Here is a 111,007-nt window from a genome sequence, read left to right as displayed (position 1 = left end):
GCCGCGCCCGCCCGCAGAGATTCCCGGTGGTCAGGGCGTGGATGTGTGGGAAGGACGTGCGCAGGTGCTGACGGCCGAGGGTGAAGATTTCAGCGAAGCCTTCCTCGACGGTGCTCGCCAGGCGTTGGCGTTGGTGCAGCGGCATGGCATTCGTATCGCCGTGCTCAAGGCCAATAGCCCGTCTTGTGGGAATTTGCTGACGTATGACGGTACGTTTAGTGGCGTGAAAGTCAGCGGAGAAGGCGTGACGACAGCGCTGCTCAGACAGCATGGGGTGCAGGTATTCAGTGAGCTGGAGCTGCCCGAGGCGGCGGTGGCCTTGGCCCATCTCTCAGAAAATGTGTAGTTCAATGTGGGAGCAGGCAAGCCAGCTCCCACATTTAAAAATCACTCGGCTTTGGGGGCGGGCTCGGTCTCAAGCCACTTCTGCGCCAACGCTTTCAACCGCCCATCCGCCTTCACCCGCTGCAACGCGCCATCCAAACTTGCCTTGAACGCCGGGTTGCCCTTCTGGAACGGGATCGCCAGCTCAGGCTTCTCGCGATACGCCTCACTGAAATCGAACCGATCCTGCAAGGCGGCAGTCATAGCGATATGGTTGATGGCCACGTCGTACTTGCCGGTTTCCACGCCTGGCAGTAAATCGGCGTCGTCGGTGGTGATAAACGAAGGGCGCACGTCCATCTCCTTGGCCAGTTGTTCGCCGAGTTCCACTTCAAAACCGGTGAGTTTGTCGCCTTCCTTGAAGTTGAACGGCGGGGTGTTGGCTTCAAGGGCGATGCGCAGTTCGCCACGGTCAAACACATCATCGACCAGTTCGGCGTGAGCCAAGGGGCTCATGAGGGGCAGCAAAAGTAACAGGCCAGGCGAAAAGCGCATGGTCACTCCTAGAGAATTTTTTATGTGCGAGGCGCCGTTCAGCATCGCTTTGCTATGGTGTTGAGTGCCTTGGACAGCAATTTGTCGCGAAGTTGTCATAACCCTACAGATTTCCTGGAAAAACTGGAGAAGCGAATGAAAGCCCTTTTGTCCCGTGCAACGATTGCCAGCCTGTTGCTGGGTGCCTCGATGTTGGCCAATGCCGCCGATGTGCCTCGTACCCCTGCACCGAAGGGTGCCGAGGTGTTTATCGTCTCGCCCAAAGACGGCGCGACGGTCGACAAGACCTTCACCGTCAAATTCGGCGTCAAGGGCCTGGACCTGGAGCCGATCGACAAGCAAGTGCAAGGCGCCGGCCACCATCACCTGTTGGTCGACCGGGACGTGCAGTCGCTCAAAGCCGACGAAGCCATTCCAGCCGATGCCACCTCGATCCACTTCGGCAAGGCACAAACCGAAACCGAACTGACCCTGACCCCGGGCAAACACACGCTGCAACTGGTGGCCGGCGACAACGTACACCGCCAGTTCGAGCCCACTGTAGCCTCGAAAGTGATCACGGTTAATGTGAAATAAAAAAACGGGAGCCCCTGGCGGGGTTCCCGTTTTTTTATTGCTGCAAGCTTCAAGCTATAAGCTGCAAGGAACAGCTTTTAGCTTGCCGCTTAAAACTTGTAGCTTGTAGCCGACCACGACCACCGCTTTAGAAAAGCACTCGGCTTCGGATGGTCCCATTAATGTGCTGCAGTTTCTCTTGCGCCAGGTCCGAGTACTCGGCGTCGACGTCGATCACCACGTAGCCAACCTTTTCGTTGGTCTGCAGGAACTGACCGGAGATGTTGATGCCGTTTTCCGCGAAGACCTTGTTGATCTCCATCATCACGCCAGGGATGTTCTGGTGGATGTGCAGCAGACGGTGCTTGCCAGGGTGAGCCGGCAGGGCCACTTCCGGGAAGTTCACCGAGGATACCGACGTACCGTTGTCGCTGTACTTGACCAGCTTCTCCGACACTTCCAGGCCGATGTTGGCTTGGGCTTCGGCAGTGGAACCGCCGATGTGCGGGGTCAGGATCACGTTGTCCAGGCCGCGCAGCGGGCTTTCGAAGATGTCGTCGTTGGAGCGTGGCTCCACCGGGAACACGTCGATGGCGGCGCCGATCAGGTGCTTGTCCTTGATCGCGTCGGCCAGGGCGTCCAGCTCGACCACGGTGCCGCGTGCAGCGTTGATCAGGATGCCGCCTTTCTTGATGGCGCGGATTTCCTTCTCGCCGATCATCCACTGGGTCTCAGCGGTTTCCGGAACGTGCAGGGTCACGATGTCGGACATGCCCAGCAGTTCGGTCAGGCTGGCCACTTGGGTGGCGTTGCCCAATGGCAGCTTGGTCAGGGTGTCGTAGAAGAACACCTGCATGCCCAGGCCTTCGGCCAGGACCGACAGTTGAGTACCGATCGAGCCGTAACCGATGATGCCCAGCTTCTTGCCGCGGATTTCGAAGGAGTTGGCTGCGCTTTTGATCCAGCCGCCACGGTGGCAGGAAGCGTTCTTCTCAGGAATGCCGCGCAACAGCAGGATCGCCTCGGCCAGCACCAGCTCCGCCACGGAACGGGTGTTGGAGTACGGTGCGTTGAACACTGCGATGCCGCGCTCGCGCGCTGCGTTGAGGTCGACCTGGTTGGTGCCGATGCAGAAACAGCCGACCGCCACGAGTTTCTTGGCGTGATCGAAGATTTCTTCGGTCAGCTGAGTGCGGGAGCGAATGCCGATGAAGTGCGCGTCGGCGATCTTTTCCTTGAGCTGGGCTTCCGGCAGAGAACTGGTGATGTACTCAATGCTGGTGTACCCGGCGGCTTTCAGAACGTCGACAGCCGATGGGTGGACGCCTTCCAGAAGAAGGAACTTGATCTTGCTCTTATCGAGAGAAGTCTTGCTCATCTGCGTAAACCTGTATCCCGGAGAAAAATGGCAGGGAATCGGATCGCTTAAGCTGACCCGGACGGCAGGAAAGCCGTCACCGCAGAAACGCCCTTGGGCTCTGTCCTGCGGGGGCGGTATGCTAGCATACGCGCCCCGCAAACACTCATTCCTGCGACGTGAAGCGTTCTCAGGATGACCATGAATTGTTCGAGAGTTCTGTCGATGACCCATCCTGCCCTGATTGATGAGCTAAAGACCCTGGTTGAGCCTGGCAAAGTGCTGACCGATGCAGACTCCCTGGAGGCTTACGGCAAGGATTGGACCAAGCACTTCGCACCCGCGCCGACCGCCATCGTCTTCCCCAAGACCATCGAGCAGGTCCAGGCCATCGTGCGTTGGGCCAATAACCATAAGGTCGCGCTGGTGCCATCCGGTGGTCGTACCGGCCTGTCGGCCGCTGCCGTGGCGGCGAATGGTGAAGTGGTCGTGTCCTTCGACTATATGAACCAGATCCTCGACGTGAACCTCACCGACCGCACCGCCGTGTGCCAGCCGGGCGTGGTCACCAAACAACTGCAGAACGTTGCCGAAGAAAACGGCCTGTACTACCCGGTGGACTTCGCATCCTCCGGTTCCAGCCAGATTGGCGGCAATATCGGCACCAATGCCGGCGGGATCAAGGTGATTCGCTACGGCATGACCCGCAACTGGGTGGCCGGCATGAAGGTCGTCACCGGCAAGGGCGACGTACTGGAGCTGAACCGCGACCTGATCAAGAACGCCACCGGCTACGACATGCGCCAGCTGTTCATCGGCGCCGAAGGTACGTTGGGCTTTGTGGTCGAAGCCACCATGCGCCTGGACCGTGCGCCGAAAAACCTCACCGCCATGGTGTTGGGCACGACTGATTTCGACTCGATCATGCCGGTGCTGCACGCGTTCCAAAGCAAGCTCGACCTGACAGCCTTTGAGTTCTTCTCCGACAAAGCCTTGGCCAAAGTCCTCGGCCGTGGCGACGTGCCGGCACCGTTCGAAACCGAGTGCCCGTTCTACGCGCTGCTGGAATTCGAAGCGACCACCGAAGAAGTTGCCAACCACGCGCTGGAAACCTTCGAACACTGTGTGGAGCAGGGCTGGGTGCTGGACGGCGTGATGAGCCAGAGCGAAACCCAACTGCACAACCTGTGGAAACTGCGCGAGTACATCTCCGAGACCATTTCCCACTGGACTCCGTACAAGAACGACATCTCGGTAACCGTGTCGAAAGTGCCGGCGTTCTTGAAGGAAATCGACGCGATCGTCGGCGAACACTACCCGGACTTCGAAATCGTCTGGTTCGGCCACATCGGCGACGGCAACCTGCACCTGAACATCCTCAAGCCGGAAAACCTGAGCAAGGATGAGTTCTTCGCCAAGTGCGCCACTGTTAACAAGTGGGTGTTCGAAACCGTCGAGAAGTACAACGGTTCGATCTCCGCCGAACACGGTGTGGGCATGACCAAGCGCGATTACCTGACCTACAGCCGTTCGCCAGTCGAGATCGAATACATGAAAGCCGTCAAAGCGGTGTTCGACCCGAACGGGATCATGAACCCTGGCAAGATCTTCGCTGTTTAATCGGCCCTGAAGGAGTCGTTCCATGAGCTACCAGCACAAGTATGTCGACGGCACCAACATCCACTTTCCGGTAGGGAAAGTGGTGTGCATTGGGCGTAACTACGCCGAACATGCCAAGGAACTGGATAATCCGGTGCCAACCGAGCCGTTGCTGTTCATCAAGCCAGGCAGCTGCGTGGTCGCGTTGGAAGGGGGTTTTGCCATCCCTACCGAGCGCGGTTCGGTGCACTACGAAGCGGAAATCGCAGTGTTGATCGGCAAACCACTGTCGACCAAGCCCAGCCGCGAAGAAGTACTGGACGCGATCTCTGGTTTCGCCCCGGCGCTGGACCTGACCCTGCGCGACAAGCAGGCCGAGCTGAAAGCCAAGGGCCTGCCGTGGGAAATCGCCAAGTCCTTCGACGGCGCGGCAGTGATCGCGCCGTTCGTGGTGAGCAGCACCTTCCCTGACCTGGCCGACATCGGCATCCGCCTGACCATCAATGGCGAAGTGCGCCAGGACGGCAACAGCGCGATCATGCTCAACCCGATCGTGCCGATGATCCAGTACATGGCGGGCTGCTTCTCGCTGCAGGCTGGCGACGTGATCCTCACCGGCACCCCGGCCGGCGTGGGCCCGCTGAATGTGGGCGATGAGCTGGTGCTGGAGTTGTCGGGTGTGAATCGCTTCGAAAGCGTGGTTCGCTAGGTACTGGCGAAACGCGATTAAACATGGGGGAGCGGGCTTGTGTGGGAGCGGGCTTGCTCGCGAATACGGTGGTTCAGTTGGAACATCTTTGACTGACACACCGCTTTCGCGAGCAAGCCCGCTCCCACATTGGTTTTGTGTGTGCCCGCAAAATCCAGCTCTTTGCATTTTTTTCACACGCCATCCGGATAATCCTCAGCGTCTTGCGCGCGGGCTTCTAGATCCTGTGCTATCACCTAACGCTGACTTTCCGGAAAAAGCGCCCCCATGGCCGTTACCCTGCCCAGCAGTACCTCCAAGCCGCGTTCGCGTTTTGCCCTGCGCTGGTATTCCTGGCTGCTATTGGTCGGCGTGATTACCTATGGCCTCGCCTGGGCGATGCACTGGGATGATCGCGGCATGCTGTGGGTCAAGGAACGCTTCGAAAACCCTGCCGAACGCCAGCAGAGCGTGTGGCTGCCGGATTATCAGGTGGTGATCGATGGCAAAGTTTTGCCAGGCATGGAGAAGGATGAGGCTTCGGACGTCTCCTACAACCCCCGCACCAAAACCCTGTTTTCCGTCATGGGCAAAAACCCGTTCCTGGTTGAGCTGACCCTGCAAGGCGATGTGCTGCGCAAGATGCCACTCAACGGCTGGAGCAACCCGGAAGGCGTGACGGTGCTGGAAAACGACCTGTTGGCCGTGGTCGACGAGCGTGACCACACCTTGACCATCGTCAAGGTCGACGCCGGCACGACCCAACTGAACAAGGCCGACTTCCACAGCTACGACCTGGGCCCGTCGAAGAACCAGAACAAAGCCTTTGAGGGCGTCACCTGGGACAAGCGCAACCAGCAGCTCATCCTTGGCGAAGAACGCCCGCCTGCGCTGTTCACCTGGAAAAGCGACGGCAGCCAGACCTTGGCTGGCGACAAGCAAAAACTGAGCAGCACCGAATTGGACATGCGCAACCTCTCGGCCCTGGCCGTGGACCCACGCACCGGTCACTGGCTGGTGCTTTCGGCCGATTCCCACCTGCTGCTGGAGCTGGATGAAAAGGGCGAGCAAGTCAGCTTCATGACCCTGCTCGGCGGTTTCAATGGGCTCAAGGACACCATTCCACGTGCGGAAGGGGTGACCATGGACGAGGACGGCAACCTGTACATGGTCAGCGAGCCGAACCTGTTCTATCGCTTCGAAAAGCACAAATAACACCTCGGTTACGTCGGATAGTTCTCTAAGAACGGCATCCGCCAGACACCAGGGCGCGTTTAAGTTTAAATTCAGACGGGCGTGATATTCATGCGCCACCTTTGACTTTGAGCCCGCCCGATGCGCCGACTTGTCCGCCCCACACCCATCCTCCTGCTACTTGCGCTGATCGCCCTGATCAGCGCTGCAGTGGTTGCGCAAGAATTTCGCCTGTTCGAGCGTGGCTGGTTCAACTTCCTGGCGTGGCGCCAGCCGGCCAATGAGCATTCCATCGGCCTGGCCGATTACCGTGTGACCCTTGAGGCCCAGGTCATCGAAGGCCTGGACAGTGATGTGTCGGCCCTGACTTACGACCCGGTGCGCAAGAGCCTGTTTACCGTCACCAATAGAAACCCCGAGCTGATCGAACTGTCGCTGGAAGGCAAGATCCTGCGGCGCATCCCCCTGGTGGGGTTTGGGGATGCCGAGGCGGTGGAATTCATCAGCGAGAGCATCTACGTCATCAGCGACGAGCGCCAGCAGCGGCTGATCAAGGTGCATGTGGATGACGACACGCAGTTTCTCGATGCCGCCGACGCCGAGCAAATGGTCCTGGGCCTGCACATGGGTGGCAACAAGGGCTTTGAAGGGCTGGCCTATGACTCGCTGGGCAAGCGTCTGTTCGTGGCCAAGGAGCGCGACCCGATGCTGATCTACGAGATTCACGGCTTTCCCCATTTCAAGCCGGAAAAAACCTACTCGGTGCATGTGATCAACAACCCCAAGCGCGATGCCGGGCTGTTTGTGCGTGACCTGTCGAGCCTGCAATACGATGAGCGCAGCGGCCATTTGCTGGCGCTGTCGGATGAGTCGTTTCTGGTGTTGGAGCTGGATGTCGACGGTCGCCCGTTGAGCAGTTTGTCGCTGCTCAACGGGCGCCATGGCCTGAAAAAACGCGTGCCTCAGGCCGAAGGGATCGCCATGGACGATGACGGTACGTTGTACCTGACCAGTGAGCCCAACCTGTTCTACGTGTTCAAGAAGCCCTGATCAGAACATCCATTGCACCCCCAGCGAGTAGCCGGTCTGGCTGCCTTCGCTGTGGCCCAGGCGGCCGTTGACCTCGGCAAATACTCCCAACTGCGGGGTGATCGCCAATTGGCTGCCGACTTGCGCGCGACCAAAGCTCTTGTCCGCTGAGCCCAGCTTGGCGGTGCGCGCCTGGCCGTCGGCGCGGGCGGTCAGTTGCAGGTCGTCCAGGCGGCCGTCAGCCATCTCCTTGACCCAAGCGATGTCGCCGTAAGGCAGCAGGTTGAGGCCGTAGGGCAGGGCGACAGCGCCTCGCACGCGCCAGCCGAGGCTGGCTTCCAGGGAGTCGAAAGACTGTTCCTCGTAGGTCAGGGCCGTGCGTAGGTCCTGCTTTTCGCGGAATTTATCGATACGCGAGTGGCTGTAGTCCAGGCCTGCAAAAGGCCCGCTCTTGATGGCGCCGAAGTCAAAGTCATAGCCACCCAGCACGCGCGCGCCCAGGGTCAGGGCGTCGGTGTTGCCGGTCAATTGCTGGTTGAGCAGGATCGGCCCGCCATTCGCCTGGATCAGCAGGTTGCGCTTGGACTCGAAGCGGCTGTGGCCGATGCTCAGGTCGCCGGCCAGCCAGCTCGGCCCGCCATCGTTGAGCAGCGCATAGGCCGCGGCTTGCCAAGTGTCGCTGTCGAGTTTGCCACGGTGCTCAAGCGTGTCACGGCCGTTGAGGTAGCTTAGGCTGGCGCCGATGTTCAGGCTCGGGGTCAGTTGATAGTCGCCCAGCGCATGCAGGCCCACGCGTCGCGCTTCGGGGTTGGGGGCAGTATCGAAGCCGCTGTCCGGGTTGTATTCGCCGTCCACGCCGATCTCGCCATCAAAGCTGCCAACCTCGCGGCTGGCCGACTGCAAGGTCAGCCAGCGCCGGTCATGCAGGCGCACCATGGCCTGGTGCTGGCGTTGCAGGTTGTCTTGCATATTGCGTGCAACGGCGCCGCCCGAGGCGGTGGAGGCCATCAGGTCGGCGTTGGTCAACTCCAGCACGAGGCGGCTGAGCAGGCGCGAATAGTCGCGCAGGCGTTGATCGATGCGCGCCTGGCCGAAGGCGTCAGTGAGCACGGCCTTGTTGTCTTCGGCGGGGTCGTGCCAGGTCGAGCCACCGGGGATCTTCGGGTTGTCGGTCTGGGTGTAACCGTCGAGGTCGCCCAGTTCCCAGTTGGTGGCTTCTATATACAGAATCGGGATGTTCAGCGGCTCGAAGGGCTCGCCATCGCTGCAGCAGCCGGTGCCTTTGGGGTATTGCGGGTCCAGGCCGGGGTTGGTGAACAGCGGGATGTTCAATTCCTTGGCGATCTCAAAGGTGTGCTCGCGCAACGACGCCAAGGCCGGGTTGGCGGTGCTGTTCTGGCCGGCGTGGGCGTACATCATGTCGCCGGTGATCAGGCTGTCGAGGTTGATCATCGCCAGCATGTTCGCGCGCTGGCTGGCGCTCAGCGACGCGACAAACGCCCGCGAACCGCGCAGGCCTTCCTCTTCGGCGCCAAAGCCGACGATCTGCAAGCCGTTTTCCAGTTGCAGGCCGCCAAGGTTCTTCGCCACTTCCGTCAGCACGCTGGCGCCGGAGCCATTGTCGTCCAGGCCTTGCAGGGTCGGGCGGCCGAAGAAGGTGTCGAAGTGTGCGCCAATCACCACGTACTGCGGTTTGGTGCCGGCGGCGTAGGCCACCACGTTTTGCGACGCGCGACTGCCGCTGTTCCAGGTGAAGTCCTGGCGACTGATGCTGTAGGCCGTGCCCATCTGGCTCTGCATCCAATCGGCGGCCCCGGCGAAGTTGGCCGTGCCGCGATAACGGCCGGGGTAGTCGTTGATCAGTTTTTCCAGGGTGGTGTTGGCGTGCTCGCCGTAGTCGTAGGCCAGGAGGTGGGTCGGCAGCAGGGCGCAGGCCGCGCTGATAGCAAGGGCTAGGGGCTTTATCACAAGGTCTTCCTTGAGGTGATGGGGATGTTCAAGCCGAGACCCTTTGCACAATGTGCGCCTCATTCCCTGGGCGATTGTGATTTGGCGCATTGTTAAACGGGCGAGTCGCCTGGCTGTAATTTGTAACGGATTTGATACCAGTGGCGGTGTTGAGTGTCGTGACGTGGCGCACGATTTTGGCGAGGGGGGCGGCGAAAAGTAGCGTTTTTGTTACATGGGTGCTTTGAGCGAGGGGATCAAATGTGGGAGCTGGCTCCCACATAAAGCGAGGCAGTAAGCCTTAGGCCTTGAGGGTTTTCACACCTTCAGCGGTGCCCAGCAGCAGTACATCAGCCGGGCGCGCAGCGAACAAACCATTGGTGACCACGCCGACGATGGCATTGATCTGGGTTTCCAGCTCCACCGGGTTGGTGATCTGCATATTGAACACATCCAGGATGATGTTGCCGTTATCGGTCAACACGCCCTCACGGTAAACCGGGTCGCCGCCCAGTTTTACCAGCTCGCGGGCCACGTGGCTGCGGGCCATCGGGATCACTTCCACCGGCAGCGGGAACGCGCCGAGCACCGGTACCAGCTTGCTGGCGTCGGCGATGCAGATGAAGGTCTTGGCCACGGCCGCGACGATCTTCTCGCGGGTCAGGGCTGCGCCGCCGCCTTTGATCAGGTTCAGGTGCGCGTCGCTTTCATCGGCGCCGTCGACGTAGAACTCCAGGTCGCTCACGGTGTTGAGCTCGTACACCGGAATGCCATGGCCCTTGAGGCGTGCAGCGGTGGCTTCGGAGCTGGCCACGGCGCCGTCGAATGCGCCCTTGTGCTGGGCCAGCGCATCGATAAAGCAGTTGGCGGTGGAGCCGGTGCCGACACCGACGATGCTCTTGTCGTCGAGTTTGGGAAGGATTAAATCGACAGCGGCCTGGGCCACTGCCTGTTTGAGTTGATCCTGGGTCATGCGGGCTCCGGAACGGGCGGGGGAGTTATCGAGGGGCGCGAGTATAACCCAACAAAACCTCTGGATTCGTGTGGTCGCCCGGCCAAAAGCCGGGTTAGACTCCTTGGCCCTGCCAAACCGTGAAAGTAGATGCCCGCCGATGCTTGAACAGTACGTCAAAAAGATCCTCACCTCGCGCGTCTACGACGTTGCCGTAGAAACCCCGCTGCAGACCGCCCGCCAGCTCTCCGAGCGGCTGGGCAACAAGGTCTGGCTCAAGCGTGAAGACTTGCAGCCGGTGTTCTCGTTCAAGATTCGCGGCGCCTACAACAAGCTGACCCAATTGAGCGGCGAAGAGCGTGCCCGCGGTGTGGTCACGGCCTCGGCGGGCAACCATGCCCAGGGCCTTGCCCTGGCCGCCAAGGTGCTGGGGGTCAAGGCCACCATCGTGATGCCCAAGACCACCCCCGAGATCAAGGTTGAAGGTGTGCGCTCCCGTGGTGGCAAGGTGGTGTTGCACGGTGATTCCTTCCCGGAAGCCCTGGCCTACTCGCTGAAACTGGTCGACGAAAAGGGCTACGTCTACATTCACCCCTACGATGATCCGCACACCATTGCCGGGCAGGGCACCGTGGCGATGGAAATCCTGCGCCAGCACCCGGGGCCGTTGGACGCGATCTTCGTACCCGTGGGCGGCGGCGGGCTGATCGCCGGTATCGCGGCGTACGTGAAATACCTGCGGCCGGACATCAAGGTCATCGGCGTTGAGCCGGACGACTCCAACTGCCTGCAAGCCGCGCTGGCCGCAGGTGAGCGCGTGGTACTGCCGACCGTCGGGCTATTTGCCGATGGCGTGGCGGTGGCGCAGATCGGCCAGCACACCTTCGACATCTGCAAGGACTATGTGGATGAAGTGATCACCGTGAGCACCGATGAAATCTGTGCGGCGATCAAGGATATCTACGACGACACCCGTTCCATCACCGAGCCGGCAGGCGCGCTGGGTGTGGCGGGCATCAAGAAGTACGTCGAGACCCGTGGCGTCACCGGGCAAACCCTGGTGGCCATCGACTCCGGTGCCAACGTCAACTTCGACCGCCTGCGCCACGTAGCCGAGCGCGCCGAGCTGGGCGAAGGCCGCGAAGCGATTATCGCCGTGACCATCCCCGAGAAGCCGGGCAGCTTCAAGGCGTTCTGCGAGGCCGTGGGCAAGCGCCAGATCACTGAATTCAACTACCGCTTCCACTCTGGCAGCGAGGCGCACATCTTTGTCGGTGTGCAGACCCACCCGGAAAACGACCCGCGCAGTGCCTTGATCGCCAGCCTTACCGGCCAGGGTTTCCCGGTGCTGGACCTGACCGAGAACGAACTGGCCAAGTTGCACATCCGCCATATGGTCGGCGGGCATGCGGCGCACGTCAGCAATGAAGTGGTGTTTCGCTTCGAATTCCCGGAGCGCCCGGGAGCCTTGTTCAACTTTCTTAACAAATTAGGCGGGCGCTGGAACATCTCGATGTTCCACTATCGCAACCACGGCGCAGCTGACGGCCGTGTGGTCGCAGGCCTGCAAGTGCCGGCGAACGAGCGTCACCTGGTACCGGCAGCCCTGGAAGCCATCGGCTACCCGTACTGGGATGAAAGCGATAACCCGGCCTACAAACTGTTCCTCGGTTGAGCGACTACGCTGATTGGGGCGGCCTTTGAGAGATTCGAGATATGCAAACCCTGATCACCCTGAAAGTTATCCACATCGCGGCCACCGTGTTGCTGCTGCTCAGCGGCCTCGGCCTGGCGCTGTTGGCCTGGCGCAAACGCAGTGCCGGCCCGGCGGTTACCGTGCAGCGGCCGTGGGCCTTCGTCTGGTTGCTGATGGGGATCTGCGTGGTCAGCATGCCGTTCACCGGCTGGTGGCTGGTGCATTTGGTCGGCTGGCCGCTGGGGCAGACCTGGATCCTGGGCTCCAGCATCCTCTATACCGTAGCGGCGCTGGCCTGGTTCTGGCTGGTGGCGCGGCTTAATCGCCTGCGTAAAGGCGAGGGCGGCAGCCTGAATTTCACCCTGGTGCTGGCGGTGGTCAGCCTGGTGGGGTTCGTGGCGATTGCGGGGCTCATGGGCGCTAAGCCGGTTTAAGGCGCAAGATCGAGTCGCCTGCATTCGCGAGCAAGCCCGCTCCCACACTCGACCGAGTTCCAACATGAGAATACGGTCAAAATGTGGGAGCGGGCTTGCTCGCGAAGAGGCCATCAGCTGCGCAATGTAATCACCGGCCAGCCACGCTTTTCGGCCTCAGCCCGCAAATTTGGGTCCGGATCCACCGCCACCGCGTGCGTCACTTGCTCCAGCAACGGCAGGTCATTCATCGAATCGCTATAGAAATAGCTGCCTTCCAGGCTGAATCCGGTTTCTTCCAGCCACCGATTCAAGCGCGTCACCTTGCCTTCCCGGAAGCACGGCACGTCAGTGCTGCGCCCGGTGTAGCGGCCATCTTCCATCTCGCATTCGGTGGCAATCAGGGTTTCCACGCCCAGGCGTGCGGCAATCGGCGCGGTGACGAAACGGTTGGTGGCGGTGATGATCACCAGTGTGTCGCCGGCGGCGCGGTGCTTGGCCAGCAGTTCCACGGCGCTGGGCAGCATCAGTGGCTCGACGCAGTCGCGCATGAAATCGCGGTGCCACTCGTCGAGTTGGGCCATCTCGGTACGGCCGAGGATTTCCAGGCTGAAGTTCAGGTAGGCGGCGTTGTCCAGCTTGCCGGCCAGGTAATCCTGGTAGAACTCGTCGTTGCGGGCCTTGTAGGCGATCGGGTCGAGAATCCCGCGTTCACAGAGGTAATCGCCCCAGGCGTGATCGCTGTCGCCGCCGAGAAGGGTGTTGTCCAAGTCGAATAAAGCCAGGCGCATTGCAGTTACTCGCTGAAATGTCTGTAAAAAGGCGTCCAGAATACGGTCTTTTCACAAGAGTGCACATAAGCTAAGAAGCCTCGTTGCCGCTGCAACAACCTTTGTGGAACAATGCGGCGACATGCGTTTGCGAGGTTGTTGCCGTGATCGACCCCGATGGTTTCCGTCCTAATGTCGGGATTATTCTTACGAATGATGCCGGACAGGTGCTATGGGCTCGCCGAATCAACCAAGATGCCTGGCAGTTTCCTCAAGGTGGAATCAACCCCGACGAAACCCCTGAAGACGCCTTGTACCGTGAGTTGAACGAAGAAGTCGGCCTTGAGCGCGAAGATGTGCAGATTCTGGCCTGTACCCGTGGCTGGTTGCGTTATCGTTTGCCGCAACGCCTGGTGCGTACCCACAGCCAACCGCTGTGTATCGGCCAGAAGCAGAAATGGTTTCTCCTGCGCCTGATCTCCAACGAGCAGCGGGTGCGGATGGATTTGACCGGTAAACCGGAGTTCGATGGCTGGCGTTGGGTCAGCTATTGGTATCCGTTGGGCCAGGTGGTGACATTCAAGCGCGAGGTTTATCGTCGCGCTCTCAAAGAGCTTGCCCCGCGCCTTTTAGCGCGCGACTGACGACGGAGTTCGACCCCGAGCCATGCTCAATACGCTGCGCAAGATCGTCCAGGAAGTTAACTCCGCCAAGGATCTCAAGGCGGCGTTGGGGATTATTGTGTTGCGCGTCAAGGAAGCCATGGGCAGCCAGGTCTGCTCGGTTTACCTGCTGGACCCCGAGACCAACCGTTTTGTGCTGATGGCCACCGAGGGCTTGAACAAGCGCTCCATCGGTAAGGTCAGCATGGCGCCCAATGAAGGTCTGGTGGGCCTGGTGGGGACGCGTGAAGAACCCCTGAACCTCGAAAACGCGGCTGATCACCCGCGTTACCGCTACTTTGCCGAAACCGGCGAGGAGCGCTACGCCTCGTTCCTCGGCGCGCCGATCATTCACCACCGCCGCGTCGTCGGCGTGTTGGTCATCCAGCAAAAAGAACGCCGCCAGTTCGACGAAGGTGAAGAAGCCTTCCTCGTGACCATGAGCGCGCAGCTCGCCGGGGTTATCGCCCACGCCGAGGCCACTGGCTCGATTCGCGGCCTGGGCCGTGAGGGCAAGGGCATCCAGGAAGCCAAGTTCGTCGGCGTGCCGGGTTCGCCGGGCGCGGCGGTCGGTACGGCGGTGGTCATGCTGCCGCCGGCGGACCTGGATGTAGTGCCGGACAAGACCGTCAACGACATTGACGCTGAAATCAAACTGTTCAAGACCGCCCTCGAAGGCGTGCGCGCCGACATGCGCAACCTGTCGAACAAGCTGGCCACCCAGCTGCGCCCCGAAGAGCGTGCGCTGTTCGACGTGTACCAGATGATGCTCGACGACGCGTCCCTGGGTAACGAAGTCAAGACCGTGATCAAGACCGGCCAGTGGGCCCAGGGCGCGCTGCGCCAGGTGGTCACCGATCACGTCAACCGTTTCGAAATGATGGACGACGACTACCTGCGCGAGCGCGCCTCGGATGTACGCGACCTCGGTCGTCGTTTGCTGGCGTACCTGCAGGAAGATCGCACCACTAATATGGTCTTCCCCGACAAGACCATCCTGGTCAGTGAAGAACTGACCGCGACCCAACTGGGCGAAGTGCCGGAAGGCAAGCTGGTGGGCCTGGTCTCGGTACTCGGTTCGGGCAACTCCCACGTCGCGATCCTGGCCCGGGCCATGGGCATCCCGACGGTGATGGGCCTGGTGGACCTGCCGTATTCCAAGGTCGACGGCATCGACATGATTGTCGATGGCCATCGCGGCGAGGTGTTCACCAACCCCGGCGAAGTGCTGCGCAAGCAATACGCCGAGGTGGTTGAAGAAGAGAAACAACTGGCGCTGGGCCTCGATTCCTTGCGCGAACTGCCGTGCGTGACCACCGACGGCCATCGCGTGCCGCTGCTGGTCAACACTGGCCTGCTGGCCGATGTGGCTCGTGCGCAACAGCGTGGCGCCGAAGGGGTGGGGCTGTACCGCACCGAAGTGCCGTTCATGATCAACCAGCGTTTCCCGAGCGAGAAGGAGCAGCTGGCGATCTATCGCGAGCAATTGCAGGCCTTCCACCCGTTGCCGGTGACCATGCGCAGCCTGGACATTGGCGGCGACAAGTCACTGTCGTATTTCCCGATCAAGGAAGACAACCCCTTCCTCGGCTGGCGCGGGATTCGTGTCACGCTCGACCATCCTGAAATTTTCCTCGTCCAGACCCGCGCCATGCTCAAGGCCAGCGAAGGCCTGAACAACCTGCGCATCCTGTTGCCGATGATCTCCGGCACCCATGAGCTGGAAGAGGCGCTGCACCTGATCCACCGTGCCTGGGGCGAAGTGCGCGACGAAGGCGCCGACGTACCGATGCCGCCGATTGGCGTGATGATCGAAATCCCGGCGGCGGTGTACCAGGCCAAGGAACTGGCGCGGCAGGTGGACTTCCTGTCGGTGGGTTCCAACGACCTGACCCAATACCTGCTGGCCGTGGACCGTAACAACCCACGGGTGGCCGACCTCTACGACTACCTGCACCCGGCGGTGCTGCAAGCCCTGCAACATGTGGTGCGCGACGCCCATGCCGAAGGCAAGCCGGTGAGTATCTGCGGCGAAATGGCCGGTGACCCGGCGGCGGCAGTGCTGTTGATGGCGATGGGCTTTGACAGCCTGTCGATGAACGCCACCAACCTGCCAAAGGTGAAGTGGATGCTGCGCCAGGTGGACCTGGGCATGGCCAAGGAGCTGCTGGCGGAATTGATGACCATCGACAACCCGCAAGTTATCCACAGTTCGCTGCAGTTGGCGCTGAAGAATCTGGGGCTGACGCGGATGATCAATCCGGCTTCGGCCAAGACTCTCTAGACCGCGTCGGCGTCATCGCCGGCAAGCCAGCTCCCACATTTGGAATGCATTCCCCTGTGGGAGCCGGGCTTGCCCGCGATAGCGGTCGCTCAGGCACCGCTAAATCAGCAGTTCTACCTCACCCAGCCGCCCACCATGGGGCCCAAAACTACGCTCCACCATCCGCCGAGTCCCGTCGGCATTCACAATCAACGCCGTACTCGCCCGCGTCCCATAACTGGGGCTGGCAATAAACACGCTGGATAACAGACTCTCCGTCGCCAACCCCACGCCGGTATCGGGCAAGTCTGCAAACGGCGCTGTCTGTGGATCACTCAAAAGCCCCAGCAACGCCTCGGGTTGCGGGTCATCCAGCACCGCACTCAGCGCCGCCTTGGCCTTGAGCAACTTGGGCCACGGCGTATCCAGCCCAGCGTTGGATAACCCATACACCCCGGCCTGCAACCGCGTCGGCTGGGTGTGATTGGCGTTGTAGTGCCACAACTCCTCCCGTGTGCCCAGCAGCAGGTTAAACCCGGCATATTCGATCGAACGACCGTTAACGTCGGCCAAGTAGTCGTCAATCGGCAGGTTTCCATTGAGAAAGCGCGCCACCAGTTCCCCGCGGGACTTGCGCGCCGGTGGCTGGTGCGGATCGCGGATATTGGTCAGGGCGGCAAACCGCCCGTCGGCATTCACGCCCAGCCAGGTGCCGCCGGCTTCTTGATCGCGGCCGGCGTAGACCTCGGGTGCATCCGGCCACTGGGCCAGCGGCAGGCTGGGGCGGGCATAGAACTCATCACGGTTGGCCGCGACGATCAGTGGCTGGGCATGGCCCGGCCGCCAGGCGAAGACAATCAGGCACATCAGGCGATCCCTTTTGTGTTTTTTGCCACTCTACGCACTCAAGCGCGGGCGTTCCATCGTCTCCAGTTGGGTCGCATGCCTTCCATCCGTTAACATGCCGGACTTGATTTGGGGGCTCCCATGGAATTTTTGCTGTATTTGACGCTGGGCGCCTGTGCGGGTGTGCTGGCCGGGCTGTTCGGGGTGGGCGGCGGGATCATCATCGTGCCGGTGCTGGTGTTCAGCTTCACCTTGCAGGGCTTCGACCCCCAGGTGCTGACCCACCTGGCCGTGGGCACCTCCCTGGCGACCATCATTTTTACCTCGATCAACGCCGTGCGTGAGCACCACCGGCGTGGCGCGGTGCGTTGGCCGATCTTTGTGTGGATGACCGTGGGCATCCTGATCGGCGCCGGTTTTGGCGCACTGACCGCCGAAGCCATCTCCGGCCCGCACTTGCAGAAGGTCATCGGTGTGTTCGCCTTGGTGATCGCGCTGCAACTGGCCCTGGAGGTCAAGCCCAAGGCCAGTCGCACGGTGCCGGGCAAACTCGGCCTGACCCTGGCCGGCACGGTGATCGGCTGGGCGTCGGCGATTTTCGGCATCGGCGGCGGCTCGTTGACCGTACCGTTCTTGACCTGGCGCAGCGTGCCGATGCAGCAGGCGGTGGCCACCTCATCGGCGTGCGGCCTGCCGATTGCCCTGGCCAGTGCATTAAGTTTCATGATTCTGGGCTGGCATGACCCGCTGCTGCCCGCTCATAGTCTAGGGTTCGTGTATTTGCCGGCGCTGTTGGGCATTGCCCTGACCAGCATGGTGTTTGCCCGTTTCGGCGCGCGCCTGGCGCACAAACTGTCGCCGCGCTTGCTCAAGCGCCTGTTTGCCGGGTTGCTGTTTTGCGTCGGTTTGAATTTCTTGCTGTAACGCAGCCTTAATCGCGCCCCGGCATGGTCCGGGCGCTATAACGAATGATTTAACGAGGAGTCGCAATGCTGCCTTACCCGCAGATCGACCCGGTGGCCCTGGCCATCGGTCCGCTGAAAATCCACTGGTACGGGTTGATGTACCTGATCGGTATCGGCGGCGCCTGGCTGCTGGCTTCCCGGCGCCTGAACCGTTTCGACCCGACCTGGACCAAGGAGAAGCTCTCCGACATGGTCTTCTGGCTGTCGATGGGGGTGATCGTCGGCGGGCGCCTGGGCTACGTGTTGTTCTACGATCTGTCGGCGTACATCGCCAATCCGACGCTGATCTTCGAAGTGTGGAAGGGTGGCATGGCGTTCCACGGTGGGTTTGTCGGCGTGATGATCGCTGCCTGGTGGTTCGGCCGTCGCAACGGCAAGTCGTTCTTCGAACTGATGGACTTCGTCGCGCCGCTGGTACCGATTGGCCTGGGGGCCGGGCGCATCGGCAACTTCATCAACGCCGAGCTCTGGGGCAAGCCGACCGACGTGCCGTGGGCGATGGTGTTCCCGCCCTTCAGCGACCCGGCGCAACTGCCGCGCCATCCGTCGCAGCTCTACCAGTTCGCGCTGGAAGGCGTGGCACTGTTCCTGATTCTCTACCTGTTCTCGCGCAAGCCGCGCCCAACCATGGCTGTGTCGGGCATGTTCGCGTTGTTCTACGGGATCTTCCGGTTCATCGTCGAATTCGTGCGCGTGCCGGATGCACAGTTGGGCTACCTGGCGTGGGGCTGGGTGACCATGGGTCAGATCCTCAGCCTGCCGATGATCCTCGCTGGCCTGGGCCTGCTGTGGTGGGCGTACAATCGCCCGCAGCCGCTGAAGAACACTGCGCTTTAAATTCGAATGCCGAGGCGGTTGCCCTGCCTCGGCTTCAACGATACGGGTAAAAAGATGAAGCAATATCTCGAACTACTGAACGACGTCGTGACCAATGGATTGACCAAGGGCGATCGCACCGGCACCGGCACCAAGGCCGTGTTTGCCCGTCAGTATCGGCATAACTTGGCCGACGGCTTTCCGCTGCTGACCACCAAGAAGCTTCACTTCAAAAGCATCGCCAACGAACTGATCTGGATGTTGAGCGGCAACACCAACATCAAGTGGCTGAATGAAAACGGCGTGAAGATCTGGGACGAATGGGCCACCGAAGACGGTGACCTGGGCCCGGTTTACGGCGAGCAGTGGACCGCCTGGCCGACCAAGGACGGTGGCACGATCAACCAGATCGACTACATGGTGCATACGCTCAAGACCAACCCCAACAGCCGCCGCATCCTGTTCCACGGTTGGAACGTCGAGTACCTGCCCGACGAGACCCTGAGCCCCCAGGAAAACGCGCGCAACGGCAAGCAAGCCCTGCCACCGTGCCACCTGCTGTACCAGGCCTTCGTGCATGACGGTCACCTGTCGATGCAGTTGTATATCCGCAGCTCCGACGTGTTCCTCGGCCTGCCGTACAACACCGCGGCGCTGGCGCTGCTCACCCATATGCTGGCGCAGCAGTGCGACCTGATCCCCCACGAGATCATCGTCACCACTGGCGACACCCATGCGTACAGTAACCATATGGAACAGATCCAGACCCAGCTGGCGCGTACGCCGAAGAAGCTGCCGGAGTTGGTGATCAAGCGTAAGCCTGAGTCGATCTATGACTACAAGTTCGAAGATTTCGAGATTGTGGGTTACGACGCCGATCCGAGCATCAAGGCTGATGTCGCCATCTGATCAATGTGGGATCTAGCTTGTGTGGGAGCGGGCTTGCTCGCGAAAGCGGTGGATCAGCTTGCAGATGTGTTAGCTGACACACCGCATTCGCGAGCAAGCCCGCTCCCACATTTAGTCCGTATTCACTTGAGTTAGTGGCCGTGGCTTCTGCCCACATGGGAAGGCTCAGCCTCACTGGCCGCCACGCTTCCGCTGACTTCAAGCCGCTGCAAAATCCCGCACTGCTCCCCACCGCCACAACGCTGGCGCAGGTCCAGCAACTGTTCCTGCAACGCCAACAGCCCGTCGATCCGCGCTTTCACATGGTGGATATGCTCGTCGATCAACGCATTCACGCTTTCGCACTGGTCCTGCGGACTGTCGCGCAAGCCCAGCAGGCTGCGGATCTCCTCCAGGGTCATGTCCAGGCTGCGGCAATTGCGGATAAAGATCAGCCGCTCGGTGTGCGCCTGGGTGTACACGCGGTAATTGGCCTCGGTGCGCGCCGGCGGCGGCAGCAGGCCTTCCTTCTCGTAATAGCGGATGGTTTCCACGGGGCAGTCGGTCAGTTTCGCCAGTTCGCCGATCTTCATCGCCGCAATCTCCAAATGGGTGCTTGACCCTATAGTGGCTACAGGGTCTTTACTTGGCAACAGGCACCTTACGGACGCGACCTGATGAGCGATTCCATCCACACCCCGCATAAACACAAGCACGACCATGATCATGGCGAGCATAAACTCACGCCTGTGCATAAAAACGGCCACGGCGATTCCTGCTGTTCCGCCAGCCCGGCTGCGGCAAAGGTGACGCTGAACGAGGCGCCCACCGCCGGCTCGCGCTTGAGCACGTTCCGCATCGAAGCCATGGACTGCCCCACCGAGCAGACGCTGATCCAGAACAAACTGGGTAAGCTCGCCGGCATCCAGCAGTTGGAATTCAACCTGATCAACCGCATCCTCGGCGTCACCCACGACCTGCCGAGCACCGCGCCGATCATCGCCGCGATCAAATCCATCGGCATGCAGGCCGACCCCATCGAGGAAGGCACCCCGGCTGCCGCACCACCGGCCAAGAAACACTGGTGGCCGCTGGCATTGTCCGGCGTCGGTGCATTGGGCGCCGAAGTGCTGCACTTCACTAACGCCGCGCCGACCTGGGTGATTGCCCTAGTGGCGCTGGTGTCGATCCTCAGCGGCGGCCTTACCACCTACAAAAAGGGCTGGATCGCCCTGAAAAACCTCAACCTGAACATCAACGCGCTGATGAGCATCGCGGTGACCGGCGCAATCCTGATCGGCCAGTGGCCGGAAGCGGCCATGGTGATGTTCCTGTTTACCGTCGCCGAACTGATCGAAGCCAAATCCCTGGACCGTGCGCGCAACGCTATCAGCGGCCTGATGCAGATGACCCCCGAACAGGCCACGGTGCGGCAGGCCGACGGTTCGTGGGCTGAACAAGAGGTCAAAAGCATCGATCTTGGGGCTATCGTGCGGGTCAAGCCTGGCGAGCGCATCGGCCTGGACGGTGAAGTCACTGCGGGCCAATCGACCATTGACCAAGCGCCGATCACCGGCGAAAGCCTGCCCATTGAAAAGACCGTGGGCGACAAGGTCTTCGCCGGCACCATCAACCAGGCCGGCGCTCTGGAATACAAAGTCACCGCAGCGGCCAACAACTCCACCTTGGCGCGGATCATTCACGCCGTGGAACAGGCCCAAGGCGCCCGCGCGCCGACCCAGCGCTTTGTCGACAGTTTCTCCAGGGTCTACACCCCGGCGGTATTCCTGTTTGCCCTCGGCGTAGCCCTGATCCCGCCGCTGTTCATGGCCGGCGTGTGGTTCGACTGGATCTACCGCGCCCTCGTGCTGCTGGTGGTGGCGTGCCCGTGTGCGCTGGTGATCTCCACGCCCGTGACCATCGTCAGCGGCCTCGCGGCGGCGGCGCGCAAAGGCATCCTGATCAAGGGCGGCGTCTACCTGGAGGGCGGCTACAAACTCGACTACCTGGCCCTCGACAAGACCGGCACCATCACCCACGGCAAGCCGGTGCAAACCGATTACCTGGCGCTGTTCCCCAACGTCGAAGCCAGCGCACCGGCGTTAGCCGCGAGTTTGGCCGGACGTTCCGACCACCCGGTGTCCCTCGCCATCGCCAATGCGGCTGTGGATAAAAACCTGGCGCTGCACGCTGTGGATAACTTCGCGGCGCTGGCGGGCCGTGGTGTGCGTGGCGACATCAACGGCGAAACCTATCACCTGGGCAACCACCGCCTGGTGGAGGACCTCGGCCTGTGCTCGCCGGAGCTGGAAGAAAAACTCTTCGCCCTGGAAAAACAAGGCAAGTCCGTGGTGCTGTTGCTCGACAAGTCCGGCCCGCTGGCGCTGTTTGCCGTGGCCGACACGGTCAAGGACAGCAGCCGCGAAGCCATCCAGCAACTGCACGCGCTGGGCATCAAGACCCTGATGCTCACCGGCGACAACACCCACACCGCCCAGGCGATTGGCGCCCAGGTCGGCATCGATCAGGCCCGTGGCGACCTGTTGCCCACCGATAAACTGCAAGCCATCGAAACCCTCTATGGCCAAGGCCATCGCGTCGGCATGGTCGGCGACGGTATCAACGATGCCCCGGCCCTGGCCCGTGCCGAGATCGGTTTCGCCATGGCCGCCGCCGGCACCGACACCGCCATCGAGACGGCCGATGTGGCCCTGATGGACGATGATCTGCGCAAGATTCCCGCATTCATTCGGTTGTCGCGGCAAACCTCGAGTATCCTGCGGCAGAACATCGCCCTGGCGCTGGTGATCAAGGCGATCTTCCTCGCAGTCACGTTCCTGGGCATGGCCACCATGTGGATGGCGGTGTTTGCCGACATGGGCGTCAGCCTGCTGGTGGTGTTCAATGGCCTGCGCCTGTTGCGCAAATAATGGATGTGAGGGTGGCGTGCTGAGTGCCGAGTTGAAGGCTTTTTACATGGTCGCGCGCCTGGGCAGCATTACCCAGGCGGCGAAAAAACTCGGCCTGAGCCAGCCCACGGTGACCACCCAGATTCGCAACCTCGAAAGCCAATACGGTGTTGAGCTGTTCTACCGTGGTGGCCGGCGTCTGACCGTCAGCGATGAAGGCGCGCGGCTGCTGCCGATGGTCAAGGCGCTGTTGCAGCAGGAAGCGGACATCGAGTTTTTCCTGCGCAACAACGGCCAGGTCCAGGGCGCATTGCGGATTGCCGCGACGGCGCCGTATTACATCCTCGACCTGGTCAAAGCCTTCCGCGAACGCCTGCCGCAGGTGGACGTGTCGGTGGAAATCGGCAACTCCCAACAGGTGCTCGAAGCGCTGGACGATTACCGCGTCGATGTCGCCGCGTCCTCGCAGTTGGTGGAAGACCCACGCCTGATCCGCCGGGTATTGGGCACCGACCCGCTGGTGCTGGCGGTGCATCGCGACCATCCCCTGGCCAAGCTCGACCATGTGCCCCTCAGTGCCCTGGCCGGGCATACCTTGTTGATGCGTGAAGCGGGCTCGACCACACGGCGGCTGACGGAAGAGATGTTGCAGGGCGCTAGCGTGAGCTACGGGCCGCTGCTGGAAATCGGCAGTCGCGAGTCGATCCGCGAGGCGGTGTTGCGCAATATCGGCATCAGCATCATTGCGCGCCAGGAAGTGCCCCATGACCCGCAATTGCGGGTGCTGACCATCGAGCATGCGCCGCAGATTCCGGAGTATTTGTACTGCCTCAAGGAAAGAAAAAACGCACGGCTGCCAGCGGCGTTTCTGGGGTTGGCGCAGGAAATGTCGCCCCTCTGAGTTCTATGGTGGTCTTGAGGGCCTCTTCGCGGGCAAGCCCGCATTTTGACCGTGTGAACCCGATCAAGTGTGGGAGCGGGCTTGCCCGCGAAAGTGGCAGTGCAGGCACCACACCCCTTTGACCCCTACCCAAATCCACCAATACCACTATCACCACCTTTTGCCTTCCTGCCACACGCGCGACGCATTGCCTACCTAGCATGACCCTCATCCGTTTGATGAGGTGCCACGCATGAACACTGCCCTGAGCCAACCCGGCGCGCCGATGAAGGTGCGCAATATCCAGAAACGCTTCGGCGCCTTCACTGCGCTCGATAACGTATCCCTGGACGTCGCCGCCGGTGAGTTGGTGTGCCTGTTGGGCCCGTCCGGCTGTGGCAAGACCACCTTGCTGCGCTGCATCGCCGGGCTCGAGCGCCAGGACAGCGGCGAACTTTACCTGGGCAACCGCGACGTTTCCCTGCTGCCACCCCAGGCGCGGGACTACGGCATTCTGTTCCAGTCCTACGCCCTGTTTCCCAACCTGACCGTCGAAGCGAACATCGGCTACGGCCTCACCGGCAGCGGCCGCGATGAAGTGCGCAAGCGTGTCGCTCAGATGTTGGAACTGGTCGGCCTGGTCGGCAGTGAAAAGAAATACCCCGGCCAACTCTCCGGCGGCCAGCAACAACGCGTGGCTCTAGCCCGGGCGCTGGCGCCTGCGCCGTCGTTATTGCTGCTGGATGAACCGATGTCCGCCCTCGACGCCCGTGTGCGCGAGCATCTGTGCACCGAACTGCGCCAACTGCAACGGCGCCTGGGCATCACCACGCTGATGGTCACCCACAACCAGGACGAGGCCATGCTGATGGCCGACCGCATCGCCGTGATGAACAACGGCAAGGTCGAGCAGTATGCCACGCCCCAGGAAATCTACGACCGCCCGGCCACGTCGTTCGTGGCGGAATTTGTCGGCCAGGGCAATTGGTTGCCATTCAGCCGCAACAGCGCCAGCCACGCCCAGGTCGGCGGGATGAACATGCGCTTGGCCGATGATGCCGGCGTGGCCAAGTCCGGCCGCCTGTTCTGCCGCCCGGAAGCCATCAGCGTCAACCCGCCGGTGCATGAAGAAAACCTGTTCCCGGCCAAGGTCCGCGAGGTCACGTTCCTCGGCAACCGCTGCCGCATGAGCTTTGAGCTTGAGCAGTTACCCGGCCATGCGCTGCTCGCCGAACTGGCCCCGGAAGCCATGCCGCGCCTGGGCGCCCAGGACATCTGGGTGGCCTTGCCGCCGCGCAGCCTGCAGGTGTTTGCCTGAGATGGCCGTTGTCATGACCTTGCCCGCCGTGCGCCAGGCTTCCCGTGCGGAACTGGGCGACCGCCTGTTTGTGGTCGGCGGCAAACTGCTCTGGCTGTGCTTGCTGGGCGTCGCCGTGTTGCTGCCGTTGCTGGCGATCTTCTGGCGTGGTTTCAGCAGCGAAGCGGGGCAGGGCGGCGGTCTGGTCGCGGCTAAAGCACTGATCAGCAGCGCCAACTTCCACTGGTTGCTCGGCAACAGTCTGAAAGTTTCCCTCAGCGTCGCGGCCATCGTCGTACCGCTGGCCTACCTGTTTGCCTACGCCCTGCAACGCACGCTGATTCCCGCCAAGGCGATCTGGCGCGGCCTGTCCCTGCTGCCGTTGATGGCACCGTCGATGCTGCCGGGGATTGCGCTGGTTTATCTATTCGGCAACCAGGGTATGTTGCGCGGCTTGCTCTCGGAGAATATCTACGGCTTCTGGGGCATCGTTCTGGGTGAAGTGATCTACACCTTCCCACACGCCTTGATGATCCTGCTGTCGGCGCTGTCCCTGGCGGATGCGCGCCTGTTCGACGCGGCCTCCAGCATGGGGGCGAGCCCGGCCCGGGCGTTTCGCAGCATCACCTGGCCGGCCACGCGCCAGGCGGTATTCGCGGCATTCTGTCTGGTGTTTACCTTGACCATCACCGACTTCGGCGTGCCCGTGGTGGTCGGCGGCGATTATCAGGTGCTGGCGCTGGAGGCGTACAAGGCGGTGGTCGGCCAGCAACAGTTCGGTCGCGGCGCGTTGATCGGCATGGTGTTGCTGTTGCCGGCGCTGTTCAGCTTCGGCGTGGATGCGTGGTTGCGCCGCCGTCATGGCGACTCCATGAGCGGCCGCGCCCAAGTGTTCCAACCGCTGCCATCGCGTTCAAGGGACGGCTGCTACCTGGCCATCGTCCTACTGATCTGCGCCGTTTTGCTGCTGGTGTTCGGCATGGCGGTGTACTCCTCGCTGGTGAAATTCTGGCCGTACAACCTGTCGCTGTCGCTGAACCACTACCAGTTCGAAGACACTGCCGGCGGCGGCTGGCTGGCCTATCGCAACAGCCTGACCCTGGCCTTGTGCACCGCGTTGATCGGCAGCGTGCTGATCTTCACCGGCGCCTACCTGATGGAAAAGACCAAGGGCCAGAAGGGCCTCAACCTCGCGCTGCGCCTGCTCAGCTTTGTGCCGATGGCCGTGCCGGGGTTGGTGCTGGGTCTGGGCTACGTGTTCTTTTTCAACCTCAACAGCAACCCGCTGCATGTGTTCTACGGAACCATGACCCTGCTGGTGGTGTGCACCATTGCGCATTATTTGACCACCGCGCAGATGACCGCCACCACGGCGTTGCGCCAGCTGGACGCCGAGTTCGAAGCCGCCGCGCTGTCCCTCAAGGCGCCGCTGTATCGCCATTACCTGAAAGTCACCGTGCCGATCTGCCTGCCGGCGCTGCTGGACATCGTGCGCTACCTGTTTGTATCGGCGATGACCACCGTATCCGCCGCGATTTTCCTCTACAGCCCCGACACCATCCTCGCCGCCGTCGCCGTGTTGAACATGGACGATGCCGGCAACGTGGGCGGCGCGGCGGCCATGTCGACCTTGATCCTGTTCACCTCGGCCGGCGTCTCGCTGTTGCTGGCGTGGGCCTCACGCGGCGCGTTGCGTCGCTCCCAAGCCTGGCGCCAGAGCGCGCCGGGCCAATAATCCCGATAGGAGGTGTTCCATGTTCAAACCCCTGGCGCTGGTCGCTGCCGTACTGTCTGCATTCAGCCTGAATGCCTTCGCCAAGACCGACCTTACGGTGTACACGGCCCTCGAAGCCGAGCAGTTGAAGACCTATAAGCAAGCCTTCGAAAAGGCCAACCCGGACATCGAAATCAAGTGGGTGCGCGACTCCACCGGCATCATCACCGCCAAGCTGCTGGCCGAGAAAGACCGCCCGCAAGCCGACGCGGTCTGGGGCCTGGCCGCGTCGAGCCTGGCGATCCTCGATCAGCAAGGCATGCTGGATAACTACGCCCCCAAGGACCTGGACAAAATCGGCAAAAACTACCGTGACCCTGCCAACCCCCCGGCCTGGGTCGGCATGGACGTGTGGGCCGCGACCATCTGCTTCAATACCGTTGAAGCCGAAAAGCAGGGCCTAAGCAAGCCGGTGAGCTGGCAAGACCTGACCAAGCCTGAGTACAAGGGCAAGATCGTGATGCCCAACCCGGCCTCGTCCGGCACCGGTTTCCTGGATGTGAGCGCGTGGTTGCAGACCTATGGCGAGAAGCAGGGCTGGCAGTACATGGACGACCTGCACCAGAACATCGGCCAGTACGTTCACTCGGGCTCCAAGCCGTGCAAGCTGGCGGCGTCTGGTGAATTCCCGATCGGGATTTCCTTTGAATACCCGGCCGTGCAGTTGAAGCGCCAGGGCGCGCCGCTGGACATCATCCTGCCGAAAGAAGGCCTGGGTTGGGACATTGAAGCGACGGCCGTGATGAAGGGCACGGCCCACGCCGACGCGGCGAAAAAACTCGCCGACTTTTCCGCCAGCCCGGCGGCGATGGCGCTGTACAAGGACAACTTCGCCGTGCTCGCCCAGCCGGGGATTGCCAAGCCGCAGACCGAATTGCCGGCCGATTATGAGCAGCGGCTGATCAAGAACGACTTTGCCTGGGCGTCGAAGAACCGCGACAGCATCCTCACCGAATGGCGCAAGCGCTATGACGGGAAGTCGGAGAAGGTCGCCGGTCAGTAATTTTTTCGTTAGGGCTGCTGGCCTCTTCGCGAGCAAGCCCGCTCCCACATTTTGATTTGTGAACACATTCAAATGTGGGAGCGGGCTTGCTCGCGAAGGCGGTCTTGAATTCAGGACATCATTCCATGACACACCCCACCGACCTTTTAATTGTCGGCGCCGGCATCCTCGGCCTGTCCCACGCCTATGCCGCCGCCAAACGCGGCCTCAAGGTCAAGGTCTTCGAACGCAGCGCCACGCCCCTGGGCGCCTCGGTACGCAACTTCGGCCAGGCCCTGGTCACCGGCCAGCCGCCAGGCACGATGCTCGACCTGGCGCGGCAAAGCCGTGACATCTGGGGCCACTGGGCCCAGGCCGCCGGCCTGCAGCTCAAGCGCAACGGCGCCTACCTGTTCGCCCGCAACGAAGCCGAAGAGCATCTGCTCGAAGCCTTCTGCGCCGGCCGCGCCAAGGAACACGGCTACCACGTCGAATTGCTGCAAGGCGCAGCGATGAAGGATTTGTATGGCGGCCAGTTCCGCCATCACCGTGCCGCGTTGCACGGCAAGGACGACCAGCAACTGTATTCGCGCGAAGCGCTCCCGGCGTTGATCAACTACCTTCGCGACGAATTGAACGTGGAGTTTCATTTCTCCACCCTGGTACGCGATGTGGAACCAGGCCTGCTGCACAGTACGGCGGGCAGTTTTCGCGGCGAGCAGATCATCGTCTGCTCCGGTCACGATTACCAAACCCTGCTGGCCGACGCGATGGCCGAACTCAACCCAAGTATCTGTCGCCTGCAAATGCTGCGCGCACGGCCAGCGGTCAATCTCAACCTGCAACACGCCTTGCTCACCGGCCTCAGTTGCGTGCACTACGGCGCCTTCGCTGACCTGCCCGAGGCGGCGACGGTGCGGGCGCAGATCCTGCGCGATGTGCCGCACCTGCACGAGCACGGCATCCACCTGCTGATCAGCCCGACACCCTATGGCGAGCTGATCATCGGCGACTCCCATGCCTACGGCAGCGATGCCTCGCCGTTCAACGCCGAGCAGGTCGACGACTGGATGATCGAACTGGCCGAGCAGACCCTGGGTTGTAGGCTCCAGGTGCTGGAGCGCTGGCAGGGCGTATACGGGGCACGGGGGCCGGGGCCGTTCTCGTTCCTGCGGGCGGCACCGGGGGTGAGTGCAGCGTTGATGCACACCGGCGTGGGCATGAGCGTCGGGCCGGCGCTGGCCGAGCGCAATATCAGCGCGTTGTGGGGGAGTGTGTGATGAGCCCGGAACAGGCGATTGCCGAGGTCTTTGGCCTGTACGAGCGACACGGCGCGGCGGATTACATCGGCGAGCCGGTGTCGCAGATCGAGCACATGTCCCAGGCCGCGCAGCTTGCCATGTTGGAAGGGTTTGACGATGAAGTGGTGCTGGCGGCGTTTTTCCACGACATCGGGCATCTGTGCGGCCAAGGCGGCGCGGACATGGGCGGCTACGGCGTGGTCAGCCACGAACGGCTGGGCGCGGATTACCTGCGCCGCGCCGGGTTCAGCGAACGCTTGGCCAGGCTCGTGGAATATCACGTGCAAGCCAAGCGCTACCTGACGTTCAACCAACCGGGCTACTACGCCCGATTGAGCGCAGCCAGCCGTCGCACCCTGGGCTATCAGGGCGGGATGATGACCGCCGAAGAAGCCCAGGCCTTTGAGCAGGACCCGCTCTGCGCGGTCAGCCTGCGCATGCGTCATTGGGACGAGCAGGCCAAGCAGATGCATGTGCCGCTGCTCGACCTTGAGGTGCTCAAGGCCAAGGCGCGGCAGGTGTTGGCGGCTTAGGTTTCGTCGAGGCGCTGGGCGAGTGCTTCGACCTGCTCCTGGCGTTCGGCCTGGCTGAGTTTGGCGTGGGGGTTGAGCGACGACCATTGCGGATGGGCGCGAGCTTTGTGCAGCGCGTCCGGCAATTTGCCCTCGCGCCAGCTTTTGTCCTGGGGCGTATCGACCTTGATGCTGTGCATCGCCGCATGCCCACGCAGGTTCAGGGCCTTGAGCAACTGACGTTGGCGCAGCGCGAGCAGGCGCAGCACGCTGTCGTCCACGGTCAGTTCGCGTTGGCCTTTGATCTTGCCCAGCAGCCGGCTGCCGTAGCTGCGCGCGGTTTGCAGCGCACCACCGGCAATCGCCCCGGCCAGGGCGGCGGCGCCGAGGGTCAGGCCGCCGACCAGCAGATCCACACCCGCCCCGGCGGCGGCCCCGGCGGCGATCCCGCCACCGACGCGCACCCCGAGTTGCTTGAGGGTTTCCGGGTTGAACAGGTCATCGCCCCAGCGCCCGTCAAGCAGCGGCAAATCGCTGGCGGCGGCGTCTTGCGGGCGAAAGCCGAACAGTTTGAGCAGCGCTTCCACGCATTTCTGTTCGCGCTGGCGCACGGCCTTGCGCAGCTCGTTGATGGCGTGCGGCTCATCTTCGGTGACCACGCTGCGACGGCACGCGGCACAGTCGATCAGCAGCTCGGCGATCAACCGCGCCGCGCTTTGCTGACGGGCCTGGCGCTGGGCCTGCTGGTCAAGAATCAGGCGCTCCAACTGCGGCCGGGCGTTTTCCAGCAATAGGGCGAGGCTTTCGTACAGGCGGCGCTCGCCGTCTTCCGGTGGTGCGACGCTGTCGAACCGCACCAGTGCATGCAGGCCCAGGCGGGCCAGGGCTTCACGCCAGTCCGGTTCGCGGTGGTCGCTGCTGCTGACAAAGTTGAGCACCGGCAGTAACGGCTTGCCGCAACTGGCCAGCACTTGCAGCTCGTCGCGGTACTTGGCCAGCACCGGCTCGCGGGCGTCGATCACATACAGGCCGGCGTCCGAGGCCAGCAGTTGGCGCAGCACCTTGGCTTCCTGTTCGAAACGCTGGCGCGCTTCGCTGCCTTCGAGGAACCGCGCCAGCCGGGCCGGGCCGTCGAGGCGTTCACCCGGTCGGTCCAGGCGCTCCAGGTAGTCGAGCAGGGCGATGGCGTCTTCCAGGCCGGGGGTGTCGTACAACTCCAGCAGGGCTTCGCCGTCCACCGACAAGCGCGCACCTTCGACATGCCGTGTGGTGCTGGGGCGGTGGGAGACTTCGCCGAAGCCCACGTCGCGGGTCAGAGTGCGCAGCAGCGAGGTTTTGCCGACATTGGTGTGGCCGACCACGGCGAGTTTCAGCGGTTTAGTCATGACCGGTCTCCAGCCAGTTCAGCGGCGCGCAGTCGGCGAAGGGCAGCTCAAGCTGTTGCAGCGCGCTGTGCCAGTCGCCCAGGCGTTCGGCGTCCAGCGCCTGGCCGGGCGGTGCTTGCAGCAGCCACACACGGGTGGCGGCGGCGCTACGGGCGAGTTCGGCGATCAGCGCGAGGCTGCCGCGATCCGGCGAACGTCGTGGGTCGCAGGCGATGGCCAGGCGGGCGGGCGGGAAGCGCGTGAGTTGTTCCAGCAGTTTGTGGCGCGATTCGCGGCTGTCGAGGATGCCGGCATCGTTGACGTTGGCAGGCAGCTTGGGCGGCCATGGATGCTGGTCGTCCAGTTCGATGGCCACCAGCAGGGCGCCGTCGCTGTGCAGGTCGCTGACGCCGCCGCTGACAGGGGGCAGCTGCTCCGGTGCGGCGTCGTTGACGCCGAGGCGTTCGCTGCTTGGCATCAGGCGTTCACGCAGCTGGCTGTAGCCCGGCAGGTTGAGGTCCAGGCGCAGGGCGGCGCGCCCGCGTTGCCAGCGCCACAGGCAGAGCAGGGCGAGGAGCAGACGCGGCAGCAGGCCGTAGACCAGCAGCACGCCTACCAACCAAGCGGCCCAGGCCTGGCGGGCGCGTTCGATGTTCAGCGCGGAATCGCCGCTGGCGCGGATCATCTCGACGGTTGGTACGTTGAAGCCCAGCAGCGCGGGCAGGCTGCCCAACGTTTGGGTTGCGGCGACGAAGGTGTCGGCGCTGAGGATGGTGGTTTCCCACACGAAGCCGTAGCGGCGGGTGGCGAGCAGCGTCAGCAGGATCGCCAGGGCGCTGAGCATGGCCAGCAGCCACAGGCCATTGACCAGCACGCCGACGGCCCAGCGATTGAGTTTCTGGCGTTGCAGCAACAGCAACAACGCCGGTGCCAATTGTGCGGCCTTGGCGTCGCGAGCGAGTTTTTCGCTGAGCCACAACCATAGCCGCCCCAGGCTGGCGCCGTGTTCGCCGGCAAACAGCAGGCCCAAGGCCCAACTGATCAGCAGGATCAGATTCAAACCGAGCAGGCTGCCCAAGGCCCAGAACACATTCACCGGGGCCAGGCCGTTGCCCAGCGCGGCGAAGGCCAGGCCGGCGCCGCTGATCAGCGCGACGATGGCCAGCAGCACCAGCGCCAGGCGCGCACCTTGCAGCCAGCGGGTGAGGGCGGCGCTCAGGCCATCGCGCTCGGCCAGGTGCAGGGCGCGGCGCTGGATACGCATCGGCAAATCGCCACCGGCCGCGCGGGCCAGGCGGTTGGCTTCCTGGTCGTCCAGGGGCCCCGCGTGTTCTTCGCGCAGGCGCACGGTTTCTGTCAGCCAGAGTTTTTGCAGCGGGGTCAGTGCAGTCACGCGCCGTCCTGTTGTGTTTGTGAGCCTGGAGCATAACCCCTGACTCGGGGCTCTGGTATTCTCGTCGCCATGAAAAAAACTCTCCCTTTAAGCCTGATCGCAGCCCTCGGTGAAAACCGCGTGATCGGCGTCGACAACAGCATGCCCTGGCATTTGCCGGGGGATTTCAAATATTTCAAGGCCACCACGCTCGGCAAGCCGATCATCATGGGGCGCAAGACCTGGGATTCCCTGGGCCGACCGTTGCCGGGGCGCTTGAACCTTGTGGTCAGCCGTCAGACCGATCTGGTGCTGGAAGGTGCCGAGGTTTTTCCGTCGCTGGACGCTGCGGTTGAGCGCGCCGAAGCGTGGGCGCTGGAGCAGGGCGTGGATGAGCTGATGCTGATCGGCGGTGCGCAGTTGTATGCGCAGGGGCTGGAGCAGGCCGATCGCCTGTATTTGACGCGGGTGGCATTGAGCCCGCAGGGGGATGCGTGGTTTCCGGAGTTTGATTTGAACCAGTGGAAGCTGGTTTCCAACCAAGAAAATCCGGCTGAAGGCGACAAGCCTGCCTACAACTTCGAAGTCTGGAAAAAAGCCTGACAGCCCGTAGTGAGCGGGCTTGCCCGCGCTGGGCGGCGAAGCCGCCCCAACAGGTACGCCGCGGTGTTTCAGGAAAAACGCGGTGTCTGGTTTTGGGGCGGCTTCGCCGCCCAGCGCGGGTGCAAGCCCGCTCACTACAAGTTTAGGCTTGGGCTAGTTCGGCGTGCTCATCGGCATCCAATACGGCGTTATCCGTCTGCCCCATGATCTGGCTGGTAATCGCCCCGGCCGTCATCGAGCCGTTCACGTTCAACGCCGTGCGGCCCATGTCGATCAGCGGCTCCACGGAAATCAGCAACGCCACCAATGACACCGGCAAGCCCATCGCCGGCAGCACGATCAGCGCGGCAAACGTCGCGCCGCCGCCCACACCCGCCACACCGGCCGAACTCAGGGTCACAATCGCCACCAGCGTCGCGATCCACAGCGGGTCGAGCGGGTTGATGCCCACGGTCGGCGCCACCATCACCGCCAACATCGCCGGGTAAAGACCCGCGCAACCATTCTGGCCGATGGTCGCGCCAAACGAGGCGGCGAAACCGGCGATGGAGTGCGGGATGCCCAGGCGACGGGTCTGCGCCTCGATGCTCAGCGGGATCGCCGCCGCGCTGGAGCGGCTGGTGAAGGCAAACGTCAGCACCGGCCAGACCTTGCGGAAAAAGCGCAGCGGGTTGATCCCGGCCAGGGACAGCAGCAGGCCGTGCACCACGAACATCAGGCCCAGGGCCAGGTACGACACCACCACGAAACTGCCGAGCTTGATGATGTCTTGCAAGTTGGAACCGGCGACCACCTTGGTCATCAGCGCCAATACGCCGTACGGCGTCAATTTCATCACCAGGCGCACCAGGCGCATCACCCAGGCTTGCAGGGTGTCGATGGCGTTGAGCACTTTCTGGCCTTTTTCCACGTCATCCTTGAGCAGTTGCAGCGCGGCAACCCCCAGGAACGCGGCGAAAATCACCACGCTGATGATCGACGTCGGCTTGGCCCGCGCCAGGTCGGCGAACGGGTTCGACGGCACGAACGACAGCAGCAACTGCGGGATATTCAGGTCGGCGACCTTGCCCGCGTAATCACTCTGGATCACCTGCAGGCGCGCCATTTCCTGGGTACCGGCCACCAGGCCTTCGGCGGTGAGGCCGAACAGGTTGGTCAGGCCGATACCGATCAACGCCGCGATCGCGGTGGTGAACAACAGCGTGCCGATGGTCAGGAAGCTGATCTTGCCCAGGGACGCGGCGTTGTGTAAACGCGCCACGGCGCTGAGGATCGAAGCAAATACCAGCGGGATCACGATCATTTGCAGCAATTGCACATAACCGTTGCCGATCAGGTCGAACCAGCCGATAGAAGCCTTGAGCACCGGGTTGCCGGCGCCATAAATGCTATGCAGTGCCACACCGAACGCCACGCCCAGGGCCAGGGCGAACAACACCTTTTTGGCCAGGCTCCAGTTTGTGCGGCGGGTTTGTGCCAGGCCCAGTAACAGGACCACGAACACCAGTAAGTTGAGAATCAGAGGCAGATTCATTGAAGCTCCGTCAGAGGCTGCCAATCGCGTGAGCCTGCGATTGCGAACCGGAAATCCTAACAGCTTGAAATATATTGATTTAATACCGATATCGAATGGTGACTGTCGCTTTTGGAATAAGCCTTTGACGCTCAGGTATATGGCGTTGGCGGAATCAGGACGCAAGCGGTCGTGCTCGGGCGCTAACTGTCACAGGGATTTGTTAGCGTCGATGTCTTTCACTCAGGGAGAAAACGCATATGAAGCTCGCTTCGAGAATGTTTGCCGCCGCGCTGTGCCTGGGCCTTGCTGGCCACGCCATGGCCGCCACCGAGTTGAAACACTGGCCGGCCCCGGCCGCCGAGCAACTGAACAAAATGATCGCCGCCAACGCCAACAAGGGCAATTTCGCGGTGTTCGACATGGACAACACCAGCTACCGCTACGACCTCGAAGAGTCCCTGTTGCCCTACATGGAAAACAAGGGCCTGATCACCCGCGACAGCCTTGATCCGTCGCTCAAGCTTATGCCGTTCAAAGACACTGCCGACCATAAGGAAAGTCTGTTCAGTTACTACTATCGCCTCTGCGAAGTGGACGACATGGTCTGCTACCCGTGGGTCGCCCAGGTGTTTTCGGGGTTCACCCTCAAGGAGCTCAAGGTCCAGGTCGACGAACTGATGGCCTCCGGCAAGCCGGTGCCTGTCAGCTATTTCGAAGGCGACGTGGTGAAAAAATCCGAAGTGCAGCCGCCGAAAGTCTTCACCGGCCAGCAGGAGCTGTACAACAAGCTGATGGAAAACGGCATCGACGTGTATGTGATGACCGCTGCCTCGGAAGAACTGGTGCGCATGGTCGCCGCCGATCCGAAGTACGGCTACAACGTCAAACCCGAGAACGTCATCGGCGTGACCACCCTGCTCAAGGACCGCAAGACCGGCGAGTTGACCACCGCACGCAAACAGATCAGCGCCGGCAAATATGACGAGAAAGCCAACCTCGGCCTCGAACTCACCCCTTATCTGTGGACCCCGGCCACCTGGATGGCCGGTAAACACGCGGCGATCCTGACCTACATCGACGAGTGGAAAAAACCGGTGCTGGTGGGCGGCGACACGCCAACGAGCGATGGCTACATGCTGTTCCACGATGTGGACGTGGCCAAGGGCGGTGTGCATTTGTGGATCAACCGCAAGGACAAATACATGACCCAGCTCAACGGCATGATGGCCAAGCACGCGGCGGCGCAGGCCAAGGAAGGGCTGGCGGTGACGGCGGACAAGAATTGGGTGATTGTGAAGCCTGACGACATTCAGTGACACCGAGTCGCCCTTATCGCAGGCAAGCCAGCTGCCACATTTTGACCGTGTGAACCCGGTCAAGTGTGGGAGCTGGCTTGCCTGCGATGGCTCCCTGAAGAACGCCACAACACCCACAGTAAAAAATAGATTTCAATTGCGAACCAATCTCATCCTCTGCTAGCGTGCGCACCTCCTGAACCCCTCGTTCATCTCAAGGTAGTGCCGTGCTCTCCTGGAATTCGCAGATCGCGCGCCTGTTCGCGGAGCAGAAGAAAGCCCTCGAAGCCTTCGTCACCCGCCGCACCGGCAGCGCTCAGGTAGCCGCCGACCTGACCCAGGAATCGTTCCTGCGCCTGGCCCGGTTGGACTCCGGCGAGAAGATCGACAACCTCCCGGCCTTCCTCTTCACCATCGCCAGTAACCTGGTGCGCGATCACCAGCGCCAGGCTATTCGCCGTGAGCGCCTGGACGCCGGCGAGCCCAGCGAAGAACTGCCGTGCAGCAACCCCGGCGCCGATGAACAATTGGCCGCCTACCAGCAGGAGCAACTGATGCAGGACGCGATCCTGGCGTTGCCCGAGGCGACTCGGCAGATCTTCCTGCTCTATCATGTCGACGAACTTTCCTACCGCCAGATTGGCGAACGCCTGTCGATCACCCCGCGCAGCGTGGAATACCAATTGCGTCGCGCCTTGATTGAATGCCGCGCCTACATCAAGACGCGGCTTGCCTGCGATGCACAAGGACGTCGGACATGACTGCGTTACCCACTGCCGACGAGCTGTTTGAACAAGCGTCCGGCTGGTATTTCCGCCTACAGGCCGAGGACGTGACGCCGGCTGAAATGGACGCCTTCGCCGCCTGGCTCGGCCAGGGCAATGCCCAGGATGAAGCCTGGCAGGAAGTGCAGGCGATGCTCGGCGGTTTGCGTGAACCGGCACGGTTGATCCGCCGCGCCGAGCAGGCCGCGTGGCGCAAACCCGCGCGGCGCTGGGCTTATGCCGCTGCCGTGCTGCTGGCGGTTGGGCTGACCGTGCAGAACACGCCCTGGCTCGACCGCCTGCGCGCGGACTACGCCACCAGCACCGGCGAATCGCGCACCGTCGAATTGGCCGATGGCTCTCAGTTGCAACTCAACACCGACAGCGCGATTCAAGTGCGCATGAGCGGCGGCGAGCGTCAGATTCGTCTGCTGCGTGGCGAAGGTTTTTTCAGCGTGACCAAGGACCCGGCGCGGCCGTTCGTGGTGCAGTCCGGTGAGGGCTGGGTCAAGGTGGTCGGCACCCAGTTCAGCGTGGCGCGGCGCGATGCGCAGACGCGGGTGCAGGTGGCCCAGGGCAAGGTGCAGGTCAGTGCGGGCATGGGCGAGCCGGTCTACCTGGAGCCGGGACGGGCGGTGGAATATCAGGACCAGCGCCTCGCCGACGTGCACGCTTTCGATCCCGCCAGCGGTTTTGCCTGGCGCCAGCGCCAACTGGTGTTCCGCCAACAGCCGCTGTCGGAAGTGGTCAACGAGTTGAACCGTTACTGGCCCGGCAAGACCTTGGTGCTTGGTGACGCGTTGCGCAATCGCGTGGTCTCCGGCGTGTTTGAGATCGACAAACCCGATGCCGTAATCAAGGCGCTGGAATACACCCTCAACCTGCATGCCGAGCACTACACCCCGTATTTGCTGGTGTTGCGCGAAGGCAAAGCCTCTTAGCTGCAACTTTTGCAAAATATTTTCAGGGTTTCCCCGCAAGCCATCGTCCTTGATCACTGAGGCGTAAATAGTAAGCACTCTCAAGTAGTGCGGCGCCGATCACCGACTTTTTTGCACCGGGGAGCACCATCCATGGCACACCGATACGCCGCACGGCCCTTGCTGGCACTGGCTATTTCCTTGGCCAGCGGCACTGCGCCGCTGTATTTGCAGGCTGCTGAGACCACCCAGGCCCAGACCTACCGCTTCGATATTCCAGGGCGAAGCCTGGACGGTGCGTTGGCGGCGTTTTCGGCGGTGACGCGGGTGCAGGTGCTGGTGAATGGTGAGTTGACCCAGGGGGTGGTGTCGCCGGGGGTGAAGGGCAACCTGGGGCAGCGTGAAGCCTTGGGGCAACTGCTCGGCGGCACGGGCTTGAGCGCAGCGTTTATCAATGCCGATACCGTCACCCTGGAAAAGCGTGTGGACGCCGGTGGCGCCCTCGAAGTCGGCGCCACCACCATCAGTGCCGAGCGCCTGGGCGTCACCACCGAAGGTACCGGCTCCTACACCACGGGTGCCGTGACCATCGGCAAGGGCGAGCAGAAACTCAAGGACATCCCGCAGTCGGTCAGCGTCATGACCCGCAAGCAGATGGACGACCAGAACACCACCAAGCTGTCCGACGTGGTCAAGCGCACGCCCGGCCTGACGGCGACCAAATCTCCTGGCCCTGGCATGTTCATCTTCTCCCGTGGTTTCGAAGTGGGCACGCTGCAATACGACGGCGTGGGCATCCCGCGTAACACCTACACGCTGGGCAGCTACCTCACCGAAAACATGGCGATCTACGACCGCGTCGAAACCCTGCGTGGCCCGGCCGCCTTGCTGCAAGGCGCCAACAGCCCCGGCGGCACCATGAATCTGGTGCGCAAGCGTGGCCAGCAGGCGCCCACAGTGACCATCACCGCCAAGGCCGGCTCGTGGGACCACTACGGCACCCAAGTCGATGCCGGTGGCCCGCTCAACCCGGAAGGCACCTTGCGCGGCCGGTTTGTGGCGGATTACGACACCACCAACTCCTTCGTCGACTACGCGGGCGGCTGGAACCAGACCGTCTACGGCGCCGTCGACTACGACTTCACGCCAGACACTACCGTGGGCGTCGGCATCAGTAACCAGAAAGGCCATTCACGCCCCAATTTCATGTCGTTGCCCCGCTACGCCAATGGCAGTGATATCGGCCTGCCGCGTTCGACCTTTGTCGGCGCCAGCTGGAACCGTGCCGTCAACAACCAGACCCAGGTGTTCGCCGACCTGGAGCATCGTTTCAACGATGACTGGAAAGTGAAGGCTGCGCTGGTGGCAATGGACGAGCACAACGACGCGACTTACCAGGCAACGTGGGACACCGTCCCCAACCCCGGTGATACGGGCAATGTGCGCTACATCGACTGGGTGACCGACTTCAATACCAAAAGTCGTGGCGCGGATGTGTATGTCAACGGCAAGTTCGACGGCCTGGGTTTCCAACAGGAAATGGTCCTGGGCGCCAACTATTCCAAACTCACCACCGACGACCAGTGGGCGCGGGCGGCAACGAATGGCGCGGATATTTTCAACATCGACCACAACCGTGTGCAGCGCGACAAATACCAGTTGTTCCAGGCCGGGAACGCCTCGAAGAGCTGGTATGACATTCGCCAGAAAGGCATCTACGGCACCTGGCGCGTCAAGGTGCTGGACCCGCTCACGCTGATCCTCGGCGCGCGCACCAGTTGGTATGAGTACTCCTACATCGGCCAGAACGGTCGCCAGGGCGTGTACGACGCTGCCGAGGAAAGCACCACGCAAACCTCCGGCAAGGTCACCCCGTATGCAGGCCTGGTCTATGCCCTGAACGATCAATGGTCGGCCTACGCCAGCTACGCCGATGCGTTCGAGCCGCAAACCAACCTGACCACCTCCGGCTCGCTGCTCAAGCCTATCGAGGGCAAGAACTACGAGCTGGGCATCAAGGGTGAACTGGCCGATGGTCGCCTCAACACCTCGTTTGCGATCTTCCGCTACGACCAGGAAAACCGTGGCGTCCAGGACCTGCAAGGGCCGATGAACTGCAATGGCTGGTACTGCTCGGTGGCCTCGGGCAAGGTCCGCAGCCAGGGCTTTGAAGCCACATTGGGCGGTGAAGTGCTGCCGGGTCTGCAACTGGTCTCCAGCTATACCTACAACACCACCAAGTTCCTCAAGGACGACACGTACGAAGGCAAGGTCTTCAGCACCTGGACACCCAAGCACCTGCTCAAGGTATGGGGCGACTACCAATTGCCGGGGGACTGGCAGAAGTTCAGCGTCGGCGCTGGCGTGACGGCGCAAAGCAGCACTGTCGCCTACGATCGCACCTTCAGCGTGCCGGGCAATGCACTGTGGGATTCGCGGGTGGCTTACAAGATCAACCAGGAGTTCACCGTCGCGGCGAACCTGAACAATATGTTCGACAAGAAGTACTACATCCCGGCGTACAACGCGAACTGGGGCAGTAACTACTATGGCGACCCGCGCAATGTGATGTTCACCATGACCTACACCCCACAGTTCTGATGTCAGCCGGATAAAAAATGCCCGGCTCTTGGCGGGCACTTTTTATGCGCGGCGTTTCAGCCTGACGACTTATCCTGTATCGGCGCTCCAGTTGCCGGGACTGTATCGCAACTTTCTTCGCGCAAAGTGGCACGGTATAGAGGTGCTGCAGGATTAAGCAGGTTCGGGCGACAGAATGAAGCGTGAATCTCTTGATACTGCAGCCCCTTGTTATTCACCTCCGTCAGGGCATCCTGCAAAGTGATGGCTATGTTCCTCAAGGCGAGTGAAGGGTTTTTCCGGTTGCGCACAGTCAGCACGTCGTAGTCCGAGTTGTTCACGGTATACCGAATGTTGTTGTAAGAGTCTTCCGGGTATTTGCCGAGCAGATAATTTCGGACTTTTTCACCAGGGCGCGTTTTCTCGTAAATATTCACGGCTTCTCGGGCTACGCCACCCAGGGTGGGGTCTTGCAGCGAATGGCCATCCGGGCCATAAAAAACAAGAGACGTGTTCTCTGGCACTTTCAAGTTCATACCCGGAAGGTAGGCGCCATGGGCGCTGATGACCAGTTTTCTGGGAGACTGCTGTGTCGGGCCTTGGAATAGGTAGAAATGTTCACCAAGGGCCGTTGCCCCGTTTGGCGGCAGGTTTGCTTTGTGTTGTGGAGGATGCTGGAGGGGCGGGGCAACAGTGAAAGAAGGTGCAGGCGCGATTCTGGGCATGAGCGTTACCTGTTAGAAAACTGAAACCATGAACGGGCATTTGCAGTGCTGAGTTCGGTAGGGTCAGTTTGTTTATCGGTAGCTGATGACATTTGGTTCCAGCGAGGGGGCAAAAAAATGCCCCGAAGATCGGGGCATTTTTGAGGCGCTGAGGGGGGTTATAGCCCGTCAAGCATCGCCTTGTTACGCACGGCACCCTTGTCGGCACTGGTGGCCAGCAGGGCATAGGCTTTCAACGCGGTGGTGACTTTGCGCGGACGCTTCTCCACCGGCTTCCACCCCTTCTTGTCCTGCTCGACCCGGCGTGCCGCCAGTTCTTCATCGCTGATCAACAGGTTGATCGAACGGTTCGGAATGTCGATCAGCACCTTGTCGCCGTCCTGCACCAGGCCAATCGCGCCACCGGCTGCGGCTTCTGGCGAAGCGTGGCCGATGGACAGGCCCGAGGTGCCGCCGGAGAAACGGCCGTCGGTCAGCAAGGCGCAGGCTTTGCCCAGGCCCTTGGATTTCAGGTAGGAGGTCGGGTAGAGCATTTCCTGCATACCCGGGCCGCCTTTCGGGCCTTCGTAGCGGATGATCACGATGTCGCCTTCCTTCACTTCGTCGGCGAGGATGCCGCGAACCGAGCTGTCCTGGCTTTCGTAGATCTTGGCGCGGCCTTCGAAGACGTGGATGGATTCATCCACACCGGCGGTTTTCACCACGCAGCCATCCAGAGCGATGTTGCCGTACAGCACGGCCAGGCCGCCTTCTTTTGAGTAGGCGTGCTCGACGCTGCGGATGCAGCCGTTTTCACGGTCGTCATCCAGCGTGTCCCAACGGGTCGACTGGCTGAACGCGGTTTGCGTCGGGATGCCGGCCGGGCCAGCCTTGAAGAAGTGGTGCACCGCTTCGTCGTCTGTCTGGGTGATGTCCCACTTGGCGATGGCTTCTTCCATGCTGCGGCTGTGCACGGTCGGCAGGTCGGTGTGCAGCAGGCCGCCACGGGCCAGGGAGCCGAGGATCGAGAAGATCCCGCCGGCGCGGTGCACATCTTCCATGTGGTACTTCTGGATGTTCGGCGCGACTTTGCACAGCTGCGGCACGTGGCGGGACAGGCGGTCGATGTCGCGCAGGTCGAAATCGATCTCGGCTTCCTGGGCCGCGGCCAGCAAGTGCAGGATGGTGTTGGTGGAACCGCCCATGGCGATGTCCAGGGTCATGGCGTTTTCGAACGCCTTGAAGTTGGCAATGTTGCGCGGCAACACCGAGTCATCGTTCTCGCCGTAGTAACGCTTGCACAATTCGACGATGGTGCGGCCGGCCTGCAGGAACAGCTGCTCGCGGTCGCTGTGGGTGGCCAGTGTCGAACCGTTGCCCGGCAAGGCCAGGCCCAGGGCTTCCACCAGGCAGTTCATCGAGTTGGCGGTGAACATGCCGGAGCACGAGCCGCACGTTGGGCAAGCGCTGCGCTCGTATTCCGCGACCTTCTCGTCAGAAGCGCTGGAATCGGCGGCGATGACCATGGCGTCCACCAGGTCGAGGCCGTGGGAGGCGAGCTTGGTCTTGCCGGCTTCCATCGGGCCGCCGGAGACGAAGATCACCGGGATGTTCAGGCGCAGGGCAGCCATCAGCATGCCGGGGGTGATCTTGTCGCAGTTGGAGATGCACACGATGGCGTCGGCGCAGTGGGCGTTGACCATGTATTCCACGGAGTCGGCGATGATCTCGCGGCTCGGCAGGGAATACAGCATGCCGTCATGGCCCATGGCGATGCCGTCGTCGACGGCGATGGTGTTGAATTCTTTAGCCACACCGCCGGCGCGTTCGATCTCGCGGGCGACCAGTTGGCCCAGGTCCTTGAGGTGGACGTGGCCGGGTACGAACTGGGTGAACGAGTTGGCAATCGCGATGATCGGCTTTTTGAAGTCGTCATCTTTCATCCCCGTGGCACGCCACAGTGCGCGCGCGCCGGCCATGTTGCGGCCGTGGGTGGATGTTTTCGAGCGGTAATCAGGCATTGGAGCACTCCGGGCGGCTAATCAAGTACTAAAGGGGAGTGAGCTTCTATTTCACTACTGGAACACCCGAAAAATGGCCGTGTGTCCGGAAGTTGCCACTCGCGTCGCGGGATCGCCGCGTGCTTGGGCCTCGAGCTCATAAACCCGCCGGGGGATGACTGGCGATGAATAGGGCCGATTCTACACCGCTGGCGGCTGGAGGGAACGGGGCAATACAGGGCCTGCGGCTTTGTTTAGACTGGCGGCCTTTTTTGCCCCTCCCAACTCCAAAGGAACTGGAATGCCCGGTATCAATCGTTTTCTTGGCTTCTACCTGCTGATCGGCCTGGTCCAGGGAATCGCCTTCTATTACTCCGACCAGCTTTATCGCTTGAACGAAGCGCTGTTTTTTGTCACCTACACCCTGGTCCTGGTGGGCGGCACCACGTTGCAGTTGCTCGGGGAAAAAGTCCGGCACTGGCGTTCGCTGTTGCCGACGCTGCTGTTCACCCTGCTGATGGGCGGCATGACGCTGTGGGTGTGTTATGGCGTCGAGCATATCGGCGACGACCGTTGGGCGATCAACTCGTGGTTTATCAGTGTGGTAGTGCTGAGTTACGTCTGCGCCAGCTTCCTGTTCGCCTGGCCCTCGGCCAAAGGCCAGCGCTGGCGCTATGAAGACCTGTTCCAGCAAGCCTGGAACAGCGTGTTTATCGTGCTCTACGCGCTGATCCTGGTGGGGCTGTTCATGGCGTTGCTCAAGCTGTGGAGCCGTCTGTTCCTGATGCTGGGCATCGAGTTTTTCGAGCGGCACTTCTGGAGTGAGTTGTTCCTGTGTTTCGCCCTGCCGCTGGTGTTCGCGCTCGGTATGTACTTGGCGGCGCGCAGCGAGAAGGTCATCGGCCAGATGCGCAGCATGCTGCTCAGCGCCTGTGGTTTGCTGCTGCCGTTGATCGCGTTGATTAGCGTGCTGTTTACCCTGGCCCTGCCGTTTACCGGGCTCGGGCGGATCTGGGCCACGGGCTACTCCACGCCGATTTTGCTGGTGTTGGCCGGTGCGCAGTTGTTCCTGCTCAATGGGGTGTTCCAGGATGGCCGGCAGCCGCGGCCCTATCCCCAGTGGCTGACGCGGTTTATCGAGTTGAGCCTGTTGTGCCTGCCGGTCCTCGCGGCGCTGGCGTTTTATTCGAGCTGGCTGCGGGTCGAGCAATACGCGTTGTCGCCGCAACGTTTCATCGCGTTGGCGGCGGCGTTGCTGTGTGGTTTGTATGGCCTGGCGGCGGTGTGGGCGGTGGTGCTGCGTAAGCCTGTGTGGCTGGGCAACTTGCGCGTGACCAACCCGGCACTGGCGTTGCTGTTTTGTGCGCTGGTGGTGTTGATCAACACGCCACTGCTTAACCCGGTACAGATCAGTGTGAATGATCAGGTGCAACGCTTGCTCGACGGACGCACCAAGGCTGAGGCCTTTGATGCGCGCTACCTGCGTTTTGGCCTGGAGAAGGCCGGCGAGGAGGCTTACGCCCGGTTGCAGGAGGATCTGGATAAAGAGCGCATTCTCGACGCGGACTCCCGTCGCGTCTTGCGCGAACGGATGGACGACACGGCGCTGAGTTTCAGCGAGCAATATGCCAAGGAGCGCGCCCAGCGGCCCAAGGCCGAACTGGAATGGATCGGCCCCAAGCCCAAGGGCAACGAACAGTTTGCCGAACTGAGCCTGGAAACCGACTCACCGTGCGAGTCCAAGTGTGTGTTGTGGGCAGTGGATCTCGACCTGGATGGCCAGCCCGAAGTGCTGGCGATTCCGAACACCGGCTACCGCCAAGACTCCAAGCCACCGCGCATTTTTGTCCTGGATGAGAAGGGCCAATGGGACGATCGCGGCCCACTGGTCTGGACGCAACTGCCGGACGGCTATGTGGACACCGAAACGCTGATCCACGACATCCGCATCGGCAGGATCGAGCTGGTCAAACCGCGTTACCGGCAGTTGCAGACCAGTGACATGCTGCTCACGCCGGTAATGCGCGAGCCGTAGTCTGCCGGTTGGTCAGCAACCCCCATAGGCTGAGCACGATAAAACTGAGGGCGATGGTCAGCAGTAGACGATCGCCGGCCTGGGCCAGCGCCGCGCTGCTGACGGCGGCGGTGAGGAACATGATGCTGTTGCCCGCCGACGCGGCCGTGCCGGCGCTGCTGGAAAACAGCAGCATCGCTGCGGAAATCGCGGCGGGTCTTACCAGTGTCACGGCCAGGGCGCTGATCAGCATCGGGATCAGCAAGGTCACCGTGGTGATGGCGCGCATGCCGACAATCAATGTCAGCAGCCCCCCGGCGACACTCAGCAAGCCGAGGCCGATGTTGATCTGCCGGGACAGCGTGATGCGCTTCTGCAAATACGACGCCACGACGCCGCCGAGCAGGTAGGCCACGCCGTACACCATCAGCACCAGCGCGTATTGGTATTCGGAAAGCTGCAGCGTGTCCATGAAGATCAGCGGTGTCACGCTGATCAGCGCGAAGTAGCAGGCGAACACCAGCGCGGCGATCCACCAGTAGCGTAGGAAATCACGATTTTTGCCGACGGCTTTCAGCGTGCCGATGATGGAAACGGCGGCGCGGTGCGGGCTGGCGGCCTTCGACGGCAGGATGCAGGCCGCGTGGATCAACATGCCCAGGGCCATCAGGGCAAAGCCGTAGAAACTGCCTTGCCAGTCGAAGGTGGTTTGCAGCCAGGAGCCGATCAGCGGTGACAGCGCGACAAACGAGCCGCTCAAGGTCATGTAATACAGGCGTATGCGGGCGCGGTCTTGTTCGTCGAACAGGTCTTCCACCAGCGCGTGACCCAGCACGAAAAATCCACAGCCCATGGCCTGGACACTGCGAAACAGCAGGAAGCTCAGGTAATCCGGCGCCCATGCGCAACCGATGGCGCCGAGGATCGACAGGCTGATGCAGCCGATCAGCACTTCCTTGCGCCCCCATTTATCCGACAGCGGGCCAGCCACCAGTTGCGAGACCGCAAAGACCAGCGTGAACAGGCTGATGGACAGCGCGATGTCAGCGGTGGGCGTATCGAAGTGGGCGGACAGGGCGGGGAAGGAGGGCAGCAGGATATTGATCGGAAAGAAGCTGATCAGGGAAATGCAGGTGATCAGGATGAAGCGCGAGAGGGCGGGCCCAGACATTGTTTTTGTTTTCCCGGAGTAGAACCAGAAATCGATACTAGTCTGCGGAAAGTGGAATTCAATCGTCGTGGCACGAAAAAGGTCCTGACACGTCGCAAAAAAGTGTGGGAGCGGGCTTGCTCGCGAAAGCGGTGTGTCAGTCAGCCTATCTTTCACTGATCCACCGCATTCGCGAGCAAGCCCGCTCCCACATTTTGATCTGCGTTCTAGCTTTACTTAGCTATTAGGCAACAACCGGCACGTGATGCTCTTGATGTAGCGCGTCTCGACAATCGCCGGATGCACCGGGTGATCCGGGCCCTGGCCGCCGCGTTCGAGCATCTGGATATTGCGGTCCAGGTGGCGGGCGCTGGTCAGCAGGATGTTTTGCAGGTCGTCTTCCGGCAGGTGCATGGAGCACGAAGCGCTGACGAGGATGCCGTCTTTGCTGAGCAGGCGCATGGCTTGCTCGTTCAGGCGGCGGTAGGCGCCTTCGCCGTTCTTCATGTCTTTTTTGCGTTTGATGAAGGCCGGTGGGTCGGCGACGATCACGTCGAAGCGTTCTTCGCTGGCTTTCAGTTCTTTCAAGGCTTCAAACACGTCGCCTTCGATGCAGGTCATTTTCTCGGCGAAGCCGTTCAGCGCGGCGTTGCGTTCCACGCCGTCGAGGGCGAAGGCCGAGGCGTCGACGCAGAACACTTCACTGGCGCCAAAGGCCGCGGCTTGCACGCCCCAGCCGCCGATGTAGCTGTACAGGTCCAGTACGCGCTTGCCCTTGGCGTAAGGGGCCAGGCGCGCGCGGTTCATGCGGTGGTCGTAGAACCAGCCGGTTTTCTGGCCCTGGATCACCGGGGCTTCGAATTTCACGCCGTTTTCTTCCAGCGCCACCCACTCCGGCACCAGGCCGAACACGGTTTCGACGTAACGGTTGAGGCCTTCGGCGTCGCGCGCGGCGGAGTCGTTCTTGAACAGGATGCCGCTGGGTTTGAGCACTTGGGTCAGGGCGGCGATCACGTCTTCTTTATGGGCTTCCATGGTCGCCGAGGCGATCTGTACCACCAGGATGTCGCCGAAACGGTCGACCACCAGGCCTGGCAACAGGTCGGAATCGCCGTAGACCAGGCGGTAGAACGGCTTGTCGAACAGGCGGTCACGCAGGGACAGGGCGACGTTCAGGCGGTGCACCAGCAGCGACTTGTCCAGCGGCAACTTGATGTCGCGCGACAGCAGGCGGGCGCAGATCAGGTTGTTCGGGCTCATGGCCACGATGCCCAGGGTCTTGCCGCCGGCCGCTTCCAGGATAGCCTGGTCGCCTGCCTGGAAGCCGTGGAGTGGGGTGGCGGCCACGTCGATTTCGTTGCTGTAGACCCACAGGTGGCCGTTGCGCAAACGACGATCGGCGTTGGCTTTGAGACGCAGGCTTGGCAGGGACATGACGTCGCTCCGGAAAAAAGAGCGGGAGTATACCTGTTGCACGCCGTTTCATGTGGGAGCTGGCTTGCCTGCGATGCAGACGGCGCGGTGTATCTGACGTACGGCGGTGAGGCCATCGCAGGCAAGCCAGCTCCCACCTTGGATCGGGTTCCCGTTCGGGTTTTTGAGGTGTCGGTCAGGTTTGCTTAGGGGTTAGAATCCCCGCCTAGCCCAGAGTAAGTACTTATGTCCCAAGAGCTATCCGCCGAACAGATCCAGCAGGCCCTGCAAGGCATCAGTGTGCCGCCTCAACCGCAGATCATGGTGGATCTGCAGATGGAGCAGTACATGCCTGACCCGGACCTGGAAGTGATCGCCCGGCTGATCGCCCAGGACCCAGGCCTGTCCGGCGCGTTGCTGAAGATCGTCAACTCGTCGTATTACGGCTTGAGCAACAAGATCGCCTCGATCCAGCGCGCCGTGAACCTGCTGGGCAGCCGTTCGATCATCAACCTGATCAACGCCCTGTCGATCAAGGGCGAGATGAGCGACGACACCATCGTCACCCTCAACCGCTTCTGGGACACTGCCCAGGACGTGGCCATGACCTGCCTGACCCTGGCCAAGCGCATCGGCGCCCAGGCGGTGGACGAGGCTTACGCCCTCGGCCTGTTCCACGATTGCGGCGTGCCGCTGATGCTCAAGCGCTTCCCCAACTACATGACGGTGCTCGAAGAGGCCTATGCCAACGCCGGCCCCGACTGCCGCGTGGTCGACACCGAGAACAACGCGTTCAACACCAACCACGCGGTGGTCGGCTACTACACCGCCAAGTCCTGGCGCTTGCCGGAGCATGTGACCGACGCCATCGCCAACCACCACAACGCCCTGGCGATCTTCAGCGATGAATCGTCGCGCAATCCGCAGCTGAAAAACCTGCTGGCGATCCTCAAAATGGCCGAGCACATCGGCTCGTCGTACCGCGTGTTGGGCAACCAGACTGTCGATCATGAGTGGAATGCCATCGGCCATCTGGTGCTGGACTACGTGGGCCTGTCGGACTACGACTTCGAAAGCATGAAGTTGTCTATCCGCGAACTGGGCGCCCACTGACCCTTCTTTCACGAGGTACACATGCCCGAGTTACCTGAAGTCGAAACCACCCGGCGCGGAATTGCGCCGCACCTGGAAGGCCAGCGCGTCAGCCGTGTGGTGGTCCGTGAGCGGCGCCTGCGCTGGCCGATCCCGGAAGACCTGGATGTGCGCCTGTCCGGGCAGCGCATCGTGCTGGTGGAGCGGCGCGCCAAGTACCTGTTGATCAATGCCGAAGTGGGCACCTTGATCAGCCACCTGGGCATGTCGGGCAACCTGCGCCTGGTGGAGGTCGGCATGCCAGCGGCCAAGCATGAGCATGTGGACATCGAGCTGGAGTCTGGCCTGGCCCTGCGCTACACCGACCCGCGGCGCTTTGGCGCGATGCTCTGGAGCCAGGACCCGCACAACCACGAGCTGCTGCTGCGCCTGGGGCCGGAGCCGTTGACCGACCTGTTCGACGGTGAGCGTTTGTTTCAACTGTCTCGCGGCAAGTCGATGGCGGTGAAGCCGTTCATCATGGACAACGCGGTGGTGGTTGGCGTGGGCAACATCTATGCGACCGAGGCGTTGTTTGCGGCGGGGATTGATCCGCGTCGTGCGGCGGGCGGTATTTCCCGTGGGCGCTATTTAAAGCTGGCGATCGAGATCAAGCGCATCCTGGCCGCTGCGATCGAGCGGGGCGGTACGACATTGCGCGACTTTATCGGTGGGGACGGGCAGCCGGGGTACTTCCAGCAGGAGCTGTTTGTCTATGGCCGGGGGAACGAGGCGTGCAAGGTGTGCGGGACTGAGTTGCGCAATGTGGTGCTGGGGCAGCGGGCGAGTGTGTTTTGCCCAAGGTGTCAGAGCTGATTGCTCGGTGATGGCTGATGACGCCTTCGCGAGCAAGCCCGCTCCCACATTCGACCGCATTCTCATGTTGGAACTCGGTTAACTGTGGGAGCGGGCTTGCTCGCGAAGAGGCCCTTAAGCCTTGCCAGTAATCTTGCGGTACTTCTCCATCAACTGCTCTTGCGATTCCGGATGGGCTTCATCCAGCGGAATGCAATCCACCGGGCAGACCTGCTGGCACTGAGGTTCGTCATAGTGGCCGACGCACTGCGTGCACAGGTTCGGATCGATCACGTAGATCTCTTCACCTTGGGAAATGGCAGCGTTCGGGCACTCGGGTTCGCAGACGTCGCAGTTGATGCAATCGTCGGTGATGATCAGGGACATGGAAACTCCTGCCAGGGCTGTCAGCCAGGGCATCTGAAAACTAATGCGCGCAATTGTGCCGCATTGGCGGCCGCAGTGCGAGCAGCTCTGACCTATGGCTGTAGTGAGCGGGCTTGCCCCGCGCTGCGATCGACCAGGCGCCTCAAGCTAACCTGACACACCGCGGGCGCGGGCAAGCCCGCTCACTACGGGCCAAGTTACTTCTTGAAGCGCAGGGTCAGTGCATCGGCGACGGCCGGGTGGACGAACTTGGTGATATCTCCACCCAACGCGGCGATTTCACGAACCAACGTCGAGGAAATGAACGAATAACGTTCCGACGGCGTGAGAAACAGGCTCTCCACATCCGGCGCCAGTTGGCGGTTCATGTTGGCCAGCTGGAATTCGTATTCGAAGTCCGACACCGCGCGCAGGCCGCGCAGGAACACATTGGCATTCTGCTCTTTGGCGAAATGCGCCAGCAGCGTCGAGAAGCCCACCACTTCCACATTGGGCAGGTGCTTGGTGACTTCACGCGCCAGCTCCACGCGCTGTTCCAGGGGGAACAGCGGGTTTTTCTTGGGGCTGGCTGCGACCGCGATGATCACATGGTCGAACAAGCGTGAGGCGCGTTCGACCAGATCGCCATGGCCTTTGGTAATCGGGTCGAAAGTACCTGGGTACAACACTCGGTTCATCGCGTCGTCCTGGCGGAGTCCGTTGGGGAACCGGATGGTATCGCAGCCATCCCGGTCGGCCAAGTCGACTTATGTAGATAGAGGCCGCTTATCCGACGTTTTTTCACGCTGTTTTCAGACGTTCGGCCAAGGCCGTGGCCAATTGCGCGGTCAATCCATACACCGACAATTGCGGGTTTGCCCCAATGCTGGTGGGGAATAGCGAGCCATCGTGGATCGACAGGTTGCGTAATTGGTGATGGCGCCCGAGGCTGTCGGCCACCGCATTTTTCGGCTCTTCGCCCATGGCGCAACCGCCCATCACATGGGCGCTGCCCAGGCAGGTGCGGTGCAGTTCCAGCTTCAGGCCTTCGATCAGGGTACGGGCTTCGGCCAGGGTTTTGACGTAGCGCGCATCGTGATGCAGCGGCTTGACCGACTTGGCGCCCGCGGCGAACTGAATCTCGGCCATGCTGTGGAATGCCCGGCGCAGGCCGTCCCAGGCGTAGTCCGAGACCTGATAGTCGAGCACCGGCGTACCGTCGCCGCGCAACTCCACGTTGCCACCGGGGCTGTCGGGGTGAAAGCCGTCGCGCAGCAGGGCGAGCATCGCGTGGGTATTGGGCAGTTGGCTCATGTCCAGGGCGTTTTGCGTGCCGTAGCCACCGAGCAGGGTACTGGCCAGCGCCGGGTGCAGGGGCGGCGCCTCAAGCTTGTACGACATTTTGCCGGTGGTGCCGTCCTGCCATTGGAAATGGTCGGAGTAGATCGACTGCGGTGCGCCGTAGAACGGGTTGATCACCTCGTCGAACAGCCCGGCGGAAAAATTCACCAGGTGCAAAAAGGTCCGCTTGCCCAGGCGCGAGTGCGGGTCGGGCGCGTCCGAGCGCATCAGTAGGGCCGGGCTGTTGATGCCGCCGCCAGACAGCACGTAGTGCTTGGCCTTCACGCTGATCCTGCGCCCTGTGGGCGCCACGCACAGGGCGTCCATCGCCACGCATTCCAGGCTGCTGATGGTGTCGCCGGTGAATTTCAGGCGTTCGGCGCGGGCGAGGTAGAGCAGCTCACCGCCTTTTTCCAGGGTGGACGGGATCGTGGTCACCAGCATCGATTGCTTGGCGTTGACCGGGCACCCCATGCCGCAATACCCCAGGTTGAAGCAGCCACGCACGTTGCGCGGGATCACGTGCCAGCTGTAGCCGAGCTTCTCGCAGCCTTTGCGGATCACCTCGTTGTTGGCATTCGGCGGCATGGCCCAGGGGGCGATGCCCAGGCGCTGCTCCATTTTTTCAAACCACGGCGCCATCTCGGCGCTGCTGTGGCCCTTCACCGCGTATTCGCTGGCCCAGTGGGAAAGGGTGGCGTCTGGTGTGCGAAAGCTCGATGTCCAGTTGATCAGCGTGGTGCCGCCTACCGCCCGACCTTGCAGGATGGTGATCGCACCGTCCTTGCTCATGCGGCCGATGCCTTCCTGGTACAGGCTGGTGTAGGCCTCGTCTTCAAGCAGCTTGAAGTCGCTGCTGGTCTTGAGCGGGCCTTCCTCGATCAGCAACACTTTGTAGCCGGCGGCACTGAGGATTTCGGCGGTGGTACCGCCCCCGGCGCCGCTGCCGATAATGGCTACGTCGGCTTCCAGGGTCAGGTCGCTGTCGAGGGCAGCGCCATTGTGGGTTTTCCAGCCACGGGCCAGGCCATCACGGAACAGATCGGGTACGGGCATAGACATGCACTCTTATTTTTGTACGAAGTTGAGTTCAGGCATTCACTGCAAACCCCCTGTGGGAGCGGGCTTGCCCGCGAAGGCGGTGGGTCAGCCAATACCGCCTTCACTGATGCACCGCCATCGCAGGCAAGCCAGCTCCCACAGTTTTGATGGGGTTATCAACGCTAGATCTTCGGCGGCCCGGGATAGCCGCAGTGGGCCCACGACGCCGGCTGGAAGTACCACGCCATGATCAGCAGCTTGAGCAGCGAGCCCTGGCCCATGCGCAACAGGTTCAGGTAACTGTTCTCCCAGCGGTGCAGGAAATTGCGGATCTGCTCGCTGCTGGCGTTTTCCCAACTGCCCCAGATCCCGGTCAACGGTCCGCGGGTGATGCCCATGCCCAGCACGTCGAACAGTTGCTGGGTGAGCTTGAACATCTCCGGCGACAGGCGTTGCAGGCTGAAGTCGAGCTTTTTCAGCGTGTCTTCGATTGCGCTGGCGACTTCCTGGGCGCTGGCCACGCCTTCAAGCAGCACCGGGATGACGGCGCGCAGGAACGGCAAATCACTGCTGCGCAACATCACAAAACCGCTGGCCGGCGTGCTGCTGGAGCAGCCGCTGAGGCTGGCGCCAAGCCCGGCGGTGGCCAGGAAGGCGCTGGCGCACAGGCCGATTTTCAAGACGCCGCGCCGTGACAGCGCGGGTGTTTCAGTCAGGCTGGGGTTCATTGTTATTGTTATCCCGAGAGTGGCGTGATCAGCGGATAAACAGCTTCTGGATCAACTTCTGGATGGATTTTCCGTACGGCGGGTAGATCAATTTCGCGGCGTTCAGGCGCTGTTTCACCAGCACGCCCTTGGCCTTGCTGAAGGTGAGAAAGCCTTCGTGACCGTGGTAGTGGCCCATGCCCGAGGGGCCGATGCCGCCAAATGGCATGTCGTCCTGGGCCACGTGCAGCAGGGTGTCGTTCAGGCACACGCCGCCGGAATGGGTCTCGTGCAACACACGCTCCTGTTCGCGCTTGTTGTAGCCGAAGTAATACAGGGCCAGCGGGCGAGGGCGCTGGTTGATGTAGGCAAAGGCCTGGTCGAGGCCGCGATAGGGCACGATAGGCAGCAGCGGGCCGAAGATCTCGTCCTGCATCACCGTCATGTCGTCGCTGACATTCAGCAGCAGGCTGTGGGCCATGCGCCGTGCCTGGCCTTGCTCATACAGCGGGATCAGGGTGGCGCCTTTGTCGGTGGCGTCCTTGGTGTAGGCATTGAGCCGCGCCAATTGCCGTTCGTTGATGATGGCGGTGTAGTCCGGGTTGTCTGCCAGGGTCGGATAAAACCCGCGAATGGCTTGGGTGTAGGCCTCGACGAACCCTTCCACACGCTCTTCCGGGACCAGCACGTAGTCCGGCGCCACGCAGGTCTGCCCGGCGTTCAAGGCTTTGCCGAAGGCGATGCGTTCGGCGGCGTCCTTGAGCGGCACATCGGCGGACACGATGGCCGGCGACTTGCCGCCCAGCTCCAGGGTGACCGGCGTGAGGTGCTCGGCCGCCGCGCGCATCACGTGCTTGCCGATGCTGGTGGCGCCGGTGAACAGCAGGTGGTCGAAACGCAGCCTGGAAAACGCCATGCCCACTTCTGCTTCGCCCAGCACCACGCATACCAGGTCTTCGGGAAAGATCTTCGCCAGCAGCGTCTTGAGCAGTTCGCCGGTGGCCGGGGTGGATTCGCTGAGCTTGAGCATCACCCGGTTACCGGCGGCCAATGCACCGACCAGCGGGCCGATGGCCAGGTACAGCGGGTAATTCCAAGGCACGATCACCCCGACCACGCCCAGCGGTTGATAGATGACTTTGGCTGACGCGGGCTGGAAGGCCAGGCCTACCGCGCGGCGCGAAGGCTTCATCCAGCCCTTGAGGTGTTTGCTGGCGTAGTGAATGCCATGCAGGCTGGGCATCAGTTCGGCGAACAGGGTTTCGTCGGCGCTGCGGTGGCTGAAGTCCTGGCTGATCGCGTTGATCAACGCTTGGCGTTCGTCGCTGAGCACGTCGCGCAAGGCCTTGAGCCACTGCTGGCGTTGCGCCGCCGGCGGCATCGGGTTGGCGGCATAGGCGCGCTGTTGGGCGTCGAACAGGTCCTGGAGTTGATCCAGCGCCTGGGAATCTTGCAGGTAGGCAACGTTGGCAGACATGGCGCAGTTCCCGGTTGTTATAGGTCTGCCTGGATTTTTAGAGTCATTGCTCTAAATTGTCAAATAACATTGCAGCAACATGCAGATTTATCCTGGCCGGGATAGGCCGTAAGATGCCCCATCACGTGTATAGAAGCTGATTCCCCTATGGCACCACGAGTAAAGACCAGCGAGCGCATTGTGCAAACCAGCCTGGAGCTTTTTAACCAGCAGGGCGAGCGCAGTATCAGCACCAACCACATCGCCGCCCACATGGAGATTTCGCCGGGCAACCTGTACTACCACTTCCCCAACAAGCAGGCGATCATCGCCGTGCTGTTTCGTGAATACGAAGCCCTGGTAGACAGTTTTCTGCGCCCGCCCCAGGGGCGCGCCGCCACCGTTGAAGACAAGCGCTTCTACTTGCAGGCCCTGCTGGCCGGCATGTGGCGCTATCGTTTTCTGCATCGCGACCTTGAACACTTGCTGGAAAGCGACCCGGAACTGGCCACTGGCTATCGGCGGTTTTCCCAGCGCTGCCTGACCCAGGGCAACGCCATCTACCGGGGGTTTGTCGATGCCGGCATCCTCAATATGGACCCGATCCAAACCGAAGCCCTGACCCTCAATGCGTGGATCATCCTTACGTCGTGGGTGCGTTTCCTGTGCACCACCAATGAAAACTCCGCCCATTTGAGCGCCGAGGCGATCAAGCGCGGGGTGTATCAAGTGCTGGTGCTGGAGGCGGGGTTTGTCACACCCCAAGCCAAGGATGCGGTGGATGCGTTGTTCAAAGAGTTTTACGTGCCGTTGAATCAGGCACTGGAAGAAGTGAAGTAGGACCTTTCCCGAATCTGTTTACAGGAGTCCGTCATGCCGCTTGCCCAACTGATCAGCCCCACCCAATTGGCCGAGCGCCAGAAGTCGCCCGGGCTGGTGATCCTGGATTGCCGTTTTGCTCTCGAAGACCCGTATTACGGGCGTTGCAGCTACGCCGAGGGGCATATCGAGGGCGCGCAGTACGCTGACCTTGAGCGCCACCTCAGTGGCCCGGTGATTAAAGGCGTGACCGGCCGTCATCCACTGCCGGCGGCGGACGTTCTGCTTCAACAACTGCAGGCGTGGGGCATCAATGCCGACACCGACGTGGTGCTGTATGACGACGGCCCCGGCGCATACGCCGCCCGGGCGTGGTGGTTGCTGGCCTGGTTGGGCAAGCGCGATGGTGTGTTTATCCTCGATGGTGGCCTCAAGGCCTGGCATGCCGCCGGTTTCCCGTTGAGCCTGGATGCGCCGCTGGTTGCGTCTGGCACCTTTGTCGGCACGCCGGATAACGGTTTGCTACTGGATGCCGAGCACTTGCAAAAACGCTTGGGCCAGCCAGGTTTGACCCTGATCGATGCCCGCGCACAGGCGCGGTTTCGTGGTGAGGTTGAGCCGATCGACCCGGTTGCCGGGCATATTCCGGGGGCGCAGTGCGCGGCGTTCAGTGAAAACCTGGGCAGCGATGGGCGTTTCCTGCCGGTTGAGCAGCTCAAGCAACGGTTTGCTGATCAGTTGCAAGGCCGCTCACCGGACGAGTTGGTGGCCTATTGCGGTTCGGGGGTGACGGCGTGTCATAACCTGTTTGCCCTGAGCCTGGCGGGGTACCCATTGGGTAAGTTGTATGCGGGGTCTTGGAGTGAGTGGATTACTGATCCGGCGCGGGCTATTGCAACCGGCGATTGAGCTATTCGGGATGTAAGCCCCCCACATTTTTACCGATGTTGTGTCAGTAGCCATTGTGGGATGCGGCGTTCGAGGTAGTAGCTCGGGCGCTTGAGTGAGCCGTCGACAAATCCGACATGCCCACCTTTGGCGGTCAATTCGAACTCCGTGCAATCCGACAACTCAGCGGCCTCAGGCAAGCTGTGGGCAAACACGAACGGATCATCCGCCGCCTGGATAATCAGCGTCGGCGTGCGGATTTCCCCCAAGTAGTAGCGACTCGACGCCCGTCGGTAATAGTCCTCGGCACTGAGGAAGCCATGCAGTGGCGCAGTCACCCGCCCGTCGAAATCCCAGAATGTGCGCATCTTCTCCAGCGAGCCCAAGGCCTCCAGGGTCTTCAGCCCGTCCGCGCGGCCGTCCTGTAGGAAGCGGCTCTGCTTGACGCGGATATACGCGAGCATCTCGCGCATGAAGTGTTTCTGGTACACCCGCGAAAACCCCAGCCCGATGCGGTCGGCGCATTGATCCAGGCGAAAGGGCACCGACACCGCCGCCGCGCCTTGCAGCCCGCAGGCGCCGCCGGTTTCACCGAGGTGCTTGAGCAGCACGTTGCCACCCAGCGAATACCCCACGGCATACAGCGGCGCCAACGGTCGTTTGGCACGCAGGTGGGCAATTGCGGCGGCCAGGTCTTCGCTGGCGCCCGAGTGATAGCTGCGCGCCAGTAGATTGGGCTCTCCCGAACAACCACGCCAGTTCAGCGCTGCGCTGGCCCAGCCTTGGCTGGCGAGGGCTTTTTGCAGGCCGGCGACGTAGGGCGAGTTGGATGAACCGGTCAGCCCGTGCAGCACCAGCACCAGCGGCGCTTGGGCGTCGTGGGGGCCGTGCCAGTCGAGGTCGAGGAAGTCACCGTCGTCCAGCCACAGGCGTTCGCGTTGGCGTTCGAGATGGGTAGTGGGGCGCCACAGCGGCCCCCACAGCGTTTGCAGGTGGGGGTTGCCGAGGCCGAAGGCGGGTTTGAACCGGTCTGAAGAGGGAGTCATGAGAATCTCGGTAGCAGGCGAACTCGATGGTGGTGAGCGGGCTCGCCCCGCGCCGGCGGTGTGTCAGGTTAGCTTGAGGCGCCTGGTTGATCGCAGCGCGGGCAAGCCCGCTCACCACAGAGTCCTGCTAGGCGGCGCTTTCGACCAGGCGGTGCCACAACGCGTAATACACCCGACCGGACTTCTGCTCCCGGTGCAGGCGCCAGGCGCCCGGCAGACCCAGTGTGGAAGGTGCGGTCTCGCTTTCAGTGTAGATCCACGCATCGGGAGCCAGCCATTGGCGCTCTTCCAGCAGTGTGCACACGGTCGGCAGCAGGTTCTGGTTGAACGGCGGGTCGAGGAACACCACGTCGTACTCGCTGGCTGGTTGGGTTTCCAGGTAGCGCAGGGCATCGGCGGTCTGCACCTGGCCGTTGGTGCAGCGCAGGGTGCCCAGGTGTTCCTTGAGGCTGGAGACCGCCACGTTGCTCGCGTCCAGCGCCTGGGCCTGGGCGGCGCCACGGGACAGCGCCTCCAGGAACAGCGCCCCGCTGCCTGCGAACGGGTCCAGTACCTTGGCGCCGCCGATGTACGGCGCGAGCCAGTTGAACAGGGTTTCACGCACGCGATCCGGCGTTGGGCGCAGGCCCACGACATCGGGGAAGCTCAGCTTGCGGCTGCCCCATTCACCGCCAATGATGCGCAGTTGGCCCACACCGTTGTGGACGTTGTGGACAGGTTTTTTCGGGCGAGATGAACTGGCCATTAATGCTCCGGAACCCCGAGCGGCTGCTCGGCGGGTTTATCAGTGGGGGGCGGTAGTGGCTTTTGCGCAGTCGTCGGGCCGGCGGTCACGATGACCATCTTGTCGGCGCTCAAGTGTTTGTTCATTGCAGCCTTGACCTGCTCTACGGTCAGGGCCTGGGATTGTTTCATGAAATCTTCCAGATAGCTCAGCGGCAGGTTGTAGAAACCCATCGCACCCAGCTGCCCGACGATATCGGCGTTGCTCGCGGTAGACAGAGGGAAACTGCCGGCCAGTTCGCGCTTGGCGTCATCCAGTTCCTTTTGTGTCGGGCCGGTCTTGAGGTAGTCGGCGACAACATCCTCGACCAGGCGCAGGGTGCCGCCGCTCATTTCGGCTCGGGTCTGCAGGTTGATCATGAACGGGCCGCGCGCCTGCATCGGGGAAAAGCCGGAGTAGACGCCGTAGGTCAGGCCGCGTTTTTCGCGCACTTCGCTCATCAGGCGCGTGCCGAAACCGCCGCCGCCGAGGATCTGGTTGCCCAGGGACAAGGCTGCGTAGTCCGGGTCAGTGCGATCGATGCCGAGCTGGGCGAACAACAGGTGTGTCTGCTTGGACGGAAACTCGATATGGCTCAGGCCGGCTTTAGGCTCGCTCGGCTGGGCGATCTTCGCCAGTGCCGGGCCTTTGGGCAGCGATGCGGACACCTTGGCGGTCATGGCTTCGGCTTCGGCGCGGGTGAGGTCGCCTACGACCGCAATCACGGCGTTACCCGCTGCGTATGCCTTGGCGTGAAACGCCTGCAACTGCGCCAGGCTGATCTTCGGAACGCTCTCGGGAGTGCCTTCGCTCGGGTGCGCGTAAGGGTGGTCGCCATAAAGACGCTTGAACAGCTCAAGGCTGGCCAGCTTGGCCGGGTTTTGCTTCTGGTATTCGAAGCCCGCGAGGATCTGGTTCTTGATCCGGGCCAGGGAGTCGGCCGGGAACGTCGGCTTGCCGATCACCTCGTCAAACAGCGACAGCGCGGCGTCGCGCTTGTCGCTGGCGCTCAGGCTGCGCAGCGACACCAGCGCCATGTCGCGGAAGGCGCCATTGCCGAAGTCTGCGCCCAGGCCTTCAAAGTCGCGGGCGATCTGGCTGACATCCTTGCCCGGCACGCCTTCGTTGAGCATGGCGTTGGTCATCAACGCCAGGCCCGGTACGTTGCCGTCCTGGCTGCTGCCGGCGGCGAACAGGATGCGCATGTCGAACATCGGCAGTTCATGGGCTTCGACGAACAGTACTTTGGCGCCCTCGGCGGTGGTCCAGGTTTGTACGTCGAGCTTGCGGTTGGTCGGCGCCTTGCCGTCCAGCTCCGCAAGGGATTGCAGCTTGTTGGCCGATTGGGCTTTTTCCAGCGCCGGGCTGGCGATGGATTCGCTCGGGCGCAGGAAATACACGGCGCCGGCGGCGACCAGGGTGACGGCGATCAGGCCGGGCAGGATCAGGCGGCTGCTTTTGCGATCACTCATGAGCGGTCTCCTCAGGCAGTACGTGGGCGACGCTGAGACGTTCGCGGGTGAAGTAGGTGCGGGCGGCTTTCTGGATGTCTTGCGGGGTCACGCTTTGCAGTTCGGCAAGCTCGGTGTCCATCAGCTTCCAGGACAGGCCGACGGTTTCCAGCGAGCCGATGGCCGTGGCCTGGCTGGTGATGGAGTCACGCTGGTAGACCAGCCCGGCGATGACCTGGGCGCGGATGCGTTCCAGTTCTGCGGCGGTTGGCGGCTTGGCCTTGAGTTCATCCAGCAGGCGCCACAGGCCGGCTTCGGCTTGGGCAATGGTCTTTTTCTTCTGCTGGTTCGGCGTGGCCGAGAGGGTGAACAGGCTGTCGCCACGGGTGTAGGCGTCGTAGTTGGTGGAGGCGGCGGAGACCAGCTCTTCACCACGCTCCAGCTGTTCGGAGATGCGTGCGCTGTAGCCGCCGTCCAGCAGCGCCGAGATCAGGCGCAAGGCCTGGACCGAGCGTTTGTCTTCGGCGGTGGCCAGGCCCGGCACGTTGAAGCCGAGGATCACGCTGGGCAGTTGGGTCTGCACTTTCATGGTCAGCAGGCGCTCGCCGGGCTCGGCCAGTTCCATCGGCACCTTGGCCGGTGGCACGTCACGCTTGGGGATCGGGCCGAAGTAGCGCTGGGCAAGGGTCTTGACCTCGTCCAGGGTCACATCGCCGACCACCACCAGGGTGGCGTTGTTCGGCACGTACCAGGCCTGATACCAGTGGCGCAGTTCTTCGACCTTCATGCGGTCCAGGTCAGCCATCCAGCCGATGGTCGGCGTGTGATAGCCGCTGGCCGGGAAGGCCATGGCCTTGAAGCGTTCGTAGGCCTTGGACATCGGGTTGTCGTCGGTGCGCAGGCGGCGTTCTTCCTTGATGACCTCGATTTCGCGGCTGAACTCGTCGGCCGGCAGGCGCAGGCTGGCCATGCGGTCGGCTTCCAGTTCGAAGGCGACGCCCAGGCGGTCACGGGCCAGTACCTGGTAGTAGGCGGTGTAGTCGTCGCTGGTAAAAGCGTTCTCTTCGGCGCCCAGGTCACGCAGGATCAGCGAGGCTTCGCCGGGGCCGACCTTGGCGCTGCCCTTGAACATCATGTGTTCCAAGGCATGGGACAAACCGGTCTGGCCCGGGGTTTCGTAGCTCGAGCCCACCTTGTACCAGACCTGGGACACCACCACTGGCGCACGATGGTCTTCGCGCACGACGACTTTGAGGCCGTTATCCAGGGTGAATTCGTGGGTGGGTTGTGGGTCGGCAGCCAAGGCTGAAAGGGGCAGACAAACTGTGCTGAGCAGCAGGCCTGCGGCGCGGCGGGCTAGAGCATTCATTCGTTTTTAAACCTGTTGGGCTGCCCGCTTGGTCTTAGCGTCGGCGGGCGAGGAGGTGCTAGGATACTGATCCGATTTAGGGACGGCCACTGCGGCAGTCATCTTGTCCCGGATCAAGTCGTAGGAATGTTGGAATAGACCCTCGGTTTCCCCGACGATCTTCCACTTTTCGCCGATTTTATCGCTTCAGTCCTATATTGAATCGATTTGTAGAGGCCTTTATTTACGCCTTACAAAATGTTGCGCATGAACAAGCGAGCCTTAAAGCAGTCTGTTCTGCATCGAATTTATTTACCGAGGCGCCCTGGCGCATCGCTACCTTGAGATAGCCGTCCTCCATGTTTGGTTCCAACGACGACAAGAAGAGCCCAGCTGCGGCTGGCGAGAAAAAAGGCCTGTTCGGATGGCTGCGCAAAAAGCCGCAGGAAACCGTCGTCGAACAGCCACAGGTACAGCCTGAGCCGATTCCAGCGCCCATCGTGGACGCCGAACCGATGGTCGAAACCCCTGCGCCGGTGGTACTGCCACTGGTTGAGCCGGTGTTGCAGCCGGTCGTGGAGGCCGCGCCAGAACCCGAGCCAGAACCCGAGCATAAGCCTTGGCCGGAACTGCCAGTCGCCGAAGAGCCGGTGGCGTTGGTTGAAGACGTTCAGGCCGAACACGTAGCACCACCGATTCCTGCTGTGGTTGAACCTGTGGAAGACGTGGTGGTGCAGGCGCCGCCAGTTGTCGAAGTCGCAGCGCCTGTTGCTGTGGTCGAGGCCGCTGTGCCTGCGGTTGTCGAGCCAGAGCCGGTCGTCGCTGCCGTTGCCGTTGCCGAAACCAGCAAGACCGGCTTTTTCGCCCGCCTCAAGCAAGGCCTGAGCAAGACCAGCGCCAGCATCGGCGAAGGCATGGCCAGTCTGTTCCTCGGCAAGAAAGTCATCGACGACGAGTTGCTGGAAGACATCGAGACCCGTCTGCTCACCGCCGACGTGGGTGTCGAAGCCACCGCCGTGATCATCCAGAGCCTGACCCAGAAGGTCGCGCGCAAGCAACTGACCGACGCCGACGCCCTCTACAAATCGCTGCAAGCCGAGCTGGCCGCGATGCTCAAGCCGGTGGAAGCACCGTTGGTGATCACGCCGAACAAACCGTTCGTGATCCTGGTGGTTGGCGTCAATGGCGCCGGCAAGACCACCACCATCGGCAAGCTGGCCAAGAAGCTGCAGTCCGAAGGCAAGAAAGTCATGCTGGCGGCGGGCGACACCTTCCGTGCCGCGGCCGTGGAACAGCTGCAAGTGTGGGGCGAGCGCAACAAGATCCCGGTGATCGCCCAGCACACGGGTGCCGATTCCGCTTCGGTGATCTTCGATGCCGTGCAGGCCGCCAAGGCTCGCAACATCGATGTGCTGATCGCCGATACCGCCGGCCGCCTGCACACCAAAGACAATTTGATGGAAGAGCTGAAGAAGGTCCGCCGCGTGATCGGCAAGCTCGACGCAGACGCACCGCACGAAGTACTGCTGGTGCTGGATGCCGGCACCGGCCAGAACGCCATCAGCCAGGCCAAACAATTCAACCAGACGGTGCAACTGACCGGCCTGGCATTGACTAAGCTCGACGGCACGGCCAAGGGCGGTGTGATCTTTGCCCTGGCCAAACAGTTCGGGTTGCCGATTCGTTATATCGGTGTCGGTGAAGGCATCGACGACCTGCGCACCTTTGAAGCCGAACCCTTTGTACAGGCACTTTTCGCCGAGCGGGAGCGTTCATGATTCGATTCGAACAGGTCGGTAAACGCTATGCCAACGGGCATGTGGGCTTGCATGAGCTGAGCTTTCGAGTGCGTCGCGGCGAATTCTTGTTTGTCACCGGTCATTCCGGTGCCGGTAAAAGTACCTTGCTGCGCCTGTTGCTGGCCATGGAGCGTCCGACCACGGGCAAACTGCTGCTGGCCGGCCAGGACCTGGCCACCATCAGCAATGCACAGATCCCGTACCTGCGCCGTCAGATCGGCGTGGTGTTCCAGAACCACCAGTTGCTGTTCGATCGCACGGTGTTCAACAACGTTGCGCTGCCCTTGCAGATCCTCGGGCTGTCCAAGGCCGAGATCGTCAAGCGCGTGGACTCGGCCCTGGAGCGCGTGGCGCTGTCGGACAAGACCGACCTCTACCCCGGCGACCTGTCCACCGGCCAGCAACAGCGCGTCGGCATCGCCCGCGCCATCGTCCACCGCCCGGCCTTGCTGCTGGCGGACGAACCCACCGGTAACCTCGACCCGCGCCTGGCGGCCGAGATCATGGGCGTGTTCGAAGACATCAACCGCCTGGGCACCAGCGTGCTGATTGCCAGTCACGACCTGGCGCTGATCGCGCGCATGCGCCACCGCATGCTGACCCTGCAACGCGGTCGCCTGATCGGTGACGGGGAGGCTGGCGTATGAGTGCTACCCGCAGCCCCAAGGTTTCCGAACGCGTGGCGCCGAAAGCCGCCGACCCGCAACCGCAGAAAAAGAAAAAACACGACGATGACGACGGCCCGGACTTCGGCACGCTGCTGCGCGCCTGGATCGAAAGCCATCGCGCCAGCCTGCTCGACAGCCTGCGTCGCCTGGGCAAGCAGCCGATTGGCAGCTTTTTCACCTGCCTGGTGATGGCCGTGGCCTTGAGCCTGCCGATGGGCTTGTCGCTGCTGCTTAATAATGTGGAGCGCCTGGGCGGTTCCTGGCAGCGTGCGGCGCAGATTTCGCTGTACCTGAATATCGACGCCAGCAGTAAAGAGGGCGAAGCGCTGCGCGACCAGATCAAGAACATCCCGGGCGTGGCAGAGGCCGAGTACATCAGCCGCGATCAGGCGCTTGAGGAGTTCCAGCAGCAATCCGGCCTGGGCGAGGCGCTCAAGGAACTGCCGCAGAACCCGCTGCCGGGTGTGGTGCTGGTGACGCCAAACGAAGTCGACAAGCCAACCCTGGAGGCCCTGCGACAAAAACTCGCAGAGATGCCCAAGGTGCAACAGGCGCAACTTGATCTAGTCTGGGTGGAGCGCCTGGCGGCAATCCTCAAGCTGGGCGATCGTTTTGTGTTCGGTCTGACGGTGCTGTTGGTGTCTGCATTACTTTTGGTGATAGGTAATACCATTCGTCTTCATATTGAAAACCGTCGCACCGAGATAGAAGTGATTAAACTGGTCGGCGGCACGGACAGCTATGTGCGTCGTCCTTTTCTGTACATGGGCGCGCTTTATGGCTTCGGTGCCGGGATTTTCTCCTGGGGACTGTTGGCGTTTGGCCTGGACTGGCTGAACGACGCGGTTGTCGGGCTGGCCGGTTTGTACGGCAGCGATTTTGCCTTGGCCGGGGTGCCGGTAGCCGATGGTCTGAGCCTCTTGCTTGGCGCGGTATTGTTGGGGTATATCGGTGCGTGGATTGCGGTCGCTCGTCATTTACGTGAGCTGGCACCGAAGTAGTTAATGTCAGATTAATGTGGTTTCGTTTGTATTGACCGTATCAGTGGTTTAGGGAACTTGTCCTACGGTTCCCGGTCAATTTTCGCAGTGCTGAACTGCACGAGTTATGTAAGTCGGAGGTTTCGTATGACCACTTCTTTGCAACCTGCTTATGCTCTGGTCCCAGGTGCGAACCTGGAGGCGTATGTGCACACGGTCAACAGCATTCCATTGCTGACGCCCGAGCAGGAGCGTGAACTGGCCGAGAGTCTCTACTATGAGCAGGATTTGGGGGCGGCTCGGCAGATGGTGCTCGCCCACCTGCGTTTTGTTGTACATATCGCCCGTAGCTATAGCGGCTACGGCCTGGCGCAGGCCGACCTGATCCAGGAAGGCAACGTCGGCCTGATGAAGGCTGTAAAGCGCTTCAACCCGGAAATGGGCGTGCGCCTGGTGTCGTTTGCCGTGCACTGGATCAAGGCGGAAATCCACGAGTTCATCCTGCGCAACTGGCGCATCGTGAAAGTCGCGACCACCAAGGCCCAGCGCAAACTGTTCTTCAACCTGCGCAGCCAGAAAAAACGCCTGGCGTGGCTGAACAACGAGGAAGTCCACCGCGTGGCTGAAAGCCTCGGCGTGGAGCCTCGTGAAGTACGCGAGATGGAAAGCCGCCTGACCGGCCATGACATGGCCTTCGACCCGGCTGCCGAAGCAGACGACGACAGCGCCTTCCAATCGCCGGCCAACTACCTGGAAGACCACCGGTACGACCCGGCGCGTCAACTGGAGGATGCGGACTGGAGCGACAACTCCAACCACAACCTGCACGAAGCCCTGGAAGTGCTGGACGACCGCAGCCGTGACATTCTCTACCAGCGCTGGCTGGCAGAAGACAAAGCCACGCTGCACGACCTGGCGCAGAAGTACAACGTGTCGGCCGAGCGGATTCGTCAGCTTGAAAAAAGCGCGATGAACAAGCTGAAACTGTCCATCGCCGCCTGAAACGCGGGTTTCGAAACCAACACGATCGAATGTGGGAGCGGGCTTGCCCGCGAAAGCGGAGTGTCAGTCGCCAGAGATGCTGGCTGATACACCGCATTCGCGGGCAAGCCCGCTCCCACATTTTTTTGTGTAGGGTCAGTCAGGCCAGGGGGCTTTTCAGCTCAAGCAGGTAGCCATCACCGCCCATTCTCTACCCGCGCTGGCTGGCGGAAGACAAAGCCACGCTGCACGACCTGGCGCAGAAGTACAACGTGTCGGCCGAGCGGATTCGTCAGCTTGAACAAAGCGCGGGTTTCGAACCAACACGATCGAATGTGGGAGCGGGCTTGCCCGCGAAAGCGGAGTGTCAGTCGCCAGAGATGCTGGCTGATACACCGCATTCGCGGGCAAGCCCGCTCCCACATTTTTTTGTGTTGGGTCAGTCAGGCCGGGGGGCTTTTCAGCTCAAGCAGGTAGCGATCACCGCCCATTCTCTACCCGCGCTGGCTGGCGGAAGACAAAGCCACGCTGCACGACCTGGCGCAGAAGTACAACGTGTCGGCCGAGCGGATTCGTCAGCTTGAACAAAGCGCGGGTTTCGAAACCAACACGATCGAATGTGGGAGCGGGCTTGCCCGCGAAAGCGGAGTGTCAGTCGCCAGAGATGCTGGCCGATACACCGCACTCGCGGGCAAGCCCGCTCCCACATTTTTTGTGTTGGGTCAGTCGGACCAGGGGGCTTTTCAGCTCAAGCAGGTAGCCATCACCGCCCATTCTCTACCCGCGCTGGCTGGAGGAAGACAAAGCCACGCTGCACGACCTGGCGCAGAAGTACAACGTGTCGGCCGAGCGGATTCGTCAGCTTGAAAAAAGCGCGGGTTTCGAAACCAACACGATCGAATGTGGGAGCGGGCTTGCCCGCGAAAGCGGAGTGTCAGTCGCCAGAGATGCTGGCCGATACACTGCACTCGCGGGCAAGCCCGCTCCCACATTTTTTTGTGTTGGGTCAGTCGGACCAGGGGGCTTTTCAGCTCAAGCAGGTAGCCATCACCGCCCATTCTCTACCCGCGCTGGCTGGCGGAAGACAAAGCCACGCTGCACGACCTTGCGCAGAAGTACAACGTGTCGGCCGAGCGGACTCGTCAGCTTGAACAAAGCGCGGGTTTCGAAACCAACACGATCGAATGTGGGAGCGGGCTTGCCCGCGAAAGCGGAGTGTCAGTCGCCAGAGATGCTGGCTGATACACCGCATTCGCGGGCAAGCCCGCTCCCACATTTTTTTTGTGTTGGGTCAGTCAGACCAGGGGGCTTTTCAGCTCAAGCAGGTAGCCATCACCGCCCATTCTCTACCCGCGCTGGCTGGCGGAAGACAAAGCCACGCTGCACGACCTGGCGCAGAAGTACAACGTGTCGGCCGAGCGGACTCGTCAGCTTGAACAAAGCGCGGGTTTCGAAACCAACACGATCGAATGTGGGAGCGGGCTTGCCCGCGAAAGCGGAGTGTCAGTCGCCATAGATGCTGGCTGATACACCGCATTCGCGGGCAAGCCCGCTCCCACATTTTTTTGTGTTGGGTCAGTCGGACCAGGGGGCTTTTCGGGAGCTGTTCAGCTCGAGCAGGTAGCCATCACCGCCCAACTGGCCCATCTGCTGGCGAATCCACGCCGCGCGCCGCGCCACGTACGCCGTCGGATGGCTGGCACTCCACACCCGCGGGTTCGGCAACACCGCCGCCAGATAGCTGGCCTGCTGTCGCGACAGGGCCTTGGCACTCACCCCAAAGTGATGCCGCGCCGCCGCTTCTGCGCCAAATACACCCTCATCCCATTCCACGCTATTGAGGTACACCTCAAGAATCCGCTGCTTGGGCCACAACACCTCGATCAGCCCGGTAAACCAGGCCTCCAGGCCTTTGCGCAAATAACTGCGGCCGGCCCACAAGAACAGGTTTTTCGACACCTGCTGGCTCAAGGTACTGGCGCCGCGAATCGAGCCGCCGCGCTCGTTGTGCAGGAGCGCCGCCTGGATCGCGCCGAAATCGAAACCCCAGTGCTGCGGGAAACGCTGGTCTTCGCCGGCCATCACCGCCACTTTGAGTTCGTCGGAGATCTCCTCCCACGGCACCCAGCTGCGTTGCAGGTCAATAGGTTCGCCATCGATCCAGGATTCGATCTTGCGCTCGACCATCAACGCGGTGAACGGAGGCGGAACGATACGGAACAGCAGCACGAGCAATACGCTGCCGATCGCAAACCATTTCACGACTTTGAGAAAACGACTGAAGAGGACACGCAGCATAGAGATGGCTTGGCCGAACCCGTTGAGCGGGCCATTATACAGACCCTGCCCCTTGTGACTGGAGTTCCTCATGCTGCGTGGCTTTCTGATGCTGGCTGCCTTTTTTGGCTTTACGGGTGTCGCCCTTGGCGCGTTCGCCGCTCACGGCCTGAAAAACCGCCTGAGCGCCGAGTACCTGGCGATCTTCCACACCGGCGTGACCTACCAGTTGGTGCACACCCTGGCCCTGTTCGGCGTGGCACTGCTGGCGGCGCACCTGCCTGGTCGCCTGGTGACCTGGGCAGGCGTTTCGTTTGTGGTCGGTATCCTCTTGTTCTCCGGCAGTCTGTACGTGCTGACGATGACCGGCATCAGCAAGCTCGGCATCATCACCCCGTTTGGCGGCCTGGCATTCCTGCTTGGCTGGTTCCTGCTGGGGCTGGCTGCATGGCGCTTGCAGCTGTGACCGCTTGACGCTTGGTGCTGACCTTCCGGTCTCAATCACGCTAGAATGCGGGCCCCTAAAAACGATGGCGGCCCGTGGCATGCGCATTCAGTTGAACGGCGAATCCTTTGAACTGCCCGACGGTGAAACCGTTGCGGCCCTGCTGACCCGTCTGGACTTGACCGGACGTCGTGTCGCAGTGGAACTCAACCTGGATATTGTCCCGCGTAGCCTGCACGCCGAGACCGCGCTCACCGAAGGTGACCAGGTCGAAGTGGTCCACGCCATCGGTGGCGGCTAGTCGCCGGCCCGAATTCTGCAGAACCTCACCCCATTACGAGGATTTCCCATGAGCATCGTTCGTAGCGACAAGCCCTTCGTCCTGGCCGGTCGTACCTACCAGTCCCGTCTGCTGGTCGGCACCGGCAAGTACCGCGACATGGAAGAAACCCGCCTGGCCATCGAAGCCTCGGGTGCCGAGATCGTGACTTTCGCCGTACGCCGTACCAACCTCGGCCAGATCGAAGGCGAACCGAACCTGCTCGAAGTCCTGTCGCCGGATCGCTACACCTTCCTGCCCAACACCGCCGGTTGCTACGACGCCATCGAAGCCGTGCGCACCTGCCGCCTGGCGCGTGAGCTGCTCGACGGCCACAACCTGGTGAAGCTGGAAGTGCTGGCCGACCAGAAAACCCTGTTCCCCAACGTGATCGAAACCCTCAAGGCCGCCGAAACCCTGGTCAAGGAAGGTTTCGACGTGATGGTCTACACCAGCGATGACCCGATCATCGCGCGCCAACTGGCGGAAATCGGCTGCATCGCCGTGATGCCGCTGGCCGGTCTGATCGGTTCCGGCCTGGGTATCTGCAATCCGTACAACCTGCAGATCATCCTAGAAGAAGCCAAGATCCCGGTGCTGGTGGATGCGGGCGTGGGCACCGCCTCCGACGCAACCATCGCCATGGAACTGGGCTGCGACGCGGTGCTGATGAACTCGGCCATCGCCCATGCCCAGCAGCCGATCCTGATGGCCGAAGCCATGAACCACGCGATCGTCGCGGGCCGCCTGGCCTACCTCGCCGGCCGCATGCCGAAAAAACTCTACGCCAGCGCCTCTTCGCCGCTGGATGGTCTGATCAAGTAAGAGCCATTGATGACTGAATCAAACGAAACGCCGAACACCCTGGAAGAAGGCGACGAGTCCAAGCACCGCCGCATCAAGAGCTTTGTGATGCGCGCCGGTCGCATGACCGAAGGCCAGCAAAAGGGCCTGGAACAGGGGACGCCGCTGTTCGTGTTGCCCCTGGCCGACGCGCCGGTGGACTACGACCAGGTGTTCGGCCGTTCGGCCCCGCGCTCCCTGGAAATCGGCTTCGGCATGGGGCACTCCCTGCTGGAAATGGCGGCGGCCTCGCCGGAGCAGGATTTCATCGGCGTTGAAGTGCATCGTCCGGGTGTCGGCGCGCTGCTCAATGGCGTGCTGACCCAGGGCCTGACCAACCTGCGCGTGTACGACTGCGACGCGATCGAGGTGCTCAACCGTTGCATCGCCGATAACAGCCTCGACCGCCTGATGCTGTTCTTCCCGGACCCATGGCACAAAGCCCGTCACCACAAGCGTCGCATCGTGCAAGCGTCCTTCGCGGAACTGGTGCGTAGCAAGCTGAAAGTGGGTGGCATCCTGCATATGGCCACCGACTGGGAACCGTATGCGGAATACATGCTGGAAGTGATGGATGTCGCGCCTGGCTATCGCAACATCGCTGAAGACGGCAAATGCGTGCCACGCCCGGCCGAGCGGCCGATCACCAAGTTCGAGCGTCGCGGCGAGCGACTCGGGCATGGTGTGTGGGATCTGAAATTCGAGAAGGTCGACTGAGTCGCACACGCTCAAAAATGTGGGAGCTGGCTTGCCTGCGATAGCATCACCTGGGTATCACTGATACACCGAGGTGTCTGCATCGCAGGCAAGCCAGCTCCCACATGTGTTTACGGTGTACTTGAGGTTAGCGGCGGTCTGCTACTACGCCGATCAGTACCAGCACCACCACCAGCACCGGCGCCAGGCTGTAGTTATTGAACTGGCTCAACCCCCGCACAATCCAAGGCGTGGCGTAGATCAACGCCGCACCGCTGCCGATCATGCACAGCAACGCCATCAACGGTACGCGCAACGCACCGGCCACGCTGCCCAGGCGGGCTTCGACCCAGCCTTTGATGTCGGCGCCAAACAGCACCAGCAAACAACCGACGAGGGCCAGGGAGATTTCCGACAGGTTGCTACGGCTCCAGCGGGATACGGTGGCGAGCAGGTCGAGTACCAAATCCATTCGATTTCCTTAAGAGCTTCAGCTCAAAAACGTCTGCAACAGGTCATTGAGAAAGAGTTGCCCGCGGTCGGTCGCCGCCAGGCGTGACGGTTCGACCTGCATCAGGCCACTTTGTTCGGCCTCGCGGCGGCCTTCGTTGAGGCTGGCCAGGTCCAGCCCGGTACGCTCGGCGTAGAGCCTGGCCTCGACACCTTCGGTGAGGCGAAGGGCGTTCATCAGGAACTCGAACGGCAACTCTTCGTTGGTCAGCTCTTTCGCCCCGGCCTGGAAGTTTTTGGCCGGGTTGAGGTAGTCCTTCGGTGCACGGGTCTTCCAGGTGCGCACAATGCGCCCGTCCGGATGGCTGAGCTTGCCGTGGGCACCGGCACCGATGCCGATAAAGTCGCCAAAGCTCCAGTAGTTCAGGTTATGCCGCGCCGGGCGACCCGGTTGGGCATAGGCCGACACTTCATATTGCGCGTAGCCATGCTCGGCAAGCAGGGCCTGGCCGGCTTCCTGGATGTCCCATAGCGTGTCGTCTTCCGGCAACGCCGGCGGCTGGTTCCAGAACACCGTGTTGGGCTCCAGGGTCAGCTGATACCACGACAAATGCGTGGGCTTGAGCGCGATGGCCTGGCGCAGGTCGCTCAGAGCATCATCCAGGGACTGGTTGGGCAAACCGTGCATCAGGTCGAGGTTGAAGTTGTCGAACCCGGCCTGGCGCGCCATGCCAGCAGCCCGAACGGCTTCATCGCCATTGTGGATACGCCCCAGGGCCTCAAGCTTTTCCTGCTGGAAGCTCTGGATGCCGATCGACAGGCGATTGATCCCCAGCTTGCGGTACGCCACGAACTTCTCTTGCTCGAAGGTACCGGGGTTGGCTTCCAGGGTGATCTCGATGTCGCCGGCAAACGGGATGCGCGCTTCCACGCCCTTGAGCAGGCGGCCCAATGCCGCGGCGCTGAACAGGCTTGGCGTGCCGCCGCCGAAGAAGATCGAACTCAGCTCGCGCCCGTACATGGCATGCAGGTCCTGATCGAGGTCGGCGAGCAAGGCGTCCACATACTCTTCTTCCGGCAGCACTTTGCTGGCGGTGTGGGAGTTGAAGTCGCAATACGGGCATTTGCGCACACACCACGGGATGTGGATGTACAGCGCCAGGGGCGGCAGCAGGGGCAGGGCCGCCCGAGGGGTTTGCGCGCCGCCGTGGATCAGCGGCTGCGCAGAGGTGTTCTGGGTCATTTCAGGCTCAAGCGTTGGCGCAGCAAATCCATTGCGCGGGCGCGGTGGCTGATCTGGTTCTTGTCGGCCGGGCTCAGCTCGGCGCTGGAGACATTGCGCTCAGGCACCCAGAACAGTGGGTCATACCCAAAGCCATGTTCGCCGCTGGCCGCATGCAGGATGCGCCCGTGCCACAGGCCTTCGCAGAGGATCGGCAATGGATCGTCCGCATGGCGCACCAGGGCCAGCACGCAGACGAACTGTGCACCGCGCAGCGCGTCCGGTACGTCCTTGAGGGCGTCCAGCAGCTTGGCGTTGTTGGCCGCGTCGCCTTTGCCATCGGCGTACCGCGCCGAATAGATGCCGGGGGCGCCGCCGAGGAAGTCCACCGCCAGGCCCGAGTCGTCGGCCAGTGCCGGCAGGCCGGAGATGCGTGCGGCGTTGCGCGCCTTGAGGATGGCGTTCTCGACGAACGACAGGCCGGTTTCTTCCGGCTCTACCTGGCTGAACTCGCCAATCGAGCGCAATTGCACCGATTCGCCGAGCATGGCCTGCAGTTCCTTGAGTTTGCCGGCGTTATGGCTGGCCAGTACGAGTTGAGTCAGGTTCATTTGTCGGCCGGGTACAGTTCTTGGTTGAATTGGAAGCTATGGGCTTTGCCGCCGGTTTCAACGTTGATGGTAAACGTCTTGTATTCACGCTGCGTCACGGAGTAAGGCGCCAGGTAGTTGATCCCGCCTTTCTCGTTGATCTGCTTGAAGGTCAGGATCTCGCTCTTGCCGCCCAGGTCCTTGATGGTGCCGGTCACTTGCGCCGCCACTGGGGTCACGCCCTTGATCACGGTCACGTTGATCAAGCCTTTCTCCTTGCTGCGCACCACGCCGATGTTCTGGGCGGTTTCCGGTTGCAGGAAGCTGGAGGTGAAGGTGTTGTAGTGGACGGTGATGTCACCGAAGTCTTTCTTGCGGTTAGCGTCGATAGCGTCCGCTGCGATGGCGCTGGTGCCCAGGCATGCGGTCAGTAGAAAAATAGCCAAGCGACTCATGATCATCCCTCTTGAAAATGATTAGACGGCAATCTTGTGATCCGTCAGGCCAGGACTGCTGACCCGGTAAATGCCGATTTCACCCAACAGGTTGGGCCATAGCTTGCTTGCCCAGCCGTGGCGGTGCTGTTGATCGACCGCAAGGCGGTTGATCACCTTGGCTTCGCGCTCGCCGCACAAGGCTTCGAAGTCTTCGAAGGTGCAGAAGTGGATGTTTGGCGTGTTGTACCACGTGTATGGGAGGAAATCCGAGACCGGCATGCGGCCCTTGGTGGCCAGGTACCAACGGCAACGCCAATGCCCGAAATTCGGGAAGGTGATGATGCACTGGCGGCCCACGCGCAGCATTTCGTCGAGGATGCGGTCCGGGTAGTGCACCGCTTGCAGGGCTTGGGTCATCACCACGATGTCGAAGCTGTTGCTGGCAAAGTTGCCCAGGCCCTTGTCCAGGTCCTGCTCGATCACGTTGATGCCCTTGGCCACGCACTGGGCGATGTTGTCCGGGTCGTTTTCCAGGCCGTAGCCGGTGACTTGCTTGTTGTCCCGCAGCCAGCTCAGCAGTTCGCCATCACCGCAGCCCAGGTCGAGCACGCGGCTGCCGGCGGGGATCCATTCTTGGATGATGTCCAGGTCGGCTCTCATGGCTTTCTCACAATACGATTCGGTTCATGTAGTTGCTGAACGCTTGCAGGTAGCGCGGGATCGGGATCAGGAAGGCATCGTGGCCTTGCGGAGCGTCGATCTCCAGGTAGCACACGTCTTTGCGCGCGGCCATCAGCGCATCCACCAGTTCGCGCGAGCGCGCCGGCGAGAAGCGCCAGTCGGTGGTGAACGACATCACGCAGAACTTGGCCTTGGCGCCTTCGAAGGTTTTCGCCAGGTCGTCGTCAAAGTTGGCGGCCGGGTCGAAGTAGTCCAGGGCCTTGGTCATCAGCAGGTAGGTATTGGCGTCGAAACGCCCGGAGAACTCCTCGCCCTGATAACGCAGGTAGCTTTCCACCTGGAACTCGACACTGTGGAAGTCGTAGTTGAGCTTTTCGCTCTTGAGGCCACGGCCGAATTTCTCGCCCATGGAGTCATCGGACAGGTAGGTGATGTGCCCCACCATCCGCGCCAGCATCAGGCCGCGTTTGGGGATCACGCCCGCTTCCTGGAACGAACCACCGTGGAACTCGGGGTCGGTGAGGATGGCCTGGCGCGCCACTTCGTTGAAGGCAATGTTCTGCGCCGACAGCTTGGGGGCCGAGGCGATTGCCAGGCAATGGCGCACGCGATCCGGGTAGGTGATGGTCCATTGCAGCGCCTGCATGCCGCCGAGGCTGCCGCCGATCACCGCCGCCCACTGGTTGATGCCCAGCAGGTCGGCCAGGCGCGCCTGGCTGTGCACCCAGTCTTCCACGGTGAGCACCGGGAAGTCGGCGCCGAACGGCTTGCCGGTTTCCGGGTTGAGGCTGCTGGGGCCGGTGGAACCGTTGCAGCCGCCGAGGTTGTTCAGGCTGACCACAAAGAACTTGTTGGTGTCGATGGGTTTGCCGGGACCGATGCAACTGTCCCACCAGCCGGGCTTGCGCTCGTCGACCGAGTGGAAACCGGCCGCGTGATGATGCCCGGACAAGGCGTGGCAGATCAGCACGGCGTTGCTCGCCGTAGCGTTCAGTTGGCCGTAGGTTTCATAGATCAGGTCGTAGGCGGGCAGCGAACGGCCGCAGGCCAGGGCCAGCGGTTCGCTGAAGTGCGCCACTTGGGGCACGACCAGTCCAACAGAATCGGGGGGAAAGGCAGCTGGCATCGACCCTGCTCTCGTTTAAATGAGGCGTAAGTCTAAAGAGCGGGGGGGCTAGCGGCAAGCAAACCCCTGAACCCGTTCACAGAAACAAAATGTGGGAGCTGTTTGTGTGGGAGCGGGCTTGCTCGCGAAAGCGGTGGGTCAGCCACTCATCTGGTGACTGACACTCCGTATTCGCGAGCAAGCCCGCTCCCACACAAGCTCGCTCCCGCATTTAGGTGTTGCGTGTCAGATCAACCCGAACAGCATCTTGGGCATCGCGGCAAATTCAGCCAGGTACGGGATCACCCAACCCTGGATCAGCTGGATTGCGATAAACGCGAAGATCGGCGAGATGTCCAGGCCACCCAGGTTCGGGATCAACCGACGGAACGGTGCAAGCACCGGCTCGGTGATCTGGTACACCAGCTCGGCGCCAGGGCTGCGGCTGCCCGGTGCGACCCAGGACAGAATCACACTGATGATCATCGACCAGAACAGAATCTTCAAAAACAGCGAGAAGATGCCGATCAGTGCCCACGGCAACAGCAGCACGGTGTAGGGCAGGAAGCCCTTGAGCAGCAACACCACCGCAAACAGCAGGATCTGCAACAGCAGCGCCAGTACCAGCGACGACATGTCCAGCCCGAACATGCTCGGGACTACCCGACGCAGGGGCTTGAGCAGCGGCTGGGTCGCCTTGACCACGAATTGGCACAGCGGGTTGTAGAAGTTCGCCCGCACCAGTTGCAGGATAAAACGCATCAGCACGATCAGCAGGTACAGGCTGCCCAGCGTCTGGATGATGAAAATAAGCGCGTCATTGAGTCCGAGCATGTTTGATTCCTTGAAGGGGACGACTATTTGCCCAGCTGCTCGGCCATTTCTGCCGAACGATGTGCTGCGGCACCCAGTGCTGTTTCCACCAGGGCTTCAAAGCCCCCGGCCTGGAACGATTCGATGGCGGCTTGGGTCGTGCCGCCCGGCGAGGTCACGCGACGGCGCAGTTCGGCGGCGTCGACGTCGCTGGTTACGGCCATCCTGGCTGCGCCCAGTGCGGTCTGCTCGGCCAGTTGCTTGGACACTTCCTGTGGCAGGCCCAGTTTGACGCCGGCAGCGGTCATGGCTTCGATCAACAGGAAGAAGTACGCCGGGCCGCTGCCGGACACGGCGGTGACCGCATCCAGTTGCTGTTCTTGCTCCAGCCACAGGGCGATGCCCACGGCGGACAGTAGCTCCTGGGCCTGATCGCGCTGTACGGCGCTGACGGCGTCGGTGGCGTACAAACCGCTCACGCCCTGGCGCAGCAGCGAAGGGGTGTTGGGCATGCAGCGCACGATCGGCTGGGCACCGAGCCAGGCGGTCATGCTCGCGCAGGTAATCCCGGCGGCGATGGACACTACCAACTGCTGCGGTTGCAGGCTCGGGCGCAGGCTTTCGCACACGGCCTTCATGGCCTGTGGCTTGACCGCCAGCACGATCACATCGACGCCCTGGATGGCCTCGGCATTGTCGGCAAAGGTTTCGATACCGTGCTCGGTGCTGACGCGGGCACGGGTTTCGGCGCCGGGGTCACTGGCGCGGATCTGCGCGGCGTCCAGGCCCTTGGCCCGCAGGCCGCCGATCAGGCTGGCCGCCATGTTACCGGCGCCGATAAAGGCAATACGCGTGTCTCTCATGACAGGTCCTTATTCAGTGAAAAGTCAGCCGCTTCACGGCTGGCCGTAGTCGCGGGCGCCAAACAGTGCAGTACCGATCCGCACCCAAGTGGCGCCTTGGGCGATGGCCGACTCAAGGTCATGGCTCATCCCCATGGAAAGTGTGTCCAGCGGCAGATTCAAGCTGGCTTGCAGCTCGCGCACCGTGGCGAAGGCTGCATCTTGCGCGGCGCGATCTTCAGTCGGCTCGGGGATTGCCATCAACCCACGCAACTTCAAGCGCGGCAGAGCGCTGATCGCCTCGGCCAGGGCCGGCAGATCGGCGGGCGTACAGCCGGACTTGCTGGCTTCACCACTGACGTTGACCTGGATGCAGATGTTCAGCGGTGCCAGGTCGGCAGGGCGTTGTTCGGACAGGCGTTGTGCGATTTTCAGGCGTTCCACGGAATGCACCCAAGCGAAGTTCTCGGCGATAGCGCGCGTCTTGTTCGATTGAATGGGGCCGATGAAGTGCCAACTCAAGGGCAGGTCGGTTAATTCGGCCTGTTTGCCCAGGGCTTCTTGCAGGTAGTTTTCGCCAAAATCGCGCATGCCGGCGGCATAGGCTTCCCGCACGGCTTGGGCGGGTTTGGTCTTGCTCACGGCCAGCAGGTGGATGCTGCTGGCGTCACGTTGCACGGCGTCGGCTGCGGCGCGGATCCGCTGGCTAACCAGATCGATGTTGTCTGCTATCGTCGACATTCAAGATGCGCCCGTGGATATGGAGTCCGCGGCATTCTACTGGAAATGGAAAGCCCTATGGATATCACTGAACTGCTCACGGCCTGCGTGCGCCGTGGCGCCTCCGACCTGCATTTGTCGGCTGGCCTGGCGCCGATGTTGCGTGTGGACGGCGAGGTCTGGCCGCTGGATTGCCCGGCACTCTCACCGCCCCAGGTGGCGGATCTGCTCAGCCCTTTGCTCAATCAATACCAGCAAAAGGATTTCGAAACATCTCTTGATACAGATTTCGCTTTCGAACTGCCCGGCGTGGCGCGGTTCCGGGCGAACGTGTTCCGGCAGGACCGTGGCATGGGCGCGGTGTTTCGCAGCATTCCCAGTGAGGTCCAGAGCCTGCAGAGCCTTGGCCTGGGTGAGGTGTTCCAGCGCATAGCCCAACTGCCGCACGGGCTGGTGCTGGTCACCGGGCCGACCGGCTCGGGCAAGTCCACCACCCTGGCGGCGATGATCGACTACCTCAATCAGCATCGGCGCCAGCACATCCTCACCCTGGAAGACCCCATCGAATTTATCCACAGGCCGAAAACCGCGCTGATCAACCAGCGCCAGGTGCATCGCGATACCCTTAGTTTCTCTACGGCCTTGCGCTCGGCGCTACGCGAAGACCCGGATGTGATCCTGATCGGCGAGTTGCGCGACCTGGAAACCATCCGCCTGGCGCTGACCGCCGCCGAGACCGGGCATCTGGTGTTCGGCACCCTGCACACGGCATCGGCGCCCAAGACCGTGGACCGCCTGGTGGACGTGTTCCCGGCCGGCGAAAAAGCCATGGTCCGCGCGATGCTGTCGGAGTCGTTGCAGGCGGTGGTGTCGCAGGTGCTGGTGAAGAAGGTTGGCGGCGGGCGGGTGGCGGCGCACGAGATCATGCTGGGTACACCGGCGATCCGCAATTTGATCCGTGAGGACAAGGTGGCGCAGATCGTCTCGGCGATCCAGACCGGCGGGGCACTGGGAATGAAGACGCTCGATATGAGCTTGAAGGCGTTGGTGGGCGAGGGGGTGATCAGCCGGGAGGTGGCGCAGGAGAAGGCGAGGGTGCCTGGTGATATATAGCGCTTGAGAACAATGAAAACCAAATGTGGGAGCGGGCTTGCTCGCGAACGCGGAGTGTCAGTCAGCTCATCTGGTACTGATACACCGCATTCGCGGGCAAGCCCGCTCCCACATTTTGTACTGCATTGCAGCTTGAAATCAGCGTTGCACAACCCGCAGGTTGTTCTGCTCTTTGGGCAAAACCCGCTTGGCGATCACGTAGTTCTTGTCCCAGAACGGCTTCTTCAGCGTGTCGATGCTCACCGACTTGCCACGACGCGGCGCGTGGATGAAGCGGTCGTTGCCCAGGTAGATGGCAACGTGGTTGACCTGACGGCTCTTTAGCTTGAAGAACAACAGGTCGCCCGGCTTCAGGTCCTTGCGATCAACCTTTTGCCCGTGGCCGGCGGCCATGGCGTTGGACGTGCGCGGCAAATCCACTGCGGCAACGTCGTTGAACGCATATTTCACCAAACCGCTGCAATCGAAGCCTTTACTTGGGCTGCTGCCGCCCCAACGGTAGGGAGTACCGAGCACATTGACGGCGCGGCTGAGTACATTGCTGCTTTGCTTGGTGTTGTTCAGCGCCAGTGAGTTATGAAGGGCCTTGCCGTGAACCTTGCTCACTTGAGTAGGTCGGTTGACGGTCGGCTTTTCTCTTTTGGCGGTGGCTGGTGTGCTGTGAACTTTAGGGGTGAAACCGTTGACGTTCGGAAGTCGTTGCTCACGATTGGTGGCGTGGGCGGCCAGTGGCATTAATAGGCAAATGGTTAGCCATGTCTTGAAAAATGGTCGCATTAGGCGTGGCTCTTTTTGGTTTGCGCGCAACTTTATAACAGCTTTTTTTGCCGTTATCAGGCCGTTTGTCGACTGAACCTTGGGGTCAAAATCAGGAAAAACGCGACGAAACGCCGCAATTGTCCTACACAAGTCAGGTGGCATAAGGCTTTCAGGGGAGGGAAGATACCATTTGCCGTACGTCGGGCGCCTGTAAAAAAGTCACAAAGAAAGTGAAAAAATTTATCTATGGAGTGAAAAGAGGTACGCCATGAACACCTATCGACAGGCAATTTCGCAGCCCGACACCCATAGCAAGGTGATCGGCTACCTGCTCTGGATTTTCGGTTTCACCGGATCGCACCGCTTTTATTACGGCAAACCCGTGACAGGTACGATCTGGTTCTGCACCTTAGGTTTGCTGGGGATTGGCTGGCTGATCGACCTGTTCCTGATCCCGGCCATGGACCGTGAAGCCGACCTGCGTTTTACCGCCGGGCCCATCGAATACAACGTGGCCTGGGTGCTGTTGACGTTCCTGGGTGTGTTCGGCGTGCACCGCATGTACCAAGGCAAATGGATCAGCGGCTTGATCTACCTGCTGACCGGCGGCTTGTTCCTGGTGGGGGTGCTGTATGACTTCTGGACGTTGAATACGCAGATTTCAGTGCGTAATGCCGAGCGCAATGGCGGCCGCTGAGACTCTAGAGGCATATACAGAAGCAAATGTGGGAGCGGGCTTGCTCGCGAATGCGGTGGATCAGTCAGCACCTTCAGCGACTGACACTCCGCATTCGCGAGCAAGCCCGCTCCCATATTTTTTACCCTGCCCGCTTTAGGCCTGGTAGCTGATCCGACCATCGACCAGGGTGTAGCGCACCGTCGCCGGCAGGCTGTGGCCAATGAACGGGCAGTTTTCACCCTTCGACAGCCAATGCTCCCCGGCAACGGTGGAACTGGCCGGGTCAAACAGCACCAGATCCGCCGCCGAACCCACCGCCAGCTTACCCGCCGGCAAGCGCAGGGCGTCGGCAGGCCCCGCGCTCAAGCGTGCCAGCAGCGTCGGCAAATCGAGCAAGCCTTCCTCAACCAACGTCATCGCCAGGGGCAACAACAGCTCAACGCTGCTGATCCCCGGCTCAGTCGCGCCAAACGGTGCCAACTTGGCATCGCGTTCGTGGGGCTGGTGGTGGCTGGAAATCGCCGAGACCACCCCGGACTTCACCGCCGCCCGCAGACCATCACGGTCGGCACGGGTGCGCAGGGGCGGCTGCACGTGGTACAGGCTGGAGAAGTCGATCAGCGCTTCGTCGGTCAAGATCAACTGATACAACGCCACATCCGCCGTCACCGGCAAGCCACGGGCCTGGGCCTGGGCGATCAGGGCCACGCCCCGCGCGCTGGTCAGCTGGCTGAAGTGCGCGCGCACGCCGCTTTGCTCGACCAGCAGCAGGTCGCGGGCCAGGGCCACGGTCTCGGCGGTCTCGGGGATGCCGGGCAGGCCGAGGAAGCTGGCCACGGCACCTTCATGGGCCAGGCCACCTTCGGCGAGGTCGCGGTCCTGGGAATGGAAGATCACCGTCAGGTCGAAGGTGGCCGCATATTCCAGGGCGCGGCACAGGGTGCGAGTGCTGCGAAAGCTTTCCAGGCCGTTGCCGAAGGCCACGCAACCGGCGTCGCGCAGGGCGATCAGTTCGGCAAGTTGTTCGCCTTCCAGGCCTTTGCTCAGGGCGCCGATGGGGAACACTTTGCAGTTGCCGGCTTCACGGGCGCGGTCGAGGATCAACTCGGTCACCGCCGAGGTGTCCAGGATCGGCTTGGTGTGCGGCGGGCAGCACAGGCTGGTCACGCCACCGGCAGCGGCGGCGCGGGTTTCGCTGAGGATGCTGCCTTTGCGGCTGTAGCCCGGCTCGCGCAGGGCGACGTTTAGGTCGACCAGCCCGGGTGCGGCCACCAGGCCTTTGGCGTCGATGGTTTCTACCGCGCTGAAACCGGCCGGGGCGGCGCCGATGGTGATGATCTTGCCGGCTTCAAGATGCAGATCGGTGACTTGATCCAGGCCACTGGCCGGATCGATGACGCGGGCGCCGAGGATGCTGAGCTTCACTGGGCGTTCTCCTGCTCGAATTGACGTTGTGCGGTTTGCCCGCTCATGGCCATGGACAACACGGCCATGCGCACGGCGATGCCGTAGGTGACCTGGTTGAGAATCACCGACTGGGTGCCATCGGCCACCGCCGACTCAATCTCTACGCCACGGTTGATCGGGCCAGGGTGCATCACGATGGCGTCCGGCTTGGCACCGGCCAAGCGCGCAGTGGTCAGGCCGAACAGGCGGTAGAACTCACCTTCGCTCGGCAGCAGGCCACCGGCCATGCGCTCGCGCTGCAGGCGCAGCATGATGACCACGTCCACATCCTTGAGGCCTTCGGCCATGTCGGTGTAGACCTTCACACCGTATTGCTCGATGCCGATGGGCAGCAGGGTTTTTGGCGCGATCACGCGGATGTCCGGGCAGCCCAGGGTTTTCAGGGCCAGCATGTTCGAGCGCGCAACCCGCGAGTGCAGGATGTCGCCGACGATGGCCACCGACAGGTTTTCAAAGCTGCCCTTGTGCCGACGGATGGTGAGCATGTCGAGCATGCCCTGGGTCGGGTGGGCGTGACGGCCGTCGCCGCCGTTGATGATCGCGACCTGCGGGCACACGTGCTCGGCGATGAAGTGCGCGGCGCCAGAGTCGCCGTGGCGCACCACGAACATGTCGGCGGCCATGGCTTCCAGGTTGCGCAGGGTGTCGAGCAGGGTCTCGCCCTTGCTCGCCGACGAGGTCGACACGTTCAGCGTGATCACGTCGGCCGACAGCCGTTGGGCCGCCAGTTCAAAGGTGGTGCGGGTGCGGGTGGAGTTCTCGAAGAACACATTGCAGATGGTCTTGCCGCGCAGCAGTGGGACCTTCTTCACCGCGCGGCCGCCGACTTCAAGGAACGAGTCGGCAGTGTCGAGGATTTCGGTGAGCAGTTCGCGGGGCAAACCGTCGAGGGACAAGAAATGTTGCAACTGACCCTGAGCATTGAGCTGCAGCGGGCGCTTGGCATCTAGAGGCGTCATCGCGGGGACTCTTTACAAGGCGGTTTAAAGGGCAAGGTCTTGCAGTTCGAGTTCGAGCGGCGTGGGACCGGACAATTTTACCCGCTGGTGGGGTTCCAGCGACAGCGTTGCGCCGACCACATCCGGGCTGATCGGCAATTCGCCGGCGTCCAGGTCCAGCAGGCAGACCAGGGTCACGCTGGCCGGGCGGCCGTAGTCGAACAGTTCGTTCATGGCGGCGCGGATGGTGCGCCCGCTCATCAGCACGTCGTCGATCAGGACCAGGTGCTGGCCTTCGATCTCGAACGGCAGGGCCGACGGGCGCACTTGTGGATGCAGGCCGTTCTGGCTGAAGTCGTCCCGGTAGAACGACACGTCCAGGGTGCCGAGGGGCGCGTCGCTGCCCAATGCTTCCAGCAATGCCTGGGCGACCCACACACCGCCAGTGCGAATGCCGATGAAGCGTGGCTCGCTGATGGCGCGGTGTTGCAGATGGGCCGTGAGGTTTTTGGCCATTTGGCTGATCAGTTCGGCGGGGTTCGGCAAGCTCATGCAGGCTCCTTCAGGACCTTGGCGCAGGCAAGGTCCGGGCTCAAACGTAAAAAGACGCGGCAAGCCGCGTCAGTCAGGATTCAAATAAAGCGGTGTTTTCATCCAGCCAGCCCTGCAACAGCAAGGCGGCGGCGATGGCGTCCACCGGGTTGTCGCGGTAGCTGCCTTTCTGGCCGCCACGGTCGCGGCGTTCACCTTTGGCTTCAAAGGTGGTGAGGCGCTCGTCGTGGGTATAGAAGGGCAGGTTGTAGCGGCCATTGAGGCGGCGGGCGAATTTTTCGGCGCGCAGGCACATGTCGCTTGGGGTTCCGTCCATGTTCAGCGGCAGGCCGACCACGACGGCGTCGGGCTTCCACTCCTTGATCAGGGCTTCGACCTGGTTCCAGTCCGGTACGCCGTTCTGGGCTTTCAAGGTGCACAGCTCGCGGGCCTGGCCAGTGATCACCTGGCCGACCGCTACGCCGATCTGTTTGGTGCCGTAGTCAAAACCGAGGATCAGACGCAAAGCCATCAGGCGTGCCCCGCCTGGCTGGTCAGCAGGCTGAGGTTGACCCGCAGCTTGGCCGCAGCGGCGTCAAGGCGCAGTTCCACGGGGGTGTTGAACAGGATGTCGGCGTCGAACGGGCAGGTCAGCCAGGCGTTGCTGGCCAGTTCGGCCTCCAGCTGGCCAGCTTCCCAGCCGGCGTAGCCGAGGGTGATCAGGCTGTGCTCGGGGCCCACGCCGTCGGCGATGGCGAACAACACATCCTGGGACGTGGACAGCGACACGCCGTCCAGGTCGACCGTGGCCTGGAACTTCGGCCCGGTGGGGTGCAGGACAAAACCGCGATCGGTCTGCACCGGCCCGCCGATGTAGATCGGCACGCCCTGGCAGCGAGCCGGCGGGTCGGCCTCGGGGCGCAGTTGCTCAAGAATGTCCGCCAGGTTCAGCTCTTGCGGGCGGTTCACCACCAACCCCATGGCACCATTGGCGGTGTGCTCGACGATGTAGGTCAAGGTCTGCGCAAAGTTCGGGTCGGCCATGTGAGGCATGGCGATCAGGAATTGGTGCTTGAGGTAGGTCGGGCTGACGTTTTTCATGTCCGCTAGTGTGGCGTTGGAGGGGCGAACTGACAAGCCTGGCGTGTAGTGAGCGGGCTTGCCCGCGCTGGGTGGCGAAGCCGCCCCAAACGGTACGCCGCGGTGTTTCAGAAAGACCGAGGTGAATGGATTGGGGCGGCTTCGCCGCCCAGCGCGGGGCAAGCCCGCTCACTACAAGTGTCTGATTTAGTTGCTGGAGAGGCGGTCGCCCTTGGCAAACTTCCAGGTGCGGATGATTTCCAGGCGGTCGACGTCGTTCAGGTCGCCGGTAAACGGTGCAAAAGGTGCGGCCAGGCGCACGATGCGCTGGGCGGCCTGGTCCAGCAAGGGCTGGCCGGAGGACTCGAGTACCAGCACTTCATATAACGAACCATCGCGGTTGATCGACACCAGTAAGCGCAAATTGCCATAAATCTGCTGGCGACGGGCCTCTTCCGGATAGTTGAGGTTGCCGATGCGCTCGACCTTCTTGCGCCACTCATCCTTATACCAGGCGCCCTTGTCACGCATGGTCGAGGCGGCATTCAGCCGGTAGATGCGCGGGCGCTTGGCGTACAGCTGTTGTTCGTTGGCCAGTTCGGCTTCGAGGCTGGAGATTTCGTCGGTCAGCGTTGAACTGTCGAAGGTCGGCGCCGGCTTGACGGGCTGGGGCTGCGGCTCGGTCTTGGCTTTTTCGCGTTGCACCGGCGCTTTCTGCGGTTTTGGCGCGACGGTGGTCACGGTGGGCTTGGGTACCGTCTGCTGGACCTCGGGCTTGGGCGTCGGCGGTGGGCTGACTTTGTTGACCTTGTTGTCCTGGAATGGCGCCACTTGCGTAGTCTTGGGCACCGCTTTCTTGTCCAGGGTGCCGCTGCCTTGCTGGTTGTCCTGGGCGAGAAAATCGGCCTTCTCGGGCTTCTTTTCGCTCTTGAACGTGGCGAGGGTGATTTCCAGGGTCCTGGTGATCTGCTTGGGTTCGACCATGGTGAAACCCACGCCAAGGAGCAGGGCCAGGTGAATCAACGCAGCCAGGAACAGGGTAAATCCGAGCCGATCAGCCGGGCGCACCCTGCTGTGGGAGAGTTCGGGGGGCAGTTCGGACGGAGGGGGCATAAAAAACCAACATCACGCGTTTGGTGGGTGCCGCATGATAGCGCAATGTTGGTTTTTAGCTTCAAGTGACAAGTTACAAGCTGCAAGTCTTGATGCGGTCCGCCTTAAGCTTGCCGCTTGGAGTTTGCCGCTTGAAGCTTCGCATCAATGGCGGCCATCAGCATTTCGCCGATATTGGTGCCGAACGCGTTGTCGATCTCGCGGATGCAGGTCGGGCTGGTGACGTTGATTTCGGTCAGGTGCTCACCGATCACGTCCAGGCCTACAAACAACAGGCCTTTTTCCCGCAGGGTTGGTCCGACTTGGGAGGCGATCCAACGATCCTTGTCCGACAGCGGCCGTGCTTCGCCACGTCCACCTGCCGCCAGGTTGCCACGGGTCTCGCCGGCTGCCGGGATCCGCGCCAGGCAGTAATCCACCGGCTCGCCGTCGATCATCAGGATGCGCTTGTCGCCGTCCTTGATCGCCGGCAGGTAAGCCTGGCCCATGATCTGCTGGGTGCCCAGGGCGGTCAGGGTCTCCAGGATCACCGACAGGTTCGGATCGCCGGCGCGGTGACGGAAGATCGACGTACCCCCCATGCCATCCAGCGGCTTGAGGATTACATCACCGTGCTTGGCGGCAAATTCACGCAACACGTCGGCACGGCGGCTGACCACGGTCGGCGGCGTGCATTGTGGGAACAGGGTGGCGAACAGCTTTTCATTGCAGTCGCGCAGGCTTTGCGGTTTGTTGACGATCAACACACCGGCGCGTTCGGCCTGCTCCAGCAGGTAGGTGGAGTAGACGAACTCCATGTCGAACGGCGGGTCCTTGCGCATCAGGATCACGTCCAGGTCGCTCAGGGAACTGTCGGTTTCGTCTCCCAGTTCGAACCACTTCTCGGGGTTGGCAAACACCTGCAGCGGGCGCATGCGCGCGCGGGCCTCGCCGTCGCCCTGGTACAGGTCGCGCTGTTCCATATAGAACAAGGTCCAGCCGCGGGCCTGGGCGGCCAGGAGCATGGCCAGCGAGCTGTCCTTTTTATAGGAAATGCTGGCGATAGGGTCCATGACAATGCCGACGCGAACGCTCATGGGGGATTTCCTCTAGCAAATTAGGGCGCATAAAAGTGGCGTCAGAGTGGCGCTGCGGCTGTTGTGGGTCAAGGAAAAACCACCTGGCCGGTTGCTCGATAGATTGCGCCCGGAGACTGTGCTAAAAAGACTGCCACAGCGCAGCAGCCCTTGAGATCCAAGGCTTGCGGCACTCACCCTGTGAGACGTCAGGCAGTACACACCGAAAACCGATTCGCTGTGGCGATGGTAGAGCAGATATGGAACAGCATTCCAACGCCTTGAGAGTGATGGTGATCGACGATTCAAAGACGATCCGCCGTACCGCCGAGACCCTGTTGAAGAACGCGGGGTGCGAGGTCATCACGGCCATCGACGGTTTCGATGCCCTGGCGCGGATTGTTGATCATCACCCACACATTATTTTTGTCGACATCATGATGCCGCGCCTGGATGGCTACCAGACCTGCGCCCTGGTGAAGAACAACCCGGCGTTCAAGTCGATCCCGGTGATCATGCTGTCCTCCAAGGACGGCCTGTTCGACAAGGCCAAGGGGCGTATCGTCGGTGTCGATCAGTTTTTGACCAAGCCTTTCAGCAAGGAAGAACTGCTGGGCGCGATCAAGGCCTACGTGCCTGCCTTCGCCGCAGTAGAACAAGCACACTGACACCGCCCCACAAGGGCCGGCGTCTACCAAGTTAGTGGGGAAAACCATGGCACGTGTTCTGATCGTCGACGATTCGCCGACTGAAATGTACAAATTGACCGGCATGCTGGAAAAGCATGGCCACGAAGTCCTCAAGGCCGAAAACGGCGCAGACGGCGTGGCCCTGGCCCGCCAGGAAAAACCCGATGCCGTCCTCATGGACATCGTGATGCCGGGCCTCAACGGCTTCCAGGCCACCCGCCAGCTGTCCAAGGAGCCGGAAACCAACGGCATCCCGATTATCATCATCACCACCAAGGATCAGGAAACCGACAAGATCTGGGGCGCGCGCCAGGGCGCCAAGGATTACCTGACCAAGCCGGTGGATGAAGACACCCTGATCGCCACCCTGAACAAGGTGTTGGCCGGCTGACGGCAGGCGATCATGACCGAGTCGCAAACCGCCTTCGAGCTGTTGCTGGACATCGACCGCCGCTGCCGCCTGCTGGCTGCCGACCTGCCGTCCCAGGAAACCCGCCAGCAGGGTTGGAGCGGCATCGGCTTTCGCGTGGGCGCGCACTGGTTCGTCGCGCCCATGGGCGAAGTCGCCGAAGTCCTGCATGAGCCGCGCTGCACTTTAATGCCCGGGGTCAAGACCTGGGTCAAGGGCGTGGCTAATCTGCGTGGACGCTTGTTGCCGGTGATGGACCTCGGTGGGTTCCTCGGCCAGGCGCTGTCCAAGGCGAGCAAGCAACGGCGCGTACTGGTGGTGGAATACAACGACCTGTTTGTCGGGCTGTTGGTGGACGAGGTGGTGGGCATGCAGCATTTCGCACAAGACGCATTGCGGGTGAACGTCACCCCCGGCGCGCCGTTTATCCAGGGCCGGTTCGACGGCGATCAGCCATGGCAGGTCTTCAGCCCCTTCGCCCTGGCCCAGGCCCCTGGCTTCATGGATGTCGCCGCATGACCACCGCTACCACGCCCAAACCCCAGGCCGCCTCGCACAGCCGCTCACAGATCATCGTGCTGTTTATCGCGCTGATCGTGTTCATCATGCTGCTGTTTGCCAACTTCGCCTACCTCAACACCCAGTCCACCTACGACAAGCAGTACATCGGCCACGCCGGTGAATTGCGCGTGTTGTCCCAGCGCATCGCCAAGAACGCCACCGAAGCCGCCGCCGGCAAAGCCGCCGCGTTCAAGCTGCTCGGCGAGGCGCGCAACGACTTCGCCCAACGTTGGGGCTACCTGAAAAAAGGCGACCCGCAAACCGGCCTGCCCGCCGCCCCCAGCGCGGTGCGCGCCGAGATGCGTGCGGTGCAGACCGACTGGGAAGCGCTGCTGAAGAACACCGACGCGATCCTCGCCAGCGAACAGACCGTGCTGTCCCTGCACCAGGTGGCCGCGACCCTCGCCGAAACCGTGCCGCAATTGCAGATGGAGTCGGAAAAAGTCGTCGACATCCTGTTGCAACGCGGCGCCCCGGCCAGCCAGGTGGCGCTGGCCCAGCGCCAATCGCTGCTCGCCGAGCGCATCCTTGGCGCGGTCAACACCGTGCTCGCCGGCGACGAAACCGCCGTGCAGGCCGCCGATGCGTTTGGCCGTGATGCCAACCGCTTCGGCCAGGTGCTCAACGGCATGCTCCAGGGCAACGCCGGGCTGCGCATCACCCAGGTCGAGGACCGCGACGCCCGTGCGCGGCTGGCGGAGATTGCGGAGCTGTTCGAGTTTGTCTCCGGCTCCGTGGATGAAATCCTCGAAACCTCGCCGCAACTGTTCCAGGTGCGTGCGTCGGCGAGCAACATCTTCAACCTCTCGCAAACCCTGCTCGATGAAGCCTCGCACCTGGCCACCGGGTTTGAAAACCTCGCCAGCGGGCGCACCTTCGATACCATCGGCGGCTACGTGCTGGGCTTGCTGGCGCTGGCTTCGATCATCCTGATCGGCCTGGTGATGGTGCGCGAGACCAATCGCCAACTGCACGAAACCGCCGAGAAGAACGAGCGCAACCAGAACGCGATCATGCGCCTGCTCGATGAAATCGAAGACCTCGCCGACGGCGACCTCACCGTGACCGCCTCGGTGACCGAAGACTTCACCGGCACCATCGCCGACTCGATCAACTATTCGGTCGACCAGTTGCGCGACCTGGTCGCCACCATCAACCTCACCGCCGGCCAGGTCGCGGGCGCAGTGCAGGACACCCAGGCTACCGCCATGCACCTGGCCCAGGCCTCGGAGCATCAGGCCCAGCAGATCGCCGAAGCGTCCACCGCGATCAACCAGATGGCCCAGTCCATCGACCAGGTTTCGGCCAACGCCGCCGAATCTTCGGCGGTGGCGGAGCGCTCGGTGGAAATCGCCAACAAAGGCAACGAGGTGGTGCACAACACCATCCACGGCATGGACAACATCCGCGAGCAGATCCAGGACACCGCCAAGCGCATCAAGCGCCTGGGCGAGTCGTCTCAGGAAATTGGCGACATCGTCAGCCTGATCGACGACATCGCCGACCAGACCAACATCCTCGCGCTCAACGCGGCGATCCAGGCGAGCATGGCCGGGGATGCCGGGCGTGGTTTCGCGGTGGTCGCCGATGAAGTGCAGCGCCTGGCCGAACGTTCCTCGGCGGCGACGCGGCAGATCGAAACCCTGGTGCGCGCCATTCAGGCCGACACCAACGAAGCCGTGATCTCCATGGAGCAGACCACCACCGAAGTGGTACGCGGCGCGCGGCTGGCGCAAGACGCCGGGGTGGCGCTGGAAGAGATCGAAGGCGTGTCGAAAACCCTGGCGGCGCTGATCCAGAGCATCTCCAATGCGGCGCAGCAACAGACGTCTTCGGCGGGGCAGATTTCGCTGACCATGAACGTGATCCAGCAGATCACCAGCCAGACGTCTTCGGGCTCGACCGCGACCGCCGAGAGCATCGGCAACCTGGCGAAGATGGCCAGCCAGTTGCGGCGGTCGGTGTCGGGTTTCACCCTCCCGCCCGCCAAGCAGGTGGATGATTGAAATACCATCCCAATGTGAATGCGGGCTTGTGTGGGAGCGGGCTTGCTCGCGAATGCGGTGGGTCAGCCAATACAGATGCCGGCTGACCCACCGCATTCGCGAGCAAGCCCGCTCCCACAGTTGATCTCCTCTGGTCTGGAGAGCGATGCACTACCAGCAACCCACGAATTCTAAGCGGAGCAGTTATGGTTGATCGGCACGACTACGTGGCCCTCGAATGGGTCAAGGGCGACATTGCCGAAACCCTGAAACAGGCCCGTTCGGCGCTGGATGCGTTTGTCGAAACCAACGACAGCGCCGTCATCGACCAGTGCCTGGCCGGTATTCACCAGGTGCATGGCGCGCTGCAAATGGTCGAGTTCTACGGCGCGGCGCTGCTGGCCGAAGAGATCGAACACCTGGCCCTGGCCTTCCAGGCCGGCCAGGTCAGCCAGCGCGACGAGAGCGTGCGCCTGCTGCAACAAGCCCTCGGCCAACTGCCGCTGTACCTTGACCGCGTGCACAGCGCCCGCCGCGACCTGCCGCTGGTGGTGTTGCCGTTGCTCAACGACCTGCGCAGTGCACGGGGTGAAAGCCTGCTGTCGGAAACCAGCCTGTTCAGCCCGCAACTGCTGTCGATTGCGCCGCTGCCCGACGACGTGCTGGCCCAACGTGCGCCACCCGACCTGCAAGAACAACTGCGCCAGTGGCACCAACTGCTGCAACAAGCCCTTGCCGGGCTGCTGCGTGAAGACCATGGGCCCAGCAACCTGGAAGACATGGCACGGGTTTTCGCCCGCCTCGAAACGCTGTGCCAGGGCGCGCCGTTGTTGCCGCTGTGGCAAGTCACCTCGGCGCTGGTCGAAGGCATGCTCACCGGCGTGATCGCCAACAGCCCGGCGCTGCGCAGCCTGCTCAAGGCCAGTGATAAGCAACTCAAGCGCCTGTTGGCCCAGGGCATCGGCGGGATCAACCAGCCGGCGCCGGATGACCTGCTCAAGAGCCTGCTGTTCTACGTGGCCAAGGTCACCCGGCCGACACCGCGCATGCAAAGCCTGAAGGAACGTTACGGTCTCGACGAAGCCTTGCCCGACAGTGCCGTGGTGGACGCCGAACGCGCACGGCTGGCCGGGCCGGATCGCAACGCCATGGGCTCGGTGCTCGGCGCCTTGTGCGAAGAACTGGTGCGGGTCAAGGAGCGCCTCGACCTGTTCGTGCGCAGCGACCGCCAGCACACCAGCGACCTCGATGCGCTACTCGCACCACTGCGGCAGATCGCCGATACCCTGGCAGTGCTGGGCTTTGGCCAGCCGCGCAAAGTGATCATCGACCAACTCGCCGTGGTGCTGAGCCTGGCCCAGGGCCAGCGCGAACCCAACGACGCCGTGTTGATGGACGTCGCCGGTGCCTTGCTCTACGTCGAAGCCACGCTGGCGGGAATGGTCGGCACGGTCGAGCCGGAAAGCCGCGAGGACAGCCGCCTGCCCACCACCGACCTGACCCAGATCCACCAGTTGGTGATCCGCGAGTCCTGCCAGTGCCTGCGCCAGGCCAAGGAACTGGTGATCGATTGCGTCGAAGCCGACTGGGACAGCCAGCGCCTGGAGTCTTTGCCGGAACTGCTCAGCCAGGTGCGCGGCGCGCTGGCGATGATCCCGCTGCCACGGGCGGCGAGCCTGATGCGCGGTTGCACCCATTACGTCGACGAACAGTTGATGGTCAACGAGGTGCCGCCGTCCGAAACCGAACTGGGGCATTTTGCCGATGTGATCAGCAGCCTGGAGTACTACCTCGAACGCATGCTCCAGGACCCCGACGCCGATGGCGAACGGGTCCTGGAAACTGCCACCCAGGGCCTGGCGGCGCTGGGTTACCTGCCGGCGGAGAAACCCTGGCGCCAGGCGCTGGCGGCGCCGGACGGCGCGTTGACGGTGGACGCCACGCCGAGCCAATCGCAGTTCGATGCCCTGGCCAACCCCACGTCGCGGCTCAACCCGCCAGCGCTACAACGCCCCGGCAGCCTGCTGCCGCCACCGGCCGACGAAGAACCGATCGACGATGAACTGCGCGAAGTGTTCCTCGAAGAAACCGATGAAGTCCTCGACGTGCTGCACCGCCACCTGTCCAACGGCGCCGACAAGGCGGCTTTGGGCGAAATGCGCCGCGCCTTCCACACGCTCAAGGGCAGCGGGCGCATGGTGCGTGCGCTGGTATTGGCGGAGCTGGCCTGGGCCGTGGAAAACCTGCTCAACCGTGTGCTGGAACGCAGCGTGGCGCTGGGGCCCGACGTGCAACAGGTGCTGGACGACGCCGTCGCCCTGCTGCCGGAATTGATCGCCGACTTCGCCACTGACGACCAGCACCAACGCGATGAAGTCGACGCCCTGGCCGCCCGCGCCCACGCCCTGGCCAGCGGCGCGCCGGCACCTGCCGCCGAACCCCACGACCCGATGCTGCTGGAGATCTTCCGCAACGAGGTCCAAAGCCACCTGGAAAGCCTCAACCACTTCCTGCACCAGGCCGCCGAGCATGTGCCGCTGCAAGTCAGCGATGAACTGCAGCGCGCCCTGCATACCCTCAAGGGCAGCGCCTATATGGCCGGCGTGTTGCCCATCGCCGAACTGGCGAGCCCGCTGGATCACCTGACCCGCGAGTACAAGGCCCATCGCCTGCCGCTGGACCTGGATGAAGTGGAGTTGCTGCTGGAAGCCGAGGGCCTGTTCCAGCGCGGCTTGCGCCACCTGGACCGCGACCCGCTGGCACCGATCAAAGGCGCGCCGGACCTGATCAAGCGCATCCAGGCCCTGCTCGATCATCAGTTGGCCGCGCTGCTCGATGCGCCGAACACCGGCCTGCGCATCAAGCGCGACCCACAATTGATCGCCAACTTCCTGGCCCAGGGCATGGACATCCTGCTCGATGCCGAAACCCTGCTGCGCCGCTGGCAACAGCACCCCGGCGAACGCCAGGAACTCACTGCGCTGCTTGACGAGCTGACCACGCTGGGGGAGGGCGCGCACATCGCCGACCTGCACGCCATTGACGAACTCTGCGAAGCGCTGCTTGATCTGTACGGCGCCGTGGAAGAGAGCAGCCTGGCGGTCAGCGAGCGCTTCTTCCACGAAGCCGAACTGGCCCATGACGCGCTGATCAACATGCTCGACCAACTGGCCGCCGGCCAGGAAATCAGCCCGGTGCCGACCCGCCTGCAAGCCCTGCGCGAACTGCTGGACGAAGCCCTCGACCCGTCCGCCACTGGCCTGGTCAAGAGCGATGGCAGCCAAGCGCTGAGCATCGCCGAACTGGGCGCCGCCACGGCGAAACTGGAACACGAGACGGCAGTGGACGACGAGATCGTCGAGATCTTCCTCGAAGAAGCCGTGGACATCCTCGACAGCGCCGGGCAGTCCCTCAAGCGCTGGCTGCTGGAGCCCGAGAGCAGCGCACCGTTGTCGTCACTGCAACGTGACCTGCACACCCTCAAGGGCGGTGCGCGCATGGCCGAAATCGGCCCGGTGGCCGAGCTGGCCCATGAGTTGGAAGGTCTCTACGAAGGCTTGGTAGACCGCCGCTACAGTTACTCCGCCGAGTTGGCCCAGGTGCTGATGGCCAGCCATGAACGGCTGGCCTTGCAACTCGAAGAACTGCAACACCAGCAGCCCCTGAGCGACAGCGCCGAACTGGTGGCCAAGGTGCGTGCCTTGCGCCAGAGCGCGCCGCCGCCCGCTGCGCCCCAGGCGCTGGAAAACCCCGGCGCCGACCCTGAGCTGCTGGATATTTTCCTCGAAGAAGCCGCCGATATTCTCGACAGTTCCGGCAGTGCCTTGCTGCGCTGGCAGGCCGAGCCGGGCAACCGCCAGGAAGTCGAAACCCTGCTGCGCGACCTGCATACCCTCAAGGGCGGCGCGCGCATGGTCGAGATCGGCCCGATTGGCGATTTGGCCCACGAGCTGGAGTTTCTTTACGAAGGCCTGTCGGCCGGTTTGCTCGCGCCGTCGGCGGAACTGTTCGCGCTGCTGCAAGGTTGTCACGACCGTTTGGCGCAGATGATCGATGCGGTCGCGGACGGCTTGCCGGTGGGCTCGGTGGACAAACTCATCGAACGCATCAAAAGCCTGGTGCACCCGAGCAACGAGCCGGTGCTGCCGGTGGCGTTGCCGGCAGGCAAGGCCGAGACGGTGGTTGATCCCGCTGCCGACATGGTGAAGATTTCCGCCGACTTGCTGGATGACCTGGTCAACCTGGCCGGTGAAACCTCGATCTTCCGTGGGCGTATCGAGCAGCAGGTCAACGATGCGCGCATTGCCCTGAGCGAGGTGGAAACCACCATCGAGCGCATGCGCGACCAACTGCGGCGCCTCGACACCGAAACCCAGGGCCGTATCCTCAGCCGCCAGCAGGCCGAGGCCGAGCGCCTGGGTTATGAAGAGTTCGATCCGCTGGAAATGGACCGCCATTCGCAGTTGCAGCAACTGTCCCGCGCCTTGTCTGAATCGGCCTCCGACCTGCTCGACCTCAAGGACACCCTCGAGCGGCGCAACAGCGACGCCCACGACCTGTTGCAGCAACAGGCGCGCATCAACACCGAGTTGCAAGAAGGCCTGATGCGCACGCGCATGGTGCCGTTCGAGCGCATGTTGCCGCGGCTCAAGCGCATCGTGCGCCAGGTGGCGGGCGAGCTGGGCAAGGACGTCGAATTCATCGTCGGCAACGCCGAAGGCGAGATGGATCGCAACGTGCTGGAACGCATGGCGGCGCCGCTGGAACACATGCTGCGCAACGCCGTCGACCACGGCCTGGAGTCCCGTGATGCGCGCCTGCTGGCGGGCAAGCCGGAGAAGGGCCGCATTACCCTGGACCTGACCCACGAAGGCGGTGACATCGTTTTCGACATGCGCGACGACGGCGCCGGTGTGCCGCTCGAAGCGGTGCGGCGCAAGGCGATCAAGCGTGGCCTGCTCGACCCCAACCAGGAGATCAGCGACCGCGACGTGTTGCAGTTCATCCTGCAACCGGGTTTTTCCACGGCGGAAAAGATCACCCAGATTTCCGGGCGCGGCGTGGGCATGGACGTGGTGCATGAAGAAGTGCGCCAGCTCGGTGGCTCGATGTTTATTGAGTCGACGCCGGGTGTCGGTGTGCACTTTCGCATTCGCCTGCCGTTTACCGTGTCGGTCAACCGGGCGCTGATGGTGCAGTGTGCGGACGATCAATACGCGATCCCGCTCAACACCATCGAGGGCCTGGTGCGTGTGCTGCCCCACGAGCTGGCCGGGCACTATCAGCAAGATCCGCCGCGTTATGAATACGCCGGCCAGCGCTACGAACTGTTTTACCTGGGCGACCTGCTGCACACCGTCAGCCGTCCCAAGCTGCTTGGCCAATACCAGCCGGTGCCGGTGCTGTTGGTGCAATGCAATGAACGGCGGGTGGCGGTGCATGTGGATGCCATGGCCGGCACGCGGGAGATTGTGGTCAAGGGCCTGGGCCCGCAGTTTGCCGGGGTGCAGGGGGTGTCCGGGGCGACCATCCTCGGCGATGGCCGCGTGGTGCTGATCATCGATTTGCTCGCACACATCCGCGCGCGTCAACCGGCGCTGCCGGCCCAGGTGGCCGATGCGCCGCTGGTCCTCAACGACCCGCTGAAAAAGCGCCCGCTGCTGGTGCTGGTGGTGGACGATTCGGTCACCGTACGCAAAGTCACCAGCCGCCTGCTGGAGCGCAATGGCATGAACGTCCTGACCGCCAAAGACGGCATCGACGCCATCGCCGTGCTTGAAGAACACACCCCGGACCTGATGCTGCTCGACATCGAAATGCCGCGCATGGACGGCTTCGAAGTGGCGATCCAGGTGCGCAACGACCCGCGCCTGATGCGCCTGCCGATCATCATGATCACCTCGCGCACCGGCCAGAAACACCGCGACCGCGCCATGGCCATCGGCGTCAACGACTACCTCGGCAAGCCGTACCAAGAGTCGGTGCTGCTGGAAAGCATCGCCTACTGGAGCAAGTCCCATGCTTGACCACCGCACCAGCCAACTCACCGGCCTGTTGTTGCCCCTGGCCGACCGCCACCTGGTGCTACCCAACGTCGCCATCGCCGAGCTGATCGACTTCCAGCGCGGCGAACCGGCCAGCGATGCGCCACCGTGGTATCTGCGCCAAGTGACCTGGCGTGATCAACAACTGCCGCTGATCAGCTTTGAAGCCGCGTGCGGCGAAGCGGTCGTGACCGCCGAGCGCTCGCGGATCGTGGTGCTGAACGCCCTGGGTGGGCGGCCGACGTTGAAGTTCATTGCGCTGGTGATCCAGGGGATTCCGCGTTCGTACAAGCTCGATAGCCAGTTGAGTTATGTGGACGTGCCGCTGTGCCCGCTGGAGCTGGCGGCGGTGCAGGTGGGGGAACATGTGGCGAAGGTGCCGGATTTGCTTGGGCTGGAAGCCTTGCTGGTGGAGTCCGGATTGGCCTGATTTCAAGCCCTGTGAAGATCGAATGTGGGAGCTGGCTTGCCTGCGATAGCGGTGTGTCAGATGTTGATGCTGTGACTGACACACCGCTATCGCAGGCAAGCCAGCTCCCACAGTGGATCTTCTGTGCCTTGAGCGCTGTGCCCGTTACTCAATCCGCGCAAACCGCTCAATCACCGGCTGTTCCCGATGCTCGGCCTGCCACAAATCATAGGCACTCTGCATCGACAGCCACAGCTGCCCAGTGCTCACGCCTGCCCGTTCCAGCCGCACCGCCAAATCCGGGCTTACCGGCGCACGCCCGTGCAAAATCCTTGAAAACGTCTCACGAGCAAACCCCAGACGCCGGGCCATTTCGGTGATGGTGATGCCTAGGGCAGGGATCACGTCTTCAAGCAGGATTTCGCCTGGGTGAGGGGGAGGGTGTATGGGCATTCTGGATCCTTTTTATGGCGCTGGGCATTCGGCTAAAAAGGCTAGAAGGGTCAGTTCCGAGCAACAACCCTAAAACGTTGTATGAAACTTCTTGTTTGTCGACGTTGGGCGATGCCTCGGATTTTTCCTGCAAGATTTTGGGCCAGGCGTGAACTTGTCGCGTGCAGCCAGCGCGCCTAGTCTTCGTCCCGTCATCGCAAAAAACGGTGACACGGACGTGCAAGTCCGACGAAACTGTTTAGGCGTACAAACGCCCAGCCATCCAACGGGCGTTTTTTGTGCTCGCTGCTTTATGGCGGCTGCGCGCAGGAGGTCTTCGGACCTGCTGGGTGTCCTAAACAGGCCCGGTCTTGCACACCTGCGCACGGTCGCCACCCTCATTCGCGTGCAAGCGAACGGTGGCGCTCCTTACTCACTGTTTAGGAGCTTCATCATGATCAAACCCACCCCCAATCCCCCCAGGCACCTCTTCACCGTCAACCCTCACCAAGACACCGAAGCGCTGCTGGTCAACGCCAGCGAAACCCTGTCGTCCCTCAACGCCATGACCTGCAACCTGGCCTTCGACCTGGACACCTCCCAGCGCGCAATCATGCTCGGGATCCAGCAAATGGCAGAGCTTGGGCAGTTGTTGGTGGATCGAGCTCTTGAACAGATCGCTCCCTCATCTGGGGCTTAAAACTTGATCGTTCCCAAAAAGGGACCTATCGTTCCCTTTTTGGGACTGATTGGCCTCGCCATGCAAACCTTGTCGCTTAGCGCTGCACTTTTCACCGTCACCCAGCAAAAAGTATTGGGGCTGCTTTTCGGTAAGCCCGACCAAAGCTTCTTCACCAATGAAATCGCACGGTGGGCCCAGGTGGGCAAGGGCAGCCTCACCCGCGAGCTGGAGCGCTTGCAGTTGGCGGGCATCCTGAGCATGACGCGACAAGGAAACCAGACCCACTACCAAGCCAACCCCCAGTGCCCGATCTATTCGGAGTTGCTGGCCATCGTGCGTAAAACGCTGAGTCTGGACGAGCCACTGCGCACTGCACTGGCGCCGTTCACTGAGCAACTGACGTGGGCTTTCATCTATGGCTCTATCGCCAAGGGCGAGGCGCACTCATCCAGTGACATAGATCTGATGCTGATAGGTGAAGGCCTCAACTACAGTGACGTCATGGAGCAACTCATGCCGCTGGAAGAGCAACTGGGCCGCACCATCAACCCAACGCTTTACACCCCTGAAGACTGGATCGGCAAATGGAAGGCCGGGAACAGTTTTGTGCAGCGGGTCGTGCAGCAGGACAAGATCAATCTGATGGGGGGCAACCCCCTGGAGTCCACGGATGGACAGCAAGGCAAACCTGGAGAATCTGCAACGTAGTGGCAGCTTGAAAGCTGAACCGCCGGACCGCAAGGAGTGCGATGGGCTGATGCGCTCGGCCCGGGACCGTTTGAAAGACGCGGGCACGCCACAGCTATCGTTTGCCGGTCGTTTCGACCTGGCTTACAACGCTGCCCACGCCATCGCCCTGACGGCCTTGCGTCTGCAAGGTTATCGTTCTGACAAACGTTATCTGGTCTTTCAGTGTCTGATCCACACCCTCGGTGCGAGCAAGGTTCAGGTGCGGTTATTGGCGCTGTGCCATGAGCGCCGGAACCTCGCGGAGTATGAAGGCTATATGGACGAAGATGAAGCGCTGCTGGGCCAACTCATGGACGGCGCAACGGCGATGTTAAGTCTTGCGGATGACTTGCTCGCAGGTCATGAATGGACGTGAGCCGCTCACAACCCCCTTGCACTCTCCCCCACAACGCTGGACCCTAGCCCCTCATTGCTAACGTGAATCGGAGGTCAGTGGCGCATGTATCACGGTGAACGATTCAACGCCTGGAGCCACTTGCTCGGGGCCGTGGCAGCTTTTGCCGGCGCGGTGTGGATGTTGGTGGTGGCGAGCCTGGATGGCAGCCCCTGGAAGATCGTCAGCGTGGCGATCTATGGCGTCACGCTGCTGGTGTTGTACAGCGCGTCGACCGTGTACCACAGCGTGCGCGGGCGACGTAAGGAGATCATGCAGAAGGTCGATCACTTTTCGATCTACCTGTTGATCGCCGGCAGCTACACGCCGTTTTGCCTGGTGTCGTTAAGGGGCCCGTGGGGCTGGACGCTGTTCGGCATCGTGTGGGGGTTGGCGGTGATCGGCATCCTGCAAGAGATCAAGCCCCGTTCCGAGGCGCGGATCTTGTCGATCGTGATCTATGCGGTGATGGGCTGGATCGTGTTGGTGGCAGTCAAGCCGCTGATCGCTGCGCTGGGCACGGCGGGTTTTACCTGGCTGGCGGCGGGCGGGGTGTTGTACACCGTCGGCATCATCTTCTTTGCCCTGGAGGACCGCCTGCGGCATTCCCATGGGATCTGGCATTTGTTTGTGATTGGCGGGAGTTTGCTGCACTTTGTGGCGATCATGCGCTACGTACTCTGACAGACGACTCGATCAAAAAGTGGGAGGGTGCTTGTCGCACCGCCCCACCCCGATGGAGTTGGGCCAGTGACAAATAGGTTGGCTGACGCTGGTTTACATTGAAAATTTACTTTTCTTTCAGCTGTTTGTAAGTAGTAGAAAAGCAGTAAGCTCCCATGAGCATTATTAAACCATAGCTTAGCCCATTCATTATTTTCTCTGGAGAAAAGAAAAGGCTGCTTACCATAACTGTAAATATAACCGCAATTGTCGTTACGAGTTCGGTGATTAGAAAGAAAGAGAATATTTCCTGCCTACATGCACGATCTAGAACTTCATTTGATGTGACTCTGGTCATTATGATTCCAATCCCAGCCCCAAAAAAACAGAAGGCGGAAAGAATCAGGAAGTATGAAGTGTTCGTGTTGTCAATGGCCGTTGGCAGGGATATGGCAACGGTTATGAAAAAGCAAAAAAATGAAAATGTTGAGCCGGATTTTTTCAGTGTGGGCTGTGATAGTCCGACGACTCCGAGAACCGTAGACGCCAAAAAAACTACAAAGGCTGTTAGTGAGCTTCCTAGCCAAGATAAACCTTCAGGTATGTCTGTCGAGGGTTTGTGTCGATATAATAAGCCAATTGCGTACATGAGGATCAACATCTCAAAAGTATTGCCTGCTACGTATCCCAAAAACTGGCTAGGGTATTTAGAGATGACTGCAAAGTGCTGAATATAATAAAGGCGGGTTCGGTGCTTTGAGCTGTTCTTTTTAGTGAGGACTGGCTTGAGATCATGGTAGGAGACGTAAGTCTGAATGACTCGGCATAGTAATATTGGCAACATCGTCACTAGCATGGCGTACAGGTAGTATCCGCTACTCATCATGAGCGATGCTATTAGTAATAAAGTTAATGGAGTCCCTATGCGTATGTGCAGGTATTTTTTAAAAGCACCCACGTAATCTGCGCTATGTCCAGTAAGGTGAAGGTGGAGGTCATTGTAGGCCGGCCTGAAAGATGATCGTAGGCAGCCAGTGCCTATTGAGTCGAAGGTGAATGAAATAAGTATCAAACACCAACTAATATGCCAGTAGTCGAGTAGTGCTAAATAAAATCCGGTGGTTAAAAAAATAGCGCATGTAAACTTGAATATGAAACCGTAAATTGTTGTGTATGCCGTGCCAAAACGGTTTGCAAACGAATGCCCAACGTAAAACTCAATAACCAGAGAAATTAGCAGCTGTGTAATGAGCGAGAACTCTAAGGAAAAACTCCCAAGCTTAGGGTTGGTTGCTATCAGAGCCAGTTCTAGTATCGTTACACCCATCGCGATGCCACCATGTAGTGCGTCTGAGCGGGAGACAATATTGGTGGCGCTTTTCATAGGCTGCCCCTGAAAGTTTTGCCGGGTTCAAGTACTAGATTTTTATAAAAGATCGACGGGGCATGAACTCTACCAAAAACATTTTTTGTTTTTGGTTTCAGCGTATTTGCGTATTTGCAGTCGGATTAAGTGTCTTGCATGCCAGCAAGAATCGTGGCTGCTCTTATATAAAAGTCCCAGAGATTCTTTAAGTCAAATAAAAAATGAAATTTCAGAAATTTCCTAAGATTACTGTTTGCTTGTAAGAAAGGTCCCGCTTTGAAGGATGGTTCCTACGAGTATGTAGGATGAAGAGGTCATGGAGCCAATCGAATCGTTTGTGGTGTGCTTGTTTATTTTTTTGCAATTATGGATTAACGGCTGACTCGTTACAGCAAAGCTCTATTTTCGAAATTTCAAGACTTTTTAAGCCGTTATATCGTGCGGATGTAATCCGATTCCTATCTCTTGGTCTTAAAAACAGTCCTCTGAGCTGTTTCTGCAATCGATACTCAGATTCCAATTCATGCATTAAGTAAGTGCTTTAACTGAGATAAACATATGGAGTAGGGCTTGCCCCTCCCACATTGGATCTTCTGTGTTCCTACAGACGTTGCAGCAGTTCCCAGGCACGCTGCCCAACAATCCCCAACAACTTGGCCAACATATGCGGCGGCGGCTCATCTGCGCGGGTCAGGGCGTACAAGGTGATCGGCAACGGTGGTGTGAGCGGGCGGATGCAGGTGGTGGCGGTCGAGGCGCCGAGGGCGGTGAAGGGGTCGATGACCGTCAGGCCAGCGCCGGATTCGACCATGGCGCGGGCCAGGGAATAGGTTTGCACCGAGATTGTCACCCGGGGCGCGGGGTCGACGTTTTCCAGGTAGCTGTCGAGTTTGGCGGCCAGCGGATCGGCGCTGGAAAGGCCGATCAACGGCGCACCCGCCAGGTCCGCCAAGGGCAATGGCGTGCTCAGTTCGGCTTCGCTCCAGTAGCCTTTGGACGCCAACGCCACCAGCACACCGTTGGCCAGCACTTGGGTGGTCAACCCCGGGTGCCCGGAGAAGTTGAGGGTCAGCGCCAGATCAATCTCGCGCATCAGCAGTTTCTGCACCAGCTCACGGCTGTGGTCGCTGGACAGCTCGCAGGCCATGTCCGGGTAATCGCGGGTCCATTCCAGGATTGCCGGCGGCAGCAGCGACAGGGCCAGCGCCGGGATCGCCCCGATGCGCACGCTCTGGCCCGGCGCGCGGCGCAAGCTCTTGGCCAGGCGCCGCACGGCTTGCAGGCTGTCGGTGACTTTATCGACTTCGCGCTCCAGCGCCAGCGCTTCCGGCGTGGGCTGCAACTTGCCGCGCACCCGCAGAAACAACGGGAAACCCAACTGCAACTCGGCGTGCTGCAGCACCTTGGTCACTGCCGGTTGTGACACGTGCAACAACTGCGCGGCAGCGCTGACGGAGCCGGTCTGGCGGATAGCCTGGAAGATTTCGATATGACGCAGGCGCATGGCAAGTCCATAACCTTTGTTTATAGGTGAACCATCTTTATTCATTGTCGCTGGCCTGTCACCTGCCCCTAGGCTGGAACCCTCTTAATGCAACGGCAGGTGGCGGGGATGGTGTGCATCATCGGCGGTGGGGTGATCGGTCTGGCCAGTGCCTATGCGCTGGTGCGTGCGGGCCATGAAGTGACGGTGATCGATGCGCGCGACACCCTGGGCAGCGAGACCAGCTTCGCCAACGGCGGGCAATTGTCCTACCGCTACGTCGCCCCGCTGGCGGATGCCGGTGTGCCACTGCAAGCCATCGGTTGGTTGCTGCGTGGTGACTCGCCGCTCAAGCTGCGCCCGCGCCTCGACCCTCGGCAGTGGCGCTGGATGGCGGCGTTCCTCGGCGCTTGCCGTGGCTCGGTGAACCAGCGCAATGCCGCGCACCTGCTGCGCCTGGCGGCCTTGAGCCAAGCGACGTTGCAGCAATGGCGCGAGGATGATCGCCTGGACGGTTTCGACTGGCGGCGCAACGGCAAGCTGGTGACCTTTCGCACTGCGGCAAGTTTTGAATCGGCACGCAATAAAATCACCGACATCCTGCAACAGCAAGTGCTATCCGCCGCCGATTGTGCACGCTTGGAACCGGCGCTGGAGGGCGGTGGTTTTGTCGGCGGGATCTACACACCGAACGAAGAAGTGGCCGATTGTCATGCCTTCTGCCAGCGTTTGGCGGCGCGGCTGCAAGCGTCGGGGCGTTGCCGCTTTGTGCTGGGGCGCAAGGTCACTGGCATTCGTCATGCCGACGGCGCGGTGCAGGCAATCGAGTTGGGCGATGAGGTGATGCCGGTCGAAAACCTGGTGCTGGCCGCCGGTTATCGCAGCGCTGAACTGGGGGCCTCGCTGGCGCTGTACCCGCTCAAGGGCTACAGCCTCAGCGTGCCGATTGGCGCGCAGCATCGGGCGCCGAACGTGAGCATCACCGACTACGACCGCAAGATCGTCTACGCGCGCATCGGCGAGCAACTGCGGGTGGCGGCGATGGTGGACATCGTCGGTTTCGATGCGAGCCTCGACCCCAAACGCCTGGCGCTGATGAAACGCCAGGCCCTGGAGACTTTTCCCCTGGCTGGCGACTATGCCCATGCGGTGGAATGGGCCGGCATGCGTCCGGCCACCCCGACCGGCGTGCCGCTGATTGGCGCCGGTCAATATCGCAACCTGTGGCTGAACCTGGGCCACGGCGCGCTGGGTTTTACCCTGGCCTGTGGCAGCGGCCAACTGCTTGCCGAACTCATCGACCAACAGGTCACTTCCATTGATATGCAGGGCCTGGCGCCCCGCGCGGCATAAGGATGCCCCCATGACCATCAACCGAATCAGCAGCAATGAACGCCTGAGCGGCGCCGTGACGTTCAAGGACTTGGTGTTCCTCTCCGGCCAGGTGCCAGGCGACGGTGAGGACGTGGCGACGCAAACCCGCGAAGTCCTCGCCAAGATCGATGGGCTGTTGGCCCAGGCCGGCAGCGACAAGGATCATCTGCTCAATGCAACGATTTATCTGAAAGACATCAGCAGCGGTTTTGCACCGATGAACGCGCAGTGGTCTGCGTGGCTTTCGCCAGGCATGGCGCCGACCCGCACCACCCTGCAAGCGGAACTGGCTCGACCCAGTGTGCTGGTGGAAATCAGCGTGATTGCTGTACGTAAATAACTCAAAGACCAACGGAGAATAACAATGAAAAAGATCCTGTTGACCGGCTGCACCCTCGGGCTGTTATTGGCCGCACAGGCCCAAGCGAGCCCGGCCCCGCTGGACGGCACACTGGCCAAGATCGCCAGCGCCAAGTCAATCACCCTGGGTTATCGCGATGCGTCGGTGCCCTTTTCCTACGTGGGGGATCACAGTGGCAAACCCATGGGCTATTCGGTGGAGCTGGCGAGCAAGATCGTCGAGCGCATCCAGCAGAAAACCGGGGTGGCCAACCTGAATGTGAAGTACAACCTGGTGACATCGCAAACCCGTATCCCGCTGGTGCAGAACGGCACCGTCGACCTGGAATGCGGTTCCACCGGGGTGACCGCCGAGCGGCAGAAACAGGTGGCGTTTTCCTACGGGTTTATCTATGTGAAGGGCCAGTTGCTGACCGCCAAGGACAGCGGCATCAAAGGCTTCGCTGACCTTTCCGGCAAGAACGTGGTGACCACTGCGGGTACCACCAACGAGCGCTTTCTCAAGAGCTACAACGCCGAGCACAAGGCCAATATGTTTGTGATCAGCGCCAAGGACCATGGCGAAGCGTTCAAGATGCTGGAGACCGGCCGCGCGGCGGCGTTCTACATGGATGATGCGTTGCTTTACGGCGAACGTGCCAAGGCCCGGGACCCGCATAACTGGGTGGTGGTAGGCGAGGAGCAGTCGCGGGAGATCTACAGCTGCATGGTGCGCAAGGATGACCCGCAGTTTCTGGCGGTGGTCAACGAGACCCTCGGTGACCTGTACCGCAGCGGGGAAATCAACGGGATTTACCAGCGCTGGTTTGAACAGCCGATTCCGCCCAAGGGCTTGAACCTTGAGTTCCCGATGACCAGCGAGCTGAAGGCGATCATTGCCAAGCCGGTCAGCGACCCGGTGGAGTAGTTGCCTGGCAATCCAATCCAAATGTGGGAGCGGGCTTGCTCGCGAATGCGGTGTGTCAGCCACGGTTAAGCTGACTGACTCACCGCATTCGCGAGCAAGCCCGCTCCCACATTTTTGATTGGGTTTGCAAAGGCAGAGGGTTAGAAATCACCCCATAGCTGTTGAGCGACAGCCAATGCCACCACTGGCGCAGTTTCGGTACGCAACACCCGCGGCCCAAGGCGGGCGGCGTGGTAGCCGGCGGCTTGGGCTGTTTCGACTTCATTGTCGGTCAGCCCACCTTCCGGCCCGATCAAAAACGCCAGGCTCGACGGCTTGGCATGGCTGATCATCGGTTCAGCCACCGGGTGCAGCACCAGCTTCAGGTCCGCCGCGGTTTGCTTCAACCAATCGGCCAGCAGCAGCGGCGGGTGAATCACCGGCACCGTCGAACGCCCGCATTGCTCGCACGCGCTGATCGCCACCTGGCGCCAGTGCAGCAGGCGCTTGTCGGCGCGTTCGTCCTTGAGGCGCACTTCGCAGCGTTCGCTGAAAATCGGCGTGATCGCGTTGACCCCAAGCTCGGTGGCTTTCTGGATCGCCCAATCCATCCGCTCGCCCCGGGACAGGCCCTGGCCGAGGTGGATGTGCAGCGGGGATTCGGCCTGGCCCGCGAAGCTTTCGCTCAGTTGCACGGTGACGCGCTTCTTGCCGACTTCCAGCAAGCTGCCGAGGAATTCCTGGCCGGAGCCGTCGAACAATTGCACGGCGTCGCCTTCGACCATGCGCAACACGCGGCTGATGTAATGCGCCTGGGCCTCGGGCAGTTCTACGTCGCCGAGGCTCAGCGGGGTGTCGGTGAAAAAGCGGGACAATCTCATTTCTGTTCTCTGGAAAATTCTGTGCAGGAGCAAGATAACGGTGGCGAGGGTGCCTAAAAAGGTGGGGAATCAACCCGGATCGCGAAAGCCCGGGTGGAAGTCCTGTGGCACCGCGACGCTGACGCTGCTGTTGGTGGCGATGTCGATGCCTTCACTGGCCACTTCGGCGAGGAAGTCGATCTGCTCCGGCGTGATCACATACGGCGGCAGGAAGTACACCACGCTGCCCAACGGCCGCAACAGTGCGCCGCGTTCCAGGGCGTGTTCGAACACCTTGAGGCCTCGGCGTTCCTGCCACGGGTAGGCGGTCTTGGTGGCCTTGTCCTGAACCATCTCGATGGCCAGTACCATGCCGGTCTGGCGCACTTCCGAGACGTGCGGGTGGTCGACCAGATGCGCGGTGGCGCTGGCCATGCGCTGGGCCAGGGCCTTGTTGTTTTCGATGACGTTGTCTGTTTCGAAAATATCCAGCGTCGCCAACGCCGCCGCGCACGCCAGCGGGTTGCCGGTGTAGCTGTGGGAATGCAGGAAGGCGCGCAGGGTCGAGTAGTCGTCGTAGAAGGCGTTGTACACGTCATCGGTGGTGAGCACGGCAGCCAGCGGCAGGTAACCGCCGGTGAGGGCCTTGGACAGGCACAGGAAGTCCGGGCGGATGCCGGCCTGTTCGCAAGCGAACATGCTGCCGGTGCGGCCGAAGCCCACGGCGATTTCATCGTGGATCAGGTGTACGCCATAGCGGTCGCAGGCTTCGCGCAGCAGCTTGAGGTACACCGGGTGGTACATGCGCATGCCGCCAGCGCCCTGGATCAGCGGCTCGACGATGACGGCGGCGACGGTGGCGTGGTTTTCCGCCAGGGTCTGTTCCATGACCAGGAACATGTTGCGCGAGTGCTCTTCCCAGCTCATGCCTTCGGGGCGCAGGTAGCAATCCGGGCTGGGCACCTTGAGGGTGTCGAGCAGCAGCGCCTTGTAGGTCTCGGTAAACAGCGGCACGTCGCCCACCGACATCGCGGCGATGGTTTCGCCGTGGTAGCTGTTGGTCAGGGTGACGAAGCGCTTCTTGTCGGGCTGGCCGCGGTTGAGCCAGTAGTGAAAGCTCATTTTCAGCGCGACTTCGATGCACGATGAACCGTTATCGGCGTAGAAACACCGGGTCAGGCCTGCGGGTGTCATCTTGACCAGGCGCTCGGACAACTCGATCACCGGCTGGTGGCTGAAACCGGCGAGGATCACGTGTTCCAGCTGGTCGACCTGGTCCTTGATGCGCTGGTTGATGCGCGGGTTGGCGTGGCCAAACACGTTGACCCACCAGGAACTGACGGCGTCGAGGTAGCGCTTGCCTTCGAAGTCTTCCAGCCACACGCCTTCGCCGCGCTTGATCGGGATCAGCGGTAGTTGCTGATGGTCTTTCATCTGGGTGCAGGGATGCCACAGCACGGCGAGGTCGCGTTGCATCCACTGGTTATTCAAGCCCATCTTGCATCTCCTCAAGCAACAATCGCGCAAGCCTATGCAATGGGCGGCCGTGTCACAACCCTATAAGAATTAATTCGCGGTAAACGCAGGACGGTCTGTCACGTTTCTTAGGAATAGTCTTAATCCCTTGTTAATTTATTATGCATAGTCTCTTGATCGTATTTCTCGATATTTCAAAGCGAAATTTTCGGCTTTAATTCGATAGGTAAATCGCTAGTCTTGAGCGCAGCTCTTACGGGATTAAGTACATGCAGTTACGCAATTCACCGGCCCGCTACGGCTGGGTCAGCATGGTTTTGCACTGGGGCGTGGCCCTGGTGGTGTTTGGCTTGTTTGCGCTGGGTTTGTGGATGGTCGGCCTCGACTACTACAGCGCCTGGCGCAAAGACGCACCGGACCTGCACAAGAGCATCGGCATCACGCTGTTCGCCATCATGCTGGTGCGTATCGTCTGGCGCCTGGTCAGCCCGCCGCCACCACCGTTGGCCAGCTACAGCCGCATGACCCGCATGGGGGCCGCGTTTGGCCACGCGTTCCTGTATCTCGGGCTGTTTGCCGTGATGATTGCCGGTTACCTGATTTCCACCGCAGACGGTGTCGGGATCCCGGTGTTTGGCCTGTTCGACATTCCCGCCGTGGTTTCCGGGCTACCGGACCAGGCAGATAACGCCGGCCTGGTGCACCTGTACCTGGCCTGGGTGTTGGTGGTCTTCGCCGGCTTGCATGGCGTGGCTGCGTTGAAACACCACTTCATTGACCGTGATGCGACCCTCATGCGAATGCTGGGGCGCAAAGCCTGATGTTCAACCTCGACTCACAAGGAATAGAAAGCATGTTGAAAAAGACTCTCGCCGCACTGGCACTTGGTTCTGCGCTGTTGTCCGCCGGTTCCGCGATGGCCGCTGACTACAGGATCGACAAAGAAGGCCAGCATGCCTTCATCGATTGGAAAATCAGCCACCTGGGCTACAGCTACATTCACGGTACCTTCAAGGATTGGGATGGTTCGTTCAGCTGGGATGCCGCCAAGCCTGAAGCCAGCAAGATCGCCGTCGATGTGAAAACCGCCAGCCTGTGGTCCAACCACGCTGAGCGTGACAAGCATATCGCCAGCAAAGACTTCCTGGACGTTGCCAAGTTCGCCGATGCCAAGTTTGTTTCCACCGCGGTTAAACCGACTGGTAAAGACACTGCTGACGTGACCGGCGACCTGACCTTCCACGGTGTGACCAAGCCAGTGACCTTCAAGGCCACGTTCAACGGCGAAGGCAAGGACCCATGGGGCGGTGAACGTGCTGGCTTCAACGCCAAAACCACGGTCAATCTGAACGACTTCGGCATCAAAGGCCCAGGTCCTTCTTCGCAGACCGTTGACCTGGACATCTCGCTGGAAGGTGTAAAGCAGAAGTAATTTCTGCTCGCACATAAAACCGGGTCGAAAGACCCGGTTTTTTTATGCCTGCGAGTTCCATACAACCATTGAGCTGAAATGGGACCCCTGTGGGAGATTCTATGGTTGAGGGGAAATCTCTCTACCAGCAGTGCCGCCGCCTTCGCAGCCTCGCTAAAGCTCAGAGGACTGGCCGTGTCTGGGCGATCTCCAGCCGAGCGCTGACAGCCCAGCAACACCAATCAACTGTGGGAGCGGGCTTGCCCGCGAAAGCGGCGGGTCAGGTGGCACATCTTTAACTGACAGACTGCTCTCGCGAGCAAGCCCGCTCCCACACAAACCCTGGCCCAGGTTTGATCGGCGTCGAGCCCATAAAAAATGCCCCGTCTCAAAAGAGGCGGGGCATTTTTATATCGCGTTGAAACTCAGCGGTTGCGAGTCAGCAGCGCTGGCTTCTCACCACGAGGACGGCCTGGCAGTTGATCCAACTGCTCGGGTGTCGGGAAGCGATCCGCTTTCGACTCCTTGTGGATGATCTTCGGCGCCGGGCCGCCACGCGGGTTTTGCACGGCTGGTTCGGACGAACGTGGCTGGTCGTCACGGGACGGGCGGCGGTTGTTGCTGCGCGAGTCTTCGCGACGCGCCTGGCCGTCACGGGGTGCACCACTGCGTGGGCCGCTGCGCTTGGCCGGTGGCGTACCGGTGGTGCCGCCGCTGCTGTTGCGTGGGCCGTTCTGGCGGCCGCCTTGCGGTTGACCATTGCGCGGTGCACCTGCACCGGCGCCTTGTGCCGGGGCACCTGGACGACGGCCACGGCCTTGGGCCGGTTTGGCTTGGGGCACGTAGTCAACGCGGTTACCGAAGTTGTCCACGTCGTCGTCGAGGAACTCGTCCGGGGCGCGGTCGGCAGCGGCGCGTGGCGGCTGGCTCGGCTGGCGCTGTTCGCGGGCCGGGGTGCCTTCGCGGGGCTTCTGCTCGCGGGCCGGGCGTTCGCCACGGCCGTTGGTCGGCGCTTTTTCCTTGCCGCCCTTGTCCTTGCCCTTGTCGCGACGACCGCCGCCACCTCCGCCGCCGTTCGGGCCATCACCCTTCGGACCGCGTGGGTTGCGTGGGTTGCGCACGTCCGGACGCTCGCGCACTTCTGGCTTCTCGGCCTCTACGGCGCTGGCATCGAAGCCCATCAGGTCGCCGTCGGCGATTTTCTGCTTGGTCATGCGCTCGATGCTTTTCAGCAGTTTTTCTTCGTCCGGTGCAACCAGGGAGATGGCTTCACCCGAACGACCGGCACGGCCGGTACGGCCGATGCGGTGCACGTAGTCTTCGTCGACGTTCGGCAGCTCGAAGTTGACCACGTGTGGCAACTGGTCGATGTCCAGGCCACGGGCAGCAATATCGGTCGCCACCAGGATACGCACGCTGCCGGCCTTGAAGTCGGCCAGGGCCTTGGTACGTGCGTTCTGGCTCTTGTTGCCGTGGATGGCGACGGCGGTGAGGCCGTGCTTGTCCAGGTATTCGGCCAGGCGGTTGGCGCCGTGCTTGGTGCGGGTGAATACCAGCACCTGTTCCCACGCGCCGGCAGTGATCAGGTGCGCCAGCAGCGCACGCTTGTGGCTGGCGGCCAGGCGGAACACGCGTTGCTCGATACGCTCGACCGTGGTGTTCGGCGGCGTGACTTCGATGCGTTCCGGGTTGTGCAGCAGTTTGCCGGCCAGGGCGGTGATGTCGTTGGAGAACGTGGCCGAGAACAGCAGGTTCTGGCGTTTGGCCGGCAGGCGCGCGAGGACTTTTTTCACGTCATGGACAAAGCCCATGTCGAGCATGCGGTCGGCTTCGTCCAGTACGAGGATTTCCACGTGGGACAAGTCGACGCTGCCTTGGCCGCACAGGTCGAGCAAACGACCCGGGCAGGCGACCAGCACGTCCACACCACGGGACATGGCCTGAACCTGTGGGTTCATGCCGACGCCGCCGAAGATGCAGGCGCTGACGAACTTCAGGTCGCGGGCATACAGCTTGAAGCTGTCGTGCACTTGGGCGGCGAGTTCGCGGGTTGGGGTCAGGACCAGTACGCGGGGTTGGCGCGGGCCGTGACGCTGGGATTTGTCCGGGTGACCGTTGGGGAACAACCGCTCCAGGATCGGGAGGGCGAAGCCGCCGGTTTTACCAGTACCTGTCTGAGCCGCAACCATCAGGTCGCGACCTTGCAACACGGCGGGAATGGCCCGCTGTTGCACCGGAGTAGGCTCGGTATAGCCCGCTGCCTCGATGGCGCGGACTAAAGCCTCGGAGAGACCGAGGGAAGCAAAGGACATGAGTAATCCTGTTCTAGTTAGGGCTTGGCCCAAAGGGATAATCTTGCCGGGCGTGAATGGCGCTTAGGGGAGCGCAATCCCGTCCGGTCCTGCTGCGTCTGGCGGGCACTCCACCGGCTCGCGCGGGGCTGAAAGCTGCGCTGTAGCGGGGTTGGGTGCCTTTTTCAAGACCTCAGCGGCCGGGCGTAAGCCTGGCGGAAAGGCCGGAGTATAACAGAGCAATCACGGCGCGCTGCTTTCCTGCTGCTCAACGGCGTGTTCCAAGGCCGTACTGGCTTGAAATCCACCGTATTGGGCGCTCAGAGCGATGTACGCGGGTTCCTGCTTGAAACGCTTGAGTTCGGCGGCAAAGCGCTGCACCAGCAGGTCCATGCCCGCGCCCCGGCGTACGGCCAGAAATTGCTGTTGGCGGCTGACCACCACTGGCGCCTGGCTGACTTTGCCCTCCAGGCCCAGGGCCTTGATCACATGCTGGCCGACGCGGCGGTCGGTGATCACCAGATCAATGCGGCCCAGCAGCAATTTGCCGAAGTTGGCTTCGTGGCTGGGCGCCGGTTCGCGGTTGAACAAGCTGGAACCGCTGAAGGCATCGCCGTAGAGGTAGCCCGGCGAGGTGCCGACGGTCAGGCCGCGCAGGTCGTCAAGGGTGTCGGCAGGGTGGGGGCGGTCGTTGGCGTAGTACAGCACGAACTGGACTTCCGACAGCGGCTCGCTGGGGTAAAGCAGTAGGGTGTCGCGCTCGTGGCTGTGGAAAATATCCAGCGCGCCGTCGGCATGGCCTTGTTCGAGCATCGCCAGGCAGCGCTTCCAGGGCAGGAACTGCCACTCCACGTCGACCCCAAGGCGCTGGAATACTATCACCGTGGTTTCGTAGTCCAGCCCGCGCATGGTGCCCTGGTCGTCGTAGACGTAGGGCGCCCAGGGCTCGGTGACAATGCGCAATTTCTCGCCGTAAGCCGCCAGGCTCAAGCAAGTCAAAAGGGCAGCGGTCGCAAGCTTCAGAATCACGGGCATGCCCTGAGGTTACGTCGCTCGGGCCCTAAAGAAAAGCTCTGGCACAAGCATCTGCGGGCTGCGCTATTTTGTCTCCGAGGTCATCAGGTGGGCATGGATCGCCGCACGGCGCTCGCCCAGAATCAGGCGCACCAGGGGATTGGCGAACCAGCGCTCCAGTTGATGAGCATCCACGGGGGATTTCTGCCGCTCTGCCTGATTTTGCCGGGCCTTGTCCCACCAAACCGGGCCGCACGCCTGGTCGAACTCGTTTTCGTGCTCGTAGCAGCCGTAGAGGATTTCGCGGATGAACTGCTGCTTGCGCTTGGGCAGGGCCAGGGTGATCAGCTTGTACATCAGGCGTTGCAGGCGTGGTGGGCGCGGCAGGTGGGCGGAGACCTGGCGAGTGTCGGCCAGGGCGTGCGCGCAGGTCGGTGCGGCACCGTGCTTGGCGATCCACGCCCTGACCTTGGCCCGGAACAGCTGCTTGCGGCTCCAGTAGTGGTGGATCAGGTCCGGGCACTGGCGCACGTTGACGCTGCGGTAGGCGACCACCGACAGGCAGAACTCTTCCAGGGTGTAGGCGCCCTGGGCCAGGGGGAACAGTTCGTCCATCAGTTCGATGGAACGGTCCAGCAGGTGCGCATCCTCGCGAGCCATGCCCATCACGCCGGAGTTGAGCAGTGGCATGTCGTCATCGGCCAGGCCTTTGTCGGCCAGGAGCTGGGCGAGGGCCTCGTACAGCACGCTTTCGCGGTTATCGCCGTACTTGGCGTGGAATGCGTTGCACAGCACGGTGCCGGGGGCGACGCGCTCGAACAGGGCCATGGGCGAGTCGTGGAAAAACGTGTCGGTGTCGATCAGC

104 protein-coding genes and 5 pseudogenes (2 of these 109 cut by a window edge) are annotated in these 111,007 nt (G+C 61.8%); 60 read left to right on the top strand and 49 right to left on the bottom strand.

Features of this window, described 5'->3' with window-relative positions:
• A protein-coding gene (locus AC3ISR_RS26910; RefSeq protein ID WP_192297891.1) for a 2-thiouracil desulfurase family protein crosses the window boundary here: on the top strand, window positions 1-346 show its 3' portion. 149 nt of this gene lie to the left of the window's left edge; 346 of the gene's 495 nt are visible here — the last part of the coding sequence; its start codon lies beyond the left edge, outside the window; its stop codon occupies window positions 344-346.
• A 41-nt stretch (window positions 347-387) separates the two neighbouring features.
• Here the strand turns inward: AC3ISR_RS26910 and AC3ISR_RS26905 are convergent, their stop codons facing one another.
• Window positions 388-879, bottom strand: a complete 492-nt coding sequence (locus tag AC3ISR_RS26905) for a transporter substrate-binding domain-containing protein (RefSeq protein ID WP_463983656.1) — start codon at window positions 877-879, stop codon at window positions 388-390.
• Between the two features lie 135 nt (window positions 880-1,014).
• Here AC3ISR_RS26905 and AC3ISR_RS26900 point away from each other — a divergent pair, with 135 nt between their 5' ends.
• Window positions 1,015-1,455: a DUF4399 domain-containing protein gene (locus AC3ISR_RS26900; protein WP_192297889.1), complete on the top strand. Its 441-nt coding sequence runs from the start codon at window positions 1,015-1,017 to the stop codon at window positions 1,453-1,455.
• Window positions 1,456-1,582: 127 nt separating this feature from the next.
• On the opposite strand, the gene serA is transcribed toward AC3ISR_RS26900, so the two are convergent.
• Window positions 1,583-2,812: a phosphoglycerate dehydrogenase gene (serA, locus tag AC3ISR_RS26895; protein ID WP_192297888.1), complete on the bottom strand. Its 1,230-nt coding sequence runs from the start codon at window positions 2,810-2,812 to the stop codon at window positions 1,583-1,585.
• Window positions 2,813-3,016: 204 nt separating this feature from the next.
• Here serA and AC3ISR_RS26890 point away from each other — a divergent pair, with 204 nt between their 5' ends.
• The 4 genes from AC3ISR_RS26890 (at window position 3,017) to AC3ISR_RS26875 (ending at window position 7,322) form a co-directional block, all read left to right on the top strand.
• Complete coding sequence (locus AC3ISR_RS26890) at window positions 3,017-4,411, top strand: FAD-binding oxidoreductase (protein ID WP_192297887.1); 1,395 nt, start codon at window positions 3,017-3,019, stop codon at window positions 4,409-4,411.
• Between the two features lie 22 nt (window positions 4,412-4,433).
• Window positions 4,434-5,099, top strand: coding sequence for a fumarylacetoacetate hydrolase family protein (locus AC3ISR_RS26885; RefSeq protein ID WP_192297886.1), 666 nt, complete (start codon window positions 4,434-4,436; stop codon window positions 5,097-5,099).
• Window positions 5,100-5,366: 267 nt separating this feature from the next.
• A complete protein-coding gene (locus AC3ISR_RS26880) occupies window positions 5,367-6,293 on the top strand; it encodes an SdiA-regulated domain-containing protein (RefSeq protein ID WP_463983655.1) in 927 nt (308 codons plus the stop codon).
• Between the two features lie 120 nt (window positions 6,294-6,413).
• Window positions 6,414-7,322 carry an SdiA-regulated domain-containing protein gene (locus AC3ISR_RS26875; protein ID WP_192297884.1) on the top strand — a complete coding sequence of 303 codons (909 nt, stop codon included), beginning with the start codon at window positions 6,414-6,416 and terminating at the stop codon, window positions 7,320-7,322.
• Here AC3ISR_RS26875 and AC3ISR_RS26870 read toward each other — a convergent pair whose 3' ends face one another.
• Together AC3ISR_RS26870 and rpiA are read right to left on the bottom strand one after the other, a co-directional pair.
• Entirely contained in the window at window positions 7,323-9,269 is a 1,947-nt protein-coding gene (locus AC3ISR_RS26870; RefSeq protein WP_463983654.1) for an autotransporter domain-containing protein, read from the bottom strand.
• A 280-nt stretch (window positions 9,270-9,549) separates the two neighbouring features.
• Entirely contained in the window at window positions 9,550-10,221 is a 672-nt protein-coding gene (rpiA, locus tag AC3ISR_RS26865) for a ribose-5-phosphate isomerase RpiA (RefSeq protein ID WP_017736692.1), read from the bottom strand.
• 139 nt (window positions 10,222-10,360) lie between these two features.
• On the opposite strand from rpiA, the gene ilvA reads away from it, so the two are divergent.
• Both ilvA and AC3ISR_RS26855 read left to right on the top strand, forming a co-directional pair.
• Window positions 10,361-11,875: a threonine ammonia-lyase, biosynthetic gene (ilvA, locus tag AC3ISR_RS26860; protein ID WP_463983653.1), complete on the top strand. Its 1,515-nt coding sequence runs from the start codon at window positions 10,361-10,363 to the stop codon at window positions 11,873-11,875.
• 41 nt (window positions 11,876-11,916) lie between these two features.
• Window positions 11,917-12,330 carry a DUF2269 family protein gene (locus tag AC3ISR_RS26855; protein ID WP_226454593.1) on the top strand — a complete coding sequence of 138 codons (414 nt, stop codon included), beginning with the start codon at window positions 11,917-11,919 and terminating at the stop codon, window positions 12,328-12,330.
• A 113-nt stretch (window positions 12,331-12,443) separates the two neighbouring features.
• On the opposite strand, the gene AC3ISR_RS26850 is transcribed toward AC3ISR_RS26855, so the two are convergent.
• Window positions 12,444-13,100, bottom strand: coding sequence for a histidinol-phosphatase (locus AC3ISR_RS26850; RefSeq protein WP_192297880.1), 657 nt, complete (start codon window positions 13,098-13,100; stop codon window positions 12,444-12,446).
• 143 nt (window positions 13,101-13,243) lie between these two features.
• Here AC3ISR_RS26850 and AC3ISR_RS26845 point away from each other — a divergent pair, with 143 nt between their 5' ends.
• Window positions 13,244-13,723: an RNA pyrophosphohydrolase gene (locus AC3ISR_RS26845; protein ID WP_003176750.1), complete on the top strand. Its 480-nt coding sequence runs from the start codon at window positions 13,244-13,246 to the stop codon at window positions 13,721-13,723.
• A gap of 22 nt (window positions 13,724-13,745) precedes the next feature.
• On the top strand, window positions 13,746-16,025 hold the full coding sequence (ptsP, locus tag AC3ISR_RS26840; RefSeq protein ID WP_463983652.1) for a phosphoenolpyruvate--protein phosphotransferase: 2,280 nt from the start codon (window positions 13,746-13,748) through the stop codon (window positions 16,023-16,025).
• 99 nt (window positions 16,026-16,124) lie between these two features.
• Here ptsP and AC3ISR_RS26835 read toward each other — a convergent pair whose 3' ends face one another.
• On the bottom strand, window positions 16,125-16,871 hold the full coding sequence (locus AC3ISR_RS26835) for an NRDE family protein (protein ID WP_463983651.1): 747 nt from the start codon (window positions 16,869-16,871) through the stop codon (window positions 16,125-16,127).
• A 120-nt stretch (window positions 16,872-16,991) separates the two neighbouring features.
• Between AC3ISR_RS26835 and AC3ISR_RS26830 the strand changes: the two genes are divergently transcribed.
• The 3 genes from AC3ISR_RS26830 to AC3ISR_RS26820 all read left to right on the top strand — a co-directional run bounded on the left by AC3ISR_RS26830 (window position 16,992) and on the right by AC3ISR_RS26820 (window position 19,540).
• Window positions 16,992-17,774: a sulfite exporter TauE/SafE family protein gene (locus tag AC3ISR_RS26830; protein ID WP_463983650.1), complete on the top strand. Its 783-nt coding sequence runs from the start codon at window positions 16,992-16,994 to the stop codon at window positions 17,772-17,774.
• A 65-nt stretch (window positions 17,775-17,839) separates the two neighbouring features.
• The gene (lgt, locus tag AC3ISR_RS26825) at window positions 17,840-18,652 is read left to right on the top strand and encodes a prolipoprotein diacylglyceryl transferase (RefSeq protein WP_192297876.1); all 813 of its coding nucleotides are present in this window, start codon (window positions 17,840-17,842) and stop codon (window positions 18,650-18,652) included.
• Window positions 18,653-18,706: 54 nt separating this feature from the next.
• The gene (locus AC3ISR_RS26820; RefSeq protein WP_192297875.1) at window positions 18,707-19,540 is read left to right on the top strand and encodes a thymidylate synthase; all 834 of its coding nucleotides are present in this window, start codon (window positions 18,707-18,709) and stop codon (window positions 19,538-19,540) included.
• A 131-nt stretch (window positions 19,541-19,671) separates the two neighbouring features.
• On the opposite strand, the gene cadR is transcribed toward AC3ISR_RS26820, so the two are convergent.
• Complete coding sequence (gene cadR, locus AC3ISR_RS26815) at window positions 19,672-20,112, bottom strand: Cd(II)/Pb(II)-responsive transcriptional regulator (RefSeq protein WP_192297874.1); 441 nt, start codon at window positions 20,110-20,112, stop codon at window positions 19,672-19,674.
• Window positions 20,113-20,196: 84 nt separating this feature from the next.
• On the opposite strand from cadR, the gene AC3ISR_RS26810 reads away from it, so the two are divergent.
• The 7 genes from AC3ISR_RS26810 (at window position 20,197) to AC3ISR_RS26780 (ending at window position 29,195) form a co-directional block, all read left to right on the top strand.
• Window positions 20,197-22,449, top strand: coding sequence for a heavy metal translocating P-type ATPase (locus AC3ISR_RS26810; protein WP_463983649.1), 2,253 nt, complete (start codon window positions 20,197-20,199; stop codon window positions 22,447-22,449).
• Window positions 22,450-22,465: 16 nt separating this feature from the next.
• Window positions 22,466-23,329 carry a LysR family transcriptional regulator gene (locus AC3ISR_RS26805; RefSeq protein WP_192297872.1) on the top strand — a complete coding sequence of 288 codons (864 nt, stop codon included), beginning with the start codon at window positions 22,466-22,468 and terminating at the stop codon, window positions 23,327-23,329.
• Between the two features lie 232 nt (window positions 23,330-23,561).
• The gene (locus AC3ISR_RS26800; RefSeq protein WP_192297871.1) at window positions 23,562-24,626 is read left to right on the top strand and encodes a putative 2-aminoethylphosphonate ABC transporter ATP-binding protein; all 1,065 of its coding nucleotides are present in this window, start codon (window positions 23,562-23,564) and stop codon (window positions 24,624-24,626) included.
• 1 nt (window position 24,627) lies between these two features.
• Window positions 24,628-26,340, top strand: coding sequence for a putative 2-aminoethylphosphonate ABC transporter permease subunit (locus AC3ISR_RS26795; protein ID WP_463983647.1), 1,713 nt, complete (start codon window positions 24,628-24,630; stop codon window positions 26,338-26,340).
• Window positions 26,341-26,359: 19 nt separating this feature from the next.
• Window positions 26,360-27,382 carry a putative 2-aminoethylphosphonate ABC transporter substrate-binding protein gene (locus AC3ISR_RS26790; RefSeq protein WP_192297869.1) on the top strand — a complete coding sequence of 341 codons (1,023 nt, stop codon included), beginning with the start codon at window positions 26,360-26,362 and terminating at the stop codon, window positions 27,380-27,382.
• Window positions 27,383-27,507: 125 nt separating this feature from the next.
• The gene (locus AC3ISR_RS26785) at window positions 27,508-28,641 is read left to right on the top strand and encodes a TIGR03364 family FAD-dependent oxidoreductase (protein ID WP_463983646.1); all 1,134 of its coding nucleotides are present in this window, start codon (window positions 27,508-27,510) and stop codon (window positions 28,639-28,641) included.
• Entirely contained in the window at window positions 28,641-29,195 is a 555-nt protein-coding gene (locus AC3ISR_RS26780) for a phosphonate degradation HD-domain oxygenase (protein WP_226454581.1), read from the top strand. Before AC3ISR_RS26785 ends, AC3ISR_RS26780 begins: the two co-directional genes overlap by 1 nt.
• On the opposite strand, the gene AC3ISR_RS26775 is transcribed toward AC3ISR_RS26780, so the two are convergent.
• Window positions 29,192-30,559: a DUF3482 domain-containing protein gene (locus AC3ISR_RS26775; protein WP_226454580.1), complete on the bottom strand. Its 1,368-nt coding sequence runs from the start codon at window positions 30,557-30,559 to the stop codon at window positions 29,192-29,194. The genes AC3ISR_RS26780 and AC3ISR_RS26775 overlap by 4 nt on opposite strands.
• Window positions 30,552-31,931 carry a DUF2868 domain-containing protein gene (locus tag AC3ISR_RS26770; protein ID WP_463983645.1) on the bottom strand — a complete coding sequence of 460 codons (1,380 nt, stop codon included), beginning with the start codon at window positions 31,929-31,931 and terminating at the stop codon, window positions 30,552-30,554. Before AC3ISR_RS26770 ends, AC3ISR_RS26775 begins: the two co-directional genes overlap by 8 nt.
• Before the next feature lie 69 nt (window positions 31,932-32,000).
• On the opposite strand from AC3ISR_RS26770, the gene AC3ISR_RS26765 reads away from it, so the two are divergent.
• Window positions 32,001-32,513 (top strand): dihydrofolate reductase, encoded by a 513-nt coding sequence (locus AC3ISR_RS26765; RefSeq protein ID WP_192297864.1) that lies wholly within the window; start codon window positions 32,001-32,003, stop codon window positions 32,511-32,513.
• A gap of 142 nt (window positions 32,514-32,655) precedes the next feature.
• Here AC3ISR_RS26765 and AC3ISR_RS26760 read toward each other — a convergent pair whose 3' ends face one another.
• Window positions 32,656-34,047: an L-cystine transporter gene (locus AC3ISR_RS26760; RefSeq protein WP_192297863.1), complete on the bottom strand. Its 1,392-nt coding sequence runs from the start codon at window positions 34,045-34,047 to the stop codon at window positions 32,656-32,658.
• A gap of 239 nt (window positions 34,048-34,286) precedes the next feature.
• Here AC3ISR_RS26760 and AC3ISR_RS26755 point away from each other — a divergent pair, with 239 nt between their 5' ends.
• The 4 genes from AC3ISR_RS26755 to AC3ISR_RS26740 all read left to right on the top strand — a co-directional run bounded on the left by AC3ISR_RS26755 (window position 34,287) and on the right by AC3ISR_RS26740 (window position 39,609).
• Window positions 34,287-35,345, top strand: a complete 1,059-nt coding sequence (locus AC3ISR_RS26755) for an HAD family hydrolase (RefSeq protein ID WP_370694873.1) — start codon at window positions 34,287-34,289, stop codon at window positions 35,343-35,345.
• Between the two features lie 206 nt (window positions 35,346-35,551).
• Complete coding sequence (locus AC3ISR_RS26750) at window positions 35,552-36,085, top strand: RNA polymerase sigma factor (protein WP_192297862.1); 534 nt, start codon at window positions 35,552-35,554, stop codon at window positions 36,083-36,085.
• Window positions 36,082-37,029, top strand: a complete 948-nt coding sequence (locus AC3ISR_RS26745; RefSeq protein ID WP_463983644.1) for a FecR family protein — start codon at window positions 36,082-36,084, stop codon at window positions 37,027-37,029. Before AC3ISR_RS26750 ends, AC3ISR_RS26745 begins: the two co-directional genes overlap by 4 nt.
• A gap of 132 nt (window positions 37,030-37,161) precedes the next feature.
• Window positions 37,162-39,609: a TonB-dependent siderophore receptor gene (locus tag AC3ISR_RS26740; RefSeq protein WP_463983643.1), complete on the top strand. Its 2,448-nt coding sequence runs from the start codon at window positions 37,162-37,164 to the stop codon at window positions 39,607-39,609.
• A 56-nt stretch (window positions 39,610-39,665) separates the two neighbouring features.
• On the opposite strand, the gene AC3ISR_RS26735 is transcribed toward AC3ISR_RS26740, so the two are convergent.
• Together AC3ISR_RS26735 and ilvD are read right to left on the bottom strand one after the other, a co-directional pair.
• Window positions 39,666-40,313: a putative adhesin gene (locus AC3ISR_RS26735; protein ID WP_463983642.1), complete on the bottom strand. Its 648-nt coding sequence runs from the start codon at window positions 40,311-40,313 to the stop codon at window positions 39,666-39,668.
• Window positions 40,314-40,471: 158 nt separating this feature from the next.
• Entirely contained in the window at window positions 40,472-42,313 is a 1,842-nt protein-coding gene (ilvD, locus tag AC3ISR_RS26730; protein ID WP_192297858.1) for a dihydroxy-acid dehydratase, read from the bottom strand.
• A 280-nt stretch (window positions 42,314-42,593) separates the two neighbouring features.
• Between ilvD and AC3ISR_RS26725 the strand changes: the two genes are divergently transcribed.
• Window positions 42,594-44,327 (top strand): DUF4153 domain-containing protein, encoded by a 1,734-nt coding sequence (locus AC3ISR_RS26725; protein WP_463983641.1) that lies wholly within the window; start codon window positions 42,594-42,596, stop codon window positions 44,325-44,327.
• Here AC3ISR_RS26725 and AC3ISR_RS26720 read toward each other — a convergent pair.
• Both AC3ISR_RS26720 and AC3ISR_RS26715 read right to left on the bottom strand, forming a co-directional pair.
• The gene (locus AC3ISR_RS26720; protein WP_463983640.1) at window positions 44,302-45,477 is read right to left on the bottom strand and encodes an MFS transporter; all 1,176 of its coding nucleotides are present in this window, start codon (window positions 45,475-45,477) and stop codon (window positions 44,302-44,304) included. The genes AC3ISR_RS26725 and AC3ISR_RS26720 overlap by 26 nt on opposite strands.
• 216 nt (window positions 45,478-45,693) lie before the next feature.
• Window positions 45,694-46,890 carry a class I SAM-dependent rRNA methyltransferase gene (locus AC3ISR_RS26715; protein ID WP_005792302.1) on the bottom strand — a complete coding sequence of 399 codons (1,197 nt, stop codon included), beginning with the start codon at window positions 46,888-46,890 and terminating at the stop codon, window positions 45,694-45,696.
• Between the two features lie 279 nt (window positions 46,891-47,169).
• Between AC3ISR_RS26715 and AC3ISR_RS26710 the strand changes: the two genes are divergently transcribed.
• The gene (locus tag AC3ISR_RS26710; RefSeq protein WP_192298234.1) at window positions 47,170-47,982 is read left to right on the top strand and encodes an HDOD domain-containing protein; all 813 of its coding nucleotides are present in this window, start codon (window positions 47,170-47,172) and stop codon (window positions 47,980-47,982) included.
• A 21-nt stretch (window positions 47,983-48,003) separates the two neighbouring features.
• Entirely contained in the window at window positions 48,004-48,816 is an 813-nt protein-coding gene (gene mutM / locus AC3ISR_RS26705) for a bifunctional DNA-formamidopyrimidine glycosylase/DNA-(apurinic or apyrimidinic site) lyase (protein WP_305391688.1), read from the top strand.
• Window positions 48,817-48,930: 114 nt separating this feature from the next.
• Here mutM and AC3ISR_RS26700 read toward each other — a convergent pair whose 3' ends face one another.
• The 5 genes from AC3ISR_RS26700 to AC3ISR_RS26680 form a co-directional block, all read right to left on the bottom strand.
• Window positions 48,931-49,182 (bottom strand): YfhL family 4Fe-4S dicluster ferredoxin, encoded by a 252-nt coding sequence (locus AC3ISR_RS26700; RefSeq protein ID WP_192297854.1) that lies wholly within the window; start codon window positions 49,180-49,182, stop codon window positions 48,931-48,933.
• A gap of 197 nt (window positions 49,183-49,379) precedes the next feature.
• On the bottom strand, window positions 49,380-49,859 hold the full coding sequence (coaD, locus tag AC3ISR_RS26695; protein ID WP_003176711.1) for a pantetheine-phosphate adenylyltransferase: 480 nt from the start codon (window positions 49,857-49,859) through the stop codon (window positions 49,380-49,382).
• A gap of 103 nt (window positions 49,860-49,962) precedes the next feature.
• Window positions 49,963-51,558, bottom strand: coding sequence for a GMC family oxidoreductase (locus AC3ISR_RS26690; protein ID WP_305391687.1), 1,596 nt, complete (start codon window positions 51,556-51,558; stop codon window positions 49,963-49,965).
• Between the two features lie 167 nt (window positions 51,559-51,725).
• Entirely contained in the window at window positions 51,726-52,271 is a 546-nt protein-coding gene (locus AC3ISR_RS26685) for a twin-arginine translocation pathway signal protein (RefSeq protein WP_463983639.1), read from the bottom strand.
• Between the two features lie 28 nt (window positions 52,272-52,299).
• Window positions 52,300-53,727 carry a coniferyl aldehyde dehydrogenase gene (locus tag AC3ISR_RS26680; protein ID WP_463983638.1) on the bottom strand — a complete coding sequence of 476 codons (1,428 nt, stop codon included), beginning with the start codon at window positions 53,725-53,727 and terminating at the stop codon, window positions 52,300-52,302.
• 147 nt (window positions 53,728-53,874) lie between these two features.
• On the opposite strand from AC3ISR_RS26680, the gene AC3ISR_RS26675 reads away from it, so the two are divergent.
• Both AC3ISR_RS26675 and AC3ISR_RS26670 read left to right on the top strand, forming a co-directional pair.
• Window positions 53,875-54,546, top strand: a complete 672-nt coding sequence (locus tag AC3ISR_RS26675) for a TetR/AcrR family transcriptional regulator (protein ID WP_192297850.1) — start codon at window positions 53,875-53,877, stop codon at window positions 54,544-54,546.
• Between the two features lie 33 nt (window positions 54,547-54,579).
• Window positions 54,580-55,434, top strand: a complete 855-nt coding sequence (locus AC3ISR_RS26670; RefSeq protein WP_489324517.1) for a sulfurtransferase — start codon at window positions 54,580-54,582, stop codon at window positions 55,432-55,434.
• Between the two features lie 29 nt (window positions 55,435-55,463).
• Here the strand turns inward: AC3ISR_RS26670 and AC3ISR_RS26665 are convergent, their stop codons facing one another.
• The 4 genes from AC3ISR_RS26665 to AC3ISR_RS26650 form a co-directional block, all read right to left on the bottom strand.
• Window positions 55,464-56,459, bottom strand: coding sequence for a hydrolase (locus AC3ISR_RS26665; RefSeq protein WP_192297848.1), 996 nt, complete (start codon window positions 56,457-56,459; stop codon window positions 55,464-55,466).
• Between the two features lie 127 nt (window positions 56,460-56,586).
• The gene (gene rsmD / locus AC3ISR_RS26660) at window positions 56,587-57,204 is read right to left on the bottom strand and encodes a 16S rRNA (guanine(966)-N(2))-methyltransferase RsmD (RefSeq protein ID WP_192301240.1); all 618 of its coding nucleotides are present in this window, start codon (window positions 57,202-57,204) and stop codon (window positions 56,587-56,589) included.
• Entirely contained in the window at window positions 57,204-58,694 is a 1,491-nt protein-coding gene (locus AC3ISR_RS26655; protein WP_305391684.1) for a M16 family metallopeptidase, read from the bottom strand. The genes rsmD and AC3ISR_RS26655 overlap by 1 nt, the downstream gene beginning before the upstream one ends.
• Window positions 58,687-60,042, bottom strand: coding sequence for a M16 family metallopeptidase (locus AC3ISR_RS26650; protein WP_463983636.1), 1,356 nt, complete (start codon window positions 60,040-60,042; stop codon window positions 58,687-58,689). Before AC3ISR_RS26650 ends, AC3ISR_RS26655 begins: the two co-directional genes overlap by 8 nt.
• Before the next feature lie 338 nt (window positions 60,043-60,380).
• On the opposite strand from AC3ISR_RS26650, the gene ftsY reads away from it, so the two are divergent.
• The 9 genes and pseudogenes from ftsY to AC3ISR_RS26605 form a co-directional block, all read left to right on the top strand.
• The gene (gene ftsY / locus AC3ISR_RS26645) at window positions 60,381-61,799 is read left to right on the top strand and encodes a signal recognition particle-docking protein FtsY (RefSeq protein ID WP_463983635.1); all 1,419 of its coding nucleotides are present in this window, start codon (window positions 60,381-60,383) and stop codon (window positions 61,797-61,799) included.
• Window positions 61,796-62,467: a cell division ATP-binding protein FtsE gene (gene ftsE, locus AC3ISR_RS26640; protein ID WP_135290290.1), complete on the top strand. Its 672-nt coding sequence runs from the start codon at window positions 61,796-61,798 to the stop codon at window positions 62,465-62,467. Before ftsY ends, ftsE begins: the two co-directional genes overlap by 4 nt.
• Window positions 62,464-63,489 (top strand): permease-like cell division protein FtsX, encoded by a 1,026-nt coding sequence (ftsX, locus tag AC3ISR_RS26635; protein ID WP_192301245.1) that lies wholly within the window; start codon window positions 62,464-62,466, stop codon window positions 63,487-63,489. The genes ftsE and ftsX overlap by 4 nt, the downstream gene beginning before the upstream one ends.
• A 126-nt stretch (window positions 63,490-63,615) precedes the next feature.
• Window positions 63,616-64,470 (top strand): RNA polymerase sigma factor RpoH, encoded by an 855-nt coding sequence (gene rpoH / locus AC3ISR_RS26630; RefSeq protein WP_016972967.1) that lies wholly within the window; start codon window positions 63,616-63,618, stop codon window positions 64,468-64,470.
• Between the two features lie 176 nt (window positions 64,471-64,646).
• Window positions 64,647-64,760 (top strand): annotated as a pseudogene (locus AC3ISR_RS26625) (sigma factor-like helix-turn-helix DNA-binding protein); the annotation flags it as partial.
• A gap of 166 nt (window positions 64,761-64,926) precedes the next feature.
• A pseudogene (locus AC3ISR_RS26620) lies at window positions 64,927-65,043 on the top strand (sigma factor-like helix-turn-helix DNA-binding protein); the annotation flags it as partial.
• Window positions 65,044-65,212: 169 nt separating this feature from the next.
• A pseudogene (locus tag AC3ISR_RS26615) lies at window positions 65,213-65,326 on the top strand (sigma factor-like helix-turn-helix DNA-binding protein); the annotation flags it as partial.
• Between the two features lie 170 nt (window positions 65,327-65,496).
• Window positions 65,497-65,691 (top strand): annotated as a pseudogene (locus tag AC3ISR_RS26610) (sigma factor-like helix-turn-helix DNA-binding protein); the annotation flags it as partial.
• A 90-nt stretch (window positions 65,692-65,781) separates the two neighbouring features.
• Window positions 65,782-65,976: pseudogene (locus tag AC3ISR_RS26605) on the top strand (sigma factor-like helix-turn-helix DNA-binding protein); the annotation flags it as partial.
• A 48-nt stretch (window positions 65,977-66,024) separates the two neighbouring features.
• Here AC3ISR_RS26605 and mtgA read toward each other — a convergent pair.
• Window positions 66,025-66,747 (bottom strand): monofunctional biosynthetic peptidoglycan transglycosylase, encoded by a 723-nt coding sequence (gene mtgA / locus AC3ISR_RS26600; protein ID WP_192301246.1) that lies wholly within the window; start codon window positions 66,745-66,747, stop codon window positions 66,025-66,027.
• Between the two features lie 70 nt (window positions 66,748-66,817).
• On the opposite strand from mtgA, the gene AC3ISR_RS26595 reads away from it, so the two are divergent.
• The 4 genes from AC3ISR_RS26595 to trmB all read left to right on the top strand — a co-directional run bounded on the left by AC3ISR_RS26595 (window position 66,818) and on the right by trmB (window position 69,050).
• A complete protein-coding gene (locus AC3ISR_RS26595; RefSeq protein WP_192301247.1) occupies window positions 66,818-67,192 on the top strand; it encodes a DUF423 domain-containing protein in 375 nt (124 codons plus the stop codon).
• A 79-nt stretch (window positions 67,193-67,271) separates the two neighbouring features.
• The gene (gene thiS, locus AC3ISR_RS26590; protein WP_015886354.1) at window positions 67,272-67,472 is read left to right on the top strand and encodes a sulfur carrier protein ThiS; all 201 of its coding nucleotides are present in this window, start codon (window positions 67,272-67,274) and stop codon (window positions 67,470-67,472) included.
• A 48-nt stretch (window positions 67,473-67,520) separates the two neighbouring features.
• Window positions 67,521-68,315, top strand: coding sequence for a thiazole synthase (locus AC3ISR_RS26585; protein WP_058426547.1), 795 nt, complete (start codon window positions 67,521-67,523; stop codon window positions 68,313-68,315).
• Window positions 68,316-68,324: 9 nt separating this feature from the next.
• A complete protein-coding gene (gene trmB / locus AC3ISR_RS26580; RefSeq protein WP_489324516.1) occupies window positions 68,325-69,050 on the top strand; it encodes a tRNA (guanosine(46)-N7)-methyltransferase TrmB in 726 nt (241 codons plus the stop codon).
• A 127-nt stretch (window positions 69,051-69,177) separates the two neighbouring features.
• Here trmB and AC3ISR_RS26575 read toward each other — a convergent pair whose 3' ends face one another.
• From AC3ISR_RS26575 to AC3ISR_RS26535, 9 genes are all read right to left on the bottom strand, one after another.
• Window positions 69,178-69,501, bottom strand: a complete 324-nt coding sequence (locus AC3ISR_RS26575; protein WP_010207241.1) for a DUF3392 domain-containing protein — start codon at window positions 69,499-69,501, stop codon at window positions 69,178-69,180.
• A gap of 18 nt (window positions 69,502-69,519) precedes the next feature.
• Entirely contained in the window at window positions 69,520-70,722 is a 1,203-nt protein-coding gene (gene hemW / locus AC3ISR_RS26570) for a radical SAM family heme chaperone HemW (RefSeq protein ID WP_489324515.1), read from the bottom strand.
• A complete protein-coding gene (gene rdgB, locus AC3ISR_RS26565; RefSeq protein ID WP_101273418.1) occupies window positions 70,719-71,312 on the bottom strand; it encodes an RdgB/HAM1 family non-canonical purine NTP pyrophosphatase in 594 nt (197 codons plus the stop codon). The genes hemW and rdgB overlap by 4 nt, the downstream gene beginning before the upstream one ends.
• Window positions 71,309-71,746: a DUF4426 domain-containing protein gene (locus tag AC3ISR_RS26560; RefSeq protein ID WP_192301249.1), complete on the bottom strand. Its 438-nt coding sequence runs from the start codon at window positions 71,744-71,746 to the stop codon at window positions 71,309-71,311. The genes rdgB and AC3ISR_RS26560 overlap by 4 nt, the downstream gene beginning before the upstream one ends.
• Before the next feature lie 21 nt (window positions 71,747-71,767).
• Window positions 71,768-72,388, bottom strand: a complete 621-nt coding sequence (gene metW / locus AC3ISR_RS26555) for a methionine biosynthesis protein MetW (RefSeq protein ID WP_105521094.1) — start codon at window positions 72,386-72,388, stop codon at window positions 71,768-71,770.
• 7 nt (window positions 72,389-72,395) lie between these two features.
• Window positions 72,396-73,535, bottom strand: a complete 1,140-nt coding sequence (gene metX, locus AC3ISR_RS26550; protein WP_192301250.1) for a homoserine O-succinyltransferase MetX — start codon at window positions 73,533-73,535, stop codon at window positions 72,396-72,398.
• A gap of 225 nt (window positions 73,536-73,760) precedes the next feature.
• Window positions 73,761-74,348 (bottom strand): YggT family protein, encoded by a 588-nt coding sequence (locus tag AC3ISR_RS26545; protein WP_226454557.1) that lies wholly within the window; start codon window positions 74,346-74,348, stop codon window positions 73,761-73,763.
• Window positions 74,349-74,371: 23 nt separating this feature from the next.
• The gene (proC, locus tag AC3ISR_RS26540; RefSeq protein ID WP_192301252.1) at window positions 74,372-75,190 is read right to left on the bottom strand and encodes a pyrroline-5-carboxylate reductase; all 819 of its coding nucleotides are present in this window, start codon (window positions 75,188-75,190) and stop codon (window positions 74,372-74,374) included.
• 33 nt (window positions 75,191-75,223) lie between these two features.
• Entirely contained in the window at window positions 75,224-75,910 is a 687-nt protein-coding gene (locus AC3ISR_RS26535) for a YggS family pyridoxal phosphate-dependent enzyme (protein ID WP_192301253.1), read from the bottom strand.
• 57 nt (window positions 75,911-75,967) lie between these two features.
• On the opposite strand from AC3ISR_RS26535, the gene AC3ISR_RS26530 reads away from it, so the two are divergent.
• Window positions 75,968-77,002, top strand: a complete 1,035-nt coding sequence (locus AC3ISR_RS26530; protein WP_489324513.1) for a type IV pilus twitching motility protein PilT — start codon at window positions 75,968-75,970, stop codon at window positions 77,000-77,002.
• Between the two features lie 138 nt (window positions 77,003-77,140).
• On the opposite strand, the gene AC3ISR_RS26525 is transcribed toward AC3ISR_RS26530, so the two are convergent.
• Complete coding sequence (locus AC3ISR_RS26525) at window positions 77,141-77,779, bottom strand: C40 family peptidase (RefSeq protein WP_226454822.1); 639 nt, start codon at window positions 77,777-77,779, stop codon at window positions 77,141-77,143.
• A gap of 250 nt (window positions 77,780-78,029) precedes the next feature.
• On the opposite strand from AC3ISR_RS26525, the gene AC3ISR_RS26520 reads away from it, so the two are divergent.
• Complete coding sequence (locus AC3ISR_RS26520) at window positions 78,030-78,458, top strand: NINE protein (protein ID WP_192301255.1); 429 nt, start codon at window positions 78,030-78,032, stop codon at window positions 78,456-78,458.
• Between the two features lie 135 nt (window positions 78,459-78,593).
• Here AC3ISR_RS26520 and AC3ISR_RS26515 read toward each other — a convergent pair whose 3' ends face one another.
• From AC3ISR_RS26515 to gshB, 7 genes are all read right to left on the bottom strand, one after another.
• On the bottom strand, window positions 78,594-79,865 hold the full coding sequence (locus tag AC3ISR_RS26515; RefSeq protein WP_489324512.1) for a dihydroorotase: 1,272 nt from the start codon (window positions 79,863-79,865) through the stop codon (window positions 78,594-78,596).
• On the bottom strand, window positions 79,862-80,866 hold the full coding sequence (locus AC3ISR_RS26510) for an aspartate carbamoyltransferase catalytic subunit (RefSeq protein ID WP_192301257.1): 1,005 nt from the start codon (window positions 80,864-80,866) through the stop codon (window positions 79,862-79,864). The genes AC3ISR_RS26515 and AC3ISR_RS26510 overlap by 4 nt, the downstream gene beginning before the upstream one ends.
• A 24-nt stretch (window positions 80,867-80,890) precedes the next feature.
• Window positions 80,891-81,397: a bifunctional pyr operon transcriptional regulator/uracil phosphoribosyltransferase PyrR gene (gene pyrR, locus AC3ISR_RS26505; RefSeq protein WP_192301258.1), complete on the bottom strand. Its 507-nt coding sequence runs from the start codon at window positions 81,395-81,397 to the stop codon at window positions 80,891-80,893.
• A gap of 73 nt (window positions 81,398-81,470) precedes the next feature.
• Entirely contained in the window at window positions 81,471-81,908 is a 438-nt protein-coding gene (gene ruvX / locus AC3ISR_RS26500; RefSeq protein WP_003195067.1) for a Holliday junction resolvase RuvX, read from the bottom strand.
• On the bottom strand, window positions 81,908-82,477 hold the full coding sequence (locus tag AC3ISR_RS26495) for a YqgE/AlgH family protein (RefSeq protein WP_192301259.1): 570 nt from the start codon (window positions 82,475-82,477) through the stop codon (window positions 81,908-81,910). The genes ruvX and AC3ISR_RS26495 overlap by 1 nt, the downstream gene beginning before the upstream one ends.
• Before the next feature lie 186 nt (window positions 82,478-82,663).
• Window positions 82,664-83,569 (bottom strand): energy transducer TonB, encoded by a 906-nt coding sequence (locus tag AC3ISR_RS26490; RefSeq protein WP_463983630.1) that lies wholly within the window; start codon window positions 83,567-83,569, stop codon window positions 82,664-82,666.
• Between the two features lie 104 nt (window positions 83,570-83,673).
• A complete protein-coding gene (gshB, locus tag AC3ISR_RS26485; RefSeq protein WP_192301261.1) occupies window positions 83,674-84,645 on the bottom strand; it encodes a glutathione synthase in 972 nt (323 codons plus the stop codon).
• Between the two features lie 239 nt (window positions 84,646-84,884).
• On the opposite strand from gshB, the gene pilG reads away from it, so the two are divergent.
• The 6 genes from pilG (at window position 84,885) to AC3ISR_RS26455 (ending at window position 94,742) form a co-directional block, all read left to right on the top strand.
• On the top strand, window positions 84,885-85,292 hold the full coding sequence (gene pilG, locus AC3ISR_RS26480; RefSeq protein WP_026137140.1) for a twitching motility response regulator PilG: 408 nt from the start codon (window positions 84,885-84,887) through the stop codon (window positions 85,290-85,292).
• Between the two features lie 46 nt (window positions 85,293-85,338).
• Window positions 85,339-85,704 carry a twitching motility response regulator PilH gene (gene pilH / locus AC3ISR_RS26475; protein WP_034101258.1) on the top strand — a complete coding sequence of 122 codons (366 nt, stop codon included), beginning with the start codon at window positions 85,339-85,341 and terminating at the stop codon, window positions 85,702-85,704.
• Window positions 85,705-85,716: 12 nt separating this feature from the next.
• The gene (locus AC3ISR_RS26470) at window positions 85,717-86,241 is read left to right on the top strand and encodes a chemotaxis protein CheW (protein ID WP_463983629.1); all 525 of its coding nucleotides are present in this window, start codon (window positions 85,717-85,719) and stop codon (window positions 86,239-86,241) included.
• On the top strand, window positions 86,238-88,289 hold the full coding sequence (locus tag AC3ISR_RS26465; protein ID WP_305391679.1) for a methyl-accepting chemotaxis protein: 2,052 nt from the start codon (window positions 86,238-86,240) through the stop codon (window positions 88,287-88,289). The genes AC3ISR_RS26470 and AC3ISR_RS26465 overlap by 4 nt, the downstream gene beginning before the upstream one ends.
• Window positions 88,290-88,474: 185 nt before the next feature.
• Window positions 88,475-94,294: an Hpt domain-containing protein gene (locus AC3ISR_RS26460; RefSeq protein ID WP_489324511.1), complete on the top strand. Its 5,820-nt coding sequence runs from the start codon at window positions 88,475-88,477 to the stop codon at window positions 94,292-94,294.
• Window positions 94,287-94,742 carry a chemotaxis protein CheW gene (locus tag AC3ISR_RS26455; protein ID WP_226454547.1) on the top strand — a complete coding sequence of 152 codons (456 nt, stop codon included), beginning with the start codon at window positions 94,287-94,289 and terminating at the stop codon, window positions 94,740-94,742. Before AC3ISR_RS26460 ends, AC3ISR_RS26455 begins: the two co-directional genes overlap by 8 nt.
• A 144-nt stretch (window positions 94,743-94,886) precedes the next feature.
• On the opposite strand, the gene AC3ISR_RS26450 is transcribed toward AC3ISR_RS26455, so the two are convergent.
• A complete protein-coding gene (locus AC3ISR_RS26450; protein WP_305391676.1) occupies window positions 94,887-95,174 on the bottom strand; it encodes a HigA family addiction module antitoxin in 288 nt (95 codons plus the stop codon).
• A 433-nt stretch (window positions 95,175-95,607) separates the two neighbouring features.
• On the opposite strand from AC3ISR_RS26450, the gene AC3ISR_RS26445 reads away from it, so the two are divergent.
• From AC3ISR_RS26445 to trhA, 4 genes are all read left to right on the top strand, one after another.
• Entirely contained in the window at window positions 95,608-95,853 is a 246-nt protein-coding gene (locus AC3ISR_RS26445) for a DUF6124 family protein (protein WP_192299947.1), read from the top strand.
• A 60-nt stretch (window positions 95,854-95,913) separates the two neighbouring features.
• The gene (locus tag AC3ISR_RS26440) at window positions 95,914-96,543 is read left to right on the top strand and encodes a nucleotidyltransferase domain-containing protein (protein ID WP_463983709.1); all 630 of its coding nucleotides are present in this window, start codon (window positions 95,914-95,916) and stop codon (window positions 96,541-96,543) included.
• Window positions 96,506-96,940, top strand: a complete 435-nt coding sequence (locus tag AC3ISR_RS26435) for a hypothetical protein (RefSeq protein WP_463983627.1) — start codon at window positions 96,506-96,508, stop codon at window positions 96,938-96,940. The genes AC3ISR_RS26440 and AC3ISR_RS26435 overlap by 38 nt, the downstream gene beginning before the upstream one ends.
• A gap of 84 nt (window positions 96,941-97,024) precedes the next feature.
• A complete protein-coding gene (trhA, locus tag AC3ISR_RS26430) occupies window positions 97,025-97,642 on the top strand; it encodes a PAQR family membrane homeostasis protein TrhA (protein WP_192299945.1) in 618 nt (205 codons plus the stop codon).
• A 106-nt stretch (window positions 97,643-97,748) separates the two neighbouring features.
• Here the strand turns inward: trhA and AC3ISR_RS26425 are convergent, their stop codons facing one another.
• Window positions 97,749-99,005, bottom strand: coding sequence for a hypothetical protein (locus AC3ISR_RS26425; RefSeq protein ID WP_489324510.1), 1,257 nt, complete (start codon window positions 99,003-99,005; stop codon window positions 97,749-97,751).
• A gap of 583 nt (window positions 99,006-99,588) precedes the next feature.
• Window positions 99,589-100,491: a LysR family transcriptional regulator gene (locus tag AC3ISR_RS26420; protein WP_192299941.1), complete on the bottom strand. Its 903-nt coding sequence runs from the start codon at window positions 100,489-100,491 to the stop codon at window positions 99,589-99,591.
• 99 nt (window positions 100,492-100,590) lie between these two features.
• On the opposite strand from AC3ISR_RS26420, the gene AC3ISR_RS26415 reads away from it, so the two are divergent.
• Genes AC3ISR_RS26415 through AC3ISR_RS26405 form a run of 3 tightly spaced genes read left to right on the top strand, consistent with a single transcriptional unit; the run spans window position 100,591 to window position 103,111 of the window.
• Window positions 100,591-101,823: a D-amino acid dehydrogenase gene (locus AC3ISR_RS26415; RefSeq protein ID WP_192299957.1), complete on the top strand. Its 1,233-nt coding sequence runs from the start codon at window positions 100,591-100,593 to the stop codon at window positions 101,821-101,823.
• 10 nt (window positions 101,824-101,833) lie between these two features.
• Window positions 101,834-102,184, top strand: coding sequence for a RidA family protein (locus AC3ISR_RS26410; RefSeq protein ID WP_192299940.1), 351 nt, complete (start codon window positions 101,834-101,836; stop codon window positions 102,182-102,184).
• Between the two features lie 24 nt (window positions 102,185-102,208).
• Entirely contained in the window at window positions 102,209-103,111 is a 903-nt protein-coding gene (locus tag AC3ISR_RS26405; RefSeq protein WP_463983625.1) for a transporter substrate-binding domain-containing protein, read from the top strand.
• Between the two features lie 140 nt (window positions 103,112-103,251).
• Here AC3ISR_RS26405 and AC3ISR_RS26400 read toward each other — a convergent pair whose 3' ends face one another.
• Together AC3ISR_RS26400 and AC3ISR_RS26395 are read right to left on the bottom strand one after the other, a co-directional pair.
• On the bottom strand, window positions 103,252-103,971 hold the full coding sequence (locus AC3ISR_RS26400; RefSeq protein ID WP_034101241.1) for a 16S rRNA (uracil(1498)-N(3))-methyltransferase: 720 nt from the start codon (window positions 103,969-103,971) through the stop codon (window positions 103,252-103,254).
• 69 nt (window positions 103,972-104,040) lie between these two features.
• On the bottom strand, window positions 104,041-105,447 hold the full coding sequence (locus tag AC3ISR_RS26395) for an adenosylmethionine--8-amino-7-oxononanoate transaminase (protein ID WP_192299938.1): 1,407 nt from the start codon (window positions 105,445-105,447) through the stop codon (window positions 104,041-104,043).
• A 248-nt stretch (window positions 105,448-105,695) separates the two neighbouring features.
• Between AC3ISR_RS26395 and AC3ISR_RS26390 the strand changes: the two genes are divergently transcribed.
• Window positions 105,696-106,247: a cytochrome b gene (locus tag AC3ISR_RS26390; protein ID WP_192299937.1), complete on the top strand. Its 552-nt coding sequence runs from the start codon at window positions 105,696-105,698 to the stop codon at window positions 106,245-106,247.
• A gap of 32 nt (window positions 106,248-106,279) precedes the next feature.
• A complete protein-coding gene (locus tag AC3ISR_RS26385) occupies window positions 106,280-106,858 on the top strand; it encodes a YceI family protein (protein WP_463983624.1) in 579 nt (192 codons plus the stop codon).
• Between the two features lie 404 nt (window positions 106,859-107,262).
• Here the strand turns inward: AC3ISR_RS26385 and rhlE2 are convergent, their stop codons facing one another.
• From rhlE2 to AC3ISR_RS26370, 3 genes are all read right to left on the bottom strand, one after another.
• Window positions 107,263-109,149 (bottom strand): RNA helicase RhlE2, encoded by a 1,887-nt coding sequence (gene rhlE2 / locus AC3ISR_RS26380; RefSeq protein ID WP_489324509.1) that lies wholly within the window; start codon window positions 109,147-109,149, stop codon window positions 107,263-107,265.
• A gap of 222 nt (window positions 109,150-109,371) precedes the next feature.
• A complete protein-coding gene (locus AC3ISR_RS26375) occupies window positions 109,372-110,163 on the bottom strand; it encodes a substrate-binding periplasmic protein (RefSeq protein ID WP_489324508.1) in 792 nt (263 codons plus the stop codon).
• A gap of 63 nt (window positions 110,164-110,226) precedes the next feature.
• Window positions 110,227-111,007, bottom strand: the 3' portion of a protein-coding gene (locus tag AC3ISR_RS26370) for a hypothetical protein (protein ID WP_192299933.1). Its footprint extends 302 nt past the window's final position; the window shows 781 of its 1,083 coding nt (coding positions 303-1,083); its start codon lies beyond the right edge, outside the window — the gene reads right to left on this strand; it ends in the stop codon at window positions 110,227-110,229.

This window comes from Pseudomonas sp. GL_117, assembly GCF_057835125.1.
The sequence above is the reverse complement of the archived record's forward strand: the minus strand, read 5'-3'. Positions and strand labels throughout refer to the sequence as shown.

What these genes read in the sequence shown, in the direction of transcription:
- thiS (WP_015886354.1), top strand. Translation starts at nt 67,272, where the DNA reads ATGCGCATTCAGTTGAACGGCGAATCCTTTGAACTGCCCGACGGTGAA.
- gshB (WP_192301261.1), bottom strand. Translation starts at nt 84,645, where the DNA reads ATGAGCGTTCGCGTCGGCATTGTCATGGACCCTATCGCCAGCATTTCC.
- AC3ISR_RS26450 (WP_305391676.1), bottom strand. Translation starts at nt 95,174, where the DNA reads ATGCCCATACACCCTCCCCCTCACCCAGGCGAAATCCTGCTTGAAGAC.
- coaD (WP_003176711.1), bottom strand. Translation starts at nt 49,859, where the DNA reads ATGAACCGAGTGTTGTACCCAGGTACTTTCGACCCGATTACCAAAGGC.
- AC3ISR_RS26680 (WP_463983638.1), bottom strand. Translation starts at nt 53,727, where the DNA reads ATGTCTGCCAACGTTGCCTACCTGCAAGATTCCCAGGCGCTGGATCAA.
- AC3ISR_RS26755 (WP_370694873.1), top strand. Translation starts at nt 34,287, where the DNA reads ATGAAGCTCGCTTCGAGAATGTTTGCCGCCGCGCTGTGCCTGGGCCTT.
- rsmD (WP_192301240.1), bottom strand. Translation starts at nt 57,204, where the DNA reads ATGGCCAGTTCATCTCGCCCGAAAAAACCTGTCCACAACGTCCACAAC.
- AC3ISR_RS26725 (WP_463983641.1), top strand. Translation starts at nt 42,594, where the DNA reads ATGCCCGGTATCAATCGTTTTCTTGGCTTCTACCTGCTGATCGGCCTG.
- AC3ISR_RS26445 (WP_192299947.1), top strand. Translation starts at nt 95,608, where the DNA reads ATGATCAAACCCACCCCCAATCCCCCCAGGCACCTCTTCACCGTCAAC.
- ptsP (WP_463983652.1), top strand. Translation starts at nt 13,746, where the DNA reads ATGCTCAATACGCTGCGCAAGATCGTCCAGGAAGTTAACTCCGCCAAG.
- ftsX (WP_192301245.1), top strand. Translation starts at nt 62,464, where the DNA reads ATGAGTGCTACCCGCAGCCCCAAGGTTTCCGAACGCGTGGCGCCGAAA.
- AC3ISR_RS26655 (WP_305391684.1), bottom strand. Translation starts at nt 58,694, where the DNA reads ATGAGTGATCGCAAAAGCAGCCGCCTGATCCTGCCCGGCCTGATCGCC.
- mtgA (WP_192301246.1), bottom strand. Translation starts at nt 66,747, where the DNA reads ATGCTGCGTGTCCTCTTCAGTCGTTTTCTCAAAGTCGTGAAATGGTTT.
- AC3ISR_RS26850 (WP_192297880.1), bottom strand. Translation starts at nt 13,100, where the DNA reads ATGCGCCTGGCTTTATTCGACTTGGACAACACCCTTCTCGGCGGCGAC.
- rdgB (WP_101273418.1), bottom strand. Translation starts at nt 71,312, where the DNA reads ATGAACCTGACTCAACTCGTACTGGCCAGCCATAACGCCGGCAAACTC.
- trhA (WP_192299945.1), top strand. Translation starts at nt 97,025, where the DNA reads ATGTATCACGGTGAACGATTCAACGCCTGGAGCCACTTGCTCGGGGCC.
- AC3ISR_RS26820 (WP_192297875.1), top strand. Translation starts at nt 18,707, where the DNA reads ATGAAGCAATATCTCGAACTACTGAACGACGTCGTGACCAATGGATTG.
- AC3ISR_RS26495 (WP_192301259.1), bottom strand. Translation starts at nt 82,477, where the DNA reads ATGAAAAACGTCAGCCCGACCTACCTCAAGCACCAATTCCTGATCGCC.
- AC3ISR_RS26900 (WP_192297889.1), top strand. Translation starts at nt 1,015, where the DNA reads ATGAAAGCCCTTTTGTCCCGTGCAACGATTGCCAGCCTGTTGCTGGGT.
- serA (WP_192297888.1), bottom strand. Translation starts at nt 2,812, where the DNA reads ATGAGCAAGACTTCTCTCGATAAGAGCAAGATCAAGTTCCTTCTTCTG.
- AC3ISR_RS26470 (WP_463983629.1), top strand. Translation starts at nt 85,717, where the DNA reads ATGACCGAGTCGCAAACCGCCTTCGAGCTGTTGCTGGACATCGACCGC.
- AC3ISR_RS26455 (WP_226454547.1), top strand. Translation starts at nt 94,287, where the DNA reads ATGCTTGACCACCGCACCAGCCAACTCACCGGCCTGTTGTTGCCCCTG.
- AC3ISR_RS26440 (WP_463983709.1), top strand. Translation starts at nt 95,914, where the DNA reads ATGCAAACCTTGTCGCTTAGCGCTGCACTTTTCACCGTCACCCAGCAA.
- AC3ISR_RS26885 (WP_192297886.1), top strand. Translation starts at nt 4,434, where the DNA reads ATGAGCTACCAGCACAAGTATGTCGACGGCACCAACATCCACTTTCCG.
- AC3ISR_RS26530 (WP_489324513.1), top strand. Translation starts at nt 75,968, where the DNA reads ATGGATATCACTGAACTGCTCACGGCCTGCGTGCGCCGTGGCGCCTCC.
- AC3ISR_RS26775 (WP_226454580.1), bottom strand. Translation starts at nt 30,559, where the DNA reads ATGACTAAACCGCTGAAACTCGCCGTGGTCGGCCACACCAATGTCGGC.
- AC3ISR_RS26690 (WP_305391687.1), bottom strand. Translation starts at nt 51,558, where the DNA reads ATGCCCGTACCCGATCTGTTCCGTGATGGCCTGGCCCGTGGCTGGAAA.
- AC3ISR_RS26545 (WP_226454557.1), bottom strand. Translation starts at nt 74,348, where the DNA reads ATGCTCGGACTCAATGACGCGCTTATTTTCATCATCCAGACGCTGGGC.
- AC3ISR_RS26700 (WP_192297854.1), bottom strand. Translation starts at nt 49,182, where the DNA reads ATGTCCCTGATCATCACCGACGATTGCATCAACTGCGACGTCTGCGAA.
- AC3ISR_RS26405 (WP_463983625.1), top strand. Translation starts at nt 102,209, where the DNA reads ATGAAAAAGATCCTGTTGACCGGCTGCACCCTCGGGCTGTTATTGGCC.
- AC3ISR_RS26435 (WP_463983627.1), top strand. Translation starts at nt 96,506, where the DNA reads ATGGACAGCAAGGCAAACCTGGAGAATCTGCAACGTAGTGGCAGCTTG.
- AC3ISR_RS26595 (WP_192301247.1), top strand. Translation starts at nt 66,818, where the DNA reads ATGCTGCGTGGCTTTCTGATGCTGGCTGCCTTTTTTGGCTTTACGGGT.
- AC3ISR_RS26715 (WP_005792302.1), bottom strand. Translation starts at nt 46,890, where the DNA reads ATGTCCCTGCCAAGCCTGCGTCTCAAAGCCAACGCCGATCGTCGTTTG.
- rpiA (WP_017736692.1), bottom strand. Translation starts at nt 10,221, where the DNA reads ATGACCCAGGATCAACTCAAACAGGCAGTGGCCCAGGCCGCTGTCGAT.
- AC3ISR_RS26760 (WP_192297863.1), bottom strand. Translation starts at nt 34,047, where the DNA reads ATGAATCTGCCTCTGATTCTCAACTTACTGGTGTTCGTGGTCCTGTTA.
- AC3ISR_RS26810 (WP_463983649.1), top strand. Translation starts at nt 20,197, where the DNA reads ATGAGCGATTCCATCCACACCCCGCATAAACACAAGCACGACCATGAT.
- AC3ISR_RS26425 (WP_489324510.1), bottom strand. Translation starts at nt 99,005, where the DNA reads ATGAAAAGCGCCACCAATATTGTCTCCCGCTCAGACGCACTACATGGT.
- AC3ISR_RS26835 (WP_463983651.1), bottom strand. Translation starts at nt 16,871, where the DNA reads ATGTGCCTGATTGTCTTCGCCTGGCGGCCGGGCCATGCCCAGCCACTG.
- AC3ISR_RS26855 (WP_226454593.1), top strand. Translation starts at nt 11,917, where the DNA reads ATGCAAACCCTGATCACCCTGAAAGTTATCCACATCGCGGCCACCGTG.
- hemW (WP_489324515.1), bottom strand. Translation starts at nt 70,722, where the DNA reads ATGACCCAGAACACCTCTGCGCAGCCGCTGATCCACGGCGGCGCGCAA.
- AC3ISR_RS26800 (WP_192297871.1), top strand. Translation starts at nt 23,562, where the DNA reads ATGAACACTGCCCTGAGCCAACCCGGCGCGCCGATGAAGGTGCGCAAT.
- pyrR (WP_192301258.1), bottom strand. Translation starts at nt 81,397, where the DNA reads ATGAGCTTGCCGAACCCCGCCGAACTGATCAGCCAAATGGCCAAAAAC.
- AC3ISR_RS26510 (WP_192301257.1), bottom strand. Translation starts at nt 80,866, where the DNA reads ATGACGCCTCTAGATGCCAAGCGCCCGCTGCAGCTCAATGCTCAGGGT.
- AC3ISR_RS26460 (WP_489324511.1), top strand. Translation starts at nt 88,475, where the DNA reads ATGGTTGATCGGCACGACTACGTGGCCCTCGAATGGGTCAAGGGCGAC.
- AC3ISR_RS26650 (WP_463983636.1), bottom strand. Translation starts at nt 60,042, where the DNA reads ATGAATGCTCTAGCCCGCCGCGCCGCAGGCCTGCTGCTCAGCACAGTT.
- AC3ISR_RS26735 (WP_463983642.1), bottom strand. Translation starts at nt 40,313, where the DNA reads ATGCCCAGAATCGCGCCTGCACCTTCTTTCACTGTTGCCCCGCCCCTC.
- trmB (WP_489324516.1), top strand. Translation starts at nt 68,325, where the DNA reads ATGACTGAATCAAACGAAACGCCGAACACCCTGGAAGAAGGCGACGAG.
- ilvD (WP_192297858.1), bottom strand. Translation starts at nt 42,313, where the DNA reads ATGCCTGATTACCGCTCGAAAACATCCACCCACGGCCGCAACATGGCC.
- AC3ISR_RS26575 (WP_010207241.1), bottom strand. Translation starts at nt 69,501, where the DNA reads ATGGATTTGGTACTCGACCTGCTCGCCACCGTATCCCGCTGGAGCCGT.
- cadR (WP_192297874.1), bottom strand. Translation starts at nt 20,112, where the DNA reads ATGAAGATCGGCGAACTGGCGAAACTGACCGACTGCCCCGTGGAAACC.
- AC3ISR_RS26665 (WP_192297848.1), bottom strand. Translation starts at nt 56,459, where the DNA reads ATGACTCCCTCTTCAGACCGGTTCAAACCCGCCTTCGGCCTCGGCAAC.
- AC3ISR_RS26535 (WP_192301253.1), bottom strand. Translation starts at nt 75,910, where the DNA reads ATGTCGACGATAGCAGACAACATCGATCTGGTTAGCCAGCGGATCCGC.
- AC3ISR_RS26875 (WP_192297884.1), top strand. Translation starts at nt 6,414, where the DNA reads ATGCGCCGACTTGTCCGCCCCACACCCATCCTCCTGCTACTTGCGCTG.
- AC3ISR_RS26420 (WP_192299941.1), bottom strand. Translation starts at nt 100,491, where the DNA reads ATGCGCCTGCGTCATATCGAAATCTTCCAGGCTATCCGCCAGACCGGC.
- ruvX (WP_003195067.1), bottom strand. Translation starts at nt 81,908, where the DNA reads ATGGCTTTGCGTCTGATCCTCGGTTTTGACTACGGCACCAAACAGATC.
- AC3ISR_RS26520 (WP_192301255.1), top strand. Translation starts at nt 78,030, where the DNA reads ATGAACACCTATCGACAGGCAATTTCGCAGCCCGACACCCATAGCAAG.
- AC3ISR_RS26740 (WP_463983643.1), top strand. Translation starts at nt 37,162, where the DNA reads ATGGCACACCGATACGCCGCACGGCCCTTGCTGGCACTGGCTATTTCC.
- AC3ISR_RS26905 (WP_463983656.1), bottom strand. Translation starts at nt 879, where the DNA reads ATGCGCTTTTCGCCTGGCCTGTTACTTTTGCTGCCCCTCATGAGCCCC.
- AC3ISR_RS26385 (WP_463983624.1), top strand. Translation starts at nt 106,280, where the DNA reads ATGTTGAAAAAGACTCTCGCCGCACTGGCACTTGGTTCTGCGCTGTTG.
- AC3ISR_RS26795 (WP_463983647.1), top strand. Translation starts at nt 24,628, where the DNA reads ATGGCCGTTGTCATGACCTTGCCCGCCGTGCGCCAGGCTTCCCGTGCG.
- ftsE (WP_135290290.1), top strand. Translation starts at nt 61,796, where the DNA reads ATGATTCGATTCGAACAGGTCGGTAAACGCTATGCCAACGGGCATGTG.
- rhlE2 (WP_489324509.1), bottom strand. Translation starts at nt 109,149, where the DNA reads ATGTCCTTTGCTTCCCTCGGTCTCTCCGAGGCTTTAGTCCGCGCCATC.
- pilG (WP_026137140.1), top strand. Translation starts at nt 84,885, where the DNA reads ATGGAACAGCATTCCAACGCCTTGAGAGTGATGGTGATCGACGATTCA.
- AC3ISR_RS26670 (WP_489324517.1), top strand. Translation starts at nt 54,580, where the DNA reads ATGCCGCTTGCCCAACTGATCAGCCCCACCCAATTGGCCGAGCGCCAG.
- lgt (WP_192297876.1), top strand. Translation starts at nt 17,840, where the DNA reads ATGCTGCCTTACCCGCAGATCGACCCGGTGGCCCTGGCCATCGGTCCG.
- AC3ISR_RS26890 (WP_192297887.1), top strand. Translation starts at nt 3,017, where the DNA reads ATGACCCATCCTGCCCTGATTGATGAGCTAAAGACCCTGGTTGAGCCT.
- AC3ISR_RS26685 (WP_463983639.1), bottom strand. Translation starts at nt 52,271, where the DNA reads ATGAACCCCAGCCTGACTGAAACACCCGCGCTGTCACGGCGCGGCGTC.
- AC3ISR_RS26585 (WP_058426547.1), top strand. Translation starts at nt 67,521, where the DNA reads ATGAGCATCGTTCGTAGCGACAAGCCCTTCGTCCTGGCCGGTCGTACC.
- AC3ISR_RS26375 (WP_489324508.1), bottom strand. Translation starts at nt 110,163, where the DNA reads ATGCCCGTGATTCTGAAGCTTGCGACCGCTGCCCTTTTGACTTGCTTG.
- AC3ISR_RS26400 (WP_034101241.1), bottom strand. Translation starts at nt 103,971, where the DNA reads ATGAGATTGTCCCGCTTTTTCACCGACACCCCGCTGAGCCTCGGCGAC.
- AC3ISR_RS26465 (WP_305391679.1), top strand. Translation starts at nt 86,238, where the DNA reads ATGACCACCGCTACCACGCCCAAACCCCAGGCCGCCTCGCACAGCCGC.
- AC3ISR_RS26720 (WP_463983640.1), bottom strand. Translation starts at nt 45,477, where the DNA reads ATGTCTGGGCCCGCCCTCTCGCGCTTCATCCTGATCACCTGCATTTCC.
- AC3ISR_RS26395 (WP_192299938.1), bottom strand. Translation starts at nt 105,447, where the DNA reads ATGGGCTTGAATAACCAGTGGATGCAACGCGACCTCGCCGTGCTGTGG.
- AC3ISR_RS26410 (WP_192299940.1), top strand. Translation starts at nt 101,834, where the DNA reads ATGACCATCAACCGAATCAGCAGCAATGAACGCCTGAGCGGCGCCGTG.
- AC3ISR_RS26785 (WP_463983646.1), top strand. Translation starts at nt 27,508, where the DNA reads ATGACACACCCCACCGACCTTTTAATTGTCGGCGCCGGCATCCTCGGC.
- AC3ISR_RS26560 (WP_192301249.1), bottom strand. Translation starts at nt 71,746, where the DNA reads ATGAGTCGCTTGGCTATTTTTCTACTGACCGCATGCCTGGGCACCAGC.
- rpoH (WP_016972967.1), top strand. Translation starts at nt 63,616, where the DNA reads ATGACCACTTCTTTGCAACCTGCTTATGCTCTGGTCCCAGGTGCGAAC.
- ftsY (WP_463983635.1), top strand. Translation starts at nt 60,381, where the DNA reads ATGTTTGGTTCCAACGACGACAAGAAGAGCCCAGCTGCGGCTGGCGAG.
- AC3ISR_RS26675 (WP_192297850.1), top strand. Translation starts at nt 53,875, where the DNA reads ATGGCACCACGAGTAAAGACCAGCGAGCGCATTGTGCAAACCAGCCTG.
- pilH (WP_034101258.1), top strand. Translation starts at nt 85,339, where the DNA reads ATGGCACGTGTTCTGATCGTCGACGATTCGCCGACTGAAATGTACAAA.
- proC (WP_192301252.1), bottom strand. Translation starts at nt 75,190, where the DNA reads ATGAGAGACACGCGTATTGCCTTTATCGGCGCCGGTAACATGGCGGCC.
- AC3ISR_RS26830 (WP_463983650.1), top strand. Translation starts at nt 16,992, where the DNA reads ATGGAATTTTTGCTGTATTTGACGCTGGGCGCCTGTGCGGGTGTGCTG.
- AC3ISR_RS26525 (WP_226454822.1), bottom strand. Translation starts at nt 77,779, where the DNA reads ATGCGACCATTTTTCAAGACATGGCTAACCATTTGCCTATTAATGCCA.
- metX (WP_192301250.1), bottom strand. Translation starts at nt 73,535, where the DNA reads ATGCCAGCTGCCTTTCCCCCCGATTCTGTTGGACTGGTCGTGCCCCAA.
- AC3ISR_RS26490 (WP_463983630.1), bottom strand. Translation starts at nt 83,569, where the DNA reads ATGCCCCCTCCGTCCGAACTGCCCCCCGAACTCTCCCACAGCAGGGTG.
- mutM (WP_305391688.1), top strand. Translation starts at nt 48,004, where the DNA reads ATGCCCGAGTTACCTGAAGTCGAAACCACCCGGCGCGGAATTGCGCCG.
- AC3ISR_RS26790 (WP_192297869.1), top strand. Translation starts at nt 26,360, where the DNA reads ATGTTCAAACCCCTGGCGCTGGTCGCTGCCGTACTGTCTGCATTCAGC.
- AC3ISR_RS26780 (WP_226454581.1), top strand. Translation starts at nt 28,641, where the DNA reads ATGAGCCCGGAACAGGCGATTGCCGAGGTCTTTGGCCTGTACGAGCGA.
- ilvA (WP_463983653.1), top strand. Translation starts at nt 10,361, where the DNA reads ATGCTTGAACAGTACGTCAAAAAGATCCTCACCTCGCGCGTCTACGAC.
- AC3ISR_RS26880 (WP_463983655.1), top strand. Translation starts at nt 5,367, where the DNA reads ATGGCCGTTACCCTGCCCAGCAGTACCTCCAAGCCGCGTTCGCGTTTT.
- AC3ISR_RS26745 (WP_463983644.1), top strand. Translation starts at nt 36,082, where the DNA reads ATGACTGCGTTACCCACTGCCGACGAGCTGTTTGAACAAGCGTCCGGC.
- AC3ISR_RS26765 (WP_192297864.1), top strand. Translation starts at nt 32,001, where the DNA reads ATGAAAAAAACTCTCCCTTTAAGCCTGATCGCAGCCCTCGGTGAAAAC.
- metW (WP_105521094.1), bottom strand. Translation starts at nt 72,388, where the DNA reads ATGAGAGCCGACCTGGACATCATCCAAGAATGGATCCCCGCCGGCAGC.
- AC3ISR_RS26390 (WP_192299937.1), top strand. Translation starts at nt 105,696, where the DNA reads ATGCAGTTACGCAATTCACCGGCCCGCTACGGCTGGGTCAGCATGGTT.